Below are 114,610 nucleotides of genomic sequence, written 5' to 3'. Positions count from 1 at the left end.
CGCGCGGAACCCTCCGCCAATACCTCGTCGCAGCTCGTGCGATGCTCCTCTTCACCCTCGTCCTCGGCGTCGGATACACGGCCGTCATCACCGGCATCGGGCAGCTCACGATGAACGCGACGGCCAACGGATCGATCGTCCAGGAGGACGGGAAGGCGGTCGGCTCGTCACTCATCGGGCAGAGCTTCACCGATGCGGACGGCAACACCCTGCCCCAGTGGTTCCAGTCCCGCCCCTCCGCGGCGGGAGACGGATACGACGGCGCAGCCTCGAGCGGCAGCAACCGCGGCCCGAACAGCGACATCCTCCTCACCGATGTGAACGCCCGAGCTGCGCGGATCATGGAGGAGGACGGCGTGAGCCGCGACCAGATCCCCGCTGACGCCCTCACCGCGTCCGGCTCTGGACTCGACCCGGACATCAGCGTCGCGTACGCACAGCTGCAGGCGAAGCGCATCGCCGAGGCGCGAGGGATCGACGTCTCCACGGTGCAGAAGCTCATCGCGTCTACAATGCAGGACAGGGACCTCGGCTACCTCAGGGAACCCAGAGTCAACGTGCTGGCCCTCAACCTGGCACTCGCGAAGATGGGCGACTGAGCATGGCACGCGGCCGATTGCGAGTGTTCCTCGGAGCCGCTCCCGGCGTGGGCAAGACCTTCGCCATGCTGGAGGAGGGCGCGCGTCTGGGCGACGCGGGAACAGACGTCGTGATCGGCCTCGTGGAGACCCACGGACGGGCCGCCACCGCAGCGCTCACCGGCGGGCTCGAACTCGTGCCCCGCGCCGTCGTCGAGCACGCGGGCGTCACGATGACCGAGCTCGACCTCGACGCGATCCTGCGTCGCGCCCCTGAGCTCGCGCTCGTCGACGAGCTCGCCCACACGAACGCACCCGGGGCGCGGAACGCCAAACGCTGGCAGGACGTCGATGTACTCCTCGACGCGGGGATCGACGTCCTGTCCACCGTGAACATCCAACACATCGAGTCGCTCAGCGACGTGGTCGAGCGCATCACGGGCGTCCGACAGCGCGAGACGATTCCCGATCAGGTGCTCCGCGGCGCGGATCAGGTCGAACTCGTCGACCTCGTGCCGCAAGCGCTGCGCGGACGACTCGCCGCGGGCGAGGTCTACCCGGCCGATCGGATCGATGCCGCGCTGTCGCACTACTTCCGGCTCGGCAACCTCACCGCGCTCCGCGAACTCGCGCTGCTGTGGCTCGCGGACGACGTCGACAGCGCGCTGAGCGCCTACCGGGCCGCGAACGAGATCGACGACCGATGGGATGCGCGCGAACGCGTCGTCGTCGCGCTCACCGGCGGACCGGAGGGCGACACCCTGATCCGACGCGGTGCACGCATCGCCTCCCGGTCCGCCGGAGGAGACCTCGTGGCCGTGCACGTCGCCACGCAGGACGGCCTCCGCGACGCCGACCCGGGCGTCCTCGCCAACCAGCGCGCGCTCGTCGAGCGGTTGGGCGGCTCGTATCACCAGGTCATCGGCCAGGATGTGCCGCACGCACTCGTCTCCTTCGCAAAGGCGAGCAACGCCACGCAGCTCGTCGTCGGCGTCAGCCGCAGGAGTCGGCTGAGCGCCCTGCTCGGCGGCCCAGGCATCGGCGCGACGGTGATCCGGGAGTCCGGAGACATCGACGTGCACATGGTCGCGCACGCAGCCGCCGGCTCCCGCCCGGCGCTCCCCCGGTTCCACGGCGCGCTGACGGTGAAGCGGCGGATCCTCGGCTTCGTGCTCGCACTCGTCGGCGGGCCGATCCTCACCGCGGCGCTCCTCCTCGTCCGGTCACCGGAGTCGCTCACGCCGACGGCTCTCGGCTACCAGCTCCTCGTCGTCCTCGTCTCCCTGGTGGGCGGACTCTGGCCGGCGGTCTTCGCCGCCGTGCTCAGCGGTTTCACCCTCGACTTCCTCTTCATCGCCCCGGTCGGCAGCATCACGATCAGTGACCCGTACCACCTCATCGCCCTCGTGCTCTACGTCTCGATCGCGGCCCTCGTGAGCGTCGTCGTCGACCAGGGCGCACGTCGCTCCCGCGTGGCCGCACGCGCCGGTGCCGAGTCCGATCTCCTCGCGACGGTCGCGGGGAGTGTGATCCGCGGCGAGAATGCCCTTCAGGCGCTCGTGAGCCGCACACGGGAGGCCTTCGGGCTCGTGGGCGTCCGACTGCTCCGCACCGGTTCGCCGACGTCTGCAGCGGGCGCTGAGGGCCGCGGAGCATCCAGTGCCGCACCGAAAACGGCGGACCAGGTCATCGTGACCGACGGCGAGCCTGCGGACGAAGCCCACACCACGCGCCTGCGAGTCGGCGCCGACACGGAGCTCGAGCTCTCCGGCCGCCATCTGGAAGCCACCGACCGGCGAGTGCTCGGCGCCATCATCGCCCAGATGGACGCGGCGATCGAACGCGAACGGCTCCGGCTCGCCGCCGAGGAGATGCTGCCGCTCGAACAGGCCGACCGGGTGCGCAGCGCCCTGCTCGCGGCGGTCGGCCACGACCTCCGGCGTCCGCTCGCAGCCGCCACCGCCGCCGTCACCGCCCTCAGGGCGCCCGACATGACGTGGAGCGCAGGCGACCGCGAACAGCTCCTCGAGACCGCGGAGACGGCTCTCGCGTCCCTCAGCGGCCTCGTGACCAACCTGCTCGACGCGAGTCGTCTGCAAGCAGGAGTCCTCGCAGTGACCCTCGCCCCGACCGATGTCGACGACGTCATCCTCCTCGCCCTCGACGAACTGCAGCTCGGCCCGGGTGCGGTCCGTCTCGAGCTCTCGCCGATCGTCCCGGCCGTCTCCGCCGACGCGGTCCTGTTGCAGCGAGTGGTCGTGAACGTCATCAGCAACGCGCTCCGCTACGCCCCGGCGGACGAACCGCCCGTCGTCCGCGTCAGCTCGTTCCAGGGCTCGGTCGAACTCCGGGTCGTCGATCGCGGCCCCGGCGTGCCCGTGGAGCGCCACGACGACATCTTCGTCCCCTTCCAACGCTCTGGAGACGACGACAACACGACGGGCCTCGGTCTGGGCCTCGCCCTCTCCCGTGGTTTTATGGAAGGCATGGGTGGCAGTCTGGACGTCGAGGACACCCCGGGCGGAGGGCTCACGATGGTCTTGCGACTCGCGGAATCCACAGGCGGCGCGATCGACGACGGCGCACGTCCCGACAGCGCACGGCACGACGACGAGGCGACCGTCTGATGCGCATCCTCATCGCCGACGACGACCCGCAGATCCTCCGCGCGCTCCGCATCACGCTCGGTGCACGCGGCTACGACGTCGTCACCGCGCCCGACGGGGCGGAAGCGCTCAGACAGGCGACGGAACACCGTCCCGACCTGCTCATCCTCGATCTCGGGATGCCCGGCATCGGCGGCATCGACGTCATCCACGGTGTGCGCGGCTGGTCGGCGGTCCCGATCCTCGTCGTGTCCGGACGCACCGATTCGGCCGACAAGGTCGATGCGCTCGACGCCGGAGCCGACGACTACGTGACGAAGCCGTTCGCGATCGATGAATTGCTCGCCCGCATCCGCGCTCTGACGAGACGCAGCGCCCCGGCGCCGGAGTCGCCCACCGTGACGTTCGGCGACGTGACCGTCAACCTCGCGGACACCGTCGCGACCCGCACTGCCGCGGACGGCACGACGAGTGCGATCCGCCTGACCCCGACCGAGTGGAAACTCCTCGAACAGCTCCTCCGCCACCCAGGGCAGCTCGTCACGAGGCAGCTGCTCCTCAAGGAGGTGTGGGGGCCGCAGTACACGACGGACACCGGCTACCTGCGCCTGTACCTCGCGCAGCTCCGGAAGAAGCTCGAACCCGTCCCTGCGACGCCCAGATACCTGCTCACCGAACCGGGGATGGGCTATCGCTTCGTCCCGGACGAGGCGCCCGGCGCCTGAACACCGGCGAGCAACCCGCCGGAAGGTGGAATGTGAACGGGTCGGCCGGTACGCCGGGTTCTGTCTCTGCGCACGAAGCGCATCGGACGGCCATCTCTCTCGGGACTACGTTGCCGCAGCCCTCTAGCGGTCTACCCGGGAACTTGGCGAGCAGCCTCAGCGTTCCCTGTTGACCTTGCTCCGGACGAGGTTTACCGAGCCGACCGGGTCACCCCGGTCGCTGGTGGGCTCTTACCCCACCGTTTCACCCTGACCGCAGTCGCCTGCGGCGGTCTGTTCTCTGTGGCACTGTCTCGCGGGTTGCCCCGGGTGGGTGTTACCCACCGCCCTGCTCTGTGGAGCCCGGACGTTCCTCGGCATCGTCGACCCCGAAGGGCTTCCGATGACGCGACCGCCTGGCCGGCCCGTTCACATCGGACAGTCTACCGGGGCGCCGAGAGGACTCAGAGACCTGACTCGTTCGTACGGACGAGGATCGCACTGCACTCGGGGCACTGGACGACGTCGTCGTCACCCGCGGACCGGACGGTCGCGAGGTCGTTGCCGTTGAGCGTCATGTTGCACGCACCGCACGTGCCGGCGCGGAAGAGCGCGGCACCGGTTCCGCCGCGGGTCCGGCGCTGCTCGTAGAGTGCGAACAGCTCGGCGGGGATGCCGGGGACGATCGAGGCTCGGTCGGCCTCGAGGCGTTCCTGCTCCGCACGGAGTTCGACGAGCTGCACGTCGCGCTTCGCGATGACCTCGTCCAGGAGCTCCTGGAGGCCCTTGCGTTCGCTCTCCGCCTCAGCGACTCCGGCCTCCGCGTCCTCGACGCGCTGCATGACCGTGAGCTCGATCTCCTCGAGGTCGTTCTGACGCTTCTGCAGGGAGGCGAGCTCGCTCTGCAGCGCTTCGACGTCCTTGACGGACGTGGACGTCTGGATGCGATCGGTGTCACGCTTGATACGTGCTTCGACGGTCGTCACGTCGGACTCGAGGCGACCGAGTTCGGTGCGGGCGTCTTCACGGACGCCGACGCGCTCGATGTGCTTCAGACGGACGGTCTCGACCTCCTTCTGGAGCTCGGCGATCCGCGTCTCCTCGGGGAGGTGTCCCGCGCGGTAGGCGGCGCGTTGCACGCCGGTGTCGATGCCCTGGAGGGTGAGCAGGGTCTTCTGGTCTGCGGAGCTGGCTTTCACGTTGTTCCAAACTGTCGACTGATCACACTACCGGCCCTCACTGCGTCACGACGAAGTCCCACGGGTCCGTCCGCAGTTCGCTCACTGCGACCGTCAGTCCGGGGAGCGATTCGCGGAGGGCCTCGGCCGCGAGGTCGAGCCACAACCACTCGCTCGCCCAGTGCGAGACGTCGATGAGCGCGGGGCCGTTCCCGGTCAGGATCGCCTGTTCACGGGCTTCGGATGCGGGGTGGTGGCGGAGGTCTGCGGTCACGTACAGGTCGGCACCGACCACGGCCGGGTTCCCGAGGAGCGAGTCGCCCGCTCCCCCGCACACGGCGATGCGGGTGATCGGTCGGTCGTAGTCGCCCGACGCGCGGACGCCGCTCGCGGTGGGCGGCAGGACGGCGGCGAGTTCGCGGGCGATCTGTCCGAGCGTCAGCGGAGCGGGGAGGTCTCCGACCCGGCCGATCCCGGTCACGCCGTCCGCGGCCGGCTCGATCGGGGTCGTGCCGATGAGGCCGAGGCGGTTCGCGAGCGCATCGGAGGTCCCGTCGTCGACGACGTCGGCATTCGTGTGCGCCGCCACGAGTGCGGTCCCGCTTCGGATGAGCTTCGCGATGAGCGCACCCTTATAGCGGTCCTCCGCGACCGTGGTCACGCCACGCATGAGCAGGGGGTGGTGCACGAGCAGGAGGTCGGCACCGGTCGAGACGGCTTCATCGACCGTCGCGGCGACGGCGTCGACCGCAAGCAAGACGCCTCCCACCTCCTGGTCGGGATCGCCCACGAGGAGGCCCGGAGCGTCCCAGCTCGACGCACCCGAGAGCGGCCAGTGGTGTTCGATGATCCTGTTGACTTCACGCAGCGTGTACGGCACGGAACCAGCCTACCGAGACGAGGCGCCGTGGTCTGCGCACGTCTCGCGGCGCTGCTCCGGTGGCGTGGCGACGAGGTCAACCGAGCGCGAGGCCCGGCTGCTCCACGAGGGTCTCGGAGAGGTGGCGCGCGTAGCCGCCCGGGCTCCGTCCGATGAACCGGCCGGAGGTCAGCACCCAGGCGTCGTCCGTCGCCTGCTCGAGGATGCCGGCGTCGCGGAGCCGCCGGACCAGCAGGTTGTCCTCGTGCTCCGGGACCGGGTCGAATCCGCCAGCCGCGAGATACCGATCCGCGCGGATTCCGAGATTGGCCCCGTGAACGTGCCCGTTGGCCTCCCCGGGGCGGTGCGTGCGTCGCCACGCCGTCCACTGGGCCGCCGTGAGGTCGGCCGGATCGGGCCGGACCGTCCCGACGACGAGGTCGACGCCCTGGTCCGCGGATGCGAGCTGCGACACCAGCCAGTGCGCGGGAACGGCGGAGTCGGCGTCGGTGTGCGCCGTCCACATCCGTGACGAGTCCTCGATGCCGAGTCGTTCGAGCGCTACCGCGACACCCGCGGCACGCGCCGCCCCGACCGCACGATGGTCCGTCCGGAGAACGGTGAACCCTGATGCGTCAGCGAGCCGACCCGATCCGTCCGTGCACGCGTCGAGCACGAGCACGACTTCCACGGCGAGTTGGGCCGATACCGGAGATGCGGCATCGAGTCGCGCAACCGCCCCTCGAACGGATGCGATGCAGCGCGGCAACAGTTCCTCCTCGTCGTGGACCGGCACGACCACGGCGACGCCGAGGATGCGCCCGGTCATGAGACGAGCCCCGTCCGTCTGGCGACCGAACGCGCCGGCGGCCTGGTGAACACCTCGAGGAGGAAGTCCTCTTCGACGTGCGAGACGATGCGGACGAGGTCATCCCTGGCTCCGATGGCCGCGTGCACACGATCGCCGTCGAGCGGGTACTCCGGGACCTCGTGCCGCCAGTGGCAGGTCAGGAGGACGCCGTCCGGCGCGAGGGAGGCGAGCGTGTGGTCGATCGCGGTCTCGAGATCCGCGGGGCCCCAGTAGTACCCGACCTCGGAGAGGACGATGAGGTCGAAGAGCCCCGTCGGCCACTCCCGCGGTGTCGCGTGGCGCTCGAAACGCACGTCGTCGCGTCCGGCGAGCCGTTCCCGAGCGCGCTCGAGCGGTGCTTCGGAGATGTCCACGGCGAGGAGGCGATCCGCCCGCATCGCCAACTCCGCGGAGAGCACGCCCGTCGAACAACCGATCTCCAGGACGTCCCCGTATCGCTCGTCCGGGAGCGCCGCGAGCGTGATCGCACGCTTCCGCGCCTCGTACCAGCGGGTCTCGAAGCCCCACGGGTCGGAACGTCCCTCGTAGAACTCGTCGAAGAACTCGGCCCCGAGCGATGGCGCAGGTGACGCGTCGTGAGACGGTGAAGACACGGTGACACCAGTGGTCGTGGCCCGCTCCGCGACCACGAACGTCTCGAACGGCCGATCGAAGTGCCGCTGCATCTCGGCACCGAGTACGGCCTCGTCACCCGGCAGCTCCGACAACGGCTCGGCCTGGCTGTGGTGCTCGGCGAGGGCCGTCCGTTTCGCCGCGCGGGCGCCGTCACCGACCGGCAACACGCGCAACCGGTCCCAGGGCATCGCTGCATCGCCAGGCGCCGACCAGTGCCACAACCAGATCGGGTATTCGAACAGGTCGATGTCGCGCGCTCCGGCGAGTTCGGCCGCGACTTCGCCGGCGATTCGGTGGTCGCGATGCCCGTCGCCGCGCCACGGAGCCACGAGAAGCGGTCGCGCCGCGCGGCTGACCGCGGCGTCGAGGATCGCCGCCAACCGTCCGGACAGATCGAGCCGCTCCTCACGAAGCGCTCCGTCGGGGAGTCCCAGGAACTCGATGACGGCATCCGGCGCGAGCGATCGGACCGCGGCGGTCACCTCGCGACGTCTGACGGACGCCAGCCGCTCCGGAGTGACCGTCGAGGACTCCGGATGGGACCCTTCCCCGTCGGTCGCCACGACGACGATCAGTCGAGCACCTCGCCTCGCGGACATCGCCATGAGGGCGGCCGCACCGAGCGTCTCGTCGTCGGGGTGCGCGGCGAGGACCACGAGCACGTCCGGATCCGGATCAATGCTCCGCAACGAGGTGAACCGCTCGTCCGCCAACCACTCCGACTCGAGCGTGCCGCGATCACGGTGGTCGAAGCTCACCACGGGGACCGCCCGAGCGCTCTGAGTCCCCGGCCGAGCGAGGCGTCGTCCCGCTCCCAGTGGTGCTGGGCGAGATACAGCTGCAGATCGGCGACGCGTTTCGCGAAGGCCTCGTCGGTCGTCGACGGACCCGGTCCGAGCACCCGTTGCACTCGTTCGATGATCGTGGCGACAGATGGCGCGACGGCGCCTCGCACGCGTTTCATCAGGATCGACGGCGAAACGGATAGTGATTCCTGTTCCGGTTCAGCCCGCGAACCGTGCGAGGTCGCGGACGCGGATGCGCCACGGTCGATGATCGATGCCGCCGAGCCGAGCATCCCCCCACTCGTCTGAAGCAGGACGTCGATCGCGCCCGTGGCGGCATCGTGCAGGGCATCCGGCTCTCGATGCGTCCACGTCTCCGAGAGGGCCCGAGCCACTCCGACCGCGCCACCGAACCAGCACGCGGCGACGCCCATCCCGCCCCAGGCGAATCCCGGACGCGCCAGGTACCACCCCTCCGCGCCGACGGGCGTCGCTCGAACGCCGTCGAAATCGATCGGCGCGCTCACGACCTCTCGAAGACCGCGAGCGATCCAGGGGCCGGTGTGCGCTCGGACGCCGTCTTGCCCGAGGTCCACGGCGAACAGGCGCGAATCGCCGGAAGGCGTCGATGCGGTCACCAGCGCGTGGGAGAGCACTGCACCGAGCGAGCACCAGGGCTTCCTTCCGGTCAACCGCCACTCGTCACCGTGCTGCGTCGCTGCAAGCGTGGATGCCGGACCGCCTGAGGCGAACACGCCCCACGAAGCACCGTTCGCCGTCGCGTCCAGCAGACGCTCGACAGTGTCGACGACCTGGGACTCCGCACCAGAATCCGCGCGGGAACGGCTGCCGCCGCGCGCAGGCGATCGGGGATGCTCGACGTCCTCGGATCTCGCCTCGATCAGGATCGCGATGGCGTCGAGGTGCGGCTCCAGGATCCGGCTCGTACCGACATCGTGGGCGGCGACGGAAGCGAGGAACTCCCACCGTTCCAACGTCCGACCGGACCCGGGCAGGGGAATGCGCGTCCCCACCTCAACGGCCCAGGCGAGGACGTCGTCGAGCGACGCGCTCGACTCCGGCACAGCCGCGAAGGCATCGGTCGTGGTCGCGTCCCACGAGCTCTGCCCGGACGGCGCCACGACCACCCGGCGTCTGGCGGGCGTCCGCTGCTCACTCGTCACATCTGCTCCTCGGCTGTCCGACGTGGCGTCGGCGTTCGTCGAGCGTAGAGGCACCCCGGGTCATTCATTCGGGGCTTGACAGCAGCCGAACCGACCCCAGATGCGATGTTCCCGCACGCGGGCTCAGTCGCGCACGAGCAGCAGCACTGCGAGGAGGATCATCACGACGGCGATGACACCGTCGAGGATCCGCCACGACATCGGTTTCGCGAAGACGCCGCGGAGCAGCCTCGCCCCGAAGCCGAGTGCCGAGAACCAGACGATGCTCGCGACCACGGCACCGGCCCCGAACGCCCACTTGCCCTGCTCACCGTGCGTGCTCGCGATGGACCCGAGCAGCAGGACCGTGTCGAGGTACACGTGCGGGTTCAGCCAGGTCAGCGCGAGCACGGTGAAGATCGTCGGCCACAACCGCGACGGAGCGCGCTCAGCATCCGGCACGAGCGCCTCCGGCCGGAGCGCTCGACGCGCGGCGAGCAGGCCGTATCCGATGAGGAAGGCGGCGCCCACCCAGCGCAGCACCACGAGCGCCACGGGGAACCGCTCGACGACGAACCCGATGCCCGTGATCCCCGCGAGGATCAGGATCGCGTCCGAGAGCGCGCAGACCAGGACGACCGGCAGGACGTGCTCGCGCTTGATGCCCTGGCGCAGCACGAAGGCGTTCTGCGCACCGATCGCGACGATGAGCGAGAAACCCAACCCGAGCCCGGCGACGCCGGCTTGCAGGAGGTCGGTCGCAGGAGGCACCTCCTGACCATAGGAGACCGCGGGCTCCCGCGCCAGTTCGAGGGCCGCAGGCCGCAGGAACCCGATGCGTTCGCTCTCCGCGACCTCGATGTCGGTGGCGCTCACTCTCCTCGAAACAGTTCGGATCCAGCGGAATAGCAACCGCTGGGGTTCCGTTGGCATCTGCATCGGACGCGCCGCCGTCTGTGACCGCTGCCGCTGTCACTCCTCCCGGGGGCGCACGCCTTCCCGACCCTTCGCCCCTCTCGACTCACAGCACCACTCCACTTCCACGACCGGCCCGAGCGCCGTCGTGTCGACCCAGGACTGGATCCCATGACCGAACGATTCGACACCGATCAGACGACCGCGGACACCGCCGTCGGCTCGTCGCCCCTGCGTCAGTCAGCTCCGGACGCGGCCCCCGCATCCGTCGACCACACCGCTCGCAACAATCGCGTCATCTGGCTGCTCCTCGCCGCGACCTTCGTCGTCATCCTCAACGAGACGATCATGGGTGTCGCCATCCGCGCACTCATGGTCGACCTCCGGATCGACGCCCGTGCGGCCCAGTGGCTCACCACGGCGTTCATGCTGACGATGGCCGTCGTGATCCCGATCACGGGATTCCTGCTCCAAAGGTTCGCCACCCGCCCCATCTTCATCGCGGCCATGTCGCTGTTCTCCGCGGGGACGCTGCTCGCAGCGCTCTCACCCGGCTTCGAAGTGCTCCTCGTCGCACGGGTGATCCAGGCGTCGGGCACTGCGATCATGCTGCCGCTGCTCATGACCACCATCATGAACCTGGTCCCAGCCGCGTCGCGCGGCCGCACGATGGGCAATGTCTCGATCGTGATCTCCGTCGCGCCGGCCATCGGCCCCACGATCTCCGGCGTCATCCTCAACACGCTCGGCTGGCGGTGGATGTTCTGGATCGTCCTGCCGATCGCGCTCATCATGCTCGTGATCGGCATCCGTCGGGTCGAGAACGTCTCGGAGCCGAAGCGCGTCCCGCTCGACGTGTCGTCGGTCATCCTGTCTGCGTTCGGATTCGGCGGCCTCATCTACGGGCTGAGTCGGATCGGTGAGGGCACGGGCGGCTCCGGCGGCTCGGCGGCGCCCATGTGGATCGCGCTCGGCATCGGCGTCGCCTCCCTCACGGTCTTCGTGCTGCGACAGCTCGTCCTGCAGCGCACGGACCGCGCGCTGCTCGATCTCCGGACCTTCCTGTCCCTCAACTTCACGGTCGCCGTCGCCATGATGATCGCGAGCATGATCGCGCTCTTCGGAACGCTCATCCTGCTGCCCATCTACATGCAGGAGGCGATCGGTCTCGAGCCCGTCCAGACGGGTCTGCTCCTGCTGCCAGGGGGCCTGCTCATGGGTCTGCTGGCGCCGTTCGTCGGGCGTCTCTACGACCGCATCGGCCCGGCGCCGCTCGTCGTGCCGGGGTCGATCATCGTGAGCGGCGTGCTCTGGGCGCTCACGACCGTGACCGAGCAGACATCCCCGATGTTCCTCCTCGCCGCGCACCTGACGCTCAGCCTGGGGCTCGCGCTCCTCTTCACCCCGCTCTTCACCTCGGCGCTCGGCGCGGTGCGACCCAAGCTGTACTCCCACGCGAGCGCGATCGTGGGCACCGTGCAGCAGGTCGCCGGCGCGGCTGGAACGGCGCTGTTCGTCACGATCATGGCTGCGGCATCGGCCACGCTCACGTCCAACGGGGCTTCGCTCGAGGCAGCGACGGCAGGCGGCGTCCGTTCAGCGTTCTTCGCGGGCGCGATCATCTCGATGGTCGCGATCGTGGGCGCGTTCTTCCTCCGGAAGGCCGCTCCGGAACCCGGAGCCGCGGCCGTCGGACACTGACCGGGAGCGACCGGCCAGAACTGCTCGGCTGGGAATCGCTCGGCAGTCACAACAACGGGTGGGGCGTCTTTCGGGGCGCCCCACGGCTGTCAACCCCTTGTGACGTCGGTCCTGATCGCGTTGGCTGGAAGCTGACGACGAAAGGGCCATGCGATGACCGACCCACGGCGAACGACTTCCGGCACCCGGCCGAGCACTCCCCATCACTCGAGCCCGGGCTCCCGGCGCAGTAGGCGGGACCTCCCGTCGATCAAGGAGCTCGTGACGGACCTCCGTGACGACACGGTTCGGCTCGTGAAGGGCGAGATCGCCCTCGCGAAAGCGGAGATGGGCGCGAAGGCGAAGAGCCTCGGGGTCGGCGCCGGGTTGCTCGTCGGCGCCCTGATCCTGGTCCTGTTCGGCTTCGGCACACTGCTCGCGGCGGCCGTCCTCGGTCTCGCGCTCGTGATGCCGGCCTGGCTGGCAGCGCTCATCGTCGGCGGCGCACTCATCCTCATCGCCGTCGTCCTGGCCCTCATCGGCGTCAACAAGCTCAAGAAGGGCGCGAAGCCCGTGCCGGAGCGCTCGCTCGAAGCGCTCGGCATCGGACAGCATCGCGACGATGACGACCACACAGACCCGACTTCGCACGGCACCCGTGCACGAGACGAGGACGCAGCATGACCGACGACGGCACGAGGCCACAGCTCCCGGACGGCGCGGGGCTCAACAGCCTGCAGCTCGACGTGGAGCAGACGCGCGAGCATCTCGCTGAAACGCTCGACCTCCTCTTCCAGAAATTCGACGTCCGCACCGCGGTGCGCGCGCACGTCCCCACCTCCCTCGTGATCGCCGCCTGTGTCGCGGTCGCCGCGACGGGTGTCATCATCTGGCGATCGACGCGGGGTCACCGTGGGTGAACCGACCAGGACGTCGGGCTGGCGTGATGACGCCCCGCACGCCGACGAAGCAGCCGATTCCTCTCCAGCCAAGCATCAGCACCTCCCCTGGGCCTTCGTCCTCAAACGATCCCTGCACGCATTCACATCGGACAAGTGCACGGATCTCGCGGCCGGGCTGACCTACTTCTCCGTCCTCTCCCTGTTCCCAGCCGTTCTCGCGCTCGTCTCGATCCTCGGACTCTTCGGACAGAGCAAGCAGGGAACCGATGCGCTGCTCGACATCGCCGGACAACTCGCGCCGGAGTCGAGCATCGGCTTCGTCCGAGACATCGTGCAGCAGTTCGTCGAGTCCCCCGCGATCGGCTGGGCGCTCGTCATCGGCATCGCCGGCGCCCTTTGGTCCGCCTCCGGGTACGTCGGCGCGTTCGGCCGCGCTCTCAACCGCATGTACGGCGTTGAAGAGGGCCGGAAGATCTGGAAGCTCCGTCCTGTGCAGCTCGGCGTGACCGCTGTCGTGCTCGTCGTGATCTCGCTCATCGGCGTTGCCCTCATCGTGTCCGGACCGGTTGCCAAGGCCGTCGGTTCCGCGCTCGGTCTGGGCGACACCGTGCTCGTCGTCTGGTCGATCGTGAAGTGGCCGATCATCGCGGTCGCGGTCGTCTTCGTCATCGCGGTGCTCTACTACGCCACGCCGAACGTCAAACCCCCGCGCTTCCGCTGGGTGAGCTTCGGTGCTGCTGCAGCGCTGCTCGTGCTCGTCGTGGCGTCGCTCGCCTTCGGGTTCTACCTCGCGAACTTCGCGAACTACGACAAGACGTACGGCTCGCTCGCCGGCATCGTGATCTTCCTCCTCTGGTTGTGGATCGCGAACAATGCGCTCCTCTACGGTGCGGAGCTCGACATCGAGCTCGAACGGGGTCGGCAGTTGGCGTCGGGCATCAGGGCGGAGGAACGGCTGCAGGTGCCGTTGCGGTCAGACGATGCGATCCGAACGCTGGCCGACAAGGCGGCGAAGGACACGCTCGAGGGCAAGCGGGTCCGCGAACAGGCTCTGGCGGACCGCGAGGACTGATCGCGCTCCGGTGACTCCGCGGCTATTCTGAAGGCAGTGCTCATCCATTCTTCTCTGTGACCCAGAGACCATTCAGCGATTCCAGTGCGCTCCGAAGCGAGGAGCGGTGATTCTGTGTGCCCGAGTAGGGAGCTCCAAGCGGAGCTCCCACAGACCTCGGCCACTGTTCTGCACGCACGAACTGGAAAGACGCACATCATGACTTCAGGTCGATCCAACGACCCCGTTTCACTCCCACTCACCCGTCCGTCCCTCCGTCCCGACTGTGGGAACTGCTTCGCGCTGTGTTGCACGGCGCTCGGATTCACCCGCTCCGCCGACTTCCCGATCGACAAAAAGCCCGGCTCTCCCTGCCACAACCTGGCGACGGACTTCTCCTGCTCGATCCATGCAAGCCTGCGCCCGAGAGGATTCCGCGGCTGCACCGTCTTCGATTGCTTCGGGGCCGGTCAGAACGTTTCTCAGGGCTTCTTCGGCGGGAGGAGCTGGCGCGACGATCCGGATTCCCGGGAGGAGATGTTCGCCGCGTTCGCGGCAGCGCGCCAACTCCACGAGCTGTTGTGGTACCTCGCGGAGGCGCAGGAGCGAGCGTTCGATCTCGACGCTGCCCAGCAGGCGGCCTCACTGCGGGGCACGATCGAACAGCTCGTCCGGGGCGAGCTCGAGGGGTTGCTCGCGGCCGATCTCGCAGAGCTGCAAGCGCGCGTGCGATCGGTCCTGATCGAGGTCAGCGAGGAGGTCCGGGCCTCGTTCGGCGCGGCTGATGAGGATCCGGACGAGGAGCTGCGGCCGAGAGCGGATCTCATCGGACGTGATCTGCGGTCACGGCGGCTCTGCGCGGCGGACCTCCGAGGCGCGTCGCTGATCGCCACGGATCTGCGAGGCGGTGACCTCACGGCAACGGATCTCCTCGGTGCGGACCTCAGGGACGCGCGTCTCGATGGCGCAGACCTGTCGACGGCGCTCTACCTGACGCAGATGCAGGTCAACGCCGCTCGAGGCGATCAGGCGACGCGACTGCCCGTCGACCTCGATGCGCCATCTCACTGGCTGCTCGCCTGACCGCTGCGCTGCGGCGCCGTTGGACTCCGGCGCAGTTGGCCTGCACGGGTCGCGCCGGCAACGACGCGACCTCCGTCCCCTGCTCGGGAACGGAGGTCGCATCGCTCTGAAGAGAGGTCAGCGCGACTTCGCCGGCTTCCGGTTCTCCGCGCTCACCATCCAGGCGTACTGCTCGAGCTTCTCGATGATGCCGTGCAGGATGTCCGCGCTCGTCGGGTCCTGCTCGTCGACGTCGTCGTGCACGTCCCGAATCGTCCCGACGGTCGCTTCGAGACGCGCCGTGATGAGGTCGACGGTCTCAGCCGTGTCGACCTCGCCGTTCGGGTACTCGGGAAGCGTCGTCGTGGCCGCGACCGTGTCGGAACGTCCGTCCGGCACGGCGTGCAGGGCACGGAGGCGCTCAGCGACGACATCGCTGAACTCACGCGCCGCGTCGATGATCTCGTCGAGCTGCAGGTGGAGGTCGCGGAAGTTCTTCCCCACGACGTTCCAGTGCGCCTGCTTGCCCTGCAGGTGCAGTTCGATGAGGTCGACGAGGACGCGCTGGAGGTCGTCGGTCAGCGCCTTCGAGGCTTTGAAACCGCGCTCGGCGTTCTGGCGCCTGGTGAGCTTCGCTCCGCCGCCCTTGGGAGCTTCCGTCGTGCGATCGAGTGTGTTCGTCATCTCGTGTCCTTCCATGCTGCGGTTGGGTTGTGGGTCGGGCGCGAACGCCCACCGGATCAGATCGTTGCGACCGATCCGGAGTCGACGCGGTAGTTGGAGCCGTTCACGAACGACGCGCGATCGGAGCAGAGGAAGACGATGACGTCAGCCACTTCCTCGGGACGGCCGCGGCGCCCCAGCTCCATGTATGGACGTTCCTCCTCCAGGAACGACTCGATCGCCTCGTCGCGGTCGGTGCGACGCTCTTCTGCGCGCTTGTCCATCATCGCGTCGGTCATAGGCGTGTTGATGAACGCCGGCGAGACCGCGTTCACGAGGAGGCCCTCCGACGCGTAGGAGCGGGACAGGCCCTTCGACAGGGCCAGGATCCCCGATTTCGCGGCGCAGTACGGGAGCTCGTCGTCGTACGGCTGCACCGCATCCTCGGATGCGAGGAACACGAGCCGGCCCCAGCCGCCCTTCCGGAGGTCGGGGAGGAACTCGCTGACGAGCCGGACCGGACCGAGCAGGTCGATCTCGATCGTGCTCGTCCAGCCCTCGTCATCGATCTCGTGGAAGAGTCCCTGCGCCCCGGTCACGCCGGCGGACTGGACGAGGATGTCGATCTCCCCGACGGCGTCGGCGACCGATCGGTGGAGTGCAGCGAGCGAGGCACGATCGGTCACATCGGCGGCGAAGGCGTGCACCGCACCGTCACCGGCCACCAGCGCGCCGGCGGCTTCGTCGAGCGCGTCCTGCTCCAGATCGCTCACCACGACCGTGGCGCCCTCGTCGAGGAGGCGCTGCGCCGTGTGCCAGCCGATGCCGGAGTCGGCCCCGGTCACGAGTGCGATCTTGCCGGTGATTCCCAGATCCATGTCAGTTCCTGTTCTGTGTCATTCGTTCGGTCAGTCGGTCAGCCGGTCGGCGTTGGGAACTGCGTCACCTCGCGTGCGGAGCATCCGCCGTCGGAACGCGCTCATGAGGTGAGCTCCTCGATCGTGAGTGCGGCAGTGATGAGCGCGAGGTGGCTGAGCGCCTGAGGGAGGTTGCCCCAGAACGCGCCGTCCTCCTCGGCGATCATCTCCGCGAAGATCCCGACGTCGTTGGACCGTGTGACGAGGTCGTCCATCGCCGCGGTCGCCTCGTCGGTGCGTCCGACGCAGGCGAGCGCGGAGGCACGCCAGAACGCGCAGGCGACGAAGGTGTGCTCCTCTTGCTCGACGCCCGAGTAGCGGTAGAGCAACGCACCGCGTCCGAGTTCGGCGGTGACGGCATCGATCGTCGACGACATCCGCTCCCCCCGATCGAATCCGCTCGGAGCGTGCAGGAGGACGGAGGCGTCCAGATCCGTCGAACCCGGGTACATGACGTACGCGCCGAGGTCCTCGGACCAGCACTCCGTCTCGATCCAGCCCCGGATCCGTTCGCGTTCGACCTTCCACCGCTCGGAGCTGCCGGCGACCTGGCCGACCTCCGCGAGGTGGACGGCGTCGTCGAGCGCCTGCCAGCACCCCATCTTCGAGGAGGTGTAGTGCTGCTCGTCCGGCAGCTCCCACATCCCGGAGTCGCGGTTGCGCCACAGGTCGCACGTGCGGTCCGCGACGGACGCGAGCAGTCGACCCGTTTCGACGTCGAGCACGTTTCCGGCGTCCACATAGGTGCGGGCGATGGCGAAGAGGTCGCCGTACACGCCGAGCTGCAGTTGACGTCTCGCGGGATTCCCCACGACGACGGGCCCGATGCCGCGCCAGCCCGGCACCTCGTGCTCGACCGGCTCTCCCATCAGTCCGCCGTCCAGGGCGTAGACGACGTGCAGCTCCGGTCCATGCCGGTCGATCGTACGGAAGAGCCAGGAGATCGCCGCGTGCGTCTCCTCCCGCAGTCCGAAGCGGACGAGCGCGTGGGCCGTGTACGCGAGGTCGCGCACCCAGGCGAAGCGGTAGTCCCAGTTCTTGCCGCCTCGCGGGTTCTCGGGCAGTGCCGCCGTCGCCGCCGCGGCGATCGACCCGGTGGGACTGTGGATGAGCAGTTTGAGCGCAAGGGCACTCCGCTGCACGTGGGCCGCCCACGGGCCGTCGTAGGAGAATTCGCGGGACCACGCACGCCAGTTCTCGATCGTGCGGTCGATGCCGCGGTCCACGATCGCCGGATCCGGCAGGTGGAGCGGTTCACTGTGCGTCGCGACGATCACGAGCAGGTGCCGGGAATCCGTCCGGGTCCTGAATCCGCCGGGGAGCGAGGGGCCCTCGGTCCCGTCGGGCTCGGGTGAGGCCGGCCCGTGCTCGGACCCCGTGACCGCGATCGTCGTCGCTCCGGATCGGATGATCGCCCCCTGGGTGCTCTGCTGGATCCACGGCGATGCGGTCCCGAGCGAGGTGCCCGGACGTACCGCCCAGGTGAACTCGACGCTGCCGCTCACGCCATCGACGCGTCGCGCGAGCTCCGCCCACGGCAAGCGTCCGGCGACCCCGGTCACGAGCGCGTCGGTGACCTTCGCGACGCCTGACGCGGTGGTGAACTTCGTCTCGAGCACGTTCGTCCCGCGGATGTATCGTCTGGTGATCTCGTACTCGGCGGTCGGATGCAACTCGATGCAGCCGCCGCTCCCGTCGTCGAGTAGGCGCGCGAACACCGGAAGCGAATCGAGGTCTGGGATCGGCATCCAGTCGATCTGCCCCTGGCGCCCGATGAGCGCGATCGTCCGGCCGTCGCCGATCGCGGCGTAGTCCCGAAGGTCCACGCCGTCCACGACCTGCTCAGCGCGGTTCACGGAGCGGGCGCAGGCCCGTCGGTCGGTTCTGCGACGGGAAGGAACGCCTCTTCGCCGTCGATCTCATCCTCGACCGACGTCTCGTCGTCGGCGTCCCCGCCCAGGATGCCGTACTCCTTGCGGATCGCTGCTTCGTCGGCGGCGTCCGCTCCAGTGCTTCGTTCTTCACTCATGTCCTCCACGCTATCCACGGCCTCCGATCCGAGACAGGGGCTTGCGCACTCGCGTCGGATCGGGCAGAGCACGTCAATGTCCGGCCCACGGCGCCATGGCCTCCGAAGCGCGTTGCGGACGGCGACGAGCCGACATCGGGAAGATGTGCAGGAAGCATCCAGGAAGGGAAGCGGGCGACCGCCCGAGTGGCAGGATGGAGGCATGGATATCGTGTACACAGCAGTAGCCCACGCAACCGGTGGAGGCCGCGACGGCCACGTCCGGAGCGAGGACGACCTCATCGACTTCGACACCCGCATCCCCAAGGAGATGGGTGGAACCGGTGAGGGGACCAACCCGGAACAGCTCTTCGCCGCAGGCTACGCAGCATGCTTCCTGAGCGCGCTCCACGCAGTGGCTCGCCCGCAGAAGCTCGACACGACCGACGCGGCCGTCTCCTCGAGCGTCGGCATCGGCTCGAACGGCGAGGGCGGATTCGGCCTCGCCGTCGAGCTCGACGTCTACATCCCCAACGTGTCCCGCGAGGTCGCGCAGCAGCTCGTCGACCAGGCGCACCAGGTGTGCCCGTACTCGAACGCAACGCGCGGCAACATCGAGGTCACCCTCTCCATCGTCGACTAGTCGACCCGCACGATCAATCGATTCGGAGTCGCAGACTGACCGAGAACGACACCCGGCCGCCAGGCCGGACGACGACCGCCACCGAGTCGAAGGGCTCGGTGACGGTCGTCATCGCGTTCGCGGCGAACATCCTCGTCGCGATCGCGAAGACGATAGCCGCTGTCCTCACCGGCTCCGCTTCGATGGTCGCCGAGTCTGCGCACTCCTGGGCGGACGCCGGCAACGAGGTGTTCCTGCTCATCGCCGAGCGTCGGTCCGCCAGGCGCCGTGATGCCGCGCATCCTCGGGGCTACGGCAAAGAGGCATACGTCTGGTCGATGTTCGCCGCGTTCGGACTCTTCTCCGCGGGCGCAGCCGTTTCGATCACCCATGGCGTGCAGGAGCTGTTCGCCCCGGAACCCGCGGACAACTACGGGATCGCCTACATCGTGCTCGCCGTCTCCGCGGTGCTCGAGGGCGTCTCGTTCACACAGGCCTACCGCCAGGTGCGCTCGTCCGCCGAGAAGCGCGGTCAGGGAACACTCCACCACGTCGTCTCGACGTCGAACACGACGCTGCGCGCCGTCTTCGCCGAGGACGCGGCGGCCCTCATCGGCCTCGCCCTCGCGTTCGGCGGCGTCCTGGCGCATCAGCTGACCGGTTCGCCGATCTACGATGCGATCGGCTCCATCCTCGTCGGCGTCCTACTGGGGATCGTCGCGATCATCCTGATCGACCGGAACCGGCGCTTCCTCGTCGGCGAAGCGGGCCCGAGCGCGTTCCGTGAGGAGGCGCTGCGCCGACTCATCGCGGACGAGCACGTCGACCGAGTGACGTATCTGCACCTCGAATTCGTCGGCCCCGACCAGTTCTCGTTCCAGGCAGCCGTCGACCTCACAGGCGACCACGCGGAAGGCGAGGTGGCGGTCACGCTACGCGGCATCGCGACCCGCATCGAGACGCTGCCGTACATCACAGAGGCCGTGCTCACCCTCTCCCTCCCCGATGAGCCCTCACTGCATCCGAGAGCCGACTGACGCTCTGGCGGGCCGAGTCCACCCCTTGCCACTGCGACACGTGTCGCCTAGCGTGGGGCGCACCGCAGCGATGAGCGGGAACCGACCAGAAGGAGCGAATCATGACCGATTTCGGTGGCTACGAAGGCATCAGGGACCTGGACCCGTCGCAGATGCTCCCGGGACTGCCCGGCGACTTCGACCCTGAGGGCGATCCGGATCTCTTGACGGACGCCGACGCCGATCAGCTCGAGGAAGCGGCCGAGGCGACCGACGCGGAGCGCGACGCCGAGGACGACTAGTCCCCTGCCGTTCGCGGCGCCGTTCGCGGCGCCGGTCGACTCTCCAACAGACCTCCGACCGGCCGGCTCAGCGCACGAACGAGGCGATGACCATGCCGATGACAACGGCTTGCAGGAGCAGCGTGCCGACGATCGCGGCGGACACGGCACCCCACAGGACGATGTTCCCGGCGAGGACGCCGAGGAAGGCGCCGACCTTGCCAAGCTCGTGTGCGTCGCGTCTGGGCTGAATGGTGCGGATGTCCGAGGTCGGAGCGGCGAGGTGAGCGGTCATAGGTCAAGTGTCGGCCGTGGGATCGCTCGACACATCGGACGCGAGGCTCATCCTCCGGCGGCGGCCTCATCCTGCAGGACTACTCCGTTCGGCGCGGCCGCACGTCCGAGCTCGGGCTAGGCGTCTCCCTGCGCGAATCGCGCTCAGCCGACGAGACGGATGCCCCACGTGAGCGTCCACGACTCCTCGGGTGCCAGCCACCGCAGTCCCTGACCCGAGTTGAAAGCTCCCGCAGGCGCCGACATCGGCTCGATCGCGACAGCGACGCCCGGTCCGTCCGCTTTCGGGAACGTGTGCGGTGTGTAGACCTGCAGATAGGGGAACTGGTCGTCCGCCCAGAGCTCGACCGCGCGTCCGTCCGGCGCCGTGAGCCGGTGACGACTCGTCCCGCCAACGATGTTCACGGCGCCGAGGCCGACGTTGAGGTCCATGCCCCGCACGGGGACACCGCCGCGCAGGTCGTTCTCGGTCCCCGACACGTCGTGTTCTGCGACGGGGACGAGCTGTCGGTCGGTCTCGAACCAGGAGCCGGCGTCGACCGTGAGCACGAGGTCCTCGGTCGGGATACCGCCGAACGCGAGGTAGGGATGGGTGCCCACCGCGACGGGCGCCGCAGCGGCCGAGCGGTTGATGATCCGGTGGGTCACGTCGAGTCCGTCGTCGGTCAGGACGTAGCTCACGGACGTCTCGAGGTGGAACGGGTAGCCGTGCTGTGGGAAGACCTCGGCCGTCAGCAGCACGGATCCATCCGCACGGTCCGCCGCCGTGTAGCCGGTGTTCCGGAGGAGCCCGTGCGAGGCGTTGCCGGTGGAGGCCTCGGTCACGTCGAGTTGCTGGGTGACGCCGTCCAGCTCCCACTTCCCGTCGCGGACCCGGTTCGGCCAAGGGACGAGCACGATGCCGCAGCCCATGGGCGAGATCGAGTCCTCCGCGTAGCTCTCGACGAGGGAGACGCCGCCAACGGAGAGTTCGCGGATGCCGGCGGCCAGCGCCGTGATCGTCGCGGCCACCTCGCCCTTCGGCCCGGTGTGGTGCAGACGGTGTTGTTCTCCGGTGACGGCGCGCATGATCCCAGCCTACGACCGCAGGAGCTCCCGGACGCGCACGCGCGCTGTTCAGTCGCCGGCCGTGACCGCGCTCCGGCTCGTCAGCTCACGAAGGTGCGTCCATGCAGCTTCCGCGAAACGATCACTCAGTTCGTCGAACAGCTCGGCGCTGCGGCGCCCCGGCCAGTCGGCCGGCAGGAGTTCGAGGGGCAGACCGGGATCGACGTACGGGATGGGACGCCAGCGGTCGAGTCCGCGCACGTAGCTCGCGAGGGCACTGGTCGAGTGCGTCCCCGTTGCAGACGCGCCGCCGTCGGCAAGCCCGCCGGTCAGCGCCTCGGCCTCCTCGACGAACTCGGAGTGCAGCCGTGCGATCGCTTCGAGGTCCCACCACCTGGTCACGGCCAGTTCGAGGGAGTCTGCGACGGCGAGGTCCGCCGTCACGAATGACGTCACGGCCTCGCGGACGTCCAGTTCGGCGATGATCTCGTCCACTTCCGCACCGAGGAACGCCGGGCAGATCCACAGGCCCTGAGCGACCGTCCCGCAGCCGATCCCCCGCAGCCGACGACGCAGTTGGTGACGGACGGCCCGATGTTCCTCCGGGATCGTGAAGGAGACGAGCCGCCAGGGGTCGCCCGCGGTCATCCTCGTCACGGCGAAGATCCTCCGGTCCCCCGCGACGAGCATGGGCTCTGCATCCGGGTTCAACCGGTAACCCGCCACACCGTCGTGGCGTTCCGCGAGGAGCAGTCGTTTCTGCTTCAACCGAGCGATCGCCGTCCGCGACGACGCCGGTTGCACGCCCAGCTCCCCCATGACCGCGACGAAGTCCGCGGCGGCTATCCAGCCGCCGAGGCGACGGAGGTACAGGCCGACGATCGTCCGCAGGAGGGACGTCGTGCTGCCGGGACGGGCGTCGAGGTCATCGGGGACGCGCGTCATGAGCCGGCGCGCTCCCGCTCTCCGACATCCGAGTCCCCTTCACGTCGCGCGGCGGGATCCGCCTGTTCACGCGCGAGCGCGTCCGCGACGGCCCGCAGCCCGGTCTCGAGCTCGACGAAGGTCGTGCTGAGCGGAGAGAGGCCGATGCGCAACCCGTCCGGCGAGCGGAAGTCGGGGATCACTCCCTGCTTCCACAACCGGGCGGTGACGGCCCGGAACGCCGGATGACGAAGCGTCACGTGGCTGCCGCGGAGCTCCGGATCGCGCGGACTCACCACGGTCACGCCGTGGGGTGCCAGATGGTCGTCCGCCCAGCGAATCGTGAACTCCGTCAGGAGCAGCGACTTCGCCCTGATCGCTTCGATGCCCGCCTCCTCGATGAGGTCGAGCATGTCCGCCATCGCGAGCATCCCGACGACCGGCGGCGTGCCGCTGAGGAAGCGGCGCATGCCCGTCGCGGGTCGGTAGCGCTCCGCCATCGCGAAGACGTCGTCTGCCCCCATCCAGCCCTGCACGGGCTGCGCGAGCTCGTCCTGAAGGCCGGTCCTCACGTACGCGAACGCCGGCGCCCCCGGCCCACCGTTCAGGTACTTGTAGGTGCAGCCGACCGCGAGATCGACTCCCGACGCGTCGAGATCGACCGGCACCGCGCCAGCCGAGTGGCACAGGTCCCACAGCACCAGTGCGCCGGCATCGTGCGCGATCCGGGTGATCTCCGCGGTTCGCGCGAGCGCGCCCGAGCGGTAGGCGACCTGGCTCAGCACGACGACCGCGGTCCGAGCGCTGACGGCGGCGGCGACCTGGTCGGGGAGGACGCCCGTGGCCGGATCGGTTCGGATCCAGCGGATCGTGAGTCCGCGTTCCGCAGCGATGCCTTCGACGACGAACCGGTCGGTCGGGAAGTTGTCGTCGTCGATGACGATCTCCCTGCGCTCCGGACGGCCGTCCACTGCGGCACGGATGAGCTTGTAGAGCAGGACGGTCGTCGAATCCGCGACGACCGTCTGTCCCGCTGCCGCGCCGAGCGCAACACGGCCGATCCGGTCGCCGAGCGTGAGCGGGAGTTCGAACCACTGTTCGTCCCAGGAGCGGATGAGCCGACTCCCCCAGTCCTCTGCGATGAACGAGGCGAAGCGGTCCGGTGTGACGCGGAGCGGCCGACCGAGCGAGTTGCCGTCGAGGTAGGCGACGACGTCCTCGGACGGGATGAACCGCTCCGCGAAGGAAGCGAGTGGATCACGCGCATCGAGCGCCTCGGCGTCGATGCCCTGCTCGGTGCCGGTCTGCGGGTTGGCGGCACGGGGTGTGGGTCGAGATGCGGTCATGAGTGGGTTCTGTCCTGTCCTTCGGCGGTGACGGAGGCTGCGAGCAGCGCGGCGAGATCGACGGACTCGCTCTGGAGGAGCCAGTCCACGGTCGCGGTGGAGTCTCCGGGCGGTCGACCCGATACGACGTTGACACGCCGTCCGAACGACCCAGGGGCGACGGGGTGGCCGAGCGCGTCGAGCAATCGATCACCCGCGAGCCCGATGCCGACGAGACCGTTCAGTTCCCGCGGGTTGAGCCCGATCGGCAGTGGCCCGTTGCCGAGGTCGGTGCCGTAGTGGACACGACCGCCGAACGCGACGAACCGTTCGAGGTTGCTGGAGGCGATCGCATGGTCGGTCCCGGAGTTGCCCCAGCCGTGGATGTCGAGGGTGCTGATCCAGCCCATGCGTCCCGCCATCGTGCGGATCGCGTCATCGGTCAGCCGTTCGGTCCACGGCGTGTGGGCCAGCAGATCGACACCGGCGGCGAAGGACCGCGCCGCCTGGCCGAGGCCCTGCGTGTGGGCTGCCACCGGGAGCGCTGCATCGTGCGCGGCAGCGACGACGGCGGCGAGGAGGTCGTCGTCCCAGACGGGACCGACGTCGGTGTTGAGCATGACCTTGATGAGCGCCGCCCCCGACGACGCCATCTCCTGCACGGCCCGTCGTGCGTCGGCCGCGGAGTCGACCGTCCGCACCGATTCTGCCGGCGCCCAGCCGGACAGCAACGGGTATCCGCCAGGGGCCGTGAGCATCGCACCGGCGATGGCGGTCTCCGGGCGCGCGGACGATGTCACGTCCCTCGTCCAGCCCGCGGCGACACGTGGGTCCCAGCCGAGGTCGACGACACGCGAGATGCCACCCGCGACGAGCGCTGCAGCATCGACGAGTCCGAGATGGACGTGGGCGTCGCAGAAGCCCGGGAGCACGGTGCCGGTGATGCTCGTGTCCACGTCCCCGCGGAAGTCGTCGGCTGGGACGACGGCCGTGACGCGCGACGCCTCGATGCGGAGGACGCTGGGGCCGGCCCATCGAGCCTCCGATCCTGGGGCGTCGAATCCGGCGGGAACCCGCACCTCCAGCACCGCGAGAGCGCCCTCCGATCCTGTCGCGGGGCGGTCCCCGCTCATCGTGGTCACGCCGCTCACTGCTTGCCGATCTCCGTCCGGACCGCGAAGAGCTCCGGGAAGAACGTCAGGCTCAGCGCGCGTTCGAGGAAGCTCACCCCGCTCGATCCACCGGTTCCGGTCTTCATCCCGATGGTGCGCTGCACCGTGCGGAGGTGACGGAATCGCCAGAGCTGGAAGTTGTCCTCGAGGTCGACGAGTTCCTCGCACGCCTCGTAGACGCGCCAGTTGTCGTTCGCCGACTCGTAGATCGAGACGAGCACGGGCACGAGCTCCGGTGAGAAGGTGTGGGCGAGCGTCACGTCCCGGTCGAGGATCGCAGCCGGGATCGGGAACCCCACGCGCGCGAGGTGCCGGAGGAATTCATCGTAGAGCGACGGCGCCTCGAGGAGTTCGGTGAGGAGTGCCGTGGCGACGGGATCGCTCGCGAAGACCTGCAGCATCGCCCGGTTCTTGTTCCCCAGCAGGAACTCGACGGCGCGGTACTGGTACGACTGGAACCCCGACGAGTTCGCGAGGAACGAGCGGAATTCGGAGTACTCGGACGGTGTCAGGGTCGCGAGGACGGACCACTGTTGGGTCATCGTCTCCTGGATGTGCTTGATCCTCGCGATGCGCTTGAGCGCCGTTCCGAGATCGTCGACGGCGAGCGCGGCGCACGCAGAGCGCAACTCGTGGAGCATGAGCTTCAACCAGAGCTCGGTCGTCTGATGCTGAATGATGAACAGCAGCTCGTCGTGGTGCTCCGGCGTGCTCACAGGGTGCTGGGCACCGAGCAGTTCGTCGAGACCGAGGTACGAGCCGTAGCTCATCCGGTTCGAGAAGTCCGTGACGATGTCGTCCTCGACCGCCCTCGTGTTCCCGTGCACCGCGTCGTCGGTTGCCGGCTGCGGTTCGTTCGTCGTCATGCATCGACTGTACCGCTCGTGTGACGGGCGTCAAGGATCTGTCATATGCTTCGCCGTGCCGCTCGACGGCGCCCTCCAGCACGAGAGCGATTTCCCCGGGTTGTAGCGTTGTCGCATGGCCAACCTCCTGCATCTCGACTCGTCCGCCGACCTCCAGTCTTCCCGTTCCCGCGCGATCACCGCGGCGTTCGCCGACGCCTGGCTGGCGGCCGATGCTGGGAACACGATCACCTACCGCGATCTCCACGTCGACCAGATCCCGCACCTCCCGGACGCGTCGCTGCACTGGCTCCCCGCCGACCGCGTCGAGGGTTCGACTCCGCCCGCCGCCGCTGAAGCCCTGCAGCGGACGCTCCTCCAGGAACTCCTCGCCGCCGACGTCCTTCTGATCGGTGCGCCGCTCTACAACTACTCGATCCCGTCGACGCTCAAGACGTGGATCGACCACATCCACGTCCCCGGGGCGACGTCATCGCTCCCCGTCCTGCCGCTCGCGGGGCGCCCGGCCGTCATCGCCACGAGCCGGGGCGGCGCGTACGACGCCGGAACGCCGACCGCGGGCTGGGATCACGAGATCCCGGCACTGCAGGTGCTCTTCGGATCCGCGCTCGGCATGGACGTTCAGTTCATCACCACGAGCCTCACGCTCGCCGAGCAGCTCGGCTCCCCCGCACCTGACGTCGAGCGCAGCCGTCGTGAACTCGCGGATGCCCTCGTCGCCGCCGCGGTGTCCGGCGCTCAGCTCGGGACCGCCGCGCTCGACGGCACGGCCGGCTGACGGATCGCTCCGTCTCGACTCGTCAGAGCCCGGTCGGCTCCACAACGACGACCGGTTCGAGGGTCGGCAGCTTGGCGCTCCGATTGTCGCCCGACGAGCGACCGGTGAGCCGTCTGCCGATCCACGGCAGCACGTATTCGCGGTAGTAGGCGGCGTTCCGTCTCGATGGCGGGCCGGCCGGCGCTTCAGCGACCGCTGCGATCCTCCAGCTCTCGGGAACGGGCACGCCGAAGGCGCCGAGGACGTTCGCAGCCACGCGCGCGTGGCCGAACGCATTGAGGTGCAGCTTGTCCGCTGACCAGTACCGCCCGTCGCGGAGCGTGTGGTCGGCCCAGTTGTCGACGAAGGTCACGCCTTCGCGCGGCAGTCGTGCTCGGACCTCAGCGGCGAGGCGCTCCCCGCGCTGTTCGACGAGAGCGCCCATCGGCAGGTGCTCCGAAGGGTTCGCCCCGCTCAGGAGGAGCAGGTGGGCGCCGTGTTCGACGACGCGGTCCGCCGCGGCGTGGAGACGATCGGAGACCTCGACGATCGAGACGCGCGGGCGCATGATGTCGTTGCCTCCGCCGTTCAGGCTCACGAGGTCGGGGCCCAGGGCGAGTGCGGCTTCGAGCTGCTCATCGAGGATCGGCGTCAGCTTCTTCCCCCGGATCGCGAGGTTCGCGTATCTGACCTCGGCGGGCGGGGCGCCATCGGCATCCGTGGTCTCGCCCTGACCGCCTTCGACGCGGTCGGCCGCGGCCAGCGCGAGCCCGAGCGCGACGAAGTCGGCCCATCCGCGAACACGACCGTCTGCGAGCTCGTCGCCGACGCCTTCCGTGAAGCTGTCGCCGATGGCGACGTATCTCTCGAACATCCCTTCACGCTAGCCCTGCTCGGGGCGCTTTCCGTCCAGCGGCTCGTGGGAGGGCATGTCGACAGGCTCAACGACCGGTCACGCCGGTCCCTGAGCCTGTCGAAGGGCCCCCGGAACGGCGTACTTGAACCCCACGTGCGAATCGACGAACCCGAGCCGCACGTAGAACCGGTGCGCGTCGGTCCTGGCCGCGTCCGAAGTGAGCTGGACGAGCGATGCCCCGAGATCGACGGCGGCACGCTCGGTCACCCAGCGCAGCAATGCACTCCCGATTCCGGAGGACCGTCGTGTGTTCGAGACGCGCACCGCTTCGACGAGCAGACGCCTGCTCCCGCGTCGCGCCATCCCGGGGATGAGCGTCAGCTGCAGAGTTCCGACGACGGCATCGGCCCCGTCGACGACCACAACGAGTTCATTGCCCGGATCGCCGATAATCTCATCCAACGCCTCCGCGTACGACGCTTCGTCCGAGTCGCTCGCGACATCGCCGCGCCCCGCACTGATCGGATCGTCGGAGAGCAGCCGCATGATCGCATGCAGGTCATCCGGTTGCGCGCGACGCACGAGCACGGTTCCGTTCTCGACGTCGATGGACACGGGCAGATGCAGATCGGTGAGCACGTCCCATCCTCTCAAGTCGCGGAGGAGTTCCGGCGGTCGCCCGTTCCCGTTCGACGGCGGACGCTGTCGGGTGACGCATCGGAGGGCGATAATCGAGCCATGCGAATCGGTGAGCTTTCGAGGAAGAGCGGTGTCAGCGTTCGCTCGCTTCGCTACTACGAGCAGCAGGGCCTCCTCGAACCGCAGCGAACGGCAGGTGGGCAACGGCATTACTCCGCCGAACACCTCGGAACGGTCAGCCGCATCCAGGAGCTCTTCGATGCGGGCTTCTGCAGTTCCGTGATCCGCGACCTGCTCCCGGCGCTCGGGAGAGCCGAGACCGATGCCGACAAGCTCGACGCGGCATTCACCGCCGCGTCGGCTCGACTCCACAGCGAGAAGGACTCGATCGAGGCGGAGCTCTCCGCCCTGCTTCGCTTGCGAAGCCGATTGGGGCTTGCACCTGACACGCATGTCAGGATGCAGAGTGGGAATCATGACTCCTCCGAATCCTCCGCGCCAGCTCCGTTTGATCATCGAGACAGACGACTTCGATGAGGCCGTACGGTTCTACCGAGACGTTCTGGGCATGCCCGAACAACCGGCCTTCGCCACGGACGGCGACGACCGGGTCTCGATCCTCCACGCCGGTATCGCCACGATCGAGTTGGCGACGCCGACCCATGTTCGCGCCATAGACGCGATCGAGAACGCGCCGACGCCCGACGGCCCGACCCTCCGGATCGCGCTCGAAGTCGACGACACCCCCGGCGCGATCGCGGCCTCGGAGGCGTCAGGCGCCCGCACGGTAGCAGCACCCACGGAGACACCGTTCCGGACCATCAACGCCAGAGTCCACGGCCCCGCCGGCTGGCAGATCACGTTCTTCCAGGAGTTGGAGACGCTGGACCAACGGCAGCGTCGTGAGGGTTTTCTGACGGACGACGCACGCGCACGCTAGACCGATCGATTCCAGGCGACGATCAGGACGTCCGTGGATTGTTCGATCGACGAGGGCGGCCGGCTCCTCAAGCTGCGCGGTGAGAGAATCCGTCATCAGCCACATCATTGGAGCGCCATGGCAGCGCGCCACCGCTCGTCGGGACTGATGAGATGGTCGTGGTCATCGAGCCCGGCGTCCAACTGGACCCACTTCACGGTCCCGGTGAAGCGGCTCGACGCGCTCGTGTGGTCCTCGCTGACCGCTGTACCCGAGTCGTAGCCGATATCGCACGTCTCATCACCCGAATAGAGCATCGGAACGGTGACGCCGACCCGTCCCTCCCCCACCTTCGATCCGTCCAGGTACAGTTCCGCGAGCCCGCCCTTGCCGAGCCCTCCACCGTCGTAGGTGAACTCCATCCGAATCTGATGCGTTCCGGCAGGAACGACCCTGTCGGCTTCCGCATAAAAGTGTTGCAAGCCTGCGAAGTTGTGGCAGTACTTCGGCTTGCCATCGTGAAGATAGAGCGACCATCCCGCGAATTCGCCGCCCTGCGCGATGATCACTCCCTCGCAGCCGCCCTCGGGAACGATAATCTCGGCCGTGACCGCATGCGACTTGTTCTTCAGGTTCAACACCGAGTTCTCGCTCAGACGATGCATACCTCCGTACAGCATCTGCGTCCGCCCCTGGACGAGCACCGGCCGGCCTGCGAGATCGGAGTTGAAGCGTTCCAGCCGGCGGTCGTCCAAGGGCAGCACGTTGTATTTCACCGCTTCGATCAACCAGAGCCGTTGCAGCTCGGCGAGGCGTTGTGGATTCTCCGCGGCGACGTCGTGCGACTGCGTCCAGTCCGTTCGCGTGTCGTAGAGCTCCCAGACGTCGTCGTCGAGAGCTGGTTGAGCAGCGTTGAACGCCCATGGGTTGCTGTGCCTGGTGACCGCCGTCCATCCCTTGTGATAGATGCCCCGATTGCAGAACATCTCGAAGTACTGGGTCTCACGTGCTTCCTCCGCTGAGACGTCGTCGAAGGAGTACGCCATGCTGACGCCGTGAAGCGGCATCTGTTGGATCCCGTTGACGAAGTCTGGCTCGGGAATCTTCGCGACATCGAGAACGGTCGCCGCGACATCGATGATGTGGTGGAACTGCTGACGCACCTCCCCTTTCGCCGAGAAGCCTTCCGGCCAACGGACGATGGTCCCGTTGCGCGTCCCCCCGAAGTGCGACGCGACCTGTTTCGTCCACTGGAACGGCGCGTCCATGGCGTGCGCCCAACCGACCGCGTAGTGGTTGTACGCCGCCGGTGTGCCGAACTCGTCGATGCGCGCAGCCATGAACTCCGTGGTTTCGAGAGCAGCCGCGCCGTTCAAGGAGATCATCTCGTTGAACGTCCCGTTGGGCGTCCCCTCCGCGCTCGCTCCGTTGTCCCCGATGATGACGAAGATGAGCGTCTCATCGAGGATCCCCTGGTCCTCGAGCGACTCGATGATCCGTCCGACGTGGTGGTCCGTATGCTCCATGAAGCCCGCGTAGACCTCCATCTGGCGAGCGAGCACCGGCTTCAGATCCTCCGGGACGTCTGCCCACGCGCTGATCTCCTCGTGCCTGGGGCTCAACACTGCATCGACCGGAACGACACCGAGCTCCTTCTGCCGAGCGAGCGATTCCTCGCGCACGGCATCCCAGCCCTGGTCGAACTTTCCCGCATACCGCTCGATGAATTCCTCCGGAGCGTGATGCGGCGCGTGGGTGGCTCCCGGTGCGAAGTACATGAAGAACGGCTTGTCCGGCATGAGCGACTTCTGCTGGCTGATCCACGTGATCGCCCGGTCTGCGAGGTCCTCGGTGAGGTGGTACCCCTGCTCCGGGGTCGTCGGTGGTTCGATCGGCGCAGTGCCCTCATAGAGCGCCGGGTAGTACTGGTTCGTCTCCGGCGCGACGAAACCGTAGAAGTACTCGAACCCGCTGCCGGTCGGCCATCGATCGAACGGTCCCATCGGACTGGTCTCCCAGACCGGAACCTCGTGGCACTTGCCGATCTGCGCGGTCGCGTACCCGTTGTATCGAAGCGTCTCGGCCAGCGGCGCCGCGCTCCCCGGCCGGACCGAGTTGTAGCCGGGCGCGGAGGTGGCGATGTCCGTGATGCCGCCCATTCCGACGGCGTGATGGTTCCTTCCGGTCAGCAGCGCCTGCCGCGTCGGCGAGCACAGAGCAGTGGTGTGGAACCGGTTGAACTTCAGGCCGTCACCGGCCAGTCGATCGAACGTCGGTGTCTGACACGGCCCGCCGAACGCGCTCGCCGCCCCGAAACCGGCATCGTCGATCAGGACGATGAGCACGTTGGGCGCCCCTTCCGGCGGACGCATCGGGACAATCGGAGGGAACGAGGTGTCTGGGTCCTTCGCATCGTATGTCGTCAATCCGACGTGCTCTCGATCGGGGATGGGGAGCACGGATCGTTGGACTTCGTGCGGTGTTGAACGAGACATCAGACCTCCTGTTGGCTGCACCCATGAGGGTGATCGGTGAGGTCACGGTAGATCCCTCGTCTCGCCGCGCTCTCATCCTCTTGGGATGAGGTGCGGACAGACCGACCTGAATGCTGCTGCTCGCTACAGGAGTCCGAGCTCCCGTGCCCTCATGATCGCCGCGCTGCGATTGGGCGCATCGAGCTTCTGATAGATGTGCACCATGTGCGTTTTGATCGTGTTGACGGATACGAAGCACTTCTCCGCGAGTTCATGGTTGGAGTAGCGGCCCGGCAGATAGGCCAGCACCTCGGCCTCACGTTTGGTCAAGGGCGTCTGCAGTTCGGCGCCGGGCAGCGGGACCGTGGCACGTTCCGCGCGGCGAAGCACCCGGCTGCGGAAGGCCTCGTCGGAGTCGGCCGAGCCTGCGACCAACGCCAACACGTCGGGGCCGGCCAGCACGAACACCTCGACCATGCCCTCGCCGCCCGCAATGGTGAGCGCCTCGGCGAGGTGCTTCGCCGAGGCGGCGGCGTCGCCCTCGAACCGGTGGCGTCTGGCCAACAGGATCTCGTGGTGCACGAGGCGAAGCGGTTCCTCGCCCACCTCCGCAGCGCCGAGTTCCGTGATGCTGTGACCGAGCTGATCGAGCCGATGGTGATCGAGCGCGTACATCCCGAGCTCGAACAGTTCGTACGGACTGCGGTTCGGAACGGACGTGACGGGTGGCCGGGCGACGTCGTCCGTTCCGGACCGACGACGAGCGCGGATACGCAGCGCCCGCAACCGATCAGCGGCCACGCGTGGCTGGGGCCCGGCCGGAGACTCCTGCGACGCTGCGTCCGAGTTCGACTCCGCGAGGAGCGCTTCGACGGTGTGGCACACCCAGAGCAGCTGCGTCCTGCTCGTGGCTTCCGCACGGAGACGCGCCTCGTGCAGGGACATCGCCGCGTTCTGCGGTTCACCCGATTCGATCGCGATGACGGCGAGCGCGAGGAATGCGTCGGAGCAGCCCCAGTTCGTGATCGACCCGACTTCGCGGGCGGTTTTCAGTGCCTCCCGAGCCAGCCGTCGGCCGCGCGCCAATCGGCCGCTCCAGGCTTCGACGAGCGAGAGGGCTCCGAGTGCATTGATCCGCCACAGGGAATAGGCCGCTCCTTCCGTCAGCAGAGACCGTTCGAGCCATCGTCGCGCCTCCGCGATGTCCCCGTCGAGGAAGCAGGCACGGCCTCCGGAGACCGTGGCGATCGTCTCCAACGACTGTCGGCTGGTCAGGTGCAAGATGTCTGGACCATGCACACCATCGTCTTCGGCGAGCAGTTGGAGGGCGCGAGACGCTGCGCCGAGCGATTGGGCTGCGTGCGGGAGCGTCTGCACCAGTGCCGCCAAGAACGTCTCCGCGCACGTGTGCTGACCAGGCGTCGCCGTCGGATCGGTGGCCACTCCGACGAGGATGTCCTCGGCTCGCGCTCCCTGTCCGCTGAGCCCGATGAGCACGGCGTAGCACAGCGACGCATTGACGTCGTCCCGCCGTATCGGCTCCGGGACGGTCTCGAGCCAGCGTACGACGGTTCCCAGATTGCCCTGCTCGAACATCGGACCGCTCCGACTCAGGATCGTGTCGATGAGCAGCGCCCACTGTCTCGAGCGGACGAAGTACTCGACCGCGGCATCGACTTCCCCCCGATCGAGATGCCACCGCGCGGCTTCGACGGCGATGCGTGTCTCGTCCTCGGGATGTTCGGCGCGCAACTGATACCGCAGCAGATCTCGGAAGAGATGGTGGAATCTGAACCATTCGCGGCGATCGTCGAGGACGGTCACGAAAAGCGCGTTGCGCTCCAACTCCTCGAACAGCGGCCCGTCGCCGCTCTCGTGCATCGTTGCTGCGACCAACTCGGGGTGCATGTCGTCCAACGCGGACAACCGGAGGAGTGCCCGCCTCTTCTGGGGTGAGAGGGATGCGAGCACCTGCTGACTCAAGTAGTCGCTCACGAGTCGATCCGAACCGCTGAAGTCGCGGACGAACGCATCGGCATCGGCGCGCATGCTCAGCGTCAGTCCGGCGAGCTGCAGCCCTGTCGGCCATCCCTCGGTCTTCTCGACCAGGACGCGCACGTTGTCGGGAGACACAGAGCGGCCGGACGTCAGTTCAAGCAGTGCAGCGGAGTGGGTCTCGTCCATCGCCAGATCGAGCTGTCGCAGTTCGACGAGCTCACCGGCCAATCGGTAAGCGCTCAGATCGGTCGGGAGTTCGGAGCGGGTCGCCACGACCGTGTGCACGCTGATCGGGAACGCACGGATCAGGAGATCGAGATCCGTCACGAGCGCGCCGTTCGACAGGTGATGGAAGTCGTCCAGCACGATCACCACCTCGCCCAGCTGCGCGACACGAGCCACGAGCTCGTCGATGAACTGCGTTCCGAGTCCGCCTGCCCCGAGCATGACGAGGGCGCTCAGCATGGCGACCTCCGTATCGGTCAGACGCAGCGCTTGGAGCAGCCGGCGCGCACAGTGAACGGGATCGTTATCCGCTCGCCCCAGCTCGAGCCACACCGCCGGCACCGCAGTGCCGCCATCGCGCCATTGCTGGAGGAGCACCGACTTCCCGGAACCAGCGGGCGCAACGAGGAGCGTCAGCCGCTTGTCCAGAGCGCCATTCAGCCGTTCGCGAAGCTCCGGGCGGTCGACGGTTCGCTGCGGCACGAATCCTGCCGTCACCATGCGTATCAACCTCCGTCAGTTTCGCCAGTGTCGCACCGCGCGACCACCCTGTGAAGCGCCAGGGCGACCGTATCGCCGGAATCACCCGGTTCGGATGAGAGCCGTCCCACACGCCCAACGCATGCTCGACCCGTACCGAGCGCTTTCCAGCTCTCGCCAGGGCACGAAAGGATCCGCCGTGCATTCCAGTGGCTATGAGGTCGTGGTCAAGGGCACGTTGAGCGGTTCCCTCGTCCTCGCGATCGAGAGCGGCCAGAGCTTCACGGTGAGCCACACGGCGAACGGCACGACGCACCTCGTCGGCTGGATCCAGGACCAAGCACGTCTCTACGGACTGCTCCACGCCGTCGAACGGCTGGCCATCGAGCTCATCTCCGTCAATCCCGTCCCGAACCCACCGAACAGAAAGAAGGCCACCATGGCCACCGGCCCTGTCGAATACATCGTCGTCGCGTTCCCTGGCAACGAATTCTCCGGAGACATCGTCCCGGCGTTGACCGATCTCGTCGCATCCGGCACGGTGCGCATCCTCGACCTGGTCTTCGTCGGCAAGGACGCGGGCGGGCATCTCGTCTCCTTCGAAATCGAGGACGTCCCGAGCTTCGCCGACCTGGATGCGGACGTCGGCGGGCTCATCAGCACGGTCGATATCGAGCACGCCGCAGCGGCGTTGCCGGCGAACACCTCGGCTGCGCTGCTCATCTGGGAAGACGTCTGGGCGGCGCCGTTCGCCGAGGCCGTGCGCAACGCGGGAGGGCTCCTCGTCGAAGGCGCCCGAATCCCTGCCGACGACGTCGAGGACGCACTCGCCGCCCTTCCAGCCGCAGTATGACCCTGTGGGCGCCCACCCCTCCCGCACCCGTATGACCTGACCCATTCCGCACGTTCACGAACCGCACAGGAGCCCCATCATGTTGAGAAGACGCCCCCTGGCCCGGATGGCCGTCCGTACGACGGTCATCGCCGGCACCGCTGCAGCAGTCGGTGCGCATGCAGCCGCAAGGAGCACCGCACCTGCCCCTCCCGTCCAACCGGTCGAGGCGGAGGGCGGTGCAACCCGAATCGCTCCCCCGCCTCAAGCGGCGCCGCCGCTTCCCACGGACGTCCCGGACACGATCGAGCAACTCACCAGGCTCGGTGCTCTCAGAGAGTCCGGAGTGCTGACCCAGGCGGAGTTCGAGGCGCAGAAGGCCAAACTGCTCGCGGACCGCTGAGCGGTTCGAACTCAGAGGCGTGAGATCCCGTCGCCGACCACCACGATCCCGATCACGAAGAGGATCACGACGGTCACCACCGCGTTGTTCTTCTCGATCCAACCGCGCATCGCTCGCAACCACGACGCTGCGCGGATCGGTCGCGCCAGCGAGTACACGATGGGCAGCGCCACGGATGAGGCAGCGACGATCGTGTAGGCGGCCACCAGCACCGCTGTCTCTCCGATCGTGAGCCGAGTGTCGCGCACCGACAGACCCGCTGCCGCGCTCAGGAGGAGGGCCTTCGGCCTCACGGACATGACGAGCGCGAGCCCCACCGCCCGAAGGGGGCCGATGGACCCCATTGCGCTGAACCACCTCGGCATGACTGCGCTCGGACCTCCGTTTCGCCTCGTCCGTCTCGCACTCCGACCTGCGATGACCGAAAGAGCGAGCAGCCCGGCGCCGACGGCGATCAAGGCGGTACCGAGCGCCGGCTGCGACGTCGCGACGGTGCGCACCGGGACGATCGTTGCGAGGACGAGGAACACCCACAACACGATCGCCATACCGAGCACCCAGGCGACGAGGAACGGCACTGCGGAGCGTCGTCCGGTGGGTGAGAGCAGGATCAGAACCGTCGCCATGATCGGCACAGAGCTGATCGCCATCGCCGCCGCGATCGGCAGGACCCTCCCCAGTGCGTCGAGCATCCGCTACTCCGGCACCGAGGAGACCGTCGCGGGTCCGCTGGGGACGGGAACAGTGCGTCGATCGACTGTCAGGACCCACGTCCCGTCTGCCGCTGACCGCTCCACGCGCACGGCATGCATCGGCGATCGCAGGGGATCCGTCTGCAGCAGCGAGTCCATGGGCCCTCCCTCGATCGACGCCATCGCCAGGCGTGTCGAGGAGAAGCTACCCATTCGTCGCTGCCCGGGCGTCACCCGGAAAGGATGACGGTGATCGCCGCCGCGCGCTCGACTGCGGCGCGGTACACCCGGTCATGTCATTCGACGGAATGGAGCAGGATCCGAGAAGCGCGGTCCGCCCGGCAGCAATATGGTGGTCAGAGGTCGGGACCGGCCGACACCGACGATGACAAGGAGCAGGACATGGCTGAGAAATCCGGGCTTTCCGCGGAGGAGCGCGAGGCGGTCAAGCAGCGCGCGGCCGAGCTGCGAGCACAGGAGAAGGCTGGGAAGAATCGGGCTGCCGGACAGGAGGCGCTCCGCGAGGCGATCGCCGCACTCCCGGACGACGATCGAGCGCTCGCGGAAGGGATCGACCGCATCGTCACCGAGGTGGCGCCGCAGCTGTTCCCGAAGACCTGGTACGGGTTCCCGTCCTACGCCGACGAGAACGGCAAGGTCGTCGTGTTCTTCAAGCCAGCCTCGAAGTTCACCTCGCGGTACGCGACCCTCGGCTTCGAGGAGGCGGCCAAGCTCGACGACGGAGACCTCTGGGTCACGTCGTTCGCCGTGCTGGCACTGACTCCCGAGACGGAGCGAACGATCGCGGACCACGTCCGCAAGGCGGCGGGCTGACCGTATTCGGTCCCAGCAGCAGGACCCCGGAATCGTCACGATCCCGGGGTCCTGCGATGTGCGCTCGCTTGCCACACCGATGCGACGCGTCACGTCGACCCAGTACACCACGGAGAGACCACCTGAGCCAGATTGATACCATTCAGGGAGATCGGGAAACGGGTGAGGTCGAGGGTGCAACAGAGCAGGGCAGCGAGCGGACGCGCGACCGTCGCCGGGTACATCTTCGGCTCCCGCCTGCTTCGAGGCGTCTTCATCAGCATGGTGCTGTCCGGCATCGGCATCTCGATCACGTCACCGCAGATGACGTTGTTCCTCGTGAACGAGGTCCATCTCTCCGTCGCGGCGGCAGGACTCTTCTACCTGACCAATCTGGCCGCACCGATCGCCGGCTACATCGTCGGCACGCTGTCCGATCGCACCGGTTCCCGGCTGCGTCTCTTCAGAATCACCGCCGTCGCTGGATCGGTCGGCTGGGTGCTCATGGCGTTCGCGACCCAGACGTGGATGCCCTTCGCCGTCAACATCGTGCTCCTGAGCATCGCCGGCGCGGGTGCGGCCCAGCTCCAAGCTGCGGTCCGTGACGAGCTCGACCGCGAACCCACACCGCTCGACAACCGCGTCGTGGCCGTCATGCGCATGGCGATGGCGATCGGTTGGGTCGTCGGGCCCGTGATCGGGGCGGTGCTGGGAGCTGCGCTCGGGTTGCGGCTGCTGCTCATCGGGACGGGTCTGGCCCTCCTCCTCTCGATCGTTCCGCTCATCGGGATCACGGTCATCACCCCGGTCCGTGACGTGACGGCGACCCGTGCTGCACGATCGCGCCGCGGACGATCCCGGTCCGCTCCGAACCGGTCGGACTCGATGGTGCCGCTCGTGCTGTTCACCGGCATCTACGTCCTCGTCATGTGCGGTGAGACGGTGAAGCTCGCCTATCTCCCGCTGTATCTGGACGGGGTGCTCCACGTGGATGCGGCGGTCCGCGGAGGCATCATCGGCCTGCAACCGCTCATCGAGATCATGCTGATGCCGGTCGCTGCAGCGATCGCCGACCGCCTGGGCGTCGCGACCGTGCTGTTCGCGGGCGCCGTGATGGCGGTCGGTGCGCACGTCTGTTACGCGTCGGCCGACCTCTTCGAACCGCATCTCGTGCCGGTCGTGCTCGGGCAGGTGCTGATGGCTGGGGTCATCGCGACGTTCAGCGTGCTCGGGATCACCGTCGCGCAGCGGCTCCTGCCGACACGCGTCGGCACGGCTTCGAGCGTCTTCCTCAGTTCGTATGCGCTCAACGGGGCGATCGGCGGATTCCTCGGGAGCGTCGGAACCGCGTGGCTGGGCCTGCCGCACCTCTTCTGGATCTCGGCGTCCGTCTCGGCAGTCGGGGCACTGTCGCTCATCCTCCTGAATGCCTTCGTGCCGCTCAGCACAACCGTCCGTGGTGATGCAGTGGCAACTGGGATACCCCAGCCCGCCCGTGATCGATGACCGGCAACGAGAGAACCCCCGAGATCTGCATGATCTCGGGGGTTCCTGGGCAGTGGGCCCTACCGGGCTCGAACCGATGACATCCACGGTGTAAACGTGGCGCTCTACCAACTGAGCTAAAGGCCCTCACTCGTCGCTGACGACTGCTCGACTCTACCGGATGCCGATCCGCACCGCGAACGGGAGCGGTCGGGATCCGGCTTCGATTTGCCCCGCGTGGAGGGACTCGCGGACGCCCCACTCGTCGTACGATCGAGGGGATGGACACGACGATCGCCACCCCATACGAAGACCTCCTCCGCGACACCCTGGAGAACGGCGCCTCCAAAGCGGACCGCACCGGCACGGGCACCCGCAGCGTCTTCGGACGCCAGCTGCGCTTCGACCTGTCCGAGGGGTTCCCGCTCATCACCACGAAGCGGGTCCATTGGAAGTCGATCGCCTACGAACTGCTCTGGTTCCTCCGCGGCGACGGCAACGCGACCTGGCTGCAGGAGCACGGCGTCAGCATCTGGGACGAATGGGCCGATCCTGAGACCGGCGACCTCGGCCCCGTCTACGGCGTGCAGTGGCGTTCCTGGCCGACGCCCGACGGCGGCCACGTCGACCAGATCTCGCAGATCCTCCAGCAGCTGCGGACCGACCCGGACTCTCGCCGCATCATCGTGTCGGCCTGGAACGTCGCCGACATCCCCAACATGGCCCTCGCGCCGTGCCACGCGCTCTTCCAGTTCTACGTCGCCGACGGAAAGCTCTCCTGCCAGCTCTACCAGCGGAGCGCGGACCTCTTCCTCGGCGTCCCGTTCAACATCGCGAGCTACGCCCTCCTCACACACCTCGTCGCGGCCGAGGTCGGGCTCGAGGTCGGCGACTTCGTGTGGACGGGCGGCGATTGCCACATCTACGAGAACCACATCGAGCAGGTCACCGAGCAGCTCACGCGTGCGCCGTACCCGGCTCCGCAGTTGCGCATCAACGTCAAGCGCGACAGCATCTTCGATGTCGAGTACGACGACTTCGAGATCGTCGGGTACCAGCACCACCCGGCCATCAAAGCCGCCGTCGCCGTATGAGCGGCGGAATCGCACAGCCCGTCGCTCCCGACGCCATCACCGATGCGCCGAATCGCACGATCGCGATGATCTGGGCGCAAGCGCGCGGCGGCGTCATCGGCCAAGGCGGAACGATGCCGTGGCGCGTGCCGGAGGACTCCGCTCATTTCAAGGACACGACCATGGGCGGCGCCGTGATCATGGGTCGGAAGACATGGGATTCGCTGCCAGCACGCTTCCGTCCGCTCGACGGCCGTCGCAACATCGTGATAACGCGGCAACGCGACTGGTCCGCGCAGGGCACCGAAGTCGTCCACTCCCTCGATGACGCGCTCGCGCTCGTGACGGACGGCATGTGCTGGATCGGCGGCGGCGGCGAGCTCTACCGCCAGGCGCTCCCTCTCGCCACGGAGTTGCAGGTCACCGAGTTCGACGTCGACGTCGCGGGCGACACCACTGCTCCCCCGGTGGACGCCTCCTGGAACCTCGCAGCCTCGACACCGGCAGCCGGCTGGCTGGACTCCACGTCCGGCATCCCCTACCGCTTCCTCCACTACACTCGCTAGCCCCCACGTCGCCTCGCAGAGCGTGCGACCATCGGAGCATGTCCGACGGGAACGGCGCAGCTGATGATGTCGGCGGTGATGATGACAAAGCGGCGAGCTGGCTACCGCTCCGTCGCGCACCCGTCGTTCCACTGTTCTCGCGGATAGGCGTGTTGCTGTTTCTCAGCCAGACGAGCTTGCTCATTCTGATCGCGCTGCGCGTGTTCGACTGGATGCCGTTTTGGATGCGGATCGTGATCATCCTGGGTGTTCCCACTATCGCCCTCGGCGCCATCCCGGTCATCGGACGGCTCCGCCATCCGCAGGTCGTCGTCAATCTCGCAGATGGCCGATTACGGGCGGGGCATCGGACCGTAGCGTTCGAGGATCTGTCGACGGCGCACATCCTCGTGGCTTCGACCCCGAAGAAGCGAACGATCAGCCTCGTCCTGGAGGACGGTGCCGGGCTGCGGGCAGCGGTGAACCTCCGGGATCAGGACGAACAGCCCCTGAGCGATTCGGAATCACGCGCACTGCTGGAGATCGTCGAGCGGTCGGACATCCGGATGCCGGTCGCGAGGGAGGATCCGCAGGGGAGGTTCGGCCGGTTCAACTTCCCGACGAACCTCACGAAGGCCGATGCAATCGCCCTCGTGACGAATCCGCCGCGGTTCGCGGAACCGCTGCCGATCCCGCCCGCCGTGTGACGTCGAGCGCGGGTCGTGTCGGCACTGCGCTCGCGGCGCTGCACCGCGCGTGCGCGAGCGCATCGCGCTGCTAGGCGGGCTGCTTCATGTCCTCGAGCGCGGCACGGTAGGCCGCGATCGAGCGTGCTTCGCCGGGGGCCGTGATGAAGCTCTCACGGATGATGCCCTGCTTGTCGATGAGGAAGGTCGCGCGGTTCGCGAAACCCTTCTCCGGCAGGAAGACGCCGTACTCCTTGGCGACCTGGCCGTGGGGCCAGAAGTCGGCGAGGAGCGAGAAGTTGTACTGCTCCTGCGTCGCCCACGCCCGGAGCGTGTGCTTCGAGTCGACCGAGATGCCGAGGAGGGTCACGTCGTCGTGCGTGAAGAGGCCGAGGTTGTCGCGCAGCTCGCACAGCTCGCCCGTGCACGTTCCGGAGAACGCGAGGGGGAAGAAGACGAGTGCGACGTTGGTCTTGCCGCGGAACTCACTGAGTCTGATCAGCTCCCCGAACTGGTTCGCCAGTTCGAAATCGGGGGCCTGTGTGTCGTTCTCGAGTGCCATTGCTGTCCTTTCAGGCGGATGCGCCTGCATCCGGAACGGCCAACGGGTGAATGGTCCGATCCGATCAGACATCCTAACCCCGCCAGGAACGCGCACCAACCTTTGGACGCGCGGTTCGCCTGCAGCGTGCGGAACGGTGCGCAGGGCGCAACCAGACCGCGAGCACATCGAGATGGTCACGAATCATCGAGGTACTCGGATAGGCTGAAAGATGGCACGCGCCCGTACCCGGGGCGCACAGCGTTCACCACACAACCAGGCACGATCTGCCACGAGAGAAAGGTCGACGGTGACTGTTCACGACCAGGATCCATACTCGTCCAACCACGTAGACGCCGATCCTGAGGAGACGTCGGAGTGGCAGGAATCCCTCGACGCCCTCGTTGACGAACGTGGTCGTGGCCGTGGCCGCGACGTCATGTTGAGCCTCTTGAAGCGCTCGAAGGAGCTGCACCTCGGTGTTCCGATGGTTCCGACCACGGACTACATCAACACCATCGCCGCGGAGAACGAACCCGACTTCCCCGGCGACGAAGACCTCGAGCGCCGGTACCGCGCCTGGATCAGGTGGAACGCCGCGATCACGGTGCACCGCGCACAGCGCCCCGGCATCGGTGTCGGCGGCCACATCTCCACCTACGCCTCCTCTGCAGCGCTGTACGAGGTCGGCTTCAACCACTTCTTCCGCGGGCAGGACCACGCGGGCGGCGGCGACCAGGTCTACATCCAGGGTCACGCCTCCCCCGGCACCTACGCACGCGCATTCCTCGAAGGCCGCCTGTCGACGGACCAGCTCGACGGCTTCCGTCAGGAGAAGTCGCACGGCCCCAACGGCCTGTCCTCCTACCCGCACCCGCGCCTCATGCCGGAGTTCTGGCAGTTCCCGACCGTGTCGATGGGCCTCGGCCCGATCAACGCGATCTATCAGGCGCACCTCGCGAAGTACCTCACCAACCGCGGCATCAAGGATGCGAGCGACCAGCAGGTCTGGGCGTTCCTCGGCGACGGCGAGATGGACGAGGTCGAGAGCCGCGGTCAGCTGCAGGTCGCCGCCAACGAAGGCCTCGACAACCTGAACTTCGTGATCAACTGCAACCTGCAGCGGCTCGACGGACCGGTCCGCGGCAACGGCAAGATCATCCAGGAGCTCGAGAGCTTCTTCCGTGGCGCCGGCTGGAACGTCATCAAGGTCATCTGGGGCCGCGAGTGGGATGAACTCCTCAACCGCGACACCGACGGCGCGCTCCTCAACCTCATGAACGTCACGCCCGACGGCGACTTCCAGACGTACAAGACGGAAGACGGCGCGTACGTCCGCGAGAACTTCTTCGGCCGCGACGAGCGCGCCCGGAAGCTCGTCGAGGACTACAGCGACGAGCAGGTCTGGAACCTCAAGCGAGGCGGCCACGACTACCGCAAGGTCTACGCAGCGTTCAAGGCTGCAGCCGAGCACAAGGGTCAGCCGACCGTCATCCTGGCCCACACCATCAAGGGCTACGGCCTGGGGCCGAACTTCGAGGGCCGCAACGCGACCCACCAGATGAAGAAGATGACGCTCGACAACCTCAAGACGTTCCGCGACACGATGCGCATCCCGATCACGGACTCGCAGCTCGAAGAGAACCCGTACCTCCCGCCGTACTACCACCCCGGCGAGAACGACGAGGCGATCCAGTACATGCACGAGCGTCGCCGTGCGCTCGGCGGGTACCTCCCCGAGCGTCGCAGCAAGTACGAGCAGGTCAACCTGCCGGACGACTCCGCGTACGCACAGGCCAAGAAGGGCTCCGGAACGCAGGAGATCGCCACGACCATGGCGTTCGTCCGGCTGCTCAAGGACCTCCTCCGCGCCAAGGACTTCGGTCACCGCATCGTGCCCGTCATCCCGGACGAGGCTCGTACCTTCGGCATGGACGCGTTCTTCCCGAGCGCGAAGATCTACAACCCGAACGGTCAGCACTACACCTCGGTGGACCGCGAACTGCTCCTCGCCTACAAGGAGAGCCCGCAGGGTCAGATCGTCCACGTCGGCATCAACGAGGCCGGCGCGATGGCTGCGTTCTCCGCCCTCGGAACGTCGTACTCGGTGCAGGGCGAACCGCTCATCCCGGTCTACGTCTTCTACTCGATGTTCGGCTTCCAGCGGACCGCTGACGCCATCTGGGCCGCAGGCGACCAGATGACACGTGGCTTCATGATCGGCGCCACCGCCGGCCGCACCACCCTCACGGGTGAGGGCCTGCAGCACGCCGACGGCCACTCGCTGCTCCTCGCCTCGACCAACCCGGCAGTCGTCTCGTACGATCCCGCCTACGGCTACGAGATCGCGCGCATCGTGCGTGCCGGCCTCGAGCGCATGTACGGCGGCAACCACGAGGACCCGAACGTCATGTACTACCTCACGGTGTACAACGAGCCGATGGTCATGCCGGTCGAACCGGAGAACGTGGACGTCGACGGCATCGTGCGCGGCATCCACCGCATCAGCGAGGGCGGAGAGCACGGACCCAAGGCCCAGCTCATGGCTTCCGGCGTCGCGGTCCCGTGGGCGCTCGAAGCGCAGCAGCTCCTCGCGAACGACTGGGGCGTCTCGGCCGATGTCTGGAGCGTCACGAGCTGGACCGAGCTGCGTCGCGACGGTCTCGCGGCCGACGAGCACAACTTCCTGTACCCGCAGGAGGAGCGTCGTGTGCCGTACCTCACGACGAAGCTCGAAGGCGCCCGTGGGCCCTTCGTCGCCGTAACCGACCACATGCACGCCGTGCCCGACCAGATCCGTCAGTTCGTCCCGGGCGACTTCGCGACGCTCGGCGCCGACGACTTCGGTTTCTCGGACACCCGTGCGGCAGCTCGTCGCTACTTCAAGATCGACGGCCCGTCTCTCGTCGTCCGCGCCCTGCAGCAGCTCGCTGCCCGCGGCGAGGTCGACTCGAGCCTGCCGCACCAGGCGATCGAGAAGTACCGTCTCCACGACGTGAACGCCGGCACCACCGGCAACGCGGGTGGCGAGAGCTGATCCACACACGCACACCGTGACGAAGACGAAAGCAGAGACGCTCGACTGGCTGCGCCGGATCTCCGGCGAGCTGGCGACGGCGACCCTCAAGCGCCTGGAGGACACGCTCCCCTGGTATGCGGAGATGCCGCCCGGCCGCCGTTCGGCGGTCGGTCTCGTGGCGCAGGCCGGCATCAGTTCGTTCATCTCCTGGTACGACGACCCGCGGTCGACGCCGTGGATCGCGGCAGACGTGTTCGGGGCGGCTCCTCGTGAGCTGCTCCGTTCCGTCAGCCTCCAGCAGACGCTGCAGCTGATCAAGGTGACCGTCGAGGTCGTCGAGGAGCGGGTCGCGTCCGGCAGCGTCGATCTCCGTGAGGCGATCCTGCTGTACTCGCGTGACATCGCGTTCGCCTCCGCCGACGTGTACGCACGCGCCGCGGAGGCCCGTGGCCTGTGGGACGCCCGTCTCGAGGCGCTCGTCGTCGATTCCATCCTGAGCGGTGAAGCCGACGACGAGCTCCCGAGCCGGATCGCTGCGCTCGGCTGGCACGGTCATGGCGAAGCGTGCGTGCTCGTCGGGACGACGCCGAAGATCCTCGACGTCGACATGCTGCGTCGCACCGCACGGCACCTCGACGCCGACGTGCTCATCGGCGTACAGGGCAACCGGCTCGTGCTCGTCCTCGGTCGTGCAGAACTCCCCGGCGCCGAGCCGGAGGAGCAGGCAGCAGAGCAACTGAGCTTCATGGCGATCGCCACCCGGCTCGAACACGGCTTCGGCGCCGGTCACCTCGTGCTCGGCCACACGGTCCCCTCGCTCATCGAAGCGTCGCGGAGCGCTCGAGCGGCACTCGCGGGCTTCGCCGTCGCGAGGTCGTGGCGTCACGCGCCCCGCCCCGTCGCGGCGGACGATCTCCTCCCCGAGCGCGCCCTCGCCGGCGACCCGCTCGCGAAGGCCACCCTCATCGAACGCGTGTACCGCCCGCTCAAGGCCTATTCCGCGGAGCTCGTCACCACGCTCTGGTGCTACCTCGACAACGGCCGCTCGCTCGAAGCGACGGCTCGGGAACTCTTCGTGCACCCCAACACCGTCCGCTACCGATTGAAGCGCGTCTCGGACGTCATCGGCTGGGATGCGACGGGCGCACGCGAATCGCTCATCCTCCAGGCCGCGCTCATCCTCGGTTCGATCGCCGAGCCGGAGCCGACACGGAGACGCATCACCTCCTGAGCGCTCCGCTCGGGGCTTCCGACTCACGTCGTTTCGGCCGCCCGGAACCGCGGAACACCCTCCAATTGTGCGACATGCACAAACGAATCCGGGATACTTCGTGGAATCTCTCCACCTCTCCCGCCCGAGTGATTGGCAGACTAAGACGGTGATCGTCATCGCTTGCCCTGGTCAGGGCTCTCAGACCCCAGGTTTCCTCGATCCGTGGCTCACGGACGCTTCGGCGCGTGAAGCCATCGAGCGGTTCTCCGACGAGGCCGGCCTCGACCTCGCCAAGCACGGCACCGTCTCCGATGCGGAGACCATCCGCAACACGGCCGTCGCCCAGCCGCTCATCGTCGCCGCCGGCATCATCGCGCTGAACGCCCTCCGGGCCGAGGCCGCCCCCGACGCGTTCGGCGGCATCGCCGGCCATTCCGTCGGCGAGATCACAGCTGCCTACGGTGCGGGAATCCTCACCGACGCCGATGCCATGAGCTTCGTGAGCGAGCGCGCCGTCGCCATGGCGGAGGCTGCGGCAGCGACCCCGACGGGGATGTGCGCCGTCCTCGGCGGCGACCAGGACGAGGTCGTCGCCCACGTGCAGACGCTCGGCCTCGAGCCGGCCAACTACAACGGTGGCGGCCAGATCGTCGTCGCCGGCGCCCTCGACGCCCTCGCGCGCCTCGCGGACGAGCCCCTCAAGGGCACTCGCGTCATCCCACTGCAGGTGGCCGGCGCCTTCCACACGCGCTACATGGAACCAGCACGCGACTGGCTGGCGAAGGCCGGCCGCACGGTCGCCCCCACGGACCCCTCGCTCCGCATCTGGACGAACCACGACGGCGGTGTCGTCGAGTCCGGCGCCGACTTCTTCGAGCTCATGATCGGCCAGGTCGCCTCGCCGGTACGCTGGGATCTGTGCATGGAGTCGTTCGCGGCTTCCGGCATCACGGGCCTGATCGAGCTCGCACCGGCCGGTGCACTCGTCGGTCTCGCGCGTCGTGGGCTGAAGGGGGTGCCGACGGTGGCCATCAAGACCCCCGACGACCTCCCCGCCGCGCTCGACCTCATCGCACAGCACAGCTAGTCAGACGGAGACCTGCAGATGTCAACACCCACCCTCAAGCAGTCCCGCGGGCCTGAATTCACTCGAATCCTCGCGTTCGGTGCTGCTCGCGGCGACTTGAGCGTCCCCAACGACGACCTCGTCGGCCCGATCAACTCCTCCGATGAGTGGATCCAGCAGCGCACGGGCATCGTCACGCGCACCCGCGCTTCCGCCGGCGTCTCGGCGACCGACCTCGCAACCGCGGCCGCCAAGGAAGCGATCGAGACCTCCGGCATCGCCCCGGAGCAGATCGACCTCGTCCTGATCGCGACGATCAGCAACGTGCAGCAGACGCCTTCGATGGCTGCCGTCGTCGCGGACCGCGTCGGCGCCAACCCCGCGGCGGCGTACGACCTCAACGCGGCCTGCGCCGGCTATGCGTACGCGGTGGCCCAGGCTGACGCGCTGATTCGCGCCGGCGTTGCCCACTACGCGCTCGTCATCGGCGCGGAGAAGCTGTCCGACATCGTCGAACCGACCGACCGCTCGATCTCGTTCCTGCTCGGCGACGGCGCAGGCGCCGCGATCATCGGCCCGAGCGAGACGCCCGCGATCTCCCCCACCGTGTGGGGCTCGGACGGCTCGAAGGCCGACGCCGTCGGCATGAACGGCACGCTCGTGGAATTCCGCGACGGCACCGCCCCGTGGCCGACGCTGCGCCAAGAGGGCCAGACGGTCTTCCGCTGGGCGGTCTGGGAGATGGCGAAGGTCGCCAAGGAGGCTCTCGAAGTCGCCGGCGTCACGGCGGACGACCTGTCCGCTTTCATTCCCCACCAGGCCAACATGCGCATCGTCGATGAATTCGCCAAGCAGCTGAAACTGCCGGAGAGCGTCATCATCGCCCGCGACATCGAGACCACCGGTAACACCTCTGCCGCTTCCATCCCCCTGGCGACCCACCGTCTCCTGCAGGGCCACCCCGAACTGAGCGGGGGCCTCGCGCTCCAGATCGGTTTCGGCGCCGGCCTCGTCTTCGGCGCGCAGGTCGTCGTCCTTCCCTAAGGTCCCCGGGCCGAAGGCCCGACCCGACTACACTCGACTACGGTCAAACACACTCAAGGAGAAAAACCATGGCATTGTCCACCGAAGAAGTCCTCGCCGGCCTGGCCGAGCTCATCAATGACGAGACCGGCATCGCGACCGACACCGTCGAGCTGGACAAGTCCTTCACCGACGACCTCGACATCGACTCGATCTCCATGATGACGATCGTCGTCAACGCCGAGGAGAAGTTCGACGTGAAGATCCCGGACGAGGAAGTCAAGAACCTGAAGACCGTCGGCGACGCCGTCGACTTCATCGTCAAGGCTCAGAACTAGTCAGCCCTCCGTCCGTCGGGTCGGTCCGGTGTCCAACCGTCGACCGACCCGATGGACGTGCTGTGCTCCTTCACCCACAGAGAGTGTGATTCAATGACCGCGAAACGTATCGTCATCACCGGAATCGGCATCACGTCGCCGCTCGGCGGCACGACGCAGGACACCTGGAAGAACCTGCTCGGCGGCGTGTCTGGTGCCAGTTCCCTCGAGCAGGAGTGGGCCAAGACCTACGAACTGCCCGTCCACTTCGCAGCCCAGGCAGCGGTTCCCGCCGCCGACGTGCTGCAGCGCATCGAGACCAAGCGCCTCGACCCGTCGAGCCAGTTCGCCCTCATCGCCGCGCGTGAGGCCTGGCAGGACGCCGGAGCCCCCGAGGTCGACCCCGAGCGGCTGCTCGTCGACTGGGCCACGGGCATCGGCGGCGTCTGGACGCTCCTGGACGCCTGGGACACGCTCCGTGAGCGCGGTCCGCGCCGCGTCCTCCCCATGACCGTTCCCATGCTCATGCCGAACGGCCCCGCAGCGGCCATCGGCATGGACCTCGGCGCCCGGGGCGGCGAGCGGACCGTCGTGTCCGCGTGCGCATCGAGCACCGAGTCCCTCGCGAACGCCTACGACCACATCCAGGCCGGCCTCGCCGACATCGTCGTGGCCGGTGGCTCGGAAGCCGCCATCCACCCGCTCCCGCTCGCGTCCTTCGCGGCGATGCAGGCGCTCTCGAAGCGCAACGACGACCCGTCGATCGCCTCACGGCCCTACGACGTCGACCGTGACGGCTTCGTCCTCGGTGAGGGCGCGGCAGCGCTCATCGTCGAGACGGAGGAGCACGCCAAGGCTCGTGGCGCCCGCATCTACGCCGAGCTCCTCGGCGGCGCGGTGACGAGTGACGCGTACCACATCACCGCCCCGGACCCCGAGGGTTCCGCAGCGGCGCGGGCGATGCGCGCAGCCGTCGAGAACGTCGGGTACTCGCTCGAGGATGTCGTGCACGTGAACGCGCACGCGACGAGCACGCCCGTCGGCGACATCGCCGAGTACAACGCGCTCCGTCGCGTCTTCGGCGACCACCTCGACTCCATCTCGGTGACGGCCACGAAGGCGTCCACCGGCCACCTCCTGGGCGGCGCGGGTGCGATCGAAGCGGCGTTCACGGCTCTGTCACTGTACGAGCGCGTCGCTCCCCCGACGATCAACCTCGAGCACCAGGATCCCGAGATCCCGCTCGACGTCGTCACGGAGCCCCGCGACCTCGGCACGGGTGACTTGCTGGCCATCAGCAACTCGTTCGGCTTCGGCGGCCACAACGCCGTCGTCGCACTCCGCAGCGTCTAGGACCGCCAGGGCCGGTTCGAACCGGTCGTGCACGCACGCACACGAAGACCCCGGCACGGGAAGCCGTTCCCGCCGGGGTCTTCGTGCATTCAGGTGTCGGTGCTTCGTCATCACGCCAGCCGGGGATGCCGCCGACCGGCGCGGTCCACGCCGCCCCTCAACCTGTACCGGTGTTCAGTTGTGGATCGGTGACGCGCGCGTCGGCTCTCGGCCGAGGCGCCGTCGGAGTCAACCGACGTTGTGGAGCCAGACGACGGACGTGTCGTCGCTGGCGTGGCGGAACGCTTCGAGTTCGTCGTCCCAGGCCTGCCCGAGCGCCACGCGCAGTTCGCGCTGCAGCTCGTCCATGTTGCCGGCGGCGACCTCCATCGCGTAGCGGATGCGGTCTTCGGGGATGACGATGTTCCCGACGCTGTCCGTCTGGGCGTAGAAGATGCCCAGATCGGGCGTGTGCATCCATCTGGCGCCGTCGTTGCCGTTCGACGGGTCCTCGCTCACTTCGTAGCGCAAGTGCTCCCAGCCGCGCAGAGCCGACGCGATGGCTGCGCCGGTGCCGTGCGGGCCCTCCCAGAAGAACTCCGCGCGCTGTGCGCCGCGAAGCACCGGCTGGTTCTCCCACGTGAAGTTCACGGCGCGCCCGATGGCGCGTCCTGCTGCCCACTCCAAGTGCGGGCACAACGCTCGTGGTGAGGAGTGCACGTAGAGCACGCCCCTCGTCAATGTTGTCGACATGGCTTCCTCCGCTTGCTCTGGGTACGTCTTCCCCAACGACCCCGCAGCGATGTTGCCAACGACAGTATGAAATTCTTCGGCTCCCGCCGTTAGGAGCATTATGCCCCAGCATTCCGGGAAATCACAAGCATGTGATCACACGGGTGTGATTCGCCGCGCCTCGGTCGCCCCTCCCGGAAACGAAACAGCGGCCCGGGCGTCAGACGCCCGGGCCGCTGGAGTGGATCGAGAGCGATCCGCGTTCGTTACTGCTTGGTGAGCGGTTCGAGCGTCGGGTCGTTCGCGTATGCCTCAGCTGCGTTCTCCTTGGTCACGATGACCGGTGCGAGGAGGTACGCGGGGACGATCTTCTTGCCGTTGTCGTACGACTTGTCGTCGTTGACGTCGACCTTCTCGCCCTTCTGGAGCTGCTGCGTCATCTTGATGGCCTGGTCGACGAGGGCACGGGTGTCCTTGTTGATCGTCGAGTACTGCTCGCCGGCCATGATCGACTTGACGGACTCGACTTCGGAGTCCTGACCGGTGACGATCGGGATGCTCTTTCCAGCGGCCTTCACCGAGGTGATGATGGCGCGGGCCAGGGTGTCGTTCGGCGACAGGACGCCGTCGAGCTCCTTCGAGCCGTACGTGCTGGTCAGCAGCGAGTCCATGCGGCTCTGTGCGTTCTCAGCCTTCCAGCCGGCGGTTGCCGTCTGCTTGATGTCCGTCTGGCCGGAGCCGACGACGACGTCGCCCTTGTCGATGGCCGGCTGCAGGACGCTCATGGCGCCGTCGAAGAAGACCTTCGAGTTGGCGTCGTCCGAGGAACCCGAGAAGAGCTCGATCGTGTACGGGCCGGTGGCCTTCTTCGCCTTCATGCCGTCGAGCAGGGCCTGACCCTGGAGCTCGCCGACCTTGAAGTTGTCGTATGCGACGTAGTAGTCGACGTTCTCCGTGTTGAGGATGAGTCGGTCGTATGCGATGACGACGGCACCGGCGTCGTGAGCCGCCTTGGCCTGCGTGGCGAGCTGTCCACCATCGGCGGCACCGATGACGATGACCTTGGCGCCCTTGGTGATCATGGACGAGATCTGGTCCTGCTGGTCCTTGACCGTCGTGCTCGCACCGGCGTACTGGACGTCCCCCTTGAAACCGGCCTTCTTGAGGCCGTCTTCGAAGAGGCCGCCGGCCAGAACCCAGTTCTCCGACGTCTTCGACGGGAGTGCGACACCGATGAGCGAATCGGCCGCGAAGCCGGACGCCTCACCGGACGAGCTGGAACCGCTGCCCGCGTCGCGCGAGGAGCAGCCCGAGAGGGCGAGCGCTGCGACGGCGGCGAGTGCCGTGGTCGCGAGAAGGATTTTCTTCATCGTTGAGTACTTTCTCTCTGTGTTGTGGTGCAGTGTGTCGTGAGCGGAATGCTCGGTGGAAGGTCAGTTGGGGGTGACGGCCGGCGGACGAGCCGAGTCCGGAGTGCCACCTTCGGGGATGATGTCGTCGGCGGACGAGATGAGCACGGGCTCCTTCGCCGCTTCCGCGGCGGTCCCGGCATCGGTGCCACGGCGTTTCGTCATGAAGCCGATGAGCGACGGGCGGCCCTGCGTCTTGTTCCAGACGTCGAGGCCGACGGCGATGAGGAGCACGAGGCCCTTGATGATCTGCACCCGGTCGGCGCCGACGCCGAGCAGCTGCAGGCCGTTGTTGAGGACGGCCATCACGAGACCACCGATGATCGAGCCGGCGACGGTTCCGATGCCACCGGAGACGGCTGCTCCACCGATGAAGACTGCGGCGATCGCGTCGAGCTCCCAGCCGAGGCCGTCCTGCGGGCCGGAGGCCTGCGAACGGGCCACGAAGATCATGCCGGCCAGCGAGGCCAGGATCGACATGTTCATCATGACGAGGAAGTTGATGCGACGTGAGCTCACACCGGAGAGTTCAGCTGCGTGCTTGTTGCCGCCGACGGCGTAGATGTGACGGCCAAAGATCGTGTTCTTCGTGAGGAACGCGTAGGCGAGCACCAGGACGCCGAGGATCAGACCGGAGATCGGGAAGCTCGTTCCGACGCGGCCGCCTGCGAACAGGAAGGTCACGAAGATGATGAGGGCGACGAGGACGACGATCTTGACGATGCTGACCCACAGCGGCGCCTGCTCGGAGCCCATGGTGCGCTGCGTACGACGAGCGCGCCACTCGTTCCAGACGACGGCCGCGGCGATGAGGAGGCCGAGGAGCAGCGTGAGGTTGTTGTACCCGGTGTCCGGGCCGACCTCCGGCAGGTATCCGGCGCCGATGGACGTGAAGCCGTCGGGGACTGGCACGGTGTCGGCGTTGCCGAAGAACTGGTTGCCACCGCGGAAGATCAGCATGCCCGCGAGGGTCACGATGAAGGCGGGGACCCCGACGAACGCGACCCACATGCCCTGCCACGCGCCGATGAGGGCGCCGATGACGAGGCCGTAGAGGATGGCTACGGGCCAGGGGAAGTGCCAGTCCTGCATCGCGAGGGCGACGAGGATGCCGGTGAAGGCGGCGACCGAACCGACCGAGAGGTCGATGTGGCCGGCGATGATCACCATCACCATGCCGATCGCGAGGATCAGGATGTAGGAGTACTGGCTGACGAGGTTGATCAGGTTCCCGGGCGAGAGCGTCAGGCCATCGGTCAGGATCTCGAACAGGACGACGATCGCGATCAGGCTGAACAGGATGCCGAACTGGCGGGCGTTTGATGTGCCCGATCCGAACATCTTGCCCAGGTCCTTGATCGAACCCCGCTTCTTCACGGGCGTTGCACTGGTGTCACTCACGGTTACGCAACCTTCTTCTTCTTGGAGGTCATGTTCCTCATCAACGTTTCTGGATCGGCCTCGGCCACTGGGATGTCGTTCGTGATCGTGCCCTCGAAGATCGTGTAGATCCGGTCGGAGACGCCGAGCAGTTCGGGGAGCTCGGAGGAGATCATGATCACGCCCTTCCCCTGGGCCGCGAGTTCACGGATGATCGCGTAGATCTCGGCCTTGGCGCCCACGTCGATGCCACGGGTGGGCTCGTCGAGGATCAAGAGGTCGGGGTCGGTGAACATCCACTTCGCGAGGACGACTTTCTGCTGGTTGCCGCCGGAGAGCTTGTTGACGCCCTCATCGACGGTCGGGGTCTTGATGCGGAGGCTCTTGCGGTACTCCTCGGCGACCCGGTACTCCTCGGACTCGTTCACGACGTCCGCGCGGGAGATCTTGGTGAGCTTGGCCGACACGACGGAGCGCTTGATGTCGTCGAGCAGGTTGAGCCCGAGCGCCTTGCGATCCTCGGAGACGTACGCAAGGCCGTGCTTGATCGCGTCGCTCACGTTGCGGACGCTGATCTCCTTGCCGTCCTTGATGATCTGGCCGGAGAGGAAGTTGCCGTAGGAGCGGCCGAAGACGCTCATCGCGAGCTCGGTGCGGCCTGCGCCCATGAGTCCGGCGAATCCGACGACCTCGCCGCGGCGGACCGTGAAGCTCGAGTTCTTGACGACCATGCGCTCCGCGACCTGCGGGTGCTGGACATTCCAGTTCTTGACCTCGAAGAACACCTCGCCGATGTTGGGCGTGCGGTCCGGGAACCGGTTCTCGAGCGTGCGTCCCACCATCCCGCGGATGATGCGGTCCTCGTTGACGCCGTCCGCCTTGACGTTGAGCGTCTCGATCGTGTGGCCGTCGCGGATGATGGTGATCGCGTCGGCGACCTGTTCGATCTCGTTGAGCTTGTGGGAGATCATGATCGACGAGATCCCCTTGCCCTTGAGGCCGCGGATCAGATCGAGCAGGTGCTGCGAGTCGGATTCGTTCAGCGCAGCGGTCGGCTCGTCGAGGATGAGGAGCTTGACCGACTTGTTGAGCGCCTTCGCGATCTCGACGAGCTGCTGCTTGCCGACGCCGATGTTCTTGATCTGCGTGTCGGGGTCGTCGGTCAGTCCGACGCGGGCGAGGAGCTCGATGGCCCGACGCTTGGCCTCGACCCAGTTGATCGCTCCGAACCGCGTCGGCTCGTTGCCGAGGAAGATGTTCTCGGTGATCGAGAGCTCCGGGATGAGCGCGAGCTCCTGGTGGATGATCACGATGCCGGCCTGCTCGCTGGACTTGATGTCCTTGAAGCGCATGACCTCGCCCTGGTAGACGATGTCGCCGGAGTACGTCCCGTAGGGGTAGACACCCGACAGGACCTTCATGAGCGTCGACTTGCCTGCGCCGTTCTCGCCGCAGATCGCGTGGATCTCGTTCGCACGGACCTCGATGGACACATCCGCAAGCGCTTTGACGCCGGGGAATTCCTTCGTGATCGCGCGCATCTCGAGAATGACCGGACCCGTGGGCCCGTTCGACTCGGGACTGTTGGTGCTCAGCTCCACGGACTCGACCTCCTCGTCTAGTGGCACGCCCGATTGGGCCGCTGATGTAGTAAACATCGTCCTGGGGCTGCGGTCAAGTTGTGAACGCAAAACGATCCTTACGAAATGGTCACGAAATCGTCGACGTCCAATTCCTGCAGGCCGAGGGCTGCTGCACCGAGCGCTTCCGCACGGTCGGTGAAGGCCGACATGCGCAATTCCGTGTTCGCCCCCACGATGGGGGCGGCGTACCTGAGGAGCCCGTCGCGGATGGGTCCGAGCAGCAGATCCCCGAGTCCTGCGAGCGGGCCGCCGACCACGATGACCTCCGGGTTGACGAAGTTCGCGATCGTGGCGAGCGATCTGCCGACGGCGAGGCCGGCGTCGTGCACGACCCGCAACGTCGCGGTATCGCCGGACAGCGCGGCCTCCACGAGCTCTCCCGCGGTCGTGATGTGCTGGGGCGACCGGCTCAGGAGCTCGATCATGATGGCGGTCGACGCGACCGTCTCGAGACAGCCGCGGTTGCCGCATCGACAGACGAGGCCGTGGTCGTGTACCGGGATGTGGCCGATCTCACCGCTCACGCCGAGGCTTCCCTTGAAGAGCGTGCCGTTCAGGATCAGGCCGCAACCGATGCCGGTCCCGATCTTGACGAAGACGAGGTTCGAGACCCCGCCGTGCGGCCCCCACGTGATCTCGGCGAGGGCTCCGAGGTTCGCATCGTTCTCGATGTGCACGGGGAACTGCAAGTGCTCCTGGATGTAGTCCACGGTGATGCCGACCCACTCCGGGAGGATCGTGCCGTCGATCACAGTGCCAGTCCGTCCGTCGATCGGCCCGGGGATGCCGACGCCGACGCCGAGCACCGCCGAGCGCGGCACATGGGCGGACACGAGCAGTCTGGCGAGGAGCTCCGCAGCGGTCTGCAGGGCGTCGTGGGCCTGGTGCCCGATGGGCAGGCGCACCATCTCCTCCGCGATCACGCGGTAGTCGAGCGAGGTGATCACGATGCGGAGGTGCGAGCGACCGAAATCGATTCCAACCGAGACAGCGCCGTCGGCCGACAAGCTCACTTCAAGCGCTCTCCGCCCGGAACTCGTGGTGGGCTCGGTCTGCAGCAGCCCGCGCGAGACGAGGGCCTTCACGATGTTCGATACCGTTGCAGTGGACAACCCGGTGTGCCTGGAGAGTTCAGCCTGGGTCAACGGCCCGCGCACGAGCAACGCCTGGAGTATCCGCTGCTGGTTCGACTGGCGCAACGCGGACTGCGACCCCGGATTGCGATGGCGGTGGGGACGTTGAATTGGCTTGCTCACAGGAGTAACGGTGTCGCAGACTACAGTTGCAGTCAAGTAGTGAACGCAAATCTGATTGAACGAGATCATCTTTTGATGACGTGAAAGGGGTCCAGAGTGGACTACGCCCTTGCGATCGACCTCGGGGGAACCAAGGTCGAAGCTGCCCTCGTGAGCGCCGACGGAGCCGTCGACGCCGCGACCAGGTTCCGGGGGCCCACGGGCGCCGGAGCGAGTCGTGACGAGGTCATCACGTCCGTGGTCGAAACCGCGCGCCTCGCGTACACCGCGCTCGGCGACGGCGACCGCATCGTGGGCGTCGGCATCGGTTCCGCCGGCCCCATCGACCTGGTCGACGGGACCATCTCCCCCATCAACCTCCCCGCCGCGGCAGACTTCGACATCGTCGGCGCGGTCAGCGGCGTCGTCGACGCCGGCACCACGGTGGCGCTCCGACTCGACGGCACGTGCATCGCCCTGGCCGAGCACTGGAAGGGCGCTCTGCGCGGAACGTCGAACGCCATGGGCATCGTCGTCTCGACGGGCATCGGCGGCGGCATCATCATCAACTCGCAGCTCGTCGCCGGCCGTTCCGGCAACGCCGGGCACCTCGGACAGATGCAGTTCCGTCGACGCCGCCCGGAGCGCCCGCACGCACCGTGGACGCTCGAAGGCATCGCCTCCGGCACGTCGACCGTCCGCTGGGCCCGCTCCAAGGGATGGCAGGGCGCTTCGGGCGAAGAACTCGCCGCGGACTATGCCGCGGGCCTCCCGCTCGCCCGACGTGCCGTGCGTCGCTCCGCGACGGCGGTCGGCGAAGCGCTCTGCAGCATCTCGACGCTCCTCGACCTCGAACGGGTGGCGGTGGGCGGCGGGTTCTCCCGCGTCGCGCCCGAGTACCTGGACCTCGTGCAGGAAGCGGCCACCGAGAGCGCTCTGACCGAGTATGCGGGAGCCGTGCGCGTCGTCCCGTCCGGTCTCGACAGCGACGGCCCCCTCATCGGTGCTGCAGCGCTCGTCCTCAAGGAGACCTCGCGCTGAGGCGCAGAGCAGACGCCTGCGGACACACGCGAACACGACGACGCCGGTGGTGTCATCTCGACGATGACACCACCGGCGTTCGCGTGTGTGCTCGTATCGTAGGGCGGGTGGGACTTGAACCCACGCATCGTTCGGTTATGAGCCGAATGCCTTCACCAGCTTGGCTACCGCCCCGTGCATCCACCAGCATATCGAGTGGCACGGGAGGCGGACCCCGTGCATCACTCGGCCGTGTCGGGCTGCTTCGTCTGGCGCTTCGTGTGCTGTTCCGTCACCGGGTCGGTCACCGGTTCGCCGCGGTACAGGTGCTCGAACGTCGTGAGCGTTCGTTCGATGTCGTGCGGCACGACCCCCGCGAGCGAAGCGTCCTGCATGCGGCGATACTCGACGGGGTCCGCCGTGAGCACCGTCGTGAGCTTCGCTGCGAGCTCCTCGACGCTGCCGGGCGTGAACAGGTAGCCGTTCTCCCCGTCGTGGACGAGGTGCGGCAGCGCCATCGCGTCGGCTGCGACGATCGGCAGGCCTGAGGCCATGGCCTCCATCGTCGCGATGCTCTGCAGCTCAGCGATCGACGGCATCGCGAACACAGCAGCGTTCGTGTACGCGGCACGGAGGTCCTTCTCGCTGACCTTGCCGAGGAAGGTGACCCGCTCGCCCAGCCCCAGCTGCGCGACGAGCTGCTCGAGGTGCTTGCGCTGATCTCCGCCGCCCACGATGTCGAGGCGCGCGTCGAGTTCCGCAGGGAGCGTTCCGAGGGCGCGGATGAGGACGTCGATCTGCTTCTCGGTCGTCACACGGCCGACGAAGAGGATCGTGTTGCTCGTGCGCGGCTCGAACGACGGCGTGTAGGTGTCCGCTTCGATGCCGCAGGAGATCGCGTGCACGCCGGTGAGGCCCGTGTACTGCTCGAGGAACTCGGCGGCCTTGCGGGTCGGCGTCGTCACGGCGCTCGCGCGCTCGAAGCATTTCGTCGCAGCGGCCCACTGCTCGCGGACGAGCCACTCCTGCGTCTTCGGCGGGATGAGCGTGAAGTCGAGGATGTTGTCGGGCATGATGTGGTTCGTCGCGACCATGGGGATGCCGCGCTTCTCAGCCTCGATGGAGAGCCCGCGGCCGACGATGATGTGCGACTGGAAGTGCACGACGTCCGGCTTCACCTCGTCGAGGATGCGGGCGGCGTTGCGGCGGATGGTCCACGGCATCGCGAATCGGAGCCAGTCGTGCGGGTACCAGCGCAGGCTGAACAGCCGGTGCGCGGTCATCTTCTGGCCCTCGTGCGTCTCCTGCCAGGTGCCGAACTTGGCGGAGCCCGCTGGGGCGACGATGTGCACGTCGTGTCCGCGGCGCACGAGGCCCGCCGCGAGTCGTTCGGCGAAGCGTGCTGCTCCGTTGACGTCGGGCGAGAAGGTGTCTGCGCCGATGAGAACGCGCAGCGGTCTCGGTTGCTCGGCGGCCTGCTCGGCGGGCGAGGCGTGCTGGTCGTTGGGAGAAGTCAAGGTGTCGGTGATTCCTCTGTGTCTGGCCAGAGGACGAGTGACCCGCGCGGGCCGGTTCGTCCCGGGAGGCGTGGTGCGCCTTCGGAACAGCATACCCGGACCTCCCGTCCGGGCCAGGGCTCAGGCGGGCGCGTCGCCGGCTGCGGAGGAACGCGCATCGGCGAGGCGACGGCGTTCGACGGCATGCGGGTCGCTGTCGACCTGCGGGTGGTGGCGCGCCAGCTGGAACACGCCCCAGACGGCGATCGCACCGGCGATGAGGAACCCGATGCCGGCCCAGAGCGGCGCAGCACTCGCTTCGCCCAGGACGACGATGCCGATGCCGACGGCGATCATCGGATCGATGACGGTCAGCCCGGCGATGACGAGGTCCGGAGGCCCGGACGAGTACGCGGTCTGGACGAAGTAGCCGCCGAGGATCGATGCGACGATCAGGCCGACGCCGCACATGATCGTCAGCCATTCGACGTCGCCCTGCTGCAGCCGACCGATGATGACCTTCGCGAGCGTTGCGACGAAGCCGTAGAGGACGCCGGCGCCGATGATGTAGAAGATCGCCGTGAAGCGTTTGCGGAGGAGCACGAACGCCGCGCCGAAGAGCACGAGGACTCCGGCGAGCAGCAGCAGGATCGTGACGAGTTCCTCATCCGTCACGGGGTGCTCGACCGCGTAGACGGCGGCGATCGTCACGAAGAGGCCGACGCCGCCAACGCAGGCGGCAATCGCGATGATCGAACGTCGGTTGAGCTTGACCTTGCTCACACGACTGTTCATGATCGCCGTGATGACGAGGGCGAACGCGCCGAGCGGCTGGACGACGGTGATGGGCGCGAGCGAGAGGCTGCTGAGCTGGAGCACGATCGCGAGTCCGAGCATGAGCGTGCCGAGGACCCACGAGGGGCGGCTGAGGAGCGCGAAGAGCTGCTTGACGTTGAGGCCGGCCGCTGCGTCCTTCCCGCTCGAGACTTCGACCTTGACCACACCACGGTGCTGCAGCTGCGCTCCGACGGACAGGAACACCGCACCCATCAGGGCGAGCGGGATGCCGAGCAGGAGGGCGGGGTTCCGGGTGAACTCGACGGCGAGATCGGCGAGGTCATTGGCGGAATACAGCACGTCTCGACTGTATCGTGCGCTCACGGCGGATAGGCTCAACGAATGGCACTCCTCGAAATTCGCGTCACCGGCGACCCCGTTCTGCACGCTGTGGCCCAGCCCGTGACCGTCGTCGATGACGAGCTGCGTCAGCTCGTCTCAGACATGTACGAAACCATGGACCGCGCACCGGGCGTCGGCCTCGCTGCTCCACAGGTGGGCGTTTCGCTTCGTCTGTTCGTCTACAGCTACGAGGACGACGAAGGGCTGCCGTGGCGTGGCGTCGCGATCAACCCGGTCCTCTGGATCAGCCCGTCCGACACGGCAGAGCTCGACGAGGAGGACGAGGCCGAAGGATGCCTGTCCGTCCCCGGCGAGCGATTCCCGCTCCGTCGCGCGGAGTCGGCTCTCCTCATCGCCACCGATCTCGACGGCGAGCCCGTCGAGCTCCAGGTGGACGGCTGGCGTGCCCGGATCCTGCAGCACGAGTTCGATCACCTGAACGGCGTGCTCTACGTCGACCGCCTGACGATGCCATACTCGCGTCGCGCCGAGAAGGCCGTCAAGAAGTCCGGTTGGGGCGTTCCCGGCATCAGCTGGCTCCCCGGTCGCGACGACCTCGAGGGCTGATCCCCGCGGCACTCCCCCGGCGTTTCTGCCCGGCTGACCTCACAGAACCTCCGCTTCCGCGCGACACGTCCCGTTCACCGGGCGGCGCGGAGGTGGAGGTTCTCTCGTTGCGAGTCCAGGTCTCGGAACATATGCCGGAAACGGCACGTGCGCGTTCGGGCGACAGTCGCCGCGACTCCCGCGGTATGCCAGAGGGTACAAAAAAGCCCCAGGTCGTGGAGGACCTGGGGCTTTCGCTCCCCGACTTGGACTCGAACCAAGAACCTACCGGTTAACAGCCGATTGCTCTGCCAATTGAGCTATCGAGGAATGTTTTGTTGCGTGACTACTTTACCAAAAGATTCGCTGCGACCAAATCGAGCGACGAATCAATCGATCCCGACCGCCTCCGGAGTCTCGTACTGGGTCTCCGTGCCGCCGGATTGCGCCAGTGCGGCCAGGAATTCGTGCGGCGGGTCGGCGAGCAGCGTGTCGATCGGACCGAGCCCGACGACGCGAGACTGGTGGAGGGCGAGGACGTTCTGGGTGACCTCGCGCAGCATCCCGAGGTCGTGCGTCACGACGATGATGGAGCCGCCCTCGCGCTGCAGGCCCGCGAGGAGGTCCGTCACGGTGTGCTTGACCGTGATGTCGATGCCGGCCGTTGGTTCATCCGCGATGAAGAGCTTCGGCCCGAGGACGAGTGCACGGGCGATTGCGATGCGCTGGCGCTGGCCGCCGCTCAACTCGTACGGGTACTTGTCGAGCGAGGCGAGGGGCATCTGCACGGCGTCGAGCAGCGTCGCGACCCGCATGCCCAGCGCTCTGAGGTTGTACCGGCGGTCACGGGCGAGCACGGGCTCCGAGATGAGGTCGGTGACCGTCAGCTCCGGTTTGAGGTGCGCGCCGGCCTCCTGGGGCAGGTAGGCCACGTCGAATGTGAGGCGCCGCAGTTCCTTCCGACCGATCTTCCGCATCGACCGCCCGAGGACCGTGGCTTCGCCGCCCGAGATGAACGGCCGCGTGTCGTTCCCGGTCCCAGCGATGTGCATGCCGGACAGCACTCGCAGAAGCGTGCTCTTGCCCGAACCGGAGTTGCCCACGACGCCGAGCGCCTGCCCCTCCGGCAGCTCGAAACTGATGCCGTCGAGCGCACGATTCGATGGACTCACACCGTGAGCCGGATAGTCGACGCTCAGGTCGCTCGCCCGTGCTGCGAACCCGTTTGGTTCTGCTTGCTTCATGGTTGTTCTCCTGCCCTGAGACCCCAACGAGTGTAGCGGCTGGAGTTTCAGCGACCCCGCGACTCGCTCGAAGCTCGGCCAGGTCGTGCGACGACCGATGAGGGCAGGCTGGATTCAGGACTCGGTCCGCAGCGACCGACGTTCCGCTTCGACCTCGGTCATCTGCTGGCCGATCGCCCGGTACGCATCGGCGTCGTTCGGGTCCGTGCGGCGGAGGGTTCCGAGGAGATCCGCTTTCCGACGCAACAGGTCCCGCTCGATGAGGGAGATCGTGATGTCCTTCACGTAGGCGCCGAGCTTGTCCTCGTTGGCCTCCGGCACCGATGCGAGGCCCAGCTCGTGGACGAGGCTCGTGAAGGTCGCCGGGACCTGTTCGGATACCGCGTTGAGCCACGTGGGCGAATCGAGCGATGCGAGGCTCACTGACATCGCATCACGGACCACGGCGAGGGACCCGTTCGTGAAACCGCTCTGTACGGCGCGCTCGACGAGTTCGCGCCCTGCGAGAGCCGGGTACTGCAGGAGCGCCATGACGGCGTCGCGCTCGAGGCGTGTGTTCGGATCCGTCGGGAGATCCGACATCGACGCCGGGCGTTCGCCCCCTTCAGCGGGAGCCGCAGCCGATGTGCGTTCGTTCGACTCCCGGTGCTGGGCTGACGATCCCGCGGCACGCACGGCACGCGCCACCTCGTCGATGTCGAGGCCGAGCTGCTTCGCGAGGACCCGGGTGTAACCGGGTCGGAGCGACGGGTCGCGGATGTCGGCGACGACGGGAGCCGCTGCCCTGAGGGCGCCGACTCGACCTTCGACCGTCTCGAGGTTGAAGTCGGCGAGCGTGCGCCGGATGATGAACTCGAACATCGGCTCGCGGCTGTCGATCAGCCGGCGGATGGCGGCGTCACCGCGCGTCACGCGGAGGTCGCAGGGGTCCAGGCCGTCGCTCGCGACCGCGACGTACGTCTGCGCCGCGAAACGCTTCTCCTCGCCGAACGCTCGGATCGCGGCCTTCTGTCCCGCCTCGTCGGGATCGAAGGTGAAGATGACCTCACCCACGGCGGAGTCATCACCGAGGATCCGGCGCAGCACCTTGATGTGGTCGACGCCGAACGACGTCCCACACGTGGCGACGGCCGTCGTCTCCCCCGCCAGGTGGCACGCCATGACGTCGGTGTAGCCCTCGACGACGACGACGCGTCGCTGCCTGGAGATGTCGCGCTTGGCGAGGTCGAGTCCATACAGCACCTGTGCCTTGTGGTACACGGCCGTCTCGGGGGTGTTGAGGTACTTCGGGCCCTTGTCGTCCTCGCGCAGCCGACGCGCACCGAACCCGACCGTCTGCCCGGTCGTATCGCGGATCGGCCAGACGAGGCGTCCGCGGAACCGGTCGTAGATGCCGCGATCGCCGCTGCTCACGAGGCCGGAAGCGACGAGTTCCTCATCGGTGAACCCTCGCGATCTCATGCCCTTGATGAGGCCGTCCCAGCCCTGCGGGGCGAAGCCGATCCCGAAACGGTCCGCTGCGGCTGCGTCGAACCCGCGTTCGCCGAGGAACCGGCGACCGAGATCGGCGTCCGTCCCGTGGAGCTGCTCGCGGAAGAACTCGGAGGCGGCCTGGTTGGCGGCGAGGAGGCGTGCGCGGTTGCCGTGGTCGACCTGTCCCTGACCGTCCTCGTACTGGAGCGGGTAGCCGATGCGCTGAGCGAGACGTTCCACGGACTCCGCGAAGGTCACGTGGTCCATCCGCTGCAGGAAACTGTAGACGTCGCCGCTCTCGCCGCAGCCGAAGCAGTGATACAGGCCGACCTGAGGTCGGACGTGGAAGCTCGGGCTCCGCTCGTCGTGGAAGGGGCACAGGCCCTTCATCGAACCGACGCCTGCCGATTTCAGCTGGACGTAGTCGCCGACGACGTCCGCGATGTTCGTGCGGCTCTTGACCTCTTCAACATCGCTCTGTCGAATCCGTCCTGCCATGTCCCAATCCTAGTCTCGCTCTGCCCGCACGATCCCCTCGCGGGCTAGGAGAGGTGGGCGCGCTCGTGCCAGGAGAGCGCGCTCTGGTCCGTGAGGCTCGCGATCTGATCGACGACGACACGCTTGCGCCCGGCATCGTCCTTCGCCTCGCGCCAGTCCGCGGCGAATCCGATGTCGAGTGCTTCCTCGCCCTGCTCGAACACACTGTCCGCGAGGGAGGTCAGGATCTCTCGCTGGCGCACGTAGAGCGGCTGCCTCGAGTCGTTGTACATGACGAACGCGGCGACGATCCCCTTGAGGAGCGCGATCTCGGCCTGGATGCGATGCGGGACCACGACGTCCGCGCCGAACCGCACGAGCGAGGACTGCGGGAACGCTGCACGCGTCGCCGCGGTGGCCTCGCCGGCGAACCGGCCGATCATCTGGCTCGTGAAGTTCTTCAGGCGGCCGAGGTCGCGCCGCGAACCGTCCCAGGACGTCACCCAGGTGTGCGAACTCGCGAGTCGATCGAATGCGGCGGCGAGGTCGTCGTGGGTGAAGTCGTCCCCCGCCCACGCGAGGGCCGTGCCGATGAGTGCTTCGTGCCCCGCGCGGGCGTTGAGGAACGCGGGGTCGATGTAGTCCCCAACGACAGCGTCCTCGAAGTCGTGGACGGAGTAGGCGATGTCGTCGGCGAGGTCCATGACCTGCGCTTCGATGCACCGCACGCGTTCCGGGGCACCGGCACGGAGCCACTCGAACGCCGCCGAGTCGTCGTCGAAGAAGCCGAACTTCGCTCGTCCTCCTGGGTCCGCCACGGCGTGCGACGCCGGCCACGGGTACTTGCAGCTCGCGTCGAGGCTCGCGCGGGTGAGGTTCAGGCCGTACGGCTCGCCGTCCGGGCCGAAGACCTTGGACTCGAGGCGGGTGAGGATGCGGAGCGTCTGCGCGTTGCCCTCGAAGCCGCCGATGTCCTCCGACCAGTCGTTGAGCGCGCGTTCGCCGTTGTGACCGAAGGGCGGATGGCCGAGGTCGTGGGCGAGGCAGGCCGTATCCACGACGTCGGGGGCGAGATCGAGGCTCGTTGCGAGTTCGCGGCCCACCTGGGCGACCTCGAGCGAGTGCGTCAGGCGGTTCCGCGCGAAGTCGACGCCGCTCGTCGGGCTGAGCACCTGCGTCTTGGCAGCGAGCCGCCGAAGTGCGCTCGAGTGGAGCAGGCGCGCACGGTCGCGCGCGAAATTGGTGCGTCTGGTGGAGTGGTGCTCGGGGAACCAGCGTTCCTCATCGTGTGCGGTGTATCGGGCCGCACCCGTCTCGCTAGCCTCCACTGGTGTCCAGTTCGGCGCCGGCGATCTCGCACTGCTCTTCGGCGCCGAGCGCCTGCGAGTCGAGCCAGCCGTCCGGGAGGGCAGGGCGCTTCGGGGTTCCCGCGCGGCCGCGGGGGCCTTCAGCGGATGCACCCGGGTACGGCTGCTCCCAGTCGAGGGTCGCGAGGAGTTCGTCCATCTGGTCGAGGCTCTCGACCGTTGCGAGGCTCGCGCGGAGGTCTCCTCCGACGGGGTACCCCTTGAAGTACCACGCGACGTGCTTCCGGATGTCGCGGCAACCGCGCTCTTCGCTCTCGAAGAACTCGGTGAGCAGTTCCGCGTGGCGGCGGAATGCGGCGGCGACCTGACCGAGGCTCGGCTGGGCCTTGGTGGTCTCGCCGGAGAATGCGGCGGCGAGGTCGCCGAAGAGCCACGGTCGACCGAGGCAGCCGCGACCGACGACGACGCCGTCGCAGCCCGTCTCATCGACCATCCGAAGGGCGTCCTCGCCGGACCAGATGTCGCCGTTGCCGAGCACGGGAACGCTCGTCACGGTCTCCTTGAGCCTGGTGATGGCGGCCCAGTCGGCGTGCCCTGAGTAGAACTCCGCGGCGGTCCGAGCGTGCAGAGCGATGCTCGCGACCCCGGCGCCCTCCGCGATGCGCCCCGCTTCAAGGTACGTGAGGTGGTCGCTGTCGATGCCCTTGCGCATCTTGATCGTGAGCGGGACGTCGCCGGCAGCGCGAACGGCGCCTTCGACGATGTCGCGGAACAGACCCGTCTTCCACGGCAGCGCAGCGCCGCCGCCCTTGCGGGTCACCTTGGGCACGGGGCAGCCGAAGTTGAGGTCGATGTGGTCCGCGCGATCCTCGGCGACGAGGATCGTCACGGCCTCCGCCACGGTCTTCGGATCCACGCCGTACAGCTGGATCGACCGGAGCGTCTCGCTCTCGTGGTGCTGGATGAGCCGCATCGTCTCCGGCGTGCGTTCGACGAGCGCGCGGGACGTGATCATCTCGCTCACGTAGAGTCCGGCGCCGAACTCGCGGCACAGTCGGCGGAACGCCGTGTTCGTGATGCCGGCCATGGGCGCGAGCACCACCGGCGCGTCGAGGACGATCGGACCGATCGTGAGCGGCGCCCGTTGGCTGAGGGTGGTAGGAAGAGACATCACTTCATTCTCCCAGAAGGTGGCACCACATGACGACGCACGCACAGGAAACCGCCGGTCCGGTCGGAAAGGAGCGGGTCCGCGTCGCAGCCCACGCGCTCGGGCTCGACGTCGAGATCGTGCAACGACCGGCGGCGAACAGCCTCGCCGAAGCTGCCGATCTCCTGGGACTCGAACCGTCGGACATCGTGAAGACGATCGTCGTCAAGCGCCACAGCGGCGATTTCCTGTTCGCCCTCGTCCCAGGCGGGCAGAAGATCTCGTGGGCCAAGCTCCGGCCGCTCCTCGGCGTCAACAAGCTGTCGATGCCAGATGCCGCGACAGCGTTCGCCGCGACCGGCTACGAACGAGGCACGATCACGGTGCTCGGTGCGTCCGAACCGCTCCCCGTGTACGCCGATGAAACGGTGCGTGGCCGGAGGATCGCGGTCGGCGCCGGCGAGCACGGCTACAGCGCGTTCGTCGACGCCGACGCGTACCTCGCAGCCATCGGCGCCGTCGTCGCCGACATCACCGATCCGGAGTAGTCCCCGAACCCTCTGCGGCGCCGGAGACGCCTGGCACGACGAAGCAGGCGTCGCCCTCGCACACGATGGCCGTCTGGTCCCCGAGCATCCCGAGCAACGGGCGAACCACCGCCGGAGCCTCGGCAACCGGCGCAGCAGCCGCCGATGCAGGCGATGCCGATACAGGCGCCGATGCTGACTTCGCGGCGCTCACGCGCTGACCTCGTCGGAAGCGGTCTCCGCCGCAGCACGCTCGGTCCACACCTGGTCGAGCACCTGGGCGAACGTCGCCGCCTCCTGCGCACCGGAGACGCCGTAGGCGCCGTCGATCACGAAGAAGGGGACGCCCTGAATGCCGTACTCACGGGCGAGCGCCTGGTCGGCTCGCACGTCCGCCGTGAACTCGCCGGATTCGAGCGCCGCCACGACGGCTTCGCGGTGGAGTCCGATCTCGGCGGCGAGGTCCGCGAGGTCCTGCACCCGACCGACGTGCCGTCCGTCGGTGAAGTAGGCCTTCAGCAGCCGTTCGGTCATCTCGAGCTGCTTGCCCTCGCGCTTGGCGAAGTGGAGCAACTCATGCGCTTTGACCGTGTTGGTGTGCTGCAGCGCGTCGAAGTCGTAGGTGAGGCCGGTGGCCGCGGCGATGCCGCCGACCTGGCCGAGCATCTGCTGCACCTGCTCTGCCGGCATGCCCTTGTGCTTCACGAGGAAGTCGACCTCGCTGCCCGCGAAGTCGACGGGGGTGTCCGGGGCCAATTCGAAGCTGTGGTACTCGACGACGACGTCGCGACCGTCGCCCAGCTCGGAGAAGGCGGCTGCGCCGTTCTCGAACTTGCGCTTGCCGATGTAGCACCAGGGGCAGGCGATGTCGGACCACACGTCGATCTTGATGGGTTCACTCATGTCAGGGACAACCATGGATGCGGCCATGTTCATTCCCGCCTGCAGTGCCGAATACGCTCCGGCCCCAGTTTCCGAGCGCGATCTCGTGCGCGAAGGGCTAGCGGAGCTCGGCGTTCCTCGCGACGGTCGCCGCCGCGATGCGGTCCGCTTCGATCCGCGCGGCCTCGAGCTGCTCCGCGGAAGGAGCGTCCTTCGCTCCTCCGAAGCGCCGGTCCCGTCCCGCGTACCGTTCGATGGCCTCCCACAGCTGCACGCGGGTGAAGTCCGGCCACAGCGTGTCGAGGAACACCATCTCGGCGTACGCGGACTGCCAGAGCTGGAAGTTGCTCGTCCGCTGCTCCCCCGAACTCCGGATGAAGAGGTCGACGTCCGGAGCATCCGGGATGTAGAGGTGGCTCTTGATCAATCGTTCGGAGACGGCCGCCGGTTTGATGCGCCCGGCGGCGACGTCCTCCGCGATCGCGCGCACGGCATCGGTGATCTCGTTCCGACCGCCGTAGTTGACGCACATCGTGAGCGTGAGCGTCGTGTTCGCCTTCGTGAGCTCCTCGGCGATCTGCAGTTCCTTGATGACGGAGCCCCAGAGCTTCGGGCGGCGTCCGGACCAGCGGATCCGCACGCCCCATTCGTTCAACTGGTCGCGTCTGCGGTGCAGGACATCGCGATTGAAGCCCATGAGGAATCGCACCTCGTCAGGTGAGCGTTTCCAATTCTCCGTTGAGAACGCATAGACGGAGAGGTGCTTCACGCCCGCCTGGATCGCTCCGGCGACGACGTCGAGAAGCGCCGCTTCACCCTCCTTGTGCCCTTCGATCCTCGTCAGGCCCTGACGGTTCGCCCACCGTCCATTGCCGTCCATGACGATCGCGACGTGGCCGGGAACCTCCTTCTTCGACAGCTGCGGCGGGTAGAGCCCCGTCCAGTCGAGCGGTCGATACGGTGCCGCGTTGCGATGCGTGAATGGTTTCGGGGTCACCCGCTGATCCGATCCTGTTCGAGGTGGGCGAGGGAGCGCAGGCCGCGTTCCAGATGCCATTGGACGTAGGCGGCGGTGAAGCCGCTCGCGTGGGTGGCGGTGCGTTCATCGGCCTGTTCGACGAGGTCCCACTCCCCCGCGAGCAGGGAGCCGAGCAGGGAGAGCGTCGCATCGTCGAGTCGTGGGCTGCCGGGAGGCGCGCAGTCGTCGCACACGACCCCGCCGAGCTGGACGACGACGTGCGAGAAGGACCCTTCTCGAGCACATCGCGAACAGGAGCCGAAGCTCGGCGCCCACCCGGCGAGGGACAGCGCGCGCAGGAGGTACGAGTCGAGGGTCAGCCTGGGGCCGTGCTCGTGGCGGGACAGGGACCGGAGCGCGCCCACGAGGAGCAGGTACTGCTGCAGGGAGCTCTCGGACTCGGTCAGCCGATCGGCGGTCTCGACCATCGCGTTGGCCGCTGTGTAACAGCCGTAGTCCGAGCTGATCTCGGCTCCGTACGCCCCGAGGGACTCCGCCTGTGTGATCGTGTCGAGGGTCCGACCCTCGTAGAACTGGACGTCGGCCACCATGAACGGTTCGAGTCGCGATCCGAACTTCGAGCCGGTTCGGCGGACACCCTTCGCAACCGCTCGGATCTTGCCGTGGCTGCGTGAGAGCATGGTGACGATGCGGTCCGCCTCACCGAGTTTGTGAGTGCGCAACACCACGACTTCATCTCGATACACCGGCACCTACCGATTATCCCGCGAGAAACGGGTTCCGTGCGCCGCAACACTGCGAGACTCGGAGCTCCCGGTCTTCGCACAGCAGAACCCGAGCAGAACCCGCAGCAGAACACCCGCAGCACGCAGCACCAGACGCAGCGCCCAGGAGGCCCGCCATGACCGACGTGTTGTTCGTGGTGCCGCTCTGGACCGATCTGACGGCCGTCGCCATCGGTGCGGTGCAGGGAGCGATGTTCGCGGCCAGGTTCCGCGACCGTCAGCTCGACTGGCTCGGCGTCGCGATCATCGGCGTCGTCGTCGGCCTCGGCGGCGGCCTCATCCGCGACCTCCTGCTGAACCAGGTGCCCGCGTCCCTGCAGAGCGACTGGTACCTGCCCGTCGCCTCCGGGGCGGCACTGCTCGGGATGCTGCTCCTCAGCGGCGTCAACAAGCTCGGCCCGCTCATCATCTCGCTCGATGCGCTCACGATCGGCATGTTCGGGGCGATCGGATCGACGAAAGCCCTCGCGGTCGGTCTCCCGGTTATCCCGGCGGTGTTCGTCGGCGTCATCTCGGCCGTCGGCGGGTCGGTGCTCCGCGATGTGATGCTCGGCGTCCCCGTCGCGCTCATGCACGTCGGATCGCTCTACGCCGTCGCGGCGGGCGTCGGCACGATCGGACTCGTCGTGCTGTGGAGCATCGGCGTCCCCATCAGCATCGCGGCGATCGCCTGCGTCGCCCTCACGACACTCATCCGCCTCCTCGCCGTCCGCTTCGGTTGGACGCTGCCGGAGCAGCGCCAGATCGGTCGATGGCGGACGTGGCGGCGGACGCCGCGCTGAGCCTCCACTCGGCACGACGTCCGCCGGTCACGCGCCGCCGTCCGGAGAACCGGTCGGCGGGGCCGCCTCAGTCGACGGCCAAGGCGGCGACCGGTGCGATCCGGGTCGCGCGCCGAGACGGTGTCACGGCTGCCGCTGCGGTGAGCACCGCTGCGAGGACCACGATGATCCCCACCACGAGCCACGGCACCGCTGGCGCGATGAGCCCAGGGCTCCCGTTGATCGCGCCGAACATCGACTGCGCTCCGGCCCAGCCGTAGAAGATGCCGAGGACGAGCCCCACGAGGACTGCCGCCGTCGTGAGCTGGGCGCTCTCCAGGAGGATCATCCGACGTACCTGTTTCGAAGAGAAGCCGAGTGCGCGGAGGAGTCCGAGTTCCCGGGTGCGCTGCAGGACGCTCAGCGAGAGGTTGTTCACCATCCCGACCGCTGCGATGAGCGCGCTCAGGCCGATGAGCGCGGAGAAGACGCCGACGGTGATGTTGAGCACGGTGTCGATGCCCTCGTAGACCTCCGGCTGCGCTGCCCGCGCTCCCTCGATGAACTGTTGGAAGCTGGCGGCGGCGACCGCGAACATCGTGATGAGGGTCACGCCGATGACGAGGCCGATCGTCGTGCGCGAGCTCCGTTCCGGATACCGCACCGCGTTCTCTGCGGCAAGCTTCGCGGGCGCGCTCGAACCGAACCAGCGCCCGACGAGCCGCAGCGCCGGCGGCATCACGAGGTGGGCGCCGATCACGAGTCCCGTGAAGGAGACGATCCCGCCGACGATGCCGATCAGGACGCCAAAGGGCGACACGAGACCGACGGCCACCCCGGCGACGAGCAGGAGGACGCCGAGGGAGAACAGGACGATCGCGGTCGCGTTCCGTCCAGGACGAGCCGTACTCTCCTCCCGGCTGAGTTCCTGCGAACCCGCGATCGCCTGCATCGGCGTCACGGTGAGGACTCGACGCGCGCCGATCCAGGAGGCGAGCCAGGTCGTCAGGACCACCGCGGCCACGGGGAGCACCACCGTCGGTGTGATGAGCGGGTAGTCGAGCGACGGCAGTGAGCCGAGCGCGACGCCGAGCTGCGTGAACCCGATCGCCGCAAGCAGGCCGAAGACGAGTCCTGCTGCACTGCCGAGCAGTCCGACGACGACGCCCTCGGTGGCGAACGACTTCCGCTGCGTCCTGGCGCTCGACCCGATGAGGCGCAGGAGGGCGATCGTCCGGGTCCGTCCCGCCACGATCGTCGCGAAGGTGTTCGCCGTCACGATGGCGCTCACGTAGATCGCGATCGACACGAAGATGGCGGCGGCGATCGCCAGCATGATGACGACTGTTCCGCTCGAACCGGTGACGTCGTCCGCCTCGATGACGACCGCGAGCGATGAGGTGACCATGAGCAGGACCACTCCGAAGGCGCTGCTCAGCGTCGCGACGAGCAGGCTCGAGTGGTGGTCGCGGACGCGGAAGGTCTTCACGCCGCACGCTCCATGCTCAGCATGTACGCCGAGATCTCCTCCGGCGTCGAACGACCGCGGTCCTCGACGACCGTGCCGTCTGCGAGGAAGACGATGCGGTCCGCGTAACTCGCAGCGACCGGGTCGTGGGTCACCATCGCGATGCTCTGGCCGTACTGCTTGGTCGCCGCGGCGAGGAGCGCGAGGACGTTCCGACCGGTGCGGGAGTCCAGGTTGCCCGTCGGTTCGTCCGCGAAGACGAGGTCGGGCCTCGTCGCAAGCGCCCGTGCGATCGCGACGCGCTGCTGCTGCCCGCCCGAGAGCTCGTGCGGACGGTGCTTGAGGCGCGACTCGAGCCCGAGCGTGACGACGAGCTGGTCGACCCAGGCCTGTTCCTCGCGGCTCGGGCGGCGGCCGTCGAGCTCGAACGGCAGCATGAGGTTCTGCTGCAGGTCGAGGGTCGGGACCAGGTTGAACGATTGGAAGACGAATCCGATGCGCCGGCGCCGGATGATCGTGAGCGCCGCGTCGTCGAGGTTCGTGATGTCGGTGTCGCCGAGCAGCACACGACCGCTGGTCGCCTGGTCGAGGCCGGCCATGATGTGCATGAGCGTCGACTTGCCAGAACCGCTCGGTCCCATGATCGCGGTGAACTCGCCGCGCCGGATGCCGAGGGTGACGTCGTCGAGGGCGGTCACGCGGTTCGCGTCGGAGCCATAGCTCTTCCGGAGCCCGTCGACGCGCGCGACGAGGGGTGAGAGGGGTGAAGTGTCCATGCCTGCAACGCTACGGAGGCGTCAATTGTCGGACATCAGGCGCTGGAGCGATCCCCGCTACATCAGCAGGATGACGTTCGGCCGCAGGATCGGAGGACCGTCACCGGACATGCGTGTCGGGAGGCTGAGCTGCCTCAGACGAGGCCGTGCTCGAATGCGAACACGACGAGCTGCACGCGGTCGCGCACCTCCAACTTGCCGAAGATCCGGCTGATGTGGGTCTTGACCGTTGCTTCACTGAGGAATTCCTTCGCCGCGATCTCCGAGTTGCTCAGGCCGCTCGCGGCGAGCAGGAAGATCTCCTGTTCACGGGAGGTGAGCGAGCGATAGCGCTCGGGAACAGCCGGCGCCTCCGGGCGTGAGTCGAAATGGGCGAAGAGCTCGCGAGTCGCGGAGGCCGCGATGACCGCGTTTCCGGCGTGCACGGTCCGGATCGCGGCGAGCAGGAACTCCGGTTCCGCGTCCTTCAGGACGAAGCCGCTCGCTCCGCTCCGGATCGCCGTCGCAGCGGCCTCGTCCAGGTCGAAGGTCGTGAGGACGAGGATGCGCGGTGGTTCCTCGCCTCGCCTCGCGGCACCGGCGAGGATCGCTTTCGTCGCCTCGATCCCGTCCATGACCGGCATGCGGATGTCCATGAGGATGACGTCAGGGTGGGTGGAGACGGCCAGGTCGACCGCCTCGCGACCGTCCGACGCTTCGCCGCAGACCTCGAGGTCCGGCTGGGAGCCGACGAGCATCCTGATGCCGCCGCGGAAGAGGGACTGATCGTCGACGAGCGCGACGCGGATGGGAATGGTCATGCTGTGGTCGCCTCTGAGATCGGTTCGGTCGGTTCGGGGGTTGCTCTGGCCGGCGTCCGTGGAGCGCCGGTCGCCGTGCTCGTGAGTGTACGACACGCGGTCCCACAGGGCGCAGGCGGACGAGCCGGCCTCACGCGAGCGCCGCTTCGGCAGTGCGCGGGATGGAGGCGTACGCGACGAAGCGACCGTCCGAAGGGCCTGCCGCGAAACGACCTCCGACGAGCGAGGCCCGCTCGTTCATCCCGGCGAGTCCGTGGCTGAGGCCCGGTTTCGCGCGCATCGGGTCGAAGGCGTTGACGACCCAGAGCTGGAGGTTCGGTCCGGTCCAGTCGAAGTGCACCTCGATCGCGGATCCCGGCTGTCCGTGGCGGAGGGCGTTCGTGAGTGCCTCCTGCACGATGCGATAGACGGCGAGCTGCGATCCCGTCGCGACCGGCCCCTCCTGCCCGACCGTTCGCACGTCGACCTCGACACCGGCTCCGCGCATCTGCTCGTACAACCGCCCGAGGTCGGCCATGACCGGTTGCGGGCCCTCCTGCTCCTGGTAGCGGAGTTGACCGAGCAGCACCCGCACGTCGGCGAGGGCCTCGCGCGAGATGCCCGCGATCGTGCGGAGTGCCCGATCGGCTGACTCCGGATCCGCCGCGAGGGCGTACCTGGCGCCGTCCGCCTGAGCGATGACGACGGCGAGCGAGTGCGCGACGACGTCGTGCATGTCCCTCGCGATGCGATTCCGCTCCTGCTCGACGACGACATCGCGTTCCGCCCGCATCTGGGCCGCGCGGCTCTCGCGTCCCTTGCGCCACGTGCGGACGAGGACGCCGGCCGTCCACGCCAACGCGAATGTGGCGAGGAAGACGAAGAAGATCGTGACCGAGAGCGCGACGACGGCGGAGGGCCGGTCGCCGGGGACGCTCCAGGGGCTCAGCCGCTCCGCGAGCCCAGGGACGAAGGCGGGCAGGACGACCGTGTAGAGCGCGACGAGCGCCGCACCGGCGAACGCCGAGCCGAACGCCACCCAGCGCACCACGTTGGAACCGTAGGCCGCCGCCGAGTACAGTATCGCGAGGATCGCGAAGTTCGCGGGATCCGGGGCGAGCATGAGCAGCATCTGCACGATCGCCGTGAACCAGGCGATCGCGAGGGCGAGCGTGGGAGACAGACGACGGAACACGAGGGCGACGCACATGCCGGTGAGCACGAGGACGTACAAGCCCACACGACCGAGGTACGGAGGGGCGAGCAGCACGAACAACACCGACGGCAGCACGATGTCGACGACGAGCTGGCCGGAGCGGAGCGGACGGAACATCCTTCAACGGTAGGCGTTCCGTCGACGCGATGCGCGTCCAGGGGCCCGTACCATCCCCTCCGGCCGCGAAGATCATCCTGCGGATGTACGGATCGAGTGCCCTCACCGGAGGGGCGTCCGACCGGTCGTGAGAGCTGCACCGACTGACAGCTTCCCCGTACAACGCAAAACGTGTGCGGGAGACGCCCGGTTGGGGCGCCCTCCCGCACACGAAGCGCGACGCGAGCGTGGTTGGTGCTCGCGCTCGGCGCTGGAGGAGACGGCCGACGCGAGGCGTCGGTCGGCTCCGGTCTAGATGGCTGCGAGCTCCCGTTCGGAGACGGTGGAGCGAACGGCCCGGTTGACGGCCGAGACGACGGCTTTCAACGAAGCGGTGGAGATGTCGGCGTCGATGCCGACGCCCCACAGGCGCAGCCCGAGGACGTTGAGTTCGACGTAGGCCGCGGCCTGCGCGTCGCCGCCGGCGCTGAGAGCGTGCTCGACGTAGTCGTAGAGCGTCACCTCGATGCCACGGTCCGACAGGACGTTGAGGAAAGCGGCGATGGGACCGTTGCCGTGCGCCGTCCGATCCTCGACCTGGTCGCCGTCGCGGAGGGTGACGGCGAGTTCGACGCTGCCGCCGAGGTCGCTCGACGTCCGTGTCGACTGGAGCTCGAACCGGCCCCACTTGGCGTCGTCGATCGCGGCGGGCAGGTATTCGTCCTGGAAGATGTCCCAGATCTGGGAGCTCGTGACCTCGCCGCCCTCTGCATCGGTCTTGGCCTGCACGACGCCGGAGAACTCGATCTGCAGCTTGCGGGGCAGGTCGAGCGCGTGGTCGGTCTTCAGCAGGTAGGCGACGCCGCCCTTGCCGGACTGCGAGTTCACCCGGATGACGGCTTCGTAGCTGCGGCCGAGATCCTGCGGGTCGACCGGCAGGTACGGGACGGCCCATTCGAGCGCCTTGACGTCGGTTCCGCGCTCTGCGGCCGTGACGGCCATCGCTTCGAAGCCCTTCTTGATGGCGTCCTGGTGGGAGCCGCTGAACGCCGTGAAGACGAGGTCGCCTGCCCACGGGCTGCGCTCAGGGACGGGGAGCTGGTTGCAGTACTCAGCTGTGCGCTTGACTTCGTCGATGTCGCTGAAATCGATCTGCGGGTCGACGCCCTGCGTAAACATGTTGATGCCGAGTGCGACGAGGTCGACGTTGCCGGTGCGCTCACCGTTGCCGAAGAGGCAGCCCTCGATGCGGTCGGCGCCCGCCAGGTAGCCGAGCTCAGCCGCAGCGATCGCCGTGCCGCGGTCGTTGTGCGGGTGCAGGGAGATGATGATGTTCTCGCGGTTGGCGAGATTGCGGCTCATCCACTCGATCGAGTCGGCGTAGACGTTCGGCGTCGCCATCTCCACCGTCGACGGCAGGTTGATGATGACCTTGCGGTCTGGCGTCGCTTCGAGGATCTCGACGACCTGGTTGCAGATGTCGACCGCGAACTCGAGCTCGGTGCCCGTGTAGCTCTCCGGCGAGTACTCGTAGTAGATCTGGGTGTCCGGGACGGTCGACTCCATCTCGCGGCACTTGCGTGCGCCGTGGAGGGCGAGGTCGATGATGCCCTGGCGGTCGGTGCGGAACACGACGTCACGCTGCAGGACGCTCGTCGAGTTGTACAGGTGCACGATGGCCTGCTTGGCGCCCTGGAGCGATTCGTAGGTGCGCTCGATGAGGTGGTCGCGCGCCTGCGTCAGGACCTGGATCGTGACGTCGTCCGGAATGGCGCCCTCGTCGATCAGGCTGCGGACGAAGTCGAAGTCGGTCTGGCTCGCGGACGGGAACCCGACCTCGATCTCCTTGTAGCCCATCTTGACCAGCAGGTCGAACATGATGCGCTTGCGCTCGGGGCTCATCGGGTCGATGAGGGCCTGGTTGCCGTCGCGCAGGTCGACGGCGCACCAACGCGGAGCGACGGTGATCTGCTTGTCAGGCCACGTGCGGTCGGGCAGCGAGACGGCGAACTGCTCCTGGTACGAGCGGTAGCGGTGGATCGGCATGGCCGATGCTGTTTGTGCGTTCTTCATGATCTGTTGTTCTCCTCGTGGATGTCTGCAGCCGACGACGAACTCCGCGACGAGTGAGGCCTGAAACTAGGACTCGTCGCGGCAGCTAAGGAGAAGCGAACCGAACAGCACGGTTTCACCATACCACCATCGTCGGCGACCGTCATCCGGGCGATGTCGGCCTGATTCCGGGCGGCAGGCAGCGTTGCACGAACCGGATCAGGAGCGGACGAGCGCGGCCGCGTCACGGACGGAGAGGTCGGGCAGGTACGCCCGTGCCACGGCCAGACCGATGGACGGCAGGGCGATGGGGTCGGCATAGCAGAGCAGCAGGATGCGCTCCTCCGGCTGGAACTTGTTCTTGAACGCGAGCAGGGAACGGAAGCCGTAGACCGGTTCGAGCGCGTCGCCCAGGTACCGGAGGACTCGTTCGATGACGCCGTCCTCCGCCGGGTCCTTCCCGCCGAGCTGCGCGAGCGGCGCGGCCGACAAGCTCATCTCCTCGATGCCGTCCGCCTGGAACCGGAGGGCCGCCTCCGCGATGAGGTACTCCATGACGCCGTTCATGCTGTCGGAGCGCCTGCGCATGAAATCGAGGGTCCAGGACACCACGACGCCATCGCGGTACACGGGCAGCCAGCTCGTCACGGCGTGCACCGCCCCCTCGGCGTCGACCGCGATGAGGAGGCGGACGTCGGCATCTTTGAGTTCAGCGAGTCCGCCGAGCGTGAAGCCCATCTCGGGAAGTTCGCGATCGGCCACCCACTCCTCGGAGATCTCGGTGATCTGCCTGGCGACCGAGACGCTCAGCGCCCCGTACGAGCTCCAGACGGTCTGCATGCCGGCCCGGTCGGCGCGGTTGATCGACGAGCGGATGTCCTGCCATTTCTTGCCCGTCGTGCTCCACGACTGCGGGTGGAGCACGGTCTCCTGAGCCACCTCGAGGCTCCGCCAGCCGAGACCGTGGAAGACCTCGCCGTAAGCGGCACCGACGCTGTAGAACGCGGGAGTCCAGCCGTTGTCGTCACAGAATGCGGCGAACCGTCTGACGACCTCTGGATCGTGCCGGTCGGCGCCGAACGGCTCCCCCGTCGTCACGGCGACGCCGCTGATGACGCGATAGCCGATGCCGGCGCGCGCCCGGTCGTCGAACCAGTGGCGGTTGCCCTGCCAGGTGTTCATGTGGGAGATCGAGTCGCCGCCCTGGGCGAGCAGGGTCGTCACACGCTGGCCGTCTGCCCCACGGAGGTCGTCGAGCACGCTGCGCAGGGGCCATGCGGTCGCGAGCAGCACGATGGACCACCAGATCGGCCCCACCGAGTGGTACAGCGCCCCTGCGGCCTGATCGATCGGCAGGAAGCCGGGGACGATGTGCCGCAGATAGGACACGGGGATGAACCGTTCCGGAGCACTCACGATGATCGTCCAGAGGTCTGGCACGGGCGAGAACTGGTCCCGCAGGAGGAACGAGCCGACGACGAAGACGAGCCCGAGGACGAACCACGAGCCCACGACGACCAGCAGATAGCCGAGGATGCTCCGCCGCGTGGAGCGGACGCGGAAGCTCCGCCGGAACACGATGAGCAGCACGGCGACGGTGAGCGGGACGAGCACGGACGCCCAGAGCGCTGCGGCGACCTCCACCGAGTGGAGGTGCGTGCCGCTCTGCTTCGGGGAGATGACCGCACCGAAGCCGAAGGAGACGGCGCCGACGAACGCGAAGCCCGCGAGGACGACTGCGGCGAACCACACGGCGAATCGGCGGCCGCGAGCGAGGGCGCGCGCAGCGAGGAGGAGGGCGAGCATCGGCACGAGGGAGAGCAGGACCGACCCAGGCCCGTCGATGCGGAGGAGCGTGAGGTCGTGGATGCACTGCATCGAGTTGCCCGTGAACCGGCACTGGTCGACGGCGCCCGTCGCATCGGGGATGTTGTCCTGCATGAGGAGCGCTATGGGCGCGAGTGGACCGAGATGCCTGCTCGACAGGATCGTGATGAGTGGGCCGACGGCGAGCATCGTCACGGCGGATGCGAGCAGCACCCGGATCTCGTGGTGCGAGCTGCGCTGACGCCGCTTCGTCGTGCGGCGGGGCGCCATGAGCATCCCGAGCCCGAGCCCGGCGAGGACGGCGAGCAGGCGGTACAGGTCCTGTGGGAGCCCGGAGTACAGCACGAAGAGGAGGCAGCCGAGGAGGCTCAGTGCGCGGATCCGTCGACGCCAGAGCGGGCCGATGAACGCACTGGCGGCGACGAGGGCGCCGAGTGCCCCGGAGACCGGGTCGAACACGACGAGTCCGGCGACGTGCGACGACCAGAGTTCGCCCCGGAGGTGACCGAGCGTCTGGAGGCCGAGTCCGATCCACGTGCCGACGGCGGCGGTCACGACGATCGCGACGACCGTGCGCGACGGTCCCAGACGTCGTTCCGCGACGAGGAGCGCCGGGATGCCGATCAGCAGGAACAGGACGAGCCCGGCGATGGAGTCGGTCGCGAGGATCGAGGTGAGCGGCGTCCACCAACGGCCGTCGACGACGGCCTCCGAGTAGCCGGTCCCGAGGAGTTCGCGAAGGAAGGATTCCTGGGGCGCGGCGGGTGGGATGTGGCCGAGGGTGCTGTGACCCGCGGTGACGTGCTTCGGCGCCATCACGATCGTCATGACGATGACGATGAGCGCGTAGGTGATCGTGACCCACGAGTTCTGCAGGGTGGACTTCAGCACACGCATCAACGGGGTCGCCGCGGCGGGTTGCTTGGGTTCCGGCACGTTCGGCGCCGGCTGCCTCGGCCCGGCTTGCCTCGGCCCGGCTTGCTTCGGGCCGTCGTGCCTCGTCGCGATCGCCTCGGAGTCCGCCTCAGGCGACCCCTCGTTCGATACCTCGCTCATGAATCGAGCCCCATTCGTGCAGCCATCAGTGGAAGGGCGTCCGTGAAGACCCGGTGAACAGTGTGCCAGTCGTGGGCCGTGCCTGGCGAGACGAGCGTGGTCGTCCTCATCCCCGCGGCCTTCGCGGCGTCGGCCATCTCATGGATCCGTGGACCGTAGCGTTGGTCGTCCTGGCCGACGCCGAAGATCGCGACGGTGTCCTCGTACGGGGTCTTCGACTGCATGATGGCGATCGGCGCCGCCGCGGCGTACGCGGCCTGCGACCCGCCGAAGCCCTTCGCGACCGTGTCCGTTCCGATCGTCGGGACGACCTCGCCCGAGATGTCGAGGATGCCGCCGTAGAGGTCCGAGTGCGCGGATCCGAACTGGATCGCACAGGTGCCGCCTTCGGAGAAGCCGCCGACGAACCACTGCGAACGATCGGTCGCGACCGGCAGGTTCTCACGGATCCAGGTCGGGACGTCGACCGTGAGGTAGCTCGCAGCGTTGCCGAGCGGTCCGTCGACGCACATGGGGTTGCGGTCGGGTGCGCCGAGCTGATCCGGGACGACGACGATGGGCGCCACTCCCCCGTGGGCGCGTGCGTACGCGTTCAGGACCGCGTCGATCTGGCCGGACTGGAACAGGTCGGACGGCTGACCCGGCTGGCCGCTGAACATCTCGAGGACGGGGAGCTTCGGAGGGTTCGACGTGCGCGCGGCCGGCGGCAGGTAGACGAGGGCGGGACGGTGCGCGAACCCTGACGTCGTCGACGGGATGTCGACGCGCTCGACGATGCCGTCGGCCGGCATGTCGGCCGGAGCCGTCCAGTCAGCGAGCGTCGTCGACGTCTGGGCATGGGTCGAAGCGTCGTACTGCCCGTACGGGCTGATGCCGAGTGCGTCGCGCACCGTCCGGAACTCGCCGAAGTCCTGATTGACCCCCGCAGCCCCGACGAGCACGATGAGCGGCACAGCGACGATCGCGACGACCTTCCGCCAGGCCCTGGCCTTCCGAAGGCTCGCCAGGGCGATGAACACCCCGGCGAAGGCGAGTGCCGCCCACCACCGGGTGGTCGGGGTCAATTCGATGCCGAAGACGTTGAGCTGGTCGCCGAGGAGCCACGCCAGTCCGAAGCCGAGGCCGAGGCCGACGATGCCGGCGGCCAGCGGGATCAGCACCCGACGCAGGCCGCCTCCTCGCACGAGCAGGAGGACGAGCACGGCCACCGCGATGATCGCGAGCACGTTCACGAACTCCGGCCGGTCGATTCGAAGGCCCAATATCCAGTTCACCACGTGTTCAACTCCTCGGCATGTCCGCCACTCAGTATGTCCGGCGACGAACGCTCTGGGGCTGCCGAAAGGGGTTCTTCAGCGGAGTCGAAGCCGGTTCACAACGGACACCCAGGAAGGGCCCGCTGTGAACCGCTGAGCGTTAGAAGCCCAACCGGCCGAGGAGCTTGGGATCGCGCTGCCAGTCCTTGGCCACCTTCACGCGGATGGACAGGTAGACGCGTGAGCCGATGAGCGGTTCGATACCGGCGCGAGCGCGTGCGCCGACATCGCGAAGACGGGATCCGCCCTTGCCGATGATGATCGCCTTCTGGCTGTCGCGCTCGACGAAGACGTTCGCGTACACGTCGATGAGATCCTGATCCTGGCGCTTGATCATGTCGTCGATCGTCACGGCGAGCGAGTGGGGAAGCTCGTCCTGCACGCCCTCGAGCGCGGCTTCACGGATGAGTTCCGCGACGCGGTCGGTGAGGTTCTCGTCGGTCGTCGCATCCGCCGGGTAGAGCGGCTCGGACACGGGCATGAGCTTCAGGAGCTCCGTCACGAGGATGTCGAGCTGGTCGTCGGTCACCGCCGAGATCGGGATGACGGCGTCCCAGGTGCGGAGCTCGGAGATCGCCATCAGCTGCTCGGCGATCGTCGCCTTGTTGGCCGTGTCCGTCTTCGTGACGAGCGCGACCTTCTTCGCCCTCGGGAAGGCGTCGAGGGTCTCGTTGATGAACCGGTCGCCCGGGCCGAGCTTCTCGTTGGCCGGGATGCAGAACCCGATGACGTCGACGTCGGAGAGGGTGGACTGCACGAGGTCGTTGAGGCGCTGGCCGAGCAGGGTGCGCGGACGGTGGATGCCCGGAGTGTCGACGACGATGAGCTGCCCCCGCTCCGTGTGCACGACGCCCCGGATGGCTCGTCTCGTCGTCTGCGGCTTGGAGGACGTGATCGCGACCTTCTCCCCCACGAGGGCGTTCGTCAGCGTGGACTTGCCCACGTTCGGGCGTCCCACGAAGGAGACGAATCCTGCCCGGTAGTCCGGTGTCCCGGTTGATTCGGTCATGTTCACTCCTGTTGTTCGGTGAACGCGTTCTGCGCGTCCGTGAGTTCTTCGCTGCGACGGGCCATGACGGTGCGGATCCGGCCACGACCGCGCTCGACGCGTTCTGCCGTGAGCACGAGGCCGCTGACGGTGACGGACGAGCCGATGACCGGCAGGCGTCCGAGGGTCTTCGCGAGCAGTCCGCCGGCGGAGTCGACGTCGTCGTCGTCGAGTTCGATCCCGAAGAGTTCGCCGAGCTCGTCGACTGGGAGGCGGGCGTCGACCCGGAAGCTGCCGTCGCCCAGGTCGGTGACGTCGGGCACGTCCGTGTCGTATTCGTCCGAGATCTCCCCGACGAGCTCCTCGATGAGGTCCTCGAGCGTCACGAGCCCGGAGATGCCGCCGTATTCGTCGACGACCATGGCGATGTGATTGGCGTCGAGCTGCATCTGCTGCAGCAGCGAGTCCGCCTTCTTGGATTCCGGAACGAATGTCGCTGGGCGCAGGAGGGCTCGCAGCGGCTCCGCATCGATGTCGGCTGCATCGGCGGTGTCGATGGCGGCCCGATCGGCGGGGGGCACCTCGCCCGCGTCGAACATCGCCTTCACGAGGTCCTTCAGGTAGAGGATGCCGAGCATGTCGTCGATGTCGCCTGCCGTGACGGGCGCGCGGGAGATCCCGGTCTCGAGGAAGATGTCCAGCGCCTCACGAACCGAGAGGCTGAGCTGCAGGGACACCATGTCGGTGCGCGGCACCATGACCTCGCGGACGACGGTCTCGTTGAACTCGAAGATCGAGTGGATGAGCTCCCGGTCGTCCTCCTCGAGGACGGACTGCGCTGCGGCCTCGTCGACCATGCTGAGGAGCTGCTCCTCCGAGGTGAAGGAGACCGAGCGGGAGATGCCGGGAGTCACACGATTGCCGAGCGCCACGAGCAGGCTCGCGACGGGGCCGAGCAGGAGCCGGACGAAGCGGATGAGCGGAGCGCTGAACTGCAGGATGCCCTTGGCGTGGGTGCGTCCGACGCCTCGAGGGCTCGCACCCACGAGCACGAAGGACGTGATCGTCATGATGAGCGCGGCGAGGACGAGGACGAGCCACGGGATGTCGATCGCGAGGGCGAGGGCGAGCGTCACGAGGACGGCGGCGGTGGTCTCGGCGAGAATTCTCGTGAAGTTGATCGCGTTGACGTGCGCGTCGGGGTCGCCGGCGATCGCCTGGAGGGACTTCTTCGCACGCGAACGGTCCGCGAGTTCGAGGATGTCGGCCCTCGACTGCACGGAGATCGCCGCGTCCGCGGCCGCCATCAGACCGGCGAACGCGACCAGGAGGATCGCGGCGACGACGGCGACGGTGATGAATGACATCAGGCGGAGCCGCGTCGGTTCTTCATCGCGAACGCGAGCAGGATGTCGCGCTGGATGCCGAACATCTCGCGCTCCTCGTCCGGTTCGGCGTGGTCGAAGCCGAGGAGGTGGAGGATGCCGTGCGTCGTGAGCAGCTGCAGCTCGTCGATCGTCGGGTGACCGGCCGTCTCGGCCTGGGACTCGGCGACCTGGGGGCACAGGACGATGTCGCCGAGCAGGCCCGGGCCGGTCGGCTGGTCCTCGGTGCCGGGACGCAGCTCATCCATCGGGAAGCTGAGGACGTCGGTCGGGCCGGGCTCGTCCATCCACTGCACGTGCAGCTGTTCCATGGCGGCTTCGTCGACGAGCACGATGGCGAGCTCGGCGTCCGCGCTCACGTGCAGGGAGTCGAGCGCGAACGACGCCAGGTCGAGGATCCGGGCCTCGTCGACGACGACGCCGGACTCGTTGTTGATCTCGATGGTCACGAACGGCCTCGTTTCGGCTGGTGGTCTCTGGTGGATCCGCGGCGCTCGGCGCGGTTGGCGAACTCGGCCGCCTGCTCACGCTCGAAGCGCTGCGCCTGGCGGACGGCGTCGTACTCGCCGTACGCGTCGACGATGCGGCCGACGAGGCTGTGGCGCACCACGTCCTCGCTCGTGAGCGTCGAGAAGTGGATGTCGTCGATGTCCTTGAGCACGCGCGTCACGAGCCGGAGCCCGGACGCACCCGTCGGGAGGTCGATCTGCGTGATGTCGCCCGTGACGACGATGCGCGAACCGAACCCGAGGCGGGTGAGGAACATCTTCATCTGCTCCGGCGAGGTGTTCTGGGCTTCATCGAGCACGATGAACGAGTCGTTGAGGGTGCGCCCGCGCATGTAGGCGAGCGGCGCGACCTCGATCGTTCCGGCCGCGAGCAGCTTCGGCACGACCTCCGGGTCCATCATCTCGTTGAGTGCGTCGTAGAGCGGGCGCAGGTACGGGTCGATCTTGTCGGTCAGGGTTCCCGGAAGGAAGCCGAGGCGTTCACCGGCTTCCACGGCTGGACGCGTCAGGATGATCCGGTTGACCTCTTTGCGCTGCAGCGCCTGGACGGCCTTCGCCATCGCGAGGTAGGTCTTGCCGGTTCCAGCCGGGCCGATGCCGAACACGATCGTGTTCTGGTCGATCGCGTCGACGTACTCCTTCTGACCGACCGTCTTCGGTCTGATCGAACGGCCGCGCGTGGTCAGGATCGACTGTCCCAGGAGATCGGATGGCGACGCCTGGTCGTCCTTGCCGAGGATGCGTGCGGAGGTGCTGACCTCCGCGGGTCCAGGGTCGTGTCCTTCTCGGACCATGGTGATGAGCTCCTCAACCAGTCGTTTGGCCAGTCTGGCCTGTGCGGCCTCGCCGCTGATGGTGATCTCGTTGCCTCGGACGTGCACCGAGACGCCGGGATGTTCGCGTTCGATCGTGGTCAGCAGGCGGTCCTGCGGGCCGAGCAGTCGGACCATGGCGACGCCGTCGACGAGGAGCGTGAACTCCTCGGTCGCCGTCGAGTCGGTCGGAGCGTCGTCCCGGTCTCCGCTGTGGCTACTGTCCGCCAAGGGATCCCTCCGGCAGCACGCCGCCGAGCAGGTGCGCGTGCACGTGGAACACGGTCTGGCCTGCTGAGGCGCCCGTGTTGAAGACGAGGCGGAATTCTCCCGCCGTGTGTTCCGCGGCGAGCGACTCGGCGACCGAGATCATCTCGGCGAGGAGACCGGGGTCTCCGGCGGCGAGTTCGACGACGTTCCGGTACTGCTCCGTCTTGGGGACGATCAGCAGGTGCACCGGCGCCTGCGGGGCGATGTCGGGGAAGGCGATGACACGGTCGGTCTCCGCGACGAGGGTCGCGGGGATCTCCCCAGACACGATCTTGGCGAACACCGAAGGCTCTTCACTCATGCTTCCATCCTAGAGTTCCGGGGAAGCGAGTGCAGCGTGAGGACGTGGACGCGGAGGACGACGGTGTGTTCCAGCGCACTCACCAACGACCGAGCAGGACGTTGAGCGCGGAGATCGCGGCCGGCCCGGCGGTCGAGGTGCGGAGCACCCCGGAGCCGAGTCTGACCTCGACGGCGCCGGCATCGACCAGTCGTTCACGTTCAGCGGGCGAGATGCCGCCTTCCGGGCCGACGACGAGCAGGATCTCGGGGGTCTCGGGGTCGAGCGTGAGCTCACTGAGCGCGATCGACGCGGTCGGTTCGAGGACGAGCACCGTTCGTCCTGCGACGAGCTTCGCGAGCGCTTTCGTGTCCGACACCTCGGCGACCTCGGGAACGCGTGCTCGGATCGACTGCTTCGACGCCTCACGCACGATCGTCTGCCAGCGTGCGCGACCCTTCACGGCCTTGTCCCCCTGCCAACGGGACACGCTGCGTTCGGCGCCCCACGGGATGATGCCGTCGACGCCGAGCTCTGTTCCGGCCTGGATGGCCAGTTCGTCGCGGTCGCCCTTCGCGAGCGCCTGCACGAGCACGATCTCGGGACGCGACTCCGGGTGGAGCACCACGCTCTCGACGCGGATCTCGAGCTCGCCCGGTTCACTGCGCACGACCGGTCCAGAGGCAACGAGCCCGCGTCCGTTGCCGATCGACGTCGATTCCCCGACGCGCAACCGGCTCACGGACACGGCGTGCTTCGCCTCCGGTCCGCGGAGGATGAGGTTCTCCCCCACACTCGTGGATTCGAGGTCTTCCCGGAAGTACAGCGAACTCATGTCAGCTCGCGCCGTGGAAGCGGTCGCGGATCTTCGCGAACAGCCCCTGCTGGAACTGGGCGAGGGCCGGCGGACCCTGGCGGCGACCGTTCGCGAACGTCTTCACGAGTTCGCGTTCCTTGTGATCGAGCTTCGTGGGCGTGATGACCTGGATGCCGATGCGCAGATCGCCACGGCTGTTGCCGCGGAGACGCGTGACCCCGCGGTCCTTGATCGTGATGACCTCGGAGCTCTGCACGCCCGGTTTCAGGTCGAGCTCGACGTCGCCGTCGAGCGCGTGGACCGTGACCTGGCGGCCGAGGATGGCGTCGGTCATGGGAACCTCGAGCGTGGCGAGGAGGTCGTCGCCGTCTCTGCTGAAGACGTCGTGGTGCCGCACCTTCATCTCGAGATAGAGGTCGCCGTTCGGTCCGCCTGCCGGCCCGACCTCGCCGCTGCCCGGCATCTGCAGCCGCAGACCGGTGTCGACGCCGGCCGGGATGTCGACCGAGACGGTGCGACGGGCACGGATGCGGCCCTGGCCCTGGCAGGTGACGCACGGCGTCGCGATGATCGTGCCGTAGCCGCGGCACGTGCCGCAGGGCGATGAGGTCATGACGTTGCCGAGGAGGGAACGGACGGCGCGCTGGATGCTGCCGGTGCCGTGGCAGATGTCACACGTGACGGGCGAGGTGCCCGGCTGGCAGCACGAGCCGTTGCACGTCCCGCAGAGGACGGCCGTGTCGACCTCGAGGTCGCGGTGCGTGCCGAAGATGACCTCGTCGAGGTCGAGCTCGACCCGGAGCAGTGCGTCCTCGCCACGCGCACGACGCGACTTGGGTCCGCGGTTCCCGCCGCCGCCGCCTCCGAAGAAGGTGTCGAAGATGTCGCCGAAGCCGCCGAAGCCGGCATCGCCGAAGCCACCGGCCTGCGGACCGAGATCGTACTGCTGGCGCTGCTTCGCATCGCTCAGGACGTCGTAGGCGTGCGTGACCTCTTTGAAGCGCTCCGATGCGTCGGAGCCGGGGTTCACGTCGGGGTGCAACTCGCGGGCGAGCCTGCGGTACGCCTTCTTGATCTCCTCGGGGGATGCGTCGCGTGCGACGCCGAGGACTGCGTAGTGGTCGGGCTGGTCAGCCACTGCGGGCCTTTCGTTCAAGGGACGTTCCGGCGCTCTCCCCGGAACGAGGTCGTCTCCACCCCGTGAGAGCCCGGGGACGTTCGATCACTCGGCGTCGAGTATGCGCGACAGGTATCGTGCGACGGCGCGAACGGCCGCCATATTGGTCGCGTAGTCCATTCTCGTCGGACCGAGCACACCCAACCGCGCGATTTCGCCACCAGAGGAACGGTAGTTGCTCGCGACGACGCTCGTCGTCTCGAGTCCGAAGGACGCGTTCTCCCGGCCGATGCTGGCAGCGACACCGTCCTGCTCGGCCTCCATCTCACCGAAGAGGCGGAGGAGGACCACCTGCTGTTCGATGGCGTCCAGCACGGGGTAGATGCTCCCTGGGAAGTCGTCCTCGGTGCGGGCGAGGTTCGCTGCACCGGCCATGACGAGGCGGTCCTGGCGCTCCGCAGAGACCTGCTCGCGGACGGCGTCGACGATCCGGCCGGCGACTGCGCGATCCGCCTCCGGCACGGTGTCGACCACTGCTCCGAGCGCATCGTGCGCTTCGAGGAGGGCGCGTCCGGAAGCGGCTTCGTTCAGCCGACCGCGGAGGGAGGCGACGGTCTCGTCGTCGACGGGCGTCTCCGTCTCGACGAGGCGCTGCTCCACCCGACCGTTGTCGAGGATGATGACGGCGAGCACCCGCGTGGCAGTGACCGTCACGAGTTCGAGGTGGCGTACGCGAGCGCGCGAGAACATGGGGTACTGCACGAGCGCGACCTGATTCGTGAGCTGCGCGAGCAGGCGGACCGTGCGGTGCAGCACCTCGTCGAGGTCGCTCGAGGCACCGAGGAAGGTCTCGATCGCCGTGCGCTGCGGAGTACTGAGCGGACGCCGATCCGCGAGGTGGTCGACGAAGAGGCGGTAGCCCTTGTCCGTGGGGACGCGGCCTGACGAAGTATGGGGAGCGACGATCAGCTCCTCCTCCTCCAACTGCGCCATGTCGTTGCGGATGGTGGCGGCGGAGACGCCGAAGGAGTGGCGATCCACGATCGTCTTCGAGCCGACGGGCTCACGCGATGCGACGTAGTCCTGGACGATGACCCTGAGGACTTCGAGACTCCGATCGGACACCATGTCGATCACCTCCCGTTAGCACTCTCACATCGTGACTGCTCATCATATCGCGATCGTCTGCACGATCCCCTCGTCGACGCGGTCGTGCGCTCCCCTTGCGCCCCGCGACAGGTGAGGAATAGCGTGGGGAACCCAGAGGGTCCGGTCCCCTGAACAGGGGTGCGATACGCTCTGCTGGACAACCTGGATATTCCAACCGTGAAAGGTGCGAAGATGTCTGACCCGAACGCTCAGCCGCCCGTCGACCCAACAGCAGGCGGCGGCGTTCCGCCCGTGCCTCCCACTGGTGACGGCGGACCGACGCCTCCTCCGACCGCGCCGGGCGCCCCTGGCGCTCCGACTCCCCCGCCCGCCGGGTCCTACCCGCCGCCTCCCGGTCCGGCACAGCCGGGCGCCTACCCGCCGGCTGGCGGCTACCCGCCGCCTCCCGGAGCCCAATACGCCCCGCCCGCCGGGTACGGTGCACCTGCACCGCAGATGAGCCCTGCCGATGAGAAGCTGTGGGCGACGCTCATCCACATCGGCGGCATCTTCTTCGCGTTCCTGCCCGCGCTCATCGGCTACCTGGTCCTCAAGGACCGCGGACCGTTCGTGCGCTCGCACTCGCTCGCGGCCCTCAACTTCCAGTTGACGATGCTCATCGCCTACGTGGTCGGCCTCATCCTCACCTTCGTCGTGATCGGTGCGGTCGTGCTCCTCGCGGTCGCCGTGGTCGTCGTGGTGTTCAGCATCATCGCCGCGGTCAAGGCCAACAAGGGCGAGCTCTACACCTACCCGCTCTCGATCGCGTTCATCAAGAACTAGTCGCGAGGACCTGGTCACAGGTCTTCGGGAAGCGGTCCTCGCTACTCGCCGACCAGTCGTCGCACGACGGCATCGGCCATCAGCCGCCCTGTACGGGTCAGCTCCAGCTGGCCCCGCAGGGCGGCTTTCGCGTTCACGAGCTCGTCGGCGATGAGGCCTGCGACGGCCGTCCGCGCTTCGGGCGCCAGGGTGCGGAGAGCGATGCCGTCGCGCGTCCTGGTGAGGAGGAGGATGCGCTCGAGCTCGCGCGTATCATCGTCGAGCGTCTCCCGCCCCGCCGCCGGCGACTCCCCCGCGGCCATGCGCTGCGCGTAGGCGGCCGGGTGCTTCACGTTCCACCAGCGGACCCCGCCGACGTGGCTGTGCGCACCGGGCCCGACGCCCCACCAGTCCTCGCCCGTCCAGTAGGACAGGTTGTGCTGCGACCGGTGCTGCGGCCCCTTCGACCAGTTGCTGACCTCGTACCAGTCGTATCCGGCATCGGCGAGGAGTCCGTCGGCGAGCTCGTACATGTCGGCCTGCAGGTCCTCGTCCGGAGTCGCCACCTCGCCGGAGCGGATCTGGCGGGCCAGCTTCGTGCCCGGTTCGACGATCAGCGAGTACGCCGACACATGATCGGGCGCGCAGCTGATCGCGCGGTCGAGCGATGCACGCCAGTCGTCGAGCGACTCGCCCGGTGTGCCGTAGATGAGGTCGAGGCTGACGTCGAGACCTGCGTCCTTCGCCCACTGGACGACGAGTGGGACTCGCTCGGGGTCGTGCGTGCGCTCGAGGGTCGCGAGGACGTGCGGCACCGCCGACTGCATGCCGAAGGAGACGCGCGTGAACCCGGCGTCGGCGAGTCGCTGCAGGTACGCCGCATCGACCGAGTCCGGATTCGCCTCCGTCGTCACTTCTGCGCCCTCGGCGAGTCCGAACGCTTCCACGACGCCGTGGAACATGCGTACGAGGTCGTCGGCGGGCAGGAGCGTCGGTGTGCCTCCGCCGAAGAAGACCGTCGACGCTGGACGAGCCGGCACGCCGGAGCCATCGAGGACCGTGCGGCCGAAGTGCAGCTCCCGGACGGCCTCGTCGGCGTAGTCGGACTGCTTCGCACCGCGGAGTTCGGTCGCGGTGTAGGTGTTGAAGTCGCAGTAGCCGCAGCGGACGCGGCAGAACGGGACGTGCAGGTACACGCCGAACCGTCTGCTGTCGGCATCGACCGCGGCGAGAGAGGGAAGGAGGCCGTCAGCAGGTGCTGGATCGGCGAGGGGCAGAGCGCTCGGCACGACGGGCCCGCTCAGCTGACGCGAGCAGGCAGGAGCGCGTGCAGGTAGGCGAAGTTGAGCTGCTTGCGGCGGCGCTTCGCGAGCGCGCCGACGAGCTTGTACTTGGCGCCGGTCGGTGTGAAGAAGGAACGGACGCCGATCCAGACGGAGTCGTCGTCGCGGTGCTCGATCGTGAACGCCTGTTCACCGCTCTCCGGGTCGCCCTCCATCGTTCCGAGCGCGAGGGAGACGTGCGTCGGGTCCTCGACGACGTAGATGACGCGGTGCGGGCCGGAGACGGGCTCGCCGTTCACCGTTCCGTCGAGGTGGACGGTCGTCCCGGGGGTGATGAACGGGGTGCCGTCCTCGGCGAAGCGCTGCTCTGCGTGGTTCTCGATCGCCTCGAGCGGCGTTCCGTCGGTGTCGAACGCGATGCCGCTGTACTGGACGCCGGTGCCCGGGTGCACGTCCGTCACCTCGAGGCCGCACGAACGGTGCAAGCCCCAGGTCAGGAGCGCGGCGGACGCGAGCGCGAAGCGTTCCGCTCCGCTGCCGAGGCGGAACGAGTCCTGCGAGGGCGTGTAGCCCTCCGGCGGATACTGCATGAGGTCGGGGGCCTGCGTCGCGCCGACGGCGGCGTAGTCGACCGCTTCATCCTCGAACGATGAGCGTCGCACGTGCTACCAGTCCTTTGCATCGGGGGCCGGGCGACGGGAAGTGTCGTGACCGGCGAAGTGTTCGGCATCAAGTGTAGGACGGATCGGCTGAGCGACCGCCGACATCGACCGATGAGATCGGATGGCGACATCGACCGACATCGCCCGCCGGCGACTAATGGAGCGACGAAAGCGACGAAAGCGACGAACGTCGCTCGTGTTACTTCTTGTCCTTGGACTCCACGTCACCGGAGAGCGCGGCGATGAACGCCTCCTGCGGAACCTCGACCTTGCCGACCATCTTCATGCGCTTCTTGCCCTCCTTCTGCTTCTCGAGGAGCTTGCGCTTGCGGGTGATGTCACCGCCGTAGCACTTGGCGAGGACGTCCTTGCGCATGGCACGAACCGACTCACGGGCGATGATTCGCGCACCGATGGCGGCCTGGATCGGGACCTCGAACTGCTGGCGCGGGATGAGCTTCTTGAGTCGCTCGGTCATGAGCACACCGTAGGCGTACGCCTTCTCACGGTGGACGATGGCGCTGAACGCGTCGACCTGCTCGCCCTGGAGGAGGATGTCGACCTTCACGAGGTCGGCTGCCTGCGAACCGGAGGGCTCGTAGTCGAGCGAGGCGTAGCCCTGCGTCCGGCTCTTGAGGTGGTCGAAGAAGTCGAAGACGATCTCACCGAGCGGCATCGTGTATCGGAGCTCGACGCGGTCCTCACCGAGGTACTCCATGCCGAGGAGCGCTCCACGACGGCTCTGGCAGAGCTCCATGATGGTTCCCACGTAGTCCTTGGGGGCCAGGATGCCCACCTTGACCATGGGCTCGGAGACCTCCATGATCTTGCCGCCGGGGAACTCGCTCGGGTTGGTCACGATGACCTTCCGCTTGTCCTCCGTCGTGACCTCGTAGGTCACGGACGGCGCCGTGGCGATGAGGTCGAGATCGAACTCGCGCTCGAGGCGCTCGGTGATGATCTCCAGGTGCAGGAGGCCGAGGAAGCCGACACGGAAGCCGAAGCCGAGCGCGACGGACGTCTCCGGCTCGTAGTTGAGCGATGCGTCGGAGAGCTTGAGCTTGTCGAGTGCGTCGCGGAGGATCGGGTAATCGCTGCCGTCGATCGGGTAGAGACCGGAGAAGACCATGGGCTTCGGGTCCGTGTAGCCGGGGAGCGCGTCCGTGGCCGGCTTGATCGCCGTGGTCACGGTATCGCCGACCTTCGACTGACGGACATCCTTCACACCTGTGATGAGGTAGCCGACCTCGCCGACGCCGAGACCCTTCGTGGGGACCGGCTCCGGGGAGCTCACACCGATCTCGAGGAGGTCGTGGACGGCGCGCGTCGACATCATCTGGATGCGCTCGCGCGGGCTCAGCTGACCGTCGATCATGCGGACGTAGGTGACGACGCCGCGGTACGTGTCGTACACGGAGTCGAAGATCATGGCCCGTGTCGGGGCGTTGGGGTCGCCCTTGGGGTTCGGGATGCGGCTCACGACGCGGTCGAGGAGTTCCTCGACGCCCATGCCCGTCTTGCCGGACACCCGCAGCACGTCCTCCGGCTCACCGCCGATCAGGCTCGCGATCTCCTTCGCGTACTTGTCGGGGTCCGCCGCCGGCAGGTCGATCTTGTTGAGGACCGGGATGATCTCGAGGTCGTTCTCGAGCGCCAGGTAGAGGTTCGCGAGCGTCTGCGCCTCGATGCCCTGTGCGGCGTCGACCAGGAGGATCGCGCCTTCACAGGCCGCGAGTGAACGCGAGACCTCGTAGGTGAAGTCGACGTGACCCGGCGTGTCGATCATGTTGAGCGCGAACGTCTCGCCGTTCAACTCCCACGGCATCCGGACGGCCTGGCTCTTGATCGTGATGCCGCGCTCACGTTCGATGTCCATGCGGTCGAGGTACTGGTCGCGCATGTCGCGGTCCGAGACGACACCCGTGATCTGCAGCATGCGGTCGGCCAGGGTCGATTTCCCGTGGTCGATGTGCGCGATGATGCAGAAGTTGCGGATGAACGCGGGGTCGGTCGCGGCCGGCTCGAGGGCCTTCAGGGCTTTGGGGCTCACGCGTTCCTAGGGGTCTTGAGTGATCGATCAAACGGGCAACGTCCATTGTCCCATGCTCCGGAGCCCGTGGGACAATCGGTGGAGGCGTCGTCCCGGACGGAACGCTCCTCGAGCGCTCCTCTGACCTCGCGCCGCTCTCGCGCCCACGACACGCCCGCGAGAGCGCTGGGAATCGATTGTCGATCCGCCTCGGAACCGCGTATAGTTGTCTGTTGGCTTGCGTGTGAGTTGAGACCACACGAGAACTCGCTGGAAAGCGCCCTCTTCGCGGACCGGCATCAGACACAACATCCCTGAAACGAAAGTGACCAAAACGTGGCAAACATCAAGTCGCAGATCAAGCGCATCGGCACCAACAAGAAGGCTCAGGAGCGCAACAAGGCGGTCAAGAGCGAACTTCGCACGGCCGTCCGCGCCACGCGCGAGGCAGTTGTCGCCGGCGACAAGGCGAAGGCCGAGTCCACCCTCAAGCTCGCCACCAAGAAGCTCGACAAGGCCGTGAGCAAGGGCGTCATCCACGAGAACCAGGCTGCGAACCGCAAGTCGGCCATCGCGAAGCAGGTCGCTGCGCTCTAAGCAGCGCTCGCTCCATACGGAGCAGCAGCCGCATCGACTCGTCGGTGTGTGAAGCATTCAGAAGAATCCCCCGGTCCTGGACCGGGGGATTTCTCTGTTTCCGGCGCAGGTCTTCTCCGGGGTGACCCGTCAGGGTGGTGCCTCGTTTCCGCACGTGCGGGAGCGGCACCGTAGCACCTCGACTCCGGAAACGCACGGGGGTCGTTCCGCGATGCCGATGCGCCTAGCGTGATGACCTCACCCGATCATGCGACACGTCACGAGGAGCACTCCCATGCCACAGACCATCGAAACGATCGACGTCGACGTCCCCGTCTCCGCCGCCTACAACCAGTGGACGCGGTTCGAGGAGTTCCCGACGTTCCTCGACGAGGTGGAGTCGATCACGCAGGTCACGGACACGCTCACGGAGTGGACGGTGAAGGTCGGTGGGATCGAGCGGACGTTCGAAGCGGTCATCACGGAGCAGCACCCGGACGAACGCGTCGCCTGGAACAGCACGGGCGGTGACGTCGATCACGCCGGAGTCGTCACCTTCCACAAGCTGAGCGATGCGACCACCCGCGTGACCGTGCAGATCGACTGGGAGCCGAAGGGGCTGCTGGAGAAGCTCGGGGCCACGCTCGGCGTCGACAACCACGCGATCAAGAAGGACCTGAAGAACTTCAAGGAGCTCGTCGAAGCCACCCCAGCGCCCGAGGGCGGCTGGCGCGGCGACGTTCAGGCCTGACCCGCGCGAGCAACGCTCGCGGCGCGATCCGGTCGGCCGAACCTCAGGCTGCCGGATCGACGCCGCGTGCGGCGACCACCGACACGAGGCGTTCGAGCGCGAACACGGGGTCGCGGCTCGCGCCTTTCACTCCCGCATCGGTCTCGGCGAGCATCTGGATGCAGCGGCCGATGCCAGCGTCGGTCCAGCCGGAGAGGTCTCGTCTGGCGCGGTCGACCTGCCACGGCGCGAGCCCGAACTGCTGAGCGATCTGCGATGACGGGCCACGGGCGGAGCTCACCTTCGCCATGGTGCGGATCTTCATCGCGAACGCTGCGACGATCGGCACCGGGTCCGCACCGGAGTCGAGCGCTTGGCGGAGCGAGACGAGCGCTTCCCCGTACCGACCGGCGATCGCGGAATCCGCGACCTCGAAGGCGTTGGTCTCGACTCGGCCGCCGTAGTATTTGGCGACCGTCTGTTCGTTGATCTCCTCCGACGCATCGGCGATGAGCTGGCTGCACGCTGCGGCGAGTTCCGCCAGGTCGTCGGAGAAGGCGCCGACGAGCGCACGCAGTGCCGAACCGGTGATGCGCCGCCCCGCTGCCTTGAACTCCGCTGCTGCGAACTCCGACTTCTCGGTGTCCCGCTTCAATTCGGTGCAGATGATCTCGACGCCGCCACCGGTCCCGGATCGAATCGCGTCGAGCAGCTTCTTCCCACGCACTCCTCCGCCGTGGCGGAACACGACGTATGCGCCCTCCGGAGGCGATTCGAGGTAGCGCAGTGCCTCCGTCATGAACTGGTCCGTGCACTTCTCGACCTGGCTGATGCGGACGAGTCGTGGTTCGCCGAAGAGCGAGGGACTGGCGACGGTGATGAGTTCACCCGGTGCGTAACCGTCCGCAGCGATGTCGTTGACCTCGAGCGACGGGTCTTCCGACTTCAAGAAGTCGCGGAGCCTGCGGATCGCTCGTTCAGCGAGGAACGATTCCGAGCCGGAGACGAGCACGATGGGCGCCGGGCGGACGTCCGACCAGCCGAGTTGCGGGATCGCGGCCTGCACCTTGGCGCGACCGGCCGACTTCGACGAGCCTCGCGCTGCCGACGAACCTCGTGCTGCCGCCATGTCCCAACCTTTCGACGCTCAAGTCTATCGAGGGGTTCCGACACCGCCTCGCATCGCGAGCTCCAGTCACGGCGGAGCTCGTTCCGTCCACACACGGAAGCTCGAGGCAGACGCGTTGTCGGGCCGATGCGCCTCGGCCGGAGCGAGGAGGATCATGCCGAGCTCGTCCGTGCGCAGTGAGACGGCGCCGAGGGTTTCGAGGACGCCGAGGATGGATGCCGTCGGGTGCCCGTAACCGTTGTCCGCGCCGACCGACAACAGCCCGATGTCGGCGTCCAGCCGCCGATAGAGCCGTTCACTCTGGTCCGCGGAGCCGTGGTGCGCCACCTTGACGATGTCGACTGCGTCGCCGAGCGTGTGCCGTGCCAGGAGGCGATTCTGCGTCGCTTCGCCCAGATCGCCGAGGAACATCGCGCTGAGTGGAGGCAGAGCATCTCCGGCCCGGTCCGGCCCGCCGGGGCGATCGAAGCGGACCACGACACTCGCATCGTTGCCGGTCTCCACCGGCCCGACCCGAGGTGGCGCGGGCCAGAGCACCGACCACTCCGTGTCCCCCAGGCGTCCGGTCAGTCCGGCTTCGCCGCGTGCGACATCGGCACCGTGCTCGCGCAGCTCGCGGAGGATGCGCTCGTCCGTTGCATCGGCCGTCGGTCCGACCAGGACGAGGTCCACGCGACCGAGGATCGCTTCGAGCCCACCCACGTGATCCGCGTCGTAGTGCGTGAGGACGAGCAACTCGACGCGATCGATCCCGAGCGCGTCCAGACACGCGGTGAGCGGCTCCGGCTCCGGACCGACGTCCACGAGGGCATGTTCGCCCGTCGGATCCTGCACGAGCACCGCGTCTCCCTGGCCCACTTCGCATGCGGCCACGAACCAGTCCGCTGGTCGTGTCACTGCCGTCGTGATCGCGGTGCCGGCCGCATGCCCTCCGAGTCCGGCGACGGTGCAGGCGATCACGCCGACGCACACCCAGCGCGCGACTCGACGCATCGCTCCTCCTCTGACGACGAGCAACACCACGGCGAGCGTGGGCAGAGCGAGCAGAGCAACACCCATCGGTCCCTCGACCCACGGGACTCTGGCACCCGGCACCCCGGCGAACCAGTGGGCGATGGCGGCGATCCAGGCCGACGGTACCCACGCGATCCACGCGACGACGAGCCCGAGCTGTGGCCACGCAGCAGCGGCGATGCACGCGATCAGCCCGATCACCGTTCCCGGCGCGGCCGCAGGCCCCGCGAGCAGGTTCGCTGCGACACCGCCGAGCGCGAGCGTCGGATCGAGCAGCAGCAGGACCGGTTGGCAGGCGAGCTGCGCAGCGAGCGGCACCGCGATGAGCGTGGCGAGCCACATCGGCATCACCCGCCCCAACGCCATAGAGAGCGGCCGGGCGACGACGATGAGCCCCAGGGTCGCGAGCACCGAGAGGGCGAAGCCGATCTCGCGGGACAGCCAGGGATCAGTGGCCAGGAGCACGATGACCGCCAGCGAGAGTGCAGCGATACCCCGCGCTGGACGGCCGATTCCTCCTGCGACGAGCACGACCGCCGCCATGAACGCCGCTCGCTGCACACTCGGCTGCGGCGTCACCAACACGACGAAACCGCCGAGTGCGACGAGCGCGACCACCGTTCTCGCCGCGAGCGGCAGTCCGCACCGGGCCGCCGCCGCGAGCACGAGCCACACGATGATGGCGCAGTTCGCTCCTGACACCGCCGTGAGGTGGCTCAGTGAGCTCGCCTTCATCGCGTCGTCGAGCTCGGAGCCGACTCGACTGGTATCACCGAGCGCCAGGCCGGGGAGGAGCGCACCCCCGTCTCCCGGCAGTGATTCGCTCACGATCGAGAACCCCGTTCTGAGGAACGACGCCCAAGCGATGCCGGCGGACGCCGTTTCGGTCCTCACCGGCTCGGACCGCGCGAACGCGAGTGCGGCCGATGTGTCCTCCCAGGCGTTCCATCGGAGCGTCCCCTCGAACCTCCACCGTTCGCCGATGCGGGGCGCCGCGACAGCGGCGGGGACCGCCGCGAAGACGGTGACGGGCACGGCAAGCCGAGTGGCCGCCGCAACCGAAGCGTCATCGCGCGTACTCGTGGAGGCAGCCCCACCCGACCCGGTACGTTCTCCTGAACCCGCACGTGCCACCGGCGCCACCGTCTCCAACCGAGCGCGGAATCGACTCCGGTCCCCGCCATCTCCCCGTTGACGACCGCCCTCCGACACCACGGGGTCACTCGTGACGACGACGGTCAGCTCGACAACACCCTGCGAGGCGATGCGATCCACCGCCGCCGGATGCCGTATCGGACCGGCCAGAGCGGTGAGGGCAGCCACGAATCCGCTGAGGACGAGCGTGATGCAGATGAGCGACCAGACCGTTCCTGCCGCAGCCCGACGTTCACTCATCCGCCTCCACACGAGCAGAACACCCGCAAGCGCCGCGCACCCGCCTGCGATCCACCACCCCGATGCGGGGTCGAGCACCACGAGCGCCGCCACGAGCCACATGGCGCAGGCGGGCCAGACCAACCGACCGGCGCCTCCCGCACCCGCCGTGCGCATCAGACGCCCACCAGACTTCGCAGACCTTCGAGCGTCTTGTCCCCGATCCCGGCCACGGAGCCGAGGTCGTCGACGGTCGTGAACCGTCCGTTCGCTTCCCGCCATTCGATGATGCGAGCCGCCATCGCCGGACCGATGCGGGGCAGGACTTCGAGTTCCGCTGCACTGGCCGTATTCAGGTTCACCGTGCCGCCGGCCGTTCCCGAAGCGCCAGCGGCACCGGACGCACCACCGGCTCCCCCAGCACCCACCCCACCGTTCACGGGAGCCTCCCCGAGCACCGGAACGACCAGCTGTTCACCGTCCGAGACGAAGCGGGCGAGATTGACCGCAGATTCGTCGGCGCCGTCCGCATATCCTCCGGCGGCGGCTATGGCATCGAAGCCGCGCGCTCCGTCATCGAGTCGGTACAAGCCTGGTCGATTGACCGCGCCGAGGACGTGGACGAACAGTTCCGCTCCGGAGCCGGGAGCCTGTTCATCGCCGCCGTCGTCGGAATTCGAGCCCACGCCCTGCCCCGTCGTCGGCCGGGCGGACGATGAGCCGTCGGAACCCCGCAGCGCCTCGAGACTCGTCGTCCTGCCCTGCGGACTGAACATCGAGACGACGACGGCCACGGCGACCGCGAGCAGGGCGACGACGATGACTGCGCCGGCGCCGATCCGCGCACGCCGAGCGGCACTCGGCATGATCGACGCACGCGACAACTGTCGTGCCAGTCGCTGTGCGAGCCGCTCGTGATCGTCGTCCATCCCAGGACGCTACGTGAACCGATCACCCCGCGTGCCGACGTGCCGCCCGCTGGGGAGAAACCACGAAACGGAGCGCCCTGTGGAGGACGCCCCGTTCGGAGTCGGAGCTGGAGCGACGACCGACCGCGCCGCTACTGCAGGAGGGACTACCCCTTCGTCGAGATGCTCACGACGCGAGGGGCCCGCACGACGACATTGACGATCTCACGGTCGCCGACGCTGCGCACGACCGCCGCACTCGCACGAGCGAGCGCTTCGAGCTCGTCGGTGCCGATCTTCGGCGAGACCTCGAGCCGGTCGCGCACCTTGCCGTCGACCTGGACGACCGCGGTGACCTTGTCCTCGACGAGGAGCGTCTTGTCCGCCTTGCGCCACGGCACGAGCGCCACGGACGGTTCGTAGCCGAGCTTGGACCACATGTCCTCCGCCGTGAACGGAGCGAAGATGTCGAGCGCCATGGCCGTGACCTCTGCCGCCTCACGAACCGCTGCATCGCCAGCGCCCGGACCGGAGTCGATCGCCTTGCGCGTCGAGTTCACGAGTTCCATGAGGCGAGCGACGACGACGTTGAACTTGCCGGCCTCGATCAGACCCGGTGCTTCCGCGAGGAACCGGTGAGTGACCTTGCGCAGCGCTTCATCTCCGGACTTCCACACCACGTCGGGCGAGCTCGTCACATCGTGAGCGATGCGCCACGCACGGCCGAGGAACTTGGCCGAACCGGCGGGCGAGACGTCCGCCCAGTCGATGTCGTCCTCTGGCGGCCCTGCGAACGCCATCGTGACGCGCAATGCATCGGCTCCGTATGCCTTGAGCTCTGCTCCGAACTCCACGAGGTTGCCCTTGCTCTTGCTCATCTTGGAGCCGTCGAGGAGGACCATGCCCTGGTTCAGCAGCGCGCTGAACGGCTCGGTGAAGCCGACCTTGCCGAGGTCGAAGAGGACCTTCGTGATGAAGCGCGAGTACAGCAGGTGCAGGATCGCGTGCTCGACGCCGCCGACGTACTGGTCGACGGGCGCCCACTTGTCGGCCGCTGCCGAGTCGAACGCGACCTCGTCCGAAACCGGGTTCAGGAACCGGAGGAAGTACCACGAGCTGTCGACGAAGGTGTCCATCGTGTCCGAGTCGCGCTTGGCGGGCTCGCCACAGTTCGGGCAGGCCACGTTGATCCAGTCCTCCGCCGCGGCCAGCGGGCTCATGCCCTTCGGGCGCAGGTCGAGACCTTCGGCCGGGGGCAGCAGCACGGGCAGCTGGTCCTCTGGGACCGCGACCTCGCCGCAGCTCTCGCAGTGGATGATCGGGATGGGTGTACCCCAATAGCGCTGACGCGAGATGAGCCAGTCGCGCAGACGGTAGTTCTTCGCCGTGACGCCGAGACCGCTCGATGCGAGCGCAGCGGTGACCTTCGAGATCGCCGTCTTCTTGCTGAGACCGTTGAACGGTCCGGAGTTCGTGAGGCGGCCTTCTCCCGTGAGCGCGACACCGGTCTTCGCCGGATCGATCGACGGCAGGTCGTCGGGCAGTTCGCCGTCGACGATGATCGGGATCGCACCGGTCACGGGCTGCGTCGTGTCGACGACGACCCGGACGGGCAGGTCGAAGGTCCGGGCGAAGTCGAGGTCCCGCTGGTCGTGCGCCGGCACGGCCATGATCGCTCCGTGACCGTAGTCCGCCAGGACGTAGTCGGCCGCCCAGATCGGCAGGCGCTCACCGTTCAGCGGATTGACCGCGTAGCGCTCGAGGAAGACGCCGGTCTTCTCGCGTTCGCTGCTCAGACGGGAGATCTCGCTCTCGCCGCGCACCTGCTCGAGGTAGTTCTGGAACCGCAGGCGGACATCGACCGATGCGCCGGAGACGAGCTCCGCCGCGAGGTCGGAGTCGGGTGCGACGACCATGAACGTCACGCCGAAGAGCGTGTCCGGACGGGTCGTGTAGACGGTGACGGGCTCCGTGCGTCCTTCGATCTCGAACGTCACGTCTGCACCGGACGAGCGTCCGATCCAGTTGCGCTGCATCGACAGGACCTTCGACGGCCAGGTGCTCTCGAGCTGGTTGAGGTCGTCGATCAGACGGTCCGCGTAGTCGGTGATGCGGAAGTACCACTGCGTGAGGTTCTTCTTGGTGACCTCGGCGCCGCAGCGCTCGCATCGACCGTCGATGACCTGCTCGTTCGCGAGGACGGTCTGGTCGTTCGGGCACCAGTTGACGGGGCTGGCCTTGCGGTACGCGAGGCCCTTCTCGAAGAGCTGGAGGAACAGCCACTGGTTCCAGCGGTAGTACTCGGGGTCGCTCGTGTGCAGTTCGCGGTCCCAGTCGAACGACGTCCCGTACTGACGGAAGCTCGCCTTCTGCTGGTCGATGTTCTTGTACGTCCACTCACGCGGGTCGGTGCCGCGCTGGATCGCTGCGTTCTCCGCGGGCAGGCCGAAGGAGTCCCAGCCGATGGGGTGCAGGACGTTGAAGCCCTGGTGGCGCCAGTAGCGGGCGACCGTGTCGCCGAACCCGAAAGCCTCGGCGTGACCCATGTGCAGGTCGCCGGAGGGGTAGGGGAACATGTCGAGGACGTACTTGCGCGGACGCTTGTCCGCGAGGTCGCCGGTCGCGAACGGCTTCAGTTCGTCCCAGACCGGGAGCCACTTGTCCTGGATGGCCTGAAAGTCGTACCGTTCACCCAGTCGCGGGTCTTCTGACTCCGGACCGACGGTTTCGTGGCCCATGATGTTGCGTTCGTCTGACACGTCACTCTCAATCGCTGCCGGTGCTGATGGACGGCACCTGTCCCGCTCAGGAGGAGGGGCAGGGCGGGAACGTTCGGAGACGTTCCGTCCGAGGATCAAGACTACCGGGATTCCGGAGTGTCGCCCTCGATGCCGAGCGCTGCGAGCAGGGCTCCGGCCTTCGTGCGGGTCTCCAGCAGCTCCTCTTCGGGGACGGAGAGGGCCGTGATGCCGCCGCCCGTGCCGATCGTCGCCCGCTCGCCGTCGAGCACGATGCTCCTGATCACCATCGCGAGGTCGGCCGCGCCGTCGTCCCAGAGCGCCCCGAACGTCCCCGCGTAGACGCCTCTCGGGCCCTGTTCGAGACCGTGGAGGATCTGCATCGCACTCCGTTTGGGAGCCCCCGTCATCGAGCCGGCCGGGAAGCACGCCTCGATCGCGTCGGCGGCTCCGAGCCCAGCGCGGAGCGTTCCGCGGACGGTGCTCACGAGCTGGTGCACCTGCGGGTAGGACTCGACGAGGTGGAGGCCGGTCACCGTCACCGAACCCACCTCGCAGACCCGTGCGAGATCGTTGCGCATGAGGTCGACGATCATGAGGTTCTCGGCCTGTTCCTTGTCGCTCGCGCGGAGCTCTTCCCGGAGTGCCGCGTCCTGCTCCGAGCTCCGGCCGCGAGGCCGTGTGCCCTTGATCGGTTTCGTCGTGACGATGCCGTCGGCCGTGACGTCGAGGAACTGCTCCGGCGACGAGCTCAGGAGTGCGATGCCGTCGATGCGGATGAAGCCGCCGTGGTGAGCAGGGCTGAGCGCCCGCAGCCGCAGGTACGTGTCGACGTCGTCGTGTGCTCCCTCGACGCTGAGTTCGTTCGTGAGGCACAACTGGTAGGCGTCGCCCTGACGGATGCGCTCCTGGCAGGCTTCGACGAGTGCTCGATACTGTCGGTCGCCCCACCGCGCGACCACCTTGCCGCCGAGGGCCGGCGCGCGCGGCTCGCGGAGTTCATCGGCCCGGGTGTCTCCCGGTGGGGTGTCCTCGGCCGTGAACAACGGGGAGAGATCGGCTTCCATCGAGGCGAGCCAGGCCTCGTCAGCGGACGAGAGCGTGACGGTGCGCATCGCATGGTCGAAGACCACGACGTCGTCCGCGCGCAGCAGCGCAGCATCAGGTGTCGTCGTCGGTGCGACGGGAACGCCGACGTGGGACGCCCCGGCTTCGTAGCCGAACCAACCGACCCACCCGCCTCCGAGGGCTCCTGGCAGTCCGGACGTCCGGTCCGACGTCGGCGGGCGGAGGACGTCGAAGATCGATCCGGCCTCCGTCCGCTCACTCGACATGTCTCCAGCACGCCGCCGGTACCGGATCGTCCGGGAAGCGACGTCCGCGACGATCGTCCGGGAAGCGATGCCGAGCACGCTGTGCCCACTCGTCGCGCCGGGCCCGGAATCGAGCCAGAACACCTCCGCCTCTGCCCTGAAACAGGTGAGGAACGCGTCGACGGGCTCGACCCAGCCGGCCAGGACCCTGCTGCGCCTGGCGGTCGTGTCGTCCATCAGACGATCCCGCTGCCAGATGCGGTGGAACTGCTCACACGCGTCGGAGCATCGAGGTGGATGCGCTGCGTCACGAGTTCGTCGGCGACCGCCGTGTGGGAGATCACGATGATCGCCCGGTGGTCCGCTTCGGCCGCGCCGAGCAGATCGGCGAGGAGCGCATCGGCACGGTCCGGATCGACGTTCGCGGTGGGCTCGTCGAGGATCAGGACGGGAAAGTCGTGCAGGAGGGCTCTGGCGAGGGCGATGCGCTGCGCCTGACCGCCGGAGACGAGCGCGCCCTGCTCCCCCACCGGTGCGTCGAGACCGCCGCGCGCTTCGAGCCATTCGCCGAGGCCCACGCGCTCCAGCACGGCGATGAGCTCGTCATCCGTGGACGTGTCCTTCGCGAAGAGGAGGTTCTGACGCACGTCGATGTCGAACAGGTACGGCCGCTGCTCGATGAGACCGACGACGGTCCGGACCGCATCGGGCGCGAGCGTGTCCGCGTCGACGCCGTTCAGCCGGTACTCGCCTCCGTGCTCCAGGAACCGGACGAGGGCGTGGGCGAGGGTCGTCTTCCCCGCACCGCTGTCGCCGGAGACGAGCAGACGATCGCCTGCCTGCACACGGAAGCTCACGGGTGCGAGGGCGTCGTGGTCGGCGCCGGGCCAGCGTGCGCTGAACCCCTGCACCGAGAGGCTCAACGGCGAGGTCGATGCCAGGAAGGCGGTGTCCGCAGCGGGTGCACCTGACGCGTCGTCCGGAATGCCGACGGGCAGCTCCTCCGGAACGGCGGCTGCAACACGTTCAGCGCTCGCCCTGGCTTCACGCCAGGCGCCGAAGGCGAGGGGCACCATGCCGCAGACCTCGAAGACGGCGAGCGGAACGAGCGCGATGACGGTCAGTGCCGGTCCGCCGATCGATGCGAGCGAGGGGATGCCGAACCAGAGCGCTGCGACCGTCGCGAGACCGGCGGCGAGGGACAGCACGGCGCCGGCGATTCCGGCTCCTGCGGCCCGACGAACGGTCGCCCGGGTCAGCGCGGCGTCAGCATCCGTGACTCGCTCCAGAGCCCGATCCATCGCCCCGTATGCGGTGAGCACGTCGAGGTTCGTCACGAGATCCAGGATCGCGTCGGAGACGGAGCCGCGCAGCGGCGACAGCTCACGTTCCGCTCGCCCCGCAACCCACGAAACGAGCAGCCAGGACACGGCGAACGCCAGGAGGAGGCACACCGCGAGGGCGATGCCGGCCGGCGGATGCACGATGCTGATGAGCGCCACGGAGCCGATGGCGACGACGCCGGAGATGAGCAGTGGTTGGACGACGCGGAGCGGGACGTTCTGCAGTTCGTCGACATCGGTCACGACTCTCGTGAGGAGGTCTCCTCGCCCCGTCTGCTGCAGACCGTCCGGGGCGATCGGGATCACCCGTTCGACCATTCCGGCGCGCAGTTCCGCCAGCTGCCGGAAGGCCGCGTCATGGCTCAGGAGGCGTTCGAGGTAGCGGAACGCCGCTCGGGCGAGCGCGAAGGCACGCACGCCGACGACGGCGACGCCGAGTTCCACGATCGAGGGCTGCTCCCCCGCCTTCGTGATGAGGTAGGCGCTCGATGCGAGGAGGGCGACGGCTGCTCCGGCGGAGAGGATGCCGGAGAGCAGGCCGGGGAGGAAGCGCTTCGTCCGCGGCTGAGCGAGGCGGACGATGCTGCGCACGCGGTCATCCATGGGTCGCAGCCTCCATTCCGTGCGTGAGTTCGGGAGTCAGCGGGACGCCTTTCGGCGGATCGAGTCGGATCTCGCGGTCGGCGGCAGTGACGAACGCTGTTCGATGGCTCACGACGATGACGATCGCTCCGCCGCTCGCTGCGGCGCGGACCGCGTCGATGACGACCGACTCGGAGCGGGTGTCGAGCGCTGAACTGGGTTCGTCGAGCACCAGGACACCGGGGGCCGCACCGCCGACCGCACGACGGCCGAGCCGGTAGAGCGCCCTCGCGATCGCGACCCGCTGGGCTTGGCCTCCGGAGAGACCGTCGCCGACGACGCCGATCCGATCCTCGACGTCGATCGCCGACAGGCCGATGCGGTCGAGCGCGGCCCGTGCGAGCTTCGAGGACGGCTCCGGGTCGCCGAGCGCGACGTTCTCCAGGACGGTGCCTCCGATGAGCGCGGCTCGCTGTCCGGCCCACGCGACGAAGGGGCGCTCCATCGCACCGCCGTCGAGAACGTGTCCCGCGTAGCGGATCTCCCCGGACACACCGTCTGCGGGAACGAAGCCGAGGAGCGCGCCGAGCAGACTCGACTTGCCCGCTCCAGACGGTCCGGTGATCGCCGTCACGGTGCCGGGGAGGAAGGTCGTCGAGAACCGGTCGACGGCGATCCGGTCGCCGTAGCGCACGCTGACGTCGTCGAAGACGAGTGGTCCGCCGACCGAGACGTGCGTTCGAGCCGGTTCGCGGTCGGCTGGTGCAGCTGCGCCACGGCCACCGGCTGCACCGTCGCCGGTGCGGTCATCGGCACCGGCCTCCGCCGACCCCTCGAACGCCGCGGCGGCATCGAGGATGACGAACGCGTCCTCCGCTGCCGTGACGCCTTCGGAGGCGGCGTGGAAGTTCGTTCCGACGTTCCGAAGCGGGAGGAAGGCCTCTGGCGCCAGGATCAGGACGAAGAGGCCGACCGCGAGCAGCATCGAACCGTCGATCAAGCGGATGCCGATACCGACGGCGACCACGGCGACGGCGAGGCTCGACGCGAGCTCGAGGGCGAATCCGCTCATGAACGAGACCCGGAGGACCTTCATCGTCTGTGCCCTGTAGTCCTCGGTCACCTGTCGGATGCGCCGGACCTGCCGGTGCTGCCGACCGAAGACCTTGAGCGTCGCCATCCCGCCGACGAGGTCGAGGAATCCCTTCGAGAGATCGCCGAGCGTCTCCCACTGCTTGCGCTGCAACGACTGCGTCGCGAGTCCGATGAGAACCATGAACACAGGGATGATCGGCAGCGTCACGAGGACCGTGATACCGCTCACGACGTCCTGCAGGAAGATCACCAGAACGATGATCGGCGTCGCGATCGCCGTGAGGATGAGTTGTGGGACGTAGCGACCGAAGTAGGGGTCGAGGGCGTCGAGTCCGCGAACTGCGATCGTCGTCACCTCCGCACTGCTGCGCTGTGACATCCACGACGGACCGAGGACGGTCACCGCTCCGACGACCGCTCGCCGGAGTTGGCTCCGGACGCGCGCCGACCCTCGCGCATTGACCGTTTCGGTCGCGAAGATGACGGTCGCCCGGAGCACGACGACTGCGACGAGCAGCCACAGTTCCGGCACGAGCGATGCGAAGGGGTCCCCCGCGATCGCTCGCGTCACGAGTTGTGAGACGAGCCAGGCGAAGCCGAGGATGCACAGGGTCTGCACGAGGGCCAGCACGGCTCCCGCTGCGAAGACGAACCGTGCGGCCCCGGCGTATCGGAGCAGTCGTGGATCGAGGGGGCGCACGTTGACAGGCTAGTGCGCGTGGGCTTCGATGTGCTTCCGGCTGATGCGCTTCCGGAAGATCCAGTACGTCCACGCCTGGTAGCCGACGATCAACGGCAAGAACGCGAGAGCCGTCCAGGACATTATCTGCAGGGTGTACGGCGACGACGATGCGTTCGCGATCGTGAGGCTGTTCGCGGGGTCGTTGCTCGCCGGCATGACCGCCGGGAACAGGGCCGAGAACAGCGTCAGGACGGCCGCCGCGATCGTGATCGCCATGAGCGTGAACGCGACGCCCTCACGTCCCCTGAGATTCGCGAACCACGAGCCGATGAGCGCGAGCGCTGCAACCGTCGCGAAGATGAGCACACCGAGCGAGAAGTGCGCCAGGAGCGTCCAGACGAGGAACGTTGCAGCGACGACGATCGCGAGGACGCCGGAACGGATCGCGAGCTTGCGTGCGCGTTCCCGGATGTCGCCCTCCGTCTTGAGCGAGACGAAGACGACTCCGTGCGTGAAGAACAGGAGCAGCGTCGTCAGCCCTCCGAGGATCCCGAACGGGTTCAGGAGCGTGAAGATCGTCCCGGTGAAGTTGTGACCCGCATCGAGCGGCACACCTTGCACGATGTTCGCGAACGCGACGCCCCAGAGGAACGACGGCAGTGCCGAGCCCACGATGATCATGAGGTCGAACCGTGCTTTCCAGCTCGATTCCGGACGCTGGTGCCGGTACTCGAACGAGACGCCACGGATGATGAGTGCGAGCAGGATGAGCAGCAGTGGGAGGTAGAACCCGCTGAACAACGTTGCATACCATTCGGGGAATGCAGCGAACAGGCAGGCTCCGGCAACGATCAACCAGGTCTCGTTGAGGTCCCAGACCGGGCCGATCGTGTTGATGAGGACACGTCGGTCGGTCTGGTCCTTGCCGAGGAACGGGATGGACATGCCGACGCCGAAGTCGAAGCCGTCGAGGACGAAGTAGCCCACGAAGAGGGCGGCGATGATCCAGAACCAGAGGATGGTGAGGTCCATGAGTCGCTCCTAGTAGACGGTGAGGGCCGGGGCGGTGCGACGCGTGTCGTCGTCATCGCCTGGTGGTGGCATCTCGACCGGTTCCGGGCCGGTCCTGATCGCCTTCACGATGAGACCGAACTCGACGACGGCCAGGCTGCCGTAGACGACGGTGAAGGCGATGAGCGAGATGAGGACGTCGAGTCCTGTGGTGTTCGGCGAGACCGCGTCCTCCGTTTTCAGGAGGCTGAAGACGATCCAGGGCTGGCGTCCCATCTCCGTGAACACCCAGCCGACGGTCATCGCGAGGAACGGTAGCGGGAAGGCCCACACGGCGATCTTCCACATCCACCGTTTCGGCTCGCGGCCCTTGCGGGTGAACCAGAGTCCGGCGACGGCGACGAGCACCGATGCGATACCGAGGCCGATCATCCAACGGAACGCCCAGTAGGTGACCCAGATGATTGGCGTGTAGTCGCCGGGACCGTACAGGGTCGTGTACTGCGCTTGGAGGTCGTTGATGCCCTCGACCGTTCCGTTGAGCGTGTGCGTCGACAGGAACGAGAGGAGGTACGGGATCCGGATCGAGAAGAGCTCGTGCACCCCGTCCGGCGTTCCGAGGGTGAAGATCGAGAAGGACGCGTTCGCTCCCGTCGCCGTGTTGTACAGCGCTTCCGCGGCCGCCATCTTCATGGGCTGCGTCTCGACCATCGCGAGGCCGAGCGAGTCGCCCGCGAGGAACGTCGCACCGCCGGAGATGATCATCGTCCAGAGGCCGAACTTGAGTGCCGGTCGCATCGCTTCGACGTGCTGGCCCCGCGCCAGGTGGAAGGCCGCCGCCGTGATGATGACGGCCGAGGACACCATGAAGCACGCGAAGATCGTGTGCGGGAAGGCGGCGAGTGCAACCTTGTTCGTGAGCAGTTCCCAGATGCTCGTGAGCTCTGCTCGACCGCGCTCCGGGTTCAGCGTGTAGCCGACCGGGTTCTGCATGAACGCGTTCGCGGCGATGATGAAGTACGCCGACAGGATCGAACCGGCTGCGGTGATCCAGATGGTCGCGAGGTGCACCTTCTGCGGAAGTTTGTCCCATCCGAAGATCCAGAGACCGATGAACGTCGCTTCGAGGAAGAACGCCAGGAGACCCTCGAGCGCGAGCGGTGCGCCGAAGACGTCACCGACGAAGCGGGAGTAGGTGGACCAGTTCATCCCGAACTGGAACTCCTGGACGATTCCGGTGACCACGCCCATCGCGAAGTTGATGAGGAAGATCTTCCCGAAGAACCGGGTGAGGTGCAGGTAGTGCAGCTTGCCGGTGCGCACCCAGGCGGTCTGGAAGATGGCGACCGTCGTTGCCATGCCGATCGTCAGTGGGACGAAGAGGAAATGGTAAACGGTGGTGAGGCCGAACTGCCAACGCGAGAGCAGTAGGGGGTCGAGCAAATCGTTCACGATGAACACTCCAGTTTCGCGACATCCGTTTGTGGCGGTATGGCGAACGGTCCGGCCCTGGCGGAGTGGTCATCTCCGTGGCTTCGCCCCGTGTCGTCGGCACCAGACTACACCCGATTTCCACTGTGGTCAGACCACACTCACATCCGCGGAAACACGGATCAAATCGTGTACGAAAACGCTCGCGGAAAGACGCGGATCGTGCATGTTCACCAGGCTCGAAAACAGCTCCTCCCGGTAGGCTCTGACGGATGAACGACCTGCTCACCCAGCTGCTCGACCTCGTCCAGAGCGTCGACCCGGTGACGCGGACGATCCTCGCCGGAATCGGCATCATGCTCGAGACCTCGGTCCTCATCGGTCTCATCGTCCCCGGCGACACCGTCGTCATCGTCGCGAGCACCGGCGTCTCCGGTGCGTTCCAATGGATCGCGATGATCATCGTCGTGATCGTCGGAGCCCTCATCGGTGAGAGCATCGGGTTCGGGCTCGGTCGATGGTTCGGTCCGAAGATCCGCGCGAGCAAGCTCGGCAAACGCATCGGCGAACAACACTGGACGCGGGCTGAGCACTATCTCGATCGCCGTGGCGGCATCGCCGTCTTCGTCTCCCGATTCCTTCCCGTCCTCCATTCCCTCATCCCCTTGACGGTCGGGATGAGCACCATGAGCTACCGCAAGTTCATCGCGTGGACGACGCCGGCGTGCATCATCTGGGCCAGCGCGTACGTGTCCGTCGGCGCCATCGCCGCGGGAAGCTATCGCGAGTTGTCGGATCGCCTCCACTGGGCCGGGTACATCTTCGTCGCCATCATCGCCGTGTTCCTCGTCGTCGCCCTCATCGTGAAGAAGGTGCTGGAACGCAGCCAGGAGCGTCACATGCAGCGAGCGGGCGACGGTGACGCCAACACGATGGAGGAGCCGGACGAGCCGAGCGCACCGTCCGGACCGACTGCGTGACACTGCACACGGTCGGGTTCATCTCCCGACCCCGGGTGCCCGCCAGATCATGGAAGACTGGTGTGGTGAAGGCATCCGAACGACCCGAATCCGGATCGGACGCCGGCGCTCAGATCCGGCACCGTGCAGCCCGTATCGAAGACGCCGTGCAGCTGTGGCGACAACGTCGAGCCCGGAAGCGTGGTCGTGTCGCGACCGTCATCCCGTTCACCGGGTACGGCTCGACCGAGTGGATCCGTGTGCTCGCGCGTGTCGTCCTCACCTACCCGGGCGAGATCGGTTCGAAACCGCAGCAGAAGGTGCGCGGGTGGCGCAGTTTCTTCGCATTGAGCGTCGCTGATCCGATCGTGACCGTCGAGGTCGACGGAACAACGCACACGGTCTCGGGCGATCGCGGTGGCATCGTCGACGTTCGCGTTCCGGTCGCCCTCGAGCCCGGCTGGCACACGATCACACTCAGTTCCGAGGGTTCGGAACCCATCGAGGCTCCCGTCTTCATCGTCGCTCCGGACATTCGCTTCGGTGTCATCTCCGACGTCGATGACACGGTCATGGTGACGGCACTCCCCCGCCCCCTCGTTGCCGCTTGGAACACTTTCGTCTTGGACGAGCACGCACGTACTCCGGTTCCGGGGATGGCGGTGTTCCTCGAGCGGACGGTTCGTGATCACCCCGGGTCTCCCGTCATCTACCTGTCGACCGGTGCGTGGAACGTCGCTCCGACGCTCACTCGTTTCTTGTCGCGGAACCTCTATCCGTCCGGGGCTCTCCTCCTCACCGACTGGGGTCCGACCCACGACCGGTGGTTCCGCAGCGGCCGTCAGCACAAGCAGACGAACCTCGCCCGGTTGGCCGAGGAGTTCCCGAACGTACGGTGGCTGCTCGTCGGCGATGACGGTCAGCACGATGAATCGCTCTACCGCGAGTTCGAACGTGCGCACCCCGACCGAGTGAGCGCCGTGGCGATCCGTCAGTTGTCGGCCGGTGAAGCCGTGCTCGCCGGAGGTCGCTCGAAGCCGGAGCTCGACGATGGCGCAGCCACGTGGGTGTTCGCGCCGAACGGTGCCGGCCTGCTCGATCAGCTCGTCGACAAGCTGTAGCAGCACGTCCGGTCCTTCCGCGTCGAACGGTGCGGTCCCGCGAGGTTGGGGTCGTGCACTTCGACATGCTCAGTGACCGGCACGCGCCGTACGAGAGAGGGAGAACCGCGCCGTCAGCGTTCACTGCCCTCACACCGCACCGTCCTAGAGTTGTGGGGTGAGCGTCGTCCCGAGAATCCGCACCAGGTCTCGCCTGCCCATCCTGCAGGTGTTGAAGACGGCGCTGTCGGCGGTCCTCGCATGGACGATCGCGATCACCCTGCTCCCCCAGCAACTCCCGGTGTTCGCAGCCGTCGCAGCGCTGCTCGTGGTGCAACCGAGCATCAACCAGTCGTTCGGCAAAGCGCTCGAACGAACGCTCGGCGTCATCACGGGCGTCATCGTCGCGACGATCATCGGCCTCGTGTTCGGCGACAACGCCTGGATCGTGCTCCTCGCGATCGTCCTCTCGATCCTGCTCGCCTGGGTGCTCAGACTGGGACCGGGAGCAGCGAACCAGATCCCGATCAGCGCGATGCTCGTCCTCTCGATCGGCGCAGCGACACCCGACTACTCGTTCGCCCGGATCCTCGAGACGCTCATCGGGGCGGCCGTCGGCCTCATCGTCAACGCCCTCATCGTGCCTCCGGTCCTCCTCGCCCCGGCGAAACAGGCCGTCGCGGATCTCGCGATCGCCTGCGCCGATGCCCTCGACCGGCTCGCGGACGCGCTCCGCAGCGAACAGACCGGAACGTCGCTCACCGACCTCCTCACCCGGGCACGAACGCTCCGGCCGATGCGCGACAAGGCGGCCGAAGCGATCTCGCAGGGCCAGGACAGCCTGATGCTCAACCCGAGGCGGTCACGACACCGTGACGAGCTCGAACATCAGCAGGCGCTCCTCGAACGGCTGCAACCGATCGTCACGAGGACGCTCGGCATGACTCGGACCTTCCACGACCACTACGACGAGACCCTGCACGACGAAGCGACCGTCGAGGCGATCGCCACCGAACTGCATCGGGCGAGCCACGATCTCCGTCTCCTCGTCGCGGATGCGCCACCGACGGACCACACGCCCGCAACGGCGGAGATCCCGGCACTCACGGCGCCGCTCATCATCCGACAGCCGCATCCGGAGCACTGGATCCTCATCGGATCACTCATGGAGGACCTCCGGCGCATCCGGAACGAGATCGTCGACGACGGCGACGAGTCCAGCGCGGCGGAGCGTCCGTAACGGTCGACGGCCGCACACATCAGCACACGTCTGCGCCACTCAACGGCAGGACCATCAAGGGCACCCGGACATGACGAGAGGGCCGACGGGAGCTTCCGCTCACCACCGGCCCTCTCGGGTCATCGCCGCCGTGCAGCGCGCGGCTTACGCTTGGAGTGCGGCCTGCAGTTCGATCGTGATCGTGACCTCGTTGCCGAGGAGCACCCCACCGGTCTCGAGGGCCGCGTTGTAGGTGAGGCCGAAGTCCTCACGGTTGATCTTCGCGACGGCGGTCGCGCCGGCCTTGTAGTTGCCGTAGGGGTCTCCGCCGAAGCCGCCGAACTCGAGCTCGAAGGTGACGGGCTTGGTGATGCCCTTGATCGTGAGGTCGCCGTCGACGAGGTAGTCGTCGCCCTTGACGCGGGCACCGGTCGACACGAAGTCGATCGTCGGGTACGTCTCGGCCTCGAAGAAGTCGCCCGTGCGGAGGTGTCCGTCGCGGTCGGCCTGGTTGGTGTTCACCGATGCGACCTCGGCCGAAGCCGTGACCGTCGCTTCAAGGGGGTTCTCGGGAGTGACGAAGGTCGCGTTGAAGCGCTCGAACTTGCCCTTGACCTTGGAGACCATGATGTGGCGGATGCTGAAGCCGACCTCGCTGTGGGTGGGGTCGATGTTCCAGGTGCCGACCTTGTAGCCGGGGATCGTCAGGATGTCGGTCATGCGTTGCTCCTTGTAGATGAAGTGGTTGGGACCGCAGATGAAGAAGTCCGTGCGATGCGTCCGCGCCGCAATCTATGCAAACGCAACGACTTCTGTCCTATTCCCCGAATCCGAAAATCTTCAGGAGTCGTTCATCGGCCGGACACGGGCGCCCCTGAAGGGGCGGGCGCTGAGGACCCCGACGCATGCTTCTCGCCGATGCGGAGTCGAGCGTCGAGGAGTTTCGCCGCCGCATCGTCGACGAGCTGCGCGGGGATGCGACCGGAACGGACCGCGGCCGCGAGATCGCTGACAAGCACTGCCGGATCGACTCCGGAGACAGCGGGATCCGCGGCGAGTACGTAGAGCAGCATCGTGTTGCCGGCGAGCACGGCACGGATCGCGTTCTCGGACGGGTCCTGGAACTCGGCGATCCCCGTGTGCTGCAGCATCAGCATGTCGTCGGTGATCGTGATGCCGTCGAAGCCGAGATGCTTCCGAAGCACGTCATGCCAGGCCGGAGAGAGCGATGCCGGAGCCGCGTCGATCGAGGAGTAGACGAGGTGCCCGAACATCACGAGATCGGCGCCTGCAGAGATGCCGGCCTCGAACGGCAACGCATCGGTCGACGCCCACTCGGCCTGCGACATCGGCGTCGAGGGGAGGGTCGAGTGCGAGTCGCCCGGCGCGGCGCCGTGGCCGGGGAAGTGCTTGATCGTGCTCAGCACGGTGCCGCGTTCACCGTCGACGGCGGCGGTCACGCGGTCGGCGGCGTCCTGCGGCGTCGTGCCGAGCACCCGGTCGTAGATGAACGACGACGGGTCCGCGGTCTCGTCCGCGACGATGCCGAAGTTGACGTTGCATCCAGCGGCCGCAAGCATCGCACCGCGACCGGCGAAGGCCGTCCTGGTATCCAACGCCGGCAGGGCTTTGAGCGACTCCGCGTTCGCGAACGTGTCCTCGTCGATGCGTTGAACGGTCCCGCCCTCTTGATCGATGCCGATGAGCAGGGGAACCGTCGGGTCGGGACTGAGCGCGCCGGTCAGAGCTGGGAGGGCGTCGAGCCCGGGCATGTTGTCGCCCATCAGGATCAGCCCACCCGGCTGGATCGTATCGACGAAGGAGCGGATGGCACCGGCGTCGGTTCCCGGAACGTGCAGCATGAGCATGCTCGAGATCTTCTGCTCGATGGTCAACCCGTCGAGCAGTTCGTGGACGCGTCGTTCCCTGACGGCATCCGCCGACTCCGGGGTGGGCGTCGCGCTGGGCGTCAGTGCCGCAGACGATGAAGACGTCGGCCCCGAGCTCGTCGCGCAGCCCGTCAGCAGGGCAGCGGCGGCGAGCACCGCACCTGCCGCGAGCACGGTCCGTCGAGTCAGTCCGGTCAACACTCGGGCGAGTCTACCCAGCGGCCCTGGGAACAGGCGTACCGTCGAAGGATGATGCGAAATCCCTGTTCAGCGGCACGGCATGCGTGTGACAGGAGTGACGGATGTGACGAACGAGGTTACACTTTCCGGGTGACTGTCTGGCTGGAATCATGCGCGCTCCGTTGATCCGCGCCACCGCGATCGGAGCGGCGGTCCTCATCGCGCTCTCGATCGCCGCTCCGGCGCACGCGGACGACTACCCCAGTTGGGACGAAGTCCAGGCAGCGAAGAACAACGAGGCGACGCAGCAGGCGGAGACCGATCGCATCACCTCGCTGCTCCAGGGCCTCGAGGCGGAGTCGGCGAGACTCGGCGACGAGGCGACGGCCACAGCGGCTGCGGCCGGCGAAGCGAAAGCCGCGCTCGAGCAGCAGACGGAACGGACCGATGCTCTCGAGACCCAGGCCGCAGCAGCAGCTACGACCTCGGCGACCACCAAACGACAGGCCGGCAGCGTCATCGTCCAGATGTCGCGCATGGGCGGCACGGATTCATCACTCGCGATCGTCCTGTCCGGCAAGAACAGGAGCAGCGACCTGCTCTACCGTCTGAGCGCCATCGGCAAATTGAGCGAATCGAGCAGTGCGACGTACGCGCAGGCCGTTGCAGCGAGCAACACCTCGGCCGCGCTCTCCAAGCAGGCCACGGAAGCCGAAGCGGAACGCACGAGGCTCTCGGCTGAAGCAGACACCAGCTACCAGTCGGCCATCGCGGCGATCAAAGCGGCGGACGCCGCCGTCGCCGAACAGCAGGCCAACCGCGATCGCCTGTACGCACAGCTCGCCACACTCAAGAACACGACGGCCGAGGTCGAGAAGGCCTACGCCGCCGGCGAGGCGAAGCGCCAGCAGGACGAGGACAACGCCGCGGCTGCAGGTGGCGGAGGCGGCGGAGGAAGCCCGGCTCCTCCC

104 protein-coding genes, 3 tRNA genes and 1 other RNA gene (2 of these 108 cut by a window edge) are annotated in these 114,610 nt (G+C 67.6%); 38 read left to right on the top strand and 70 right to left on the bottom strand.

The genetic code is table 11. The features are described 5' to 3' along the window. The 3 genes in view from kdpC to ACQ3HB_RS06675 are tightly spaced (at most 2 nt apart) and all read left to right on the top strand, a layout consistent with a single transcriptional unit that may run on beyond the window. Positions 1 to 599, top strand: the 3' portion of a protein-coding gene (gene kdpC, locus ACQ3HB_RS06685) for a potassium-transporting ATPase subunit KdpC (RefSeq protein ID WP_430918884.1). It extends 10 nt beyond the left edge of the window; only the last 599 of its 609 coding nucleotides appear in the window; its start codon lies off the left edge, out of view; its stop codon occupies positions 597 to 599. 2 nt (positions 600 to 601) lie between these two features. Continuing rightward, the gene (locus ACQ3HB_RS06680; RefSeq protein WP_430918882.1) at positions 602 to 3,205 is read left to right on the top strand and encodes a sensor histidine kinase; all 2,604 of its coding nucleotides are present in this window, start codon (positions 602 to 604) and stop codon (positions 3,203 to 3,205) included. Beyond that, positions 3,205 to 3,909 (top strand): response regulator, encoded by a 705-nt coding sequence (locus tag ACQ3HB_RS06675; RefSeq protein WP_430918880.1) that lies wholly within the window; start codon positions 3,205 to 3,207, stop codon positions 3,907 to 3,909. The genes ACQ3HB_RS06680 and ACQ3HB_RS06675 overlap by 1 nt, the downstream gene beginning before the upstream one ends. A gap of 33 nt (positions 3,910 to 3,942) precedes the next feature. Here the strand turns inward: ACQ3HB_RS06675 and rnpB are convergent. From rnpB to ACQ3HB_RS06640, 7 genes are all read right to left on the bottom strand, one after another. Continuing rightward, positions 3,943 to 4,316, bottom strand: an RNA gene (gene rnpB, locus ACQ3HB_RS06670) — RNase P RNA component class A. A gap of 36 nt (positions 4,317 to 4,352) precedes the next feature. Next, entirely contained in the window at positions 4,353 to 5,087 is a 735-nt protein-coding gene (locus tag ACQ3HB_RS06665; RefSeq protein ID WP_430918879.1) for a zinc ribbon domain-containing protein, read from the bottom strand. A gap of 37 nt (positions 5,088 to 5,124) precedes the next feature. After that, positions 5,125 to 5,946 carry a Nif3-like dinuclear metal center hexameric protein gene (locus ACQ3HB_RS06660; RefSeq protein WP_430918877.1) on the bottom strand — a complete coding sequence of 274 codons (822 nt, stop codon included), beginning with the start codon at positions 5,944 to 5,946 and terminating at the stop codon, positions 5,125 to 5,127. Positions 5,947 to 6,022: 76 nt separating this feature from the next. Beyond that, on the bottom strand, positions 6,023 to 6,754 hold the full coding sequence (locus ACQ3HB_RS06655) for a glycosyltransferase (protein ID WP_430918874.1): 732 nt from the start codon (positions 6,752 to 6,754) through the stop codon (positions 6,023 to 6,025). Beyond that, on the bottom strand, positions 6,751 to 8,172 hold the full coding sequence (locus tag ACQ3HB_RS06650) for a PIG-L family deacetylase (protein ID WP_430918872.1): 1,422 nt from the start codon (positions 8,170 to 8,172) through the stop codon (positions 6,751 to 6,753). Before ACQ3HB_RS06650 ends, ACQ3HB_RS06655 begins: the two co-directional genes overlap by 4 nt. Further along, positions 8,166 to 9,380 carry an acyl-CoA dehydrogenase family protein gene (locus ACQ3HB_RS06645; protein ID WP_430918870.1) on the bottom strand — a complete coding sequence of 405 codons (1,215 nt, stop codon included), beginning with the start codon at positions 9,378 to 9,380 and terminating at the stop codon, positions 8,166 to 8,168. The genes ACQ3HB_RS06650 and ACQ3HB_RS06645 overlap by 7 nt, the downstream gene beginning before the upstream one ends. A 123-nt stretch (positions 9,381 to 9,503) precedes the next feature. Further along, positions 9,504 to 10,130 (bottom strand): LysE/ArgO family amino acid transporter, encoded by a 627-nt coding sequence (locus tag ACQ3HB_RS06640; RefSeq protein WP_430918932.1) that lies wholly within the window; start codon positions 10,128 to 10,130, stop codon positions 9,504 to 9,506. 315 nt (positions 10,131 to 10,445) lie between these two features. Between ACQ3HB_RS06640 and ACQ3HB_RS06635 the strand changes: the two genes are divergently transcribed. From ACQ3HB_RS06635 to ACQ3HB_RS06615, 5 genes are all read left to right on the top strand, one after another. Further along, positions 10,446 to 11,975 carry a DHA2 family efflux MFS transporter permease subunit gene (locus tag ACQ3HB_RS06635; protein WP_430918868.1) on the top strand — a complete coding sequence of 510 codons (1,530 nt, stop codon included), beginning with the start codon at positions 10,446 to 10,448 and terminating at the stop codon, positions 11,973 to 11,975. A 261-nt stretch (positions 11,976 to 12,236) separates the two neighbouring features. After that, complete coding sequence (locus ACQ3HB_RS06630; protein WP_430918866.1) at positions 12,237 to 12,638, top strand: phage holin family protein; 402 nt, start codon at positions 12,237 to 12,239, stop codon at positions 12,636 to 12,638. Beyond that, complete coding sequence (locus ACQ3HB_RS06625) at positions 12,635 to 12,874, top strand: DUF3618 domain-containing protein (RefSeq protein WP_430918864.1); 240 nt, start codon at positions 12,635 to 12,637, stop codon at positions 12,872 to 12,874. Before ACQ3HB_RS06630 ends, ACQ3HB_RS06625 begins: the two co-directional genes overlap by 4 nt. Next, the gene (locus ACQ3HB_RS06620; RefSeq protein ID WP_430918861.1) at positions 12,867 to 13,928 is read left to right on the top strand and encodes a YihY/virulence factor BrkB family protein; all 1,062 of its coding nucleotides are present in this window, start codon (positions 12,867 to 12,869) and stop codon (positions 13,926 to 13,928) included. Before ACQ3HB_RS06625 ends, ACQ3HB_RS06620 begins: the two co-directional genes overlap by 8 nt. 516 nt (positions 13,929 to 14,444) lie before the next feature. Continuing rightward, positions 14,445 to 14,990: a pentapeptide repeat-containing protein gene (locus tag ACQ3HB_RS06615; protein WP_430918859.1), complete on the top strand. Its 546-nt coding sequence runs from the start codon at positions 14,445 to 14,447 to the stop codon at positions 14,988 to 14,990. Positions 14,991 to 15,107: 117 nt separating this feature from the next. Here ACQ3HB_RS06615 and ACQ3HB_RS06610 read toward each other — a convergent pair whose 3' ends face one another. The 4 genes from ACQ3HB_RS06610 to ACQ3HB_RS06595 all read right to left on the bottom strand — a co-directional run bounded on the left by ACQ3HB_RS06610 (position 15,108) and on the right by ACQ3HB_RS06595 (position 18,578). Continuing rightward, positions 15,108 to 15,653 carry a Dps family protein gene (locus ACQ3HB_RS06610; RefSeq protein ID WP_430918857.1) on the bottom strand — a complete coding sequence of 182 codons (546 nt, stop codon included), beginning with the start codon at positions 15,651 to 15,653 and terminating at the stop codon, positions 15,108 to 15,110. Between the two features lie 56 nt (positions 15,654 to 15,709). Then, positions 15,710 to 16,510, bottom strand: coding sequence for an SDR family NAD(P)-dependent oxidoreductase (locus ACQ3HB_RS06605; RefSeq protein WP_430918856.1), 801 nt, complete (start codon positions 16,508 to 16,510; stop codon positions 15,710 to 15,712). Between the two features lie 101 nt (positions 16,511 to 16,611). Further along, positions 16,612 to 18,405, bottom strand: coding sequence for a glycoside hydrolase family 15 protein (locus ACQ3HB_RS06600; RefSeq protein ID WP_430918854.1), 1,794 nt, complete (start codon positions 18,403 to 18,405; stop codon positions 16,612 to 16,614). After that, positions 18,402 to 18,578, bottom strand: a complete 177-nt coding sequence (locus tag ACQ3HB_RS06595; protein ID WP_430918852.1) for a hypothetical protein — start codon at positions 18,576 to 18,578, stop codon at positions 18,402 to 18,404. The genes ACQ3HB_RS06600 and ACQ3HB_RS06595 overlap by 4 nt, the downstream gene beginning before the upstream one ends. 202 nt (positions 18,579 to 18,780) lie before the next feature. Here ACQ3HB_RS06595 and ACQ3HB_RS06590 point away from each other — a divergent pair, with 202 nt between their 5' ends. From ACQ3HB_RS06590 to ACQ3HB_RS06580, 3 genes are all read left to right on the top strand, one after another. Beyond that, positions 18,781 to 19,200, top strand: coding sequence for an organic hydroperoxide resistance protein (locus tag ACQ3HB_RS06590; RefSeq protein ID WP_430918850.1), 420 nt, complete (start codon positions 18,781 to 18,783; stop codon positions 19,198 to 19,200). 98 nt (positions 19,201 to 19,298) lie between these two features. Next, complete coding sequence (locus ACQ3HB_RS06585; protein ID WP_430918849.1) at positions 19,299 to 20,216, top strand: cation diffusion facilitator family transporter; 918 nt, start codon at positions 19,299 to 19,301, stop codon at positions 20,214 to 20,216. A 101-nt stretch (positions 20,217 to 20,317) separates the two neighbouring features. After that, positions 20,318 to 20,497: a hypothetical protein gene (locus ACQ3HB_RS06580; RefSeq protein ID WP_430918847.1), complete on the top strand. Its 180-nt coding sequence runs from the start codon at positions 20,318 to 20,320 to the stop codon at positions 20,495 to 20,497. A gap of 67 nt (positions 20,498 to 20,564) precedes the next feature. Here ACQ3HB_RS06580 and ACQ3HB_RS06575 read toward each other — a convergent pair whose 3' ends face one another. The 6 genes from ACQ3HB_RS06575 to kynA form a co-directional block, all read right to left on the bottom strand. Continuing rightward, positions 20,565 to 20,771 carry a hypothetical protein gene (locus tag ACQ3HB_RS06575; protein WP_430918845.1) on the bottom strand — a complete coding sequence of 69 codons (207 nt, stop codon included), beginning with the start codon at positions 20,769 to 20,771 and terminating at the stop codon, positions 20,565 to 20,567. A gap of 143 nt (positions 20,772 to 20,914) precedes the next feature. Further along, complete coding sequence (locus tag ACQ3HB_RS06570; RefSeq protein WP_430918843.1) at positions 20,915 to 21,838, bottom strand: aldose 1-epimerase family protein; 924 nt, start codon at positions 21,836 to 21,838, stop codon at positions 20,915 to 20,917. 48 nt (positions 21,839 to 21,886) lie between these two features. Continuing rightward, positions 21,887 to 22,762 carry a PaaX family transcriptional regulator gene (locus ACQ3HB_RS06565; RefSeq protein ID WP_430918840.1) on the bottom strand — a complete coding sequence of 292 codons (876 nt, stop codon included), beginning with the start codon at positions 22,760 to 22,762 and terminating at the stop codon, positions 21,887 to 21,889. Beyond that, positions 22,759 to 24,087: a kynureninase gene (locus ACQ3HB_RS06560; RefSeq protein WP_430918838.1), complete on the bottom strand. Its 1,329-nt coding sequence runs from the start codon at positions 24,085 to 24,087 to the stop codon at positions 22,759 to 22,761. Before ACQ3HB_RS06560 ends, ACQ3HB_RS06565 begins: the two co-directional genes overlap by 4 nt. Next, positions 24,084 to 25,208 carry an amidohydrolase family protein gene (locus tag ACQ3HB_RS06555; protein ID WP_430918836.1) on the bottom strand — a complete coding sequence of 375 codons (1,125 nt, stop codon included), beginning with the start codon at positions 25,206 to 25,208 and terminating at the stop codon, positions 24,084 to 24,086. Before ACQ3HB_RS06555 ends, ACQ3HB_RS06560 begins: the two co-directional genes overlap by 4 nt. A gap of 5 nt (positions 25,209 to 25,213) precedes the next feature. Next, positions 25,214 to 26,104, bottom strand: a complete 891-nt coding sequence (kynA, locus tag ACQ3HB_RS06550) for a tryptophan 2,3-dioxygenase (RefSeq protein ID WP_430918834.1) — start codon at positions 26,102 to 26,104, stop codon at positions 25,214 to 25,216. A gap of 115 nt (positions 26,105 to 26,219) precedes the next feature. Here kynA and ACQ3HB_RS06545 point away from each other — a divergent pair, with 115 nt between their 5' ends. Then, entirely contained in the window at positions 26,220 to 26,882 is a 663-nt protein-coding gene (locus tag ACQ3HB_RS06545) for an FMN-dependent NADH-azoreductase (protein ID WP_430918833.1), read from the top strand. 22 nt (positions 26,883 to 26,904) lie between these two features. On the opposite strand, the gene ACQ3HB_RS06540 is transcribed toward ACQ3HB_RS06545, so the two are convergent. Both ACQ3HB_RS06540 and ACQ3HB_RS06535 read right to left on the bottom strand, forming a co-directional pair. Beyond that, complete coding sequence (locus ACQ3HB_RS06540) at positions 26,905 to 27,735, bottom strand: SGNH/GDSL hydrolase family protein (RefSeq protein WP_430918831.1); 831 nt, start codon at positions 27,733 to 27,735, stop codon at positions 26,905 to 26,907. A gap of 78 nt (positions 27,736 to 27,813) precedes the next feature. Next, positions 27,814 to 28,356: a GNAT family N-acetyltransferase gene (locus ACQ3HB_RS06535; RefSeq protein ID WP_430918829.1), complete on the bottom strand. Its 543-nt coding sequence runs from the start codon at positions 28,354 to 28,356 to the stop codon at positions 27,814 to 27,816. Here ACQ3HB_RS06535 and ACQ3HB_RS06530 point away from each other — a divergent pair. Then, positions 28,270 to 28,893 (top strand): MerR family transcriptional regulator, encoded by a 624-nt coding sequence (locus tag ACQ3HB_RS06530; protein WP_430918827.1) that lies wholly within the window; start codon positions 28,270 to 28,272, stop codon positions 28,891 to 28,893. The two genes, ACQ3HB_RS06535 and ACQ3HB_RS06530, sit on opposite strands and share 87 nt — an antisense overlap. Further along, on the top strand, positions 28,832 to 29,296 hold the full coding sequence (locus ACQ3HB_RS06525; protein WP_430918825.1) for a VOC family protein: 465 nt from the start codon (positions 28,832 to 28,834) through the stop codon (positions 29,294 to 29,296). Before ACQ3HB_RS06530 ends, ACQ3HB_RS06525 begins: the two co-directional genes overlap by 62 nt. Positions 29,297 to 29,400: 104 nt before the next feature. Here the strand turns inward: ACQ3HB_RS06525 and ACQ3HB_RS06520 are convergent, their stop codons facing one another. Then, entirely contained in the window at positions 29,401 to 31,770 is a 2,370-nt protein-coding gene (locus ACQ3HB_RS06520; RefSeq protein ID WP_430918824.1) for an arylsulfatase, read from the bottom strand. 123 nt (positions 31,771 to 31,893) lie between these two features. After that, positions 31,894 to 34,473, bottom strand: a complete 2,580-nt coding sequence (locus ACQ3HB_RS06515) for a winged helix-turn-helix domain-containing protein (RefSeq protein WP_430918822.1) — start codon at positions 34,471 to 34,473, stop codon at positions 31,894 to 31,896. A gap of 178 nt (positions 34,474 to 34,651) precedes the next feature. Here ACQ3HB_RS06515 and ACQ3HB_RS06510 point away from each other — a divergent pair, with 178 nt between their 5' ends. Together ACQ3HB_RS06510 and ACQ3HB_RS06505 are read left to right on the top strand one after the other, a co-directional pair. After that, complete coding sequence (locus tag ACQ3HB_RS06510; protein WP_430918821.1) at positions 34,652 to 35,305, top strand: DUF6325 family protein; 654 nt, start codon at positions 34,652 to 34,654, stop codon at positions 35,303 to 35,305. A gap of 79 nt (positions 35,306 to 35,384) precedes the next feature. Beyond that, complete coding sequence (locus tag ACQ3HB_RS06505; protein ID WP_430918819.1) at positions 35,385 to 35,687, top strand: SHOCT domain-containing protein; 303 nt, start codon at positions 35,385 to 35,387, stop codon at positions 35,685 to 35,687. A gap of 11 nt (positions 35,688 to 35,698) precedes the next feature. On the opposite strand, the gene ACQ3HB_RS06500 is transcribed toward ACQ3HB_RS06505, so the two are convergent. Beyond that, positions 35,699 to 36,379 carry a GAP family protein gene (locus ACQ3HB_RS06500; RefSeq protein ID WP_430918818.1) on the bottom strand — a complete coding sequence of 227 codons (681 nt, stop codon included), beginning with the start codon at positions 36,377 to 36,379 and terminating at the stop codon, positions 35,699 to 35,701. Between the two features lie 402 nt (positions 36,380 to 36,781). Here ACQ3HB_RS06500 and ACQ3HB_RS06495 point away from each other — a divergent pair, with 402 nt between their 5' ends. Both ACQ3HB_RS06495 and ACQ3HB_RS06490 read left to right on the top strand, forming a co-directional pair. Continuing rightward, complete coding sequence (locus ACQ3HB_RS06495) at positions 36,782 to 37,213, top strand: hypothetical protein (protein WP_430918816.1); 432 nt, start codon at positions 36,782 to 36,784, stop codon at positions 37,211 to 37,213. A 174-nt stretch (positions 37,214 to 37,387) separates the two neighbouring features. Next, on the top strand, positions 37,388 to 38,698 hold the full coding sequence (locus ACQ3HB_RS06490) for an MFS transporter (protein WP_430918814.1): 1,311 nt from the start codon (positions 37,388 to 37,390) through the stop codon (positions 38,696 to 38,698). A gap of 53 nt (positions 38,699 to 38,751) precedes the next feature. On the opposite strand, the gene ACQ3HB_RS06485 is transcribed toward ACQ3HB_RS06490, so the two are convergent. Then, positions 38,752 to 38,824 (bottom strand) — tRNA-Val (locus ACQ3HB_RS06485). Between the two features lie 134 nt (positions 38,825 to 38,958). On the opposite strand from ACQ3HB_RS06485, the gene ACQ3HB_RS06480 reads away from it, so the two are divergent. From ACQ3HB_RS06480 to ACQ3HB_RS06470, 3 genes are all read left to right on the top strand, one after another. After that, positions 38,959 to 39,771 (top strand): thymidylate synthase, encoded by an 813-nt coding sequence (locus ACQ3HB_RS06480; protein ID WP_430918812.1) that lies wholly within the window; start codon positions 38,959 to 38,961, stop codon positions 39,769 to 39,771. Continuing rightward, entirely contained in the window at positions 39,768 to 40,316 is a 549-nt protein-coding gene (locus ACQ3HB_RS06475; protein ID WP_430918810.1) for a dihydrofolate reductase, read from the top strand. The genes ACQ3HB_RS06480 and ACQ3HB_RS06475 overlap by 4 nt, the downstream gene beginning before the upstream one ends. Positions 40,317 to 40,492: 176 nt before the next feature. Continuing rightward, positions 40,493 to 41,002: a hypothetical protein gene (locus ACQ3HB_RS06470; protein ID WP_430918809.1), complete on the top strand. Its 510-nt coding sequence runs from the start codon at positions 40,493 to 40,495 to the stop codon at positions 41,000 to 41,002. A 70-nt stretch (positions 41,003 to 41,072) separates the two neighbouring features. On the opposite strand, the gene ACQ3HB_RS06465 is transcribed toward ACQ3HB_RS06470, so the two are convergent. Then, on the bottom strand, positions 41,073 to 41,543 hold the full coding sequence (locus ACQ3HB_RS06465) for a peroxiredoxin (RefSeq protein ID WP_430918807.1): 471 nt from the start codon (positions 41,541 to 41,543) through the stop codon (positions 41,073 to 41,075). 289 nt (positions 41,544 to 41,832) lie between these two features. Here ACQ3HB_RS06465 and aceE point away from each other — a divergent pair, with 289 nt between their 5' ends. The 6 genes from aceE (at position 41,833) to ACQ3HB_RS06435 (ending at position 49,513) form a co-directional block, all read left to right on the top strand. After that, the gene (gene aceE / locus ACQ3HB_RS06460) at positions 41,833 to 44,559 is read left to right on the top strand and encodes a pyruvate dehydrogenase (acetyl-transferring), homodimeric type (protein WP_430918805.1); all 2,727 of its coding nucleotides are present in this window, start codon (positions 41,833 to 41,835) and stop codon (positions 44,557 to 44,559) included. Positions 44,560 to 44,575: 16 nt separating this feature from the next. Further along, on the top strand, positions 44,576 to 45,772 hold the full coding sequence (locus ACQ3HB_RS06455; protein WP_430918804.1) for a PucR family transcriptional regulator: 1,197 nt from the start codon (positions 44,576 to 44,578) through the stop codon (positions 45,770 to 45,772). Between the two features lie 148 nt (positions 45,773 to 45,920). Next, positions 45,921 to 46,841 carry an ACP S-malonyltransferase gene (locus ACQ3HB_RS06450; protein ID WP_430918802.1) on the top strand — a complete coding sequence of 307 codons (921 nt, stop codon included), beginning with the start codon at positions 45,921 to 45,923 and terminating at the stop codon, positions 46,839 to 46,841. A gap of 18 nt (positions 46,842 to 46,859) precedes the next feature. Continuing rightward, positions 46,860 to 47,864 carry a beta-ketoacyl-ACP synthase III gene (locus ACQ3HB_RS06445; protein ID WP_430918801.1) on the top strand — a complete coding sequence of 335 codons (1,005 nt, stop codon included), beginning with the start codon at positions 46,860 to 46,862 and terminating at the stop codon, positions 47,862 to 47,864. Positions 47,865 to 47,932: 68 nt separating this feature from the next. Then, complete coding sequence (locus tag ACQ3HB_RS06440) at positions 47,933 to 48,181, top strand: acyl carrier protein (RefSeq protein ID WP_430918799.1); 249 nt, start codon at positions 47,933 to 47,935, stop codon at positions 48,179 to 48,181. Between the two features lie 93 nt (positions 48,182 to 48,274). Continuing rightward, positions 48,275 to 49,513, top strand: a complete 1,239-nt coding sequence (locus ACQ3HB_RS06435; RefSeq protein WP_430918798.1) for a beta-ketoacyl-[acyl-carrier-protein] synthase family protein — start codon at positions 48,275 to 48,277, stop codon at positions 49,511 to 49,513. Between the two features lie 228 nt (positions 49,514 to 49,741). Here the strand turns inward: ACQ3HB_RS06435 and ACQ3HB_RS06430 are convergent, their stop codons facing one another. The 5 genes from ACQ3HB_RS06430 to ACQ3HB_RS06410 all read right to left on the bottom strand — a co-directional run bounded on the left by ACQ3HB_RS06430 (position 49,742) and on the right by ACQ3HB_RS06410 (position 55,912). After that, positions 49,742 to 50,245 carry a DUF3145 domain-containing protein gene (locus ACQ3HB_RS06430; protein WP_430918797.1) on the bottom strand — a complete coding sequence of 168 codons (504 nt, stop codon included), beginning with the start codon at positions 50,243 to 50,245 and terminating at the stop codon, positions 49,742 to 49,744. 245 nt (positions 50,246 to 50,490) lie between these two features. Then, the gene (locus tag ACQ3HB_RS06425; RefSeq protein ID WP_430918795.1) at positions 50,491 to 51,594 is read right to left on the bottom strand and encodes a substrate-binding domain-containing protein; all 1,104 of its coding nucleotides are present in this window, start codon (positions 51,592 to 51,594) and stop codon (positions 50,491 to 50,493) included. A gap of 63 nt (positions 51,595 to 51,657) precedes the next feature. Further along, the gene (gene mmsB, locus ACQ3HB_RS06420) at positions 51,658 to 52,974 is read right to left on the bottom strand and encodes a multiple monosaccharide ABC transporter permease (RefSeq protein WP_430918930.1); all 1,317 of its coding nucleotides are present in this window, start codon (positions 52,972 to 52,974) and stop codon (positions 51,658 to 51,660) included. 62 nt (positions 52,975 to 53,036) lie between these two features. Then, complete coding sequence (gene mmsA / locus ACQ3HB_RS06415) at positions 53,037 to 54,554, bottom strand: multiple monosaccharide ABC transporter ATP-binding protein (RefSeq protein WP_430918928.1); 1,518 nt, start codon at positions 54,552 to 54,554, stop codon at positions 53,037 to 53,039. A 158-nt stretch (positions 54,555 to 54,712) separates the two neighbouring features. Beyond that, on the bottom strand, positions 54,713 to 55,912 hold the full coding sequence (locus ACQ3HB_RS06410) for an ROK family transcriptional regulator (RefSeq protein WP_430918794.1): 1,200 nt from the start codon (positions 55,910 to 55,912) through the stop codon (positions 54,713 to 54,715). 96 nt (positions 55,913 to 56,008) lie between these two features. Here ACQ3HB_RS06410 and ACQ3HB_RS06405 point away from each other — a divergent pair, with 96 nt between their 5' ends. Continuing rightward, on the top strand, positions 56,009 to 56,932 hold the full coding sequence (locus ACQ3HB_RS06405) for an ROK family protein (RefSeq protein ID WP_430918793.1): 924 nt from the start codon (positions 56,009 to 56,011) through the stop codon (positions 56,930 to 56,932). A gap of 99 nt (positions 56,933 to 57,031) precedes the next feature. Here the strand turns inward: ACQ3HB_RS06405 and ACQ3HB_RS06400 are convergent. From ACQ3HB_RS06400 to ACQ3HB_RS06390, 3 genes are all read right to left on the bottom strand, one after another. Next, positions 57,032 to 57,106 (bottom strand) — tRNA-Ile (locus tag ACQ3HB_RS06400). Positions 57,107 to 57,153: 47 nt separating this feature from the next. Then, a complete protein-coding gene (locus ACQ3HB_RS06395) occupies positions 57,154 to 58,428 on the bottom strand; it encodes a glycosyltransferase (protein WP_430918791.1) in 1,275 nt (424 codons plus the stop codon). A 120-nt stretch (positions 58,429 to 58,548) separates the two neighbouring features. Further along, entirely contained in the window at positions 58,549 to 59,568 is a 1,020-nt protein-coding gene (locus ACQ3HB_RS06390) for a DMT family transporter (protein WP_430918789.1), read from the bottom strand. Between the two features lie 18 nt (positions 59,569 to 59,586). Here ACQ3HB_RS06390 and def point away from each other — a divergent pair, with 18 nt between their 5' ends. Then, a complete protein-coding gene (gene def / locus ACQ3HB_RS06385; protein ID WP_430918787.1) occupies positions 59,587 to 60,153 on the top strand; it encodes a peptide deformylase in 567 nt (188 codons plus the stop codon). A 236-nt stretch (positions 60,154 to 60,389) separates the two neighbouring features. On the opposite strand, the gene ACQ3HB_RS06380 is transcribed toward def, so the two are convergent. The 5 genes from ACQ3HB_RS06380 to dusB all read right to left on the bottom strand — a co-directional run bounded on the left by ACQ3HB_RS06380 (position 60,390) and on the right by dusB (position 65,804). Next, positions 60,390 to 60,462 (bottom strand) — tRNA-Asn (locus ACQ3HB_RS06380). Positions 60,463 to 60,521: 59 nt separating this feature from the next. Further along, positions 60,522 to 61,376, bottom strand: coding sequence for an ATP-binding cassette domain-containing protein (locus ACQ3HB_RS06375; RefSeq protein WP_430918785.1), 855 nt, complete (start codon positions 61,374 to 61,376; stop codon positions 60,522 to 60,524). A gap of 114 nt (positions 61,377 to 61,490) precedes the next feature. Next, complete coding sequence (dnaG, locus tag ACQ3HB_RS06370) at positions 61,491 to 63,347, bottom strand: DNA primase (protein ID WP_430918784.1); 1,857 nt, start codon at positions 63,345 to 63,347, stop codon at positions 61,491 to 61,493. Positions 63,348 to 63,391: 44 nt separating this feature from the next. Beyond that, positions 63,392 to 64,654, bottom strand: coding sequence for a deoxyguanosinetriphosphate triphosphohydrolase (locus tag ACQ3HB_RS06365; protein WP_430918782.1), 1,263 nt, complete (start codon positions 64,652 to 64,654; stop codon positions 63,392 to 63,394). After that, positions 64,644 to 65,804, bottom strand: coding sequence for a tRNA dihydrouridine synthase DusB (dusB, locus tag ACQ3HB_RS06360; protein WP_430918781.1), 1,161 nt, complete (start codon positions 65,802 to 65,804; stop codon positions 64,644 to 64,646). The genes ACQ3HB_RS06365 and dusB overlap by 11 nt, the downstream gene beginning before the upstream one ends. A 29-nt stretch (positions 65,805 to 65,833) precedes the next feature. Here dusB and ACQ3HB_RS06355 point away from each other — a divergent pair, with 29 nt between their 5' ends. Beyond that, positions 65,834 to 66,331: an aminoacyl-tRNA deacylase gene (locus tag ACQ3HB_RS06355; protein WP_430918779.1), complete on the top strand. Its 498-nt coding sequence runs from the start codon at positions 65,834 to 65,836 to the stop codon at positions 66,329 to 66,331. On the opposite strand, the gene ACQ3HB_RS06350 is transcribed toward ACQ3HB_RS06355, so the two are convergent. The 4 genes from ACQ3HB_RS06350 to recO all read right to left on the bottom strand — a co-directional run bounded on the left by ACQ3HB_RS06350 (position 66,315) and on the right by recO (position 68,923). Continuing rightward, a complete protein-coding gene (locus ACQ3HB_RS06350; protein ID WP_430918777.1) occupies positions 66,315 to 66,440 on the bottom strand; it encodes a hypothetical protein in 126 nt (41 codons plus the stop codon). The two genes, ACQ3HB_RS06355 and ACQ3HB_RS06350, sit on opposite strands and share 17 nt — an antisense overlap. 80 nt (positions 66,441 to 66,520) lie before the next feature. After that, positions 66,521 to 67,213: a DsbA family oxidoreductase gene (locus tag ACQ3HB_RS06345; protein WP_430918775.1), complete on the bottom strand. Its 693-nt coding sequence runs from the start codon at positions 67,211 to 67,213 to the stop codon at positions 66,521 to 66,523. A 97-nt stretch (positions 67,214 to 67,310) separates the two neighbouring features. Further along, positions 67,311 to 68,189 carry an isoprenyl transferase gene (locus tag ACQ3HB_RS06340; RefSeq protein ID WP_430918773.1) on the bottom strand — a complete coding sequence of 293 codons (879 nt, stop codon included), beginning with the start codon at positions 68,187 to 68,189 and terminating at the stop codon, positions 67,311 to 67,313. After that, positions 68,186 to 68,923 (bottom strand): DNA repair protein RecO, encoded by a 738-nt coding sequence (recO, locus tag ACQ3HB_RS06335; protein WP_430918772.1) that lies wholly within the window; start codon positions 68,921 to 68,923, stop codon positions 68,186 to 68,188. The genes ACQ3HB_RS06340 and recO overlap by 4 nt, the downstream gene beginning before the upstream one ends. 149 nt (positions 68,924 to 69,072) lie before the next feature. Between recO and ACQ3HB_RS06330 the strand changes: the two genes are divergently transcribed. Beyond that, positions 69,073 to 69,738 carry a trimeric intracellular cation channel family protein gene (locus tag ACQ3HB_RS06330; RefSeq protein ID WP_430918770.1) on the top strand — a complete coding sequence of 222 codons (666 nt, stop codon included), beginning with the start codon at positions 69,073 to 69,075 and terminating at the stop codon, positions 69,736 to 69,738. Positions 69,739 to 69,805: 67 nt separating this feature from the next. On the opposite strand, the gene ACQ3HB_RS06325 is transcribed toward ACQ3HB_RS06330, so the two are convergent. The 15 genes from ACQ3HB_RS06325 to hrcA all read right to left on the bottom strand — a co-directional run bounded on the left by ACQ3HB_RS06325 (position 69,806) and on the right by hrcA (position 87,609). Then, a complete protein-coding gene (locus ACQ3HB_RS06325; protein ID WP_430918768.1) occupies positions 69,806 to 71,206 on the bottom strand; it encodes an ABC transporter permease in 1,401 nt (466 codons plus the stop codon). Further along, entirely contained in the window at positions 71,203 to 71,961 is a 759-nt protein-coding gene (locus ACQ3HB_RS06320) for an ABC transporter ATP-binding protein (RefSeq protein WP_430918766.1), read from the bottom strand. Before ACQ3HB_RS06320 ends, ACQ3HB_RS06325 begins: the two co-directional genes overlap by 4 nt. A gap of 134 nt (positions 71,962 to 72,095) precedes the next feature. Continuing rightward, positions 72,096 to 72,761, bottom strand: a complete 666-nt coding sequence (locus ACQ3HB_RS06315) for a response regulator (RefSeq protein ID WP_430918764.1) — start codon at positions 72,759 to 72,761, stop codon at positions 72,096 to 72,098. A 130-nt stretch (positions 72,762 to 72,891) separates the two neighbouring features. Next, positions 72,892 to 74,073: a sensor histidine kinase gene (locus ACQ3HB_RS06310; RefSeq protein ID WP_430918762.1), complete on the bottom strand. Its 1,182-nt coding sequence runs from the start codon at positions 74,071 to 74,073 to the stop codon at positions 72,892 to 72,894. Positions 74,074 to 74,364: 291 nt separating this feature from the next. After that, positions 74,365 to 76,125, bottom strand: a complete 1,761-nt coding sequence (leuA, locus tag ACQ3HB_RS06305; RefSeq protein WP_430918760.1) for a 2-isopropylmalate synthase — start codon at positions 76,123 to 76,125, stop codon at positions 74,365 to 74,367. A gap of 198 nt (positions 76,126 to 76,323) precedes the next feature. Beyond that, positions 76,324 to 78,987 (bottom strand): bifunctional lysylphosphatidylglycerol flippase/synthetase MprF, encoded by a 2,664-nt coding sequence (locus tag ACQ3HB_RS06300; RefSeq protein ID WP_430918758.1) that lies wholly within the window; start codon positions 78,985 to 78,987, stop codon positions 76,324 to 76,326. Further along, positions 78,984 to 80,261, bottom strand: coding sequence for an alpha/beta hydrolase (locus tag ACQ3HB_RS06295; RefSeq protein WP_430918755.1), 1,278 nt, complete (start codon positions 80,259 to 80,261; stop codon positions 78,984 to 78,986). Before ACQ3HB_RS06295 ends, ACQ3HB_RS06300 begins: the two co-directional genes overlap by 4 nt. Before the next feature lie 142 nt (positions 80,262 to 80,403). After that, positions 80,404 to 81,312 carry a GTPase Era gene (gene era / locus ACQ3HB_RS06290; RefSeq protein WP_430918753.1) on the bottom strand — a complete coding sequence of 303 codons (909 nt, stop codon included), beginning with the start codon at positions 81,310 to 81,312 and terminating at the stop codon, positions 80,404 to 80,406. 2 nt (positions 81,313 to 81,314) lie between these two features. Then, the gene (locus ACQ3HB_RS06285; protein ID WP_430918751.1) at positions 81,315 to 82,658 is read right to left on the bottom strand and encodes a hemolysin family protein; all 1,344 of its coding nucleotides are present in this window, start codon (positions 82,656 to 82,658) and stop codon (positions 81,315 to 81,317) included. Further along, positions 82,658 to 83,125, bottom strand: coding sequence for an rRNA maturation RNase YbeY (gene ybeY / locus ACQ3HB_RS06280; protein ID WP_430918749.1), 468 nt, complete (start codon positions 83,123 to 83,125; stop codon positions 82,658 to 82,660). The genes ACQ3HB_RS06285 and ybeY overlap by 1 nt, the downstream gene beginning before the upstream one ends. Continuing rightward, positions 83,122 to 84,135, bottom strand: coding sequence for a PhoH family protein (locus ACQ3HB_RS06275; RefSeq protein ID WP_430918926.1), 1,014 nt, complete (start codon positions 84,133 to 84,135; stop codon positions 83,122 to 83,124). The genes ybeY and ACQ3HB_RS06275 overlap by 4 nt, the downstream gene beginning before the upstream one ends. Positions 84,136 to 84,214: 79 nt before the next feature. Continuing rightward, on the bottom strand, positions 84,215 to 84,568 hold the full coding sequence (locus ACQ3HB_RS06270; protein WP_430918747.1) for an HIT domain-containing protein: 354 nt from the start codon (positions 84,566 to 84,568) through the stop codon (positions 84,215 to 84,217). 79 nt (positions 84,569 to 84,647) lie between these two features. Continuing rightward, positions 84,648 to 85,382: a 16S rRNA (uracil(1498)-N(3))-methyltransferase gene (locus tag ACQ3HB_RS06265; RefSeq protein WP_430918745.1), complete on the bottom strand. Its 735-nt coding sequence runs from the start codon at positions 85,380 to 85,382 to the stop codon at positions 84,648 to 84,650. Between the two features lies 1 nt (position 85,383). Further along, positions 85,384 to 86,502, bottom strand: coding sequence for a molecular chaperone DnaJ (gene dnaJ / locus ACQ3HB_RS06260; RefSeq protein WP_430918744.1), 1,119 nt, complete (start codon positions 86,500 to 86,502; stop codon positions 85,384 to 85,386). 84 nt (positions 86,503 to 86,586) lie between these two features. Further along, entirely contained in the window at positions 86,587 to 87,609 is a 1,023-nt protein-coding gene (gene hrcA, locus ACQ3HB_RS06255; RefSeq protein ID WP_430918742.1) for a heat-inducible transcriptional repressor HrcA, read from the bottom strand. 213 nt (positions 87,610 to 87,822) lie between these two features. Here hrcA and ACQ3HB_RS06250 point away from each other — a divergent pair, with 213 nt between their 5' ends. After that, positions 87,823 to 88,413: a DUF4870 domain-containing protein gene (locus tag ACQ3HB_RS06250; RefSeq protein WP_430918740.1), complete on the top strand. Its 591-nt coding sequence runs from the start codon at positions 87,823 to 87,825 to the stop codon at positions 88,411 to 88,413. 41 nt (positions 88,414 to 88,454) lie between these two features. Here the strand turns inward: ACQ3HB_RS06250 and hemW are convergent, their stop codons facing one another. The 3 genes from hemW to lepA all read right to left on the bottom strand — a co-directional run bounded on the left by hemW (position 88,455) and on the right by lepA (position 92,387). Beyond that, positions 88,455 to 89,681, bottom strand: coding sequence for a radical SAM family heme chaperone HemW (hemW, locus tag ACQ3HB_RS06245; protein WP_430918738.1), 1,227 nt, complete (start codon positions 89,679 to 89,681; stop codon positions 88,455 to 88,457). An 11-nt stretch (positions 89,682 to 89,692) separates the two neighbouring features. After that, entirely contained in the window at positions 89,693 to 90,337 is a 645-nt protein-coding gene (locus ACQ3HB_RS06240; protein ID WP_430918737.1) for a DUF1990 family protein, read from the bottom strand. A gap of 199 nt (positions 90,338 to 90,536) precedes the next feature. After that, positions 90,537 to 92,387 (bottom strand): translation elongation factor 4, encoded by a 1,851-nt coding sequence (lepA, locus tag ACQ3HB_RS06235; protein WP_430918735.1) that lies wholly within the window; start codon positions 92,385 to 92,387, stop codon positions 90,537 to 90,539. A gap of 315 nt (positions 92,388 to 92,702) precedes the next feature. Between lepA and rpsT the strand changes: the two genes are divergently transcribed. Together rpsT and ACQ3HB_RS06225 are read left to right on the top strand one after the other, a co-directional pair. Next, positions 92,703 to 92,963, top strand: coding sequence for a 30S ribosomal protein S20 (gene rpsT / locus ACQ3HB_RS06230; RefSeq protein ID WP_430918733.1), 261 nt, complete (start codon positions 92,703 to 92,705; stop codon positions 92,961 to 92,963). Between the two features lie 274 nt (positions 92,964 to 93,237). Then, positions 93,238 to 93,693: an SRPBCC family protein gene (locus tag ACQ3HB_RS06225; protein WP_430918731.1), complete on the top strand. Its 456-nt coding sequence runs from the start codon at positions 93,238 to 93,240 to the stop codon at positions 93,691 to 93,693. Positions 93,694 to 93,736: 43 nt separating this feature from the next. Here the strand turns inward: ACQ3HB_RS06225 and holA are convergent, their stop codons facing one another. From holA to ACQ3HB_RS06180, 9 genes are all read right to left on the bottom strand, one after another. Continuing rightward, entirely contained in the window at positions 93,737 to 94,801 is a 1,065-nt protein-coding gene (gene holA / locus ACQ3HB_RS06220; RefSeq protein WP_430918729.1) for a DNA polymerase III subunit delta, read from the bottom strand. Between the two features lie 66 nt (positions 94,802 to 94,867). Next, positions 94,868 to 97,210 (bottom strand): ComEC/Rec2 family competence protein, encoded by a 2,343-nt coding sequence (locus tag ACQ3HB_RS06215; RefSeq protein ID WP_430918728.1) that lies wholly within the window; start codon positions 97,208 to 97,210, stop codon positions 94,868 to 94,870. Between the two features lie 155 nt (positions 97,211 to 97,365). Then, a complete protein-coding gene (locus ACQ3HB_RS06210; RefSeq protein WP_430918727.1) occupies positions 97,366 to 98,118 on the bottom strand; it encodes a ComEA family DNA-binding protein in 753 nt (250 codons plus the stop codon). Between the two features lie 146 nt (positions 98,119 to 98,264). Next, positions 98,265 to 100,835 (bottom strand): leucine--tRNA ligase, encoded by a 2,571-nt coding sequence (gene leuS, locus ACQ3HB_RS06205; RefSeq protein ID WP_430918924.1) that lies wholly within the window; start codon positions 100,833 to 100,835, stop codon positions 98,265 to 98,267. A gap of 122 nt (positions 100,836 to 100,957) precedes the next feature. Then, positions 100,958 to 102,385, bottom strand: coding sequence for an anthranilate synthase component I family protein (locus tag ACQ3HB_RS06200; RefSeq protein WP_430918725.1), 1,428 nt, complete (start codon positions 102,383 to 102,385; stop codon positions 100,958 to 100,960). Then, positions 102,385 to 104,094 carry a thiol reductant ABC exporter subunit CydC gene (cydC, locus tag ACQ3HB_RS06195; protein ID WP_430918723.1) on the bottom strand — a complete coding sequence of 570 codons (1,710 nt, stop codon included), beginning with the start codon at positions 104,092 to 104,094 and terminating at the stop codon, positions 102,385 to 102,387. The genes ACQ3HB_RS06200 and cydC overlap by 1 nt, the downstream gene beginning before the upstream one ends. After that, positions 104,087 to 105,868 (bottom strand): thiol reductant ABC exporter subunit CydD, encoded by a 1,782-nt coding sequence (cydD, locus tag ACQ3HB_RS06190; RefSeq protein WP_430918721.1) that lies wholly within the window; start codon positions 105,866 to 105,868, stop codon positions 104,087 to 104,089. Before cydD ends, cydC begins: the two co-directional genes overlap by 8 nt. Before the next feature lie 9 nt (positions 105,869 to 105,877). After that, positions 105,878 to 106,882: a cytochrome d ubiquinol oxidase subunit II gene (cydB, locus tag ACQ3HB_RS06185; protein WP_430918718.1), complete on the bottom strand. Its 1,005-nt coding sequence runs from the start codon at positions 106,880 to 106,882 to the stop codon at positions 105,878 to 105,880. Positions 106,883 to 106,891: 9 nt separating this feature from the next. Next, positions 106,892 to 108,313 carry a cytochrome ubiquinol oxidase subunit I gene (locus ACQ3HB_RS06180; RefSeq protein WP_430918717.1) on the bottom strand — a complete coding sequence of 474 codons (1,422 nt, stop codon included), beginning with the start codon at positions 108,311 to 108,313 and terminating at the stop codon, positions 106,892 to 106,894. Positions 108,314 to 108,564: 251 nt separating this feature from the next. On the opposite strand from ACQ3HB_RS06180, the gene ACQ3HB_RS06175 reads away from it, so the two are divergent. The 3 genes from ACQ3HB_RS06175 to ACQ3HB_RS06165 all read left to right on the top strand — a co-directional run bounded on the left by ACQ3HB_RS06175 (position 108,565) and on the right by ACQ3HB_RS06165 (position 111,591). Next, the gene (locus ACQ3HB_RS06175) at positions 108,565 to 109,272 is read left to right on the top strand and encodes a DedA family protein (RefSeq protein ID WP_430918715.1); all 708 of its coding nucleotides are present in this window, start codon (positions 108,565 to 108,567) and stop codon (positions 109,270 to 109,272) included. 65 nt (positions 109,273 to 109,337) lie between these two features. Further along, positions 109,338 to 110,372 carry an App1 family protein gene (locus ACQ3HB_RS06170; RefSeq protein WP_430918714.1) on the top strand — a complete coding sequence of 345 codons (1,035 nt, stop codon included), beginning with the start codon at positions 109,338 to 109,340 and terminating at the stop codon, positions 110,370 to 110,372. A gap of 157 nt (positions 110,373 to 110,529) precedes the next feature. Further along, positions 110,530 to 111,591: an FUSC family protein gene (locus tag ACQ3HB_RS06165; protein WP_430918712.1), complete on the top strand. Its 1,062-nt coding sequence runs from the start codon at positions 110,530 to 110,532 to the stop codon at positions 111,589 to 111,591. A 144-nt stretch (positions 111,592 to 111,735) separates the two neighbouring features. Here ACQ3HB_RS06165 and ACQ3HB_RS06160 read toward each other — a convergent pair whose 3' ends face one another. Next, positions 111,736 to 112,290, bottom strand: a complete 555-nt coding sequence (locus ACQ3HB_RS06160; protein WP_430918710.1) for a YceI family protein — start codon at positions 112,288 to 112,290, stop codon at positions 111,736 to 111,738. A 131-nt stretch (positions 112,291 to 112,421) separates the two neighbouring features. Next, a complete protein-coding gene (locus tag ACQ3HB_RS06155) occupies positions 112,422 to 113,660 on the bottom strand; it encodes a glycoside hydrolase family 3 N-terminal domain-containing protein (RefSeq protein ID WP_430918708.1) in 1,239 nt (412 codons plus the stop codon). A 149-nt stretch (positions 113,661 to 113,809) separates the two neighbouring features. Between ACQ3HB_RS06155 and ACQ3HB_RS06150 the strand changes: the two genes are divergently transcribed. Further along, positions 113,810 to 114,610 carry the 5' portion of a coiled-coil domain-containing protein gene (locus ACQ3HB_RS06150; protein ID WP_430918707.1) on the top strand. Its footprint extends 321 nt past the window's final position, so only the first 801 of its 1,122 coding nucleotides appear in the window; its start codon is at positions 113,810 to 113,812; its stop codon lies beyond the right edge, outside the window.

Source organism: Plantibacter lichenum (genome assembly GCF_050587525.1).
In the GTDB taxonomy this organism is placed as follows: Bacteria; Actinomycetota; Actinomycetes; order Actinomycetales; family Microbacteriaceae; genus Plantibacter.
The sequence above is the reverse complement of the archived record's forward strand: the minus strand, read 5'-3'. Positions and strand labels throughout refer to the sequence as shown.

Coding starts and splice junctions, on each gene's coding strand:
- dusB (WP_430918781.1), bottom strand. CDS start 65,804: ATGTCTCTTCCTACCACCCTCAGCCAACGGGCGCCGCTCACGATCGGT.
- ACQ3HB_RS06500 (WP_430918818.1), bottom strand. CDS start 36,379: ATGCTCGACGCACTGGGGAGGGTCCTGCCGATCGCGGCGGCGATGGCG.
- ACQ3HB_RS06430 (WP_430918797.1), bottom strand. CDS start 50,245: ATGTCGACAACATTGACGAGGGGCGTGCTCTACGTGCACTCCTCACCA.
- ACQ3HB_RS06270 (WP_430918747.1), bottom strand. CDS start 84,568: ATGAGTGAAGAGCCTTCGGTGTTCGCCAAGATCGTGTCTGGGGAGATC.
- ACQ3HB_RS06465 (WP_430918807.1), bottom strand. CDS start 41,543: ATGGCACTCGAGAACGACACACAGGCCCCCGATTTCGAACTGGCGAAC.
- ACQ3HB_RS06675 (WP_430918880.1), top strand. CDS start 3,205: ATGCGCATCCTCATCGCCGACGACGACCCGCAGATCCTCCGCGCGCTC.
- ACQ3HB_RS06480 (WP_430918812.1), top strand. CDS start 38,959: ATGGACACGACGATCGCCACCCCATACGAAGACCTCCTCCGCGACACC.
- ACQ3HB_RS06495 (WP_430918816.1), top strand. CDS start 36,782: ATGGCTGAGAAATCCGGGCTTTCCGCGGAGGAGCGCGAGGCGGTCAAG.
- ACQ3HB_RS06275 (WP_430918926.1), bottom strand. CDS start 84,135: ATGGTCCGACTGCTCGGCCCGCAGGACCGCCTGCTGACCACGATCGAA.
- ACQ3HB_RS06345 (WP_430918775.1), bottom strand. CDS start 67,213: ATGAGTGAACCCATCAAGATCGACGTGTGGTCCGACATCGCCTGCCCC.
- ACQ3HB_RS06515 (WP_430918822.1), bottom strand. CDS start 34,473: ATGGTGACGGCAGGATTCGTGCCGCAGCGAACCGTCGACCGCCCGGAG.
- cydB (WP_430918718.1), bottom strand. CDS start 106,882: ATGGACCTCACCATCCTCTGGTTCTGGATCATCGCCGCCCTCTTCGTG.
- ACQ3HB_RS06575 (WP_430918845.1), bottom strand. CDS start 20,771: ATGACCGCTCACCTCGCCGCTCCGACCTCGGACATCCGCACCATTCAG.
- ACQ3HB_RS06330 (WP_430918770.1), top strand. CDS start 69,073: ATGACCGACGTGTTGTTCGTGGTGCCGCTCTGGACCGATCTGACGGCC.
- ACQ3HB_RS06175 (WP_430918715.1), top strand. CDS start 108,565: ATGAACGACCTGCTCACCCAGCTGCTCGACCTCGTCCAGAGCGTCGAC.
- ACQ3HB_RS06215 (WP_430918728.1), bottom strand. CDS start 97,210: ATGAGTGAACGTCGGGCTGCGGCAGGAACGGTCTGGTCGCTCATCTGC.
- ACQ3HB_RS06505 (WP_430918819.1), top strand. CDS start 35,385: ATGTTGAGAAGACGCCCCCTGGCCCGGATGGCCGTCCGTACGACGGTC.
- ACQ3HB_RS06320 (WP_430918766.1), bottom strand. CDS start 71,961: ATGGACACTTCACCCCTCTCACCCCTCGTCGCGCGCGTCGACGGGCTC.
- ACQ3HB_RS06300 (WP_430918758.1), bottom strand. CDS start 78,987: ATGAGCGAGGTATCGAACGAGGGGTCGCCTGAGGCGGACTCCGAGGCG.
- ACQ3HB_RS06570 (WP_430918843.1), bottom strand. CDS start 21,838: ATGCGCGCCGTCACCGGAGAACAACACCGTCTGCACCACACCGGGCCG.
- ACQ3HB_RS06590 (WP_430918850.1), top strand. CDS start 18,781: ATGGATATCGTGTACACAGCAGTAGCCCACGCAACCGGTGGAGGCCGC.
- ACQ3HB_RS06610 (WP_430918857.1), bottom strand. CDS start 15,653: ATGACGAACACACTCGATCGCACGACGGAAGCTCCCAAGGGCGGCGGA.
- mmsB (WP_430918930.1), bottom strand. CDS start 52,974: ATGTTCGGATCGGGCACATCAAACGCCCGCCAGTTCGGCATCCTGTTC.
- ACQ3HB_RS06435 (WP_430918798.1), top strand. CDS start 48,275: ATGACCGCGAAACGTATCGTCATCACCGGAATCGGCATCACGTCGCCG.
- cydC (WP_430918723.1), bottom strand. CDS start 104,094: ATGGATGACCGCGTGCGCAGCATCGTCCGCCTCGCTCAGCCGCGGACG.
- kynA (WP_430918834.1), bottom strand. CDS start 26,104: ATGACGACGAACGAACCGCAGCCGGCAACCGACGACGCGGTGCACGGG.
- ACQ3HB_RS06475 (WP_430918810.1), top strand. CDS start 39,768: ATGAGCGGCGGAATCGCACAGCCCGTCGCTCCCGACGCCATCACCGAT.
- ACQ3HB_RS06520 (WP_430918824.1), bottom strand. CDS start 31,770: ATGTCTCGTTCAACACCGCACGAAGTCCAACGATCCGTGCTCCCCATC.
- ACQ3HB_RS06635 (WP_430918868.1), top strand. CDS start 10,446: ATGACCGAACGATTCGACACCGATCAGACGACCGCGGACACCGCCGTC.
- ACQ3HB_RS06200 (WP_430918725.1), bottom strand. CDS start 102,385: ATGGACGACACGACCGCCAGGCGCAGCAGGGTCCTGGCCGGCTGGGTC.
- ACQ3HB_RS06210 (WP_430918727.1), bottom strand. CDS start 98,118: ATGGACGACGATCACGAGCGGCTCGCACAGCGACTGGCACGACAGTTG.
- ACQ3HB_RS06425 (WP_430918795.1), bottom strand. CDS start 51,594: ATGAAGAAAATCCTTCTCGCGACCACGGCACTCGCCGCCGTCGCAGCG.
- ACQ3HB_RS06525 (WP_430918825.1), top strand. CDS start 28,832: ATGACTCCTCCGAATCCTCCGCGCCAGCTCCGTTTGATCATCGAGACA.
- ACQ3HB_RS06655 (WP_430918874.1), bottom strand. CDS start 6,754: ATGACCGGGCGCATCCTCGGCGTCGCCGTGGTCGTGCCGGTCCACGAC.
- ACQ3HB_RS06530 (WP_430918827.1), top strand. CDS start 28,270: ATGCAGGTCATCCGGTTGCGCGCGACGCACGAGCACGGTTCCGTTCTC.
- ACQ3HB_RS06605 (WP_430918856.1), bottom strand. CDS start 16,510: ATGGATCTGGGAATCACCGGCAAGATCGCACTCGTGACCGGGGCCGAC.
- def (WP_430918787.1), top strand. CDS start 59,587: ATGGCACTCCTCGAAATTCGCGTCACCGGCGACCCCGTTCTGCACGCT.
- ACQ3HB_RS06445 (WP_430918801.1), top strand. CDS start 46,860: ATGTCAACACCCACCCTCAAGCAGTCCCGCGGGCCTGAATTCACTCGA.
- ACQ3HB_RS06160 (WP_430918710.1), bottom strand. CDS start 112,290: ATGACCGACATCCTGACGATCCCCGGCTACAAGGTCGGCACCTGGAAC.
- ACQ3HB_RS06315 (WP_430918764.1), bottom strand. CDS start 72,761: ATGACCATTCCCATCCGCGTCGCGCTCGTCGACGATCAGTCCCTCTTC.
- ACQ3HB_RS06625 (WP_430918864.1), top strand. CDS start 12,635: ATGACCGACGACGGCACGAGGCCACAGCTCCCGGACGGCGCGGGGCTC.
- ACQ3HB_RS06285 (WP_430918751.1), bottom strand. CDS start 82,658: ATGTCATTCATCACCGTCGCCGTCGTCGCCGCGATCCTCCTGGTCGCG.
- ACQ3HB_RS06355 (WP_430918779.1), top strand. CDS start 65,834: ATGACGACGCACGCACAGGAAACCGCCGGTCCGGTCGGAAAGGAGCGG.
- ACQ3HB_RS06580 (WP_430918847.1), top strand. CDS start 20,318: ATGACCGATTTCGGTGGCTACGAAGGCATCAGGGACCTGGACCCGTCG.
- ACQ3HB_RS06545 (WP_430918833.1), top strand. CDS start 26,220: ATGGCCAACCTCCTGCATCTCGACTCGTCCGCCGACCTCCAGTCTTCC.
- ACQ3HB_RS06615 (WP_430918859.1), top strand. CDS start 14,445: ATGTTCGCCGCGTTCGCGGCAGCGCGCCAACTCCACGAGCTGTTGTGG.
- ACQ3HB_RS06310 (WP_430918762.1), bottom strand. CDS start 74,073: ATGTTCCGTCCGCTCCGCTCCGGCCAGCTCGTCGTCGACATCGTGCTG.
- holA (WP_430918729.1), bottom strand. CDS start 94,801: ATGGCGGCAGCACGAGGTTCGTCGGCAGCGCGAGGCTCGTCGAAGTCG.
- hrcA (WP_430918742.1), bottom strand. CDS start 87,609: ATGGTGTCCGATCGGAGTCTCGAAGTCCTCAGGGTCATCGTCCAGGAC.
- ACQ3HB_RS06265 (WP_430918745.1), bottom strand. CDS start 85,382: ATGAGTTCGCTGTACTTCCGGGAAGACCTCGAATCCACGAGTGTGGGG.
- leuA (WP_430918760.1), bottom strand. CDS start 76,125: ATGAAGAACGCACAAACAGCATCGGCCATGCCGATCCACCGCTACCGC.
- dnaG (WP_430918784.1), bottom strand. CDS start 63,347: ATGGCAGGACGGATTCGACAGAGCGATGTTGAAGAGGTCAAGAGCCGC.
- ACQ3HB_RS06565 (WP_430918840.1), bottom strand. CDS start 22,762: ATGACGCGCGTCCCCGATGACCTCGACGCCCGTCCCGGCAGCACGACG.
- ACQ3HB_RS06250 (WP_430918740.1), top strand. CDS start 87,823: ATGTCTGACCCGAACGCTCAGCCGCCCGTCGACCCAACAGCAGGCGGC.
- ACQ3HB_RS06225 (WP_430918731.1), top strand. CDS start 93,238: ATGCCACAGACCATCGAAACGATCGACGTCGACGTCCCCGTCTCCGCC.
- ACQ3HB_RS06440 (WP_430918799.1), top strand. CDS start 47,933: ATGGCATTGTCCACCGAAGAAGTCCTCGCCGGCCTGGCCGAGCTCATC.
- ACQ3HB_RS06560 (WP_430918838.1), bottom strand. CDS start 24,087: ATGACCGCATCTCGACCCACACCCCGTGCCGCCAACCCGCAGACCGGC.
- leuS (WP_430918924.1), bottom strand. CDS start 100,835: ATGGGCCACGAAACCGTCGGTCCGGAGTCAGAAGACCCGCGACTGGGT.
- ACQ3HB_RS06540 (WP_430918831.1), bottom strand. CDS start 27,735: ATGTTCGAGAGATACGTCGCCATCGGCGACAGCTTCACGGAAGGCGTC.
- mmsA (WP_430918928.1), bottom strand. CDS start 54,554: ATGCGCGCGATCACGAAGGAATTCCCCGGCGTCAAAGCGCTTGCGGAT.
- ACQ3HB_RS06375 (WP_430918785.1), bottom strand. CDS start 61,376: ATGAAGCAAGCAGAACCAAACGGGTTCGCAGCACGGGCGAGCGACCTG.
- ACQ3HB_RS06595 (WP_430918852.1), bottom strand. CDS start 18,578: ATGAGTGAAGAACGAAGCACTGGAGCGGACGCCGCCGACGAAGCAGCG.
- ACQ3HB_RS06680 (WP_430918882.1), top strand. CDS start 602: ATGGCACGCGGCCGATTGCGAGTGTTCCTCGGAGCCGCTCCCGGCGTG.
- era (WP_430918753.1), bottom strand. CDS start 81,312: ATGACCGAATCAACCGGGACACCGGACTACCGGGCAGGATTCGTCTCC.